Source organism: Microbacterium mitrae (genome assembly GCF_008017445.1).
Taxonomy (GTDB): Bacteria; Actinomycetota; Actinomycetes; order Actinomycetales; family Microbacteriaceae; genus Microbacterium; species Microbacterium mitrae.
Genome location: NZ_VRSW01000002.1, coordinates 1 through 111,347, shown reverse-complemented (window position 1 = coordinate 111,347; position 111,347 = coordinate 1). Strand labels below are relative to the sequence as shown.

The 111,347-nt window shown below is 63.7% G+C and carries 115 protein-coding genes and 5 tRNA genes (1 of these 120 running past the window's edge); 52 read left to right on the top strand and 68 right to left on the bottom strand.

All coding sequences use genetic code 11. The features are described 5' to 3' along the window. Window positions 1–858, bottom strand: the 5' portion of a protein-coding gene (locus FVP60_RS07375; protein WP_147825638.1) for a sulfurtransferase. 21 nt of this gene lie to the left of the window's left edge; 858 of the gene's 879 nt are visible here — the first part of the coding sequence; its start codon is at window positions 856–858; the stop codon falls past the left edge of the window. Between the two features lie 111 nt (window positions 859–969). Between FVP60_RS07375 and FVP60_RS07370 the strand changes: the two genes are divergently transcribed. Next, window positions 970–1,206: a hypothetical protein gene (locus FVP60_RS07370; protein ID WP_147825637.1), complete on the top strand. Its 237-nt coding sequence runs from the start codon at window positions 970–972 to the stop codon at window positions 1,204–1,206. Between the two features lie 133 nt (window positions 1,207–1,339). Here FVP60_RS07370 and nrdF read toward each other — a convergent pair whose 3' ends face one another. From nrdF to nrdH, 5 genes are all read right to left on the bottom strand, one after another. Beyond that, window positions 1,340–2,317: a class 1b ribonucleoside-diphosphate reductase subunit beta gene (nrdF, locus tag FVP60_RS07365; protein WP_147825636.1), complete on the bottom strand. Its 978-nt coding sequence runs from the start codon at window positions 2,315–2,317 to the stop codon at window positions 1,340–1,342. A 101-nt stretch (window positions 2,318–2,418) separates the two neighbouring features. Further along, window positions 2,419–3,429: a hypothetical protein gene (locus FVP60_RS07360; RefSeq protein ID WP_147825635.1), complete on the bottom strand. Its 1,011-nt coding sequence runs from the start codon at window positions 3,427–3,429 to the stop codon at window positions 2,419–2,421. A 162-nt stretch (window positions 3,430–3,591) separates the two neighbouring features. Further along, window positions 3,592–5,751 carry a class 1b ribonucleoside-diphosphate reductase subunit alpha gene (nrdE, locus tag FVP60_RS07355; RefSeq protein WP_147825634.1) on the bottom strand — a complete coding sequence of 720 codons (2,160 nt, stop codon included), beginning with the start codon at window positions 5,749–5,751 and terminating at the stop codon, window positions 3,592–3,594. Then, window positions 5,733–6,179, bottom strand: coding sequence for a class Ib ribonucleoside-diphosphate reductase assembly flavoprotein NrdI (gene nrdI / locus FVP60_RS07350; RefSeq protein WP_147825633.1), 447 nt, complete (start codon window positions 6,177–6,179; stop codon window positions 5,733–5,735). Before nrdI ends, nrdE begins: the two co-directional genes overlap by 19 nt. A 15-nt stretch (window positions 6,180–6,194) precedes the next feature. After that, the gene (nrdH, locus tag FVP60_RS07345; RefSeq protein ID WP_147825632.1) at window positions 6,195–6,428 is read right to left on the bottom strand and encodes a glutaredoxin-like protein NrdH; all 234 of its coding nucleotides are present in this window, start codon (window positions 6,426–6,428) and stop codon (window positions 6,195–6,197) included. 441 nt (window positions 6,429–6,869) lie between these two features. Between nrdH and FVP60_RS07340 the strand changes: the two genes are divergently transcribed. The 4 genes from FVP60_RS07340 to FVP60_RS07325 all read left to right on the top strand — a co-directional run bounded on the left by FVP60_RS07340 (window position 6,870) and on the right by FVP60_RS07325 (window position 10,665). Next, window positions 6,870–8,120 carry an MFS transporter gene (locus FVP60_RS07340; protein WP_281289120.1) on the top strand — a complete coding sequence of 417 codons (1,251 nt, stop codon included), beginning with the start codon at window positions 6,870–6,872 and terminating at the stop codon, window positions 8,118–8,120. 73 nt (window positions 8,121–8,193) lie between these two features. Then, entirely contained in the window at window positions 8,194–8,952 is a 759-nt protein-coding gene (locus FVP60_RS07335) for an alpha/beta fold hydrolase (protein WP_147825631.1), read from the top strand. A 37-nt stretch (window positions 8,953–8,989) separates the two neighbouring features. Continuing rightward, on the top strand, window positions 8,990–10,144 hold the full coding sequence (locus tag FVP60_RS07330) for an acyl-CoA dehydrogenase family protein (protein WP_147825630.1): 1,155 nt from the start codon (window positions 8,990–8,992) through the stop codon (window positions 10,142–10,144). 2 nt (window positions 10,145–10,146) lie between these two features. Next, window positions 10,147–10,665, top strand: coding sequence for a DnaJ family domain-containing protein (locus FVP60_RS07325; protein ID WP_147825629.1), 519 nt, complete (start codon window positions 10,147–10,149; stop codon window positions 10,663–10,665). Here FVP60_RS07325 and FVP60_RS07320 read toward each other — a convergent pair whose 3' ends face one another. Next, window positions 10,666–10,938, bottom strand: a complete 273-nt coding sequence (locus FVP60_RS07320; protein WP_147825628.1) for a metal-sensitive transcriptional regulator — start codon at window positions 10,936–10,938, stop codon at window positions 10,666–10,668. It lies immediately after the preceding gene. Between the two features lie 34 nt (window positions 10,939–10,972). Here FVP60_RS07320 and FVP60_RS07315 point away from each other — a divergent pair, with 34 nt between their 5' ends. From FVP60_RS07315 to FVP60_RS07305, 3 genes are all read left to right on the top strand, one after another. Further along, a complete protein-coding gene (locus FVP60_RS07315; RefSeq protein WP_147825627.1) occupies window positions 10,973–12,247 on the top strand; it encodes a DUF445 domain-containing protein in 1,275 nt (424 codons plus the stop codon). Window positions 12,248–12,328: 81 nt separating this feature from the next. After that, window positions 12,329–13,420: a M4 family metallopeptidase gene (locus tag FVP60_RS07310; protein ID WP_187240603.1), complete on the top strand. Its 1,092-nt coding sequence runs from the start codon at window positions 12,329–12,331 to the stop codon at window positions 13,418–13,420. Then, window positions 13,383–13,733, top strand: a complete 351-nt coding sequence (locus tag FVP60_RS07305; RefSeq protein ID WP_147825626.1) for a protealysin inhibitor emfourin — start codon at window positions 13,383–13,385, stop codon at window positions 13,731–13,733. The genes FVP60_RS07310 and FVP60_RS07305 overlap by 38 nt, the downstream gene beginning before the upstream one ends. 14 nt (window positions 13,734–13,747) lie before the next feature. Here FVP60_RS07305 and FVP60_RS07300 read toward each other — a convergent pair whose 3' ends face one another. Further along, window positions 13,748–14,314 (bottom strand): dihydrofolate reductase, encoded by a 567-nt coding sequence (locus FVP60_RS07300; protein ID WP_246132516.1) that lies wholly within the window; start codon window positions 14,312–14,314, stop codon window positions 13,748–13,750. Window positions 14,315–14,316: 2 nt separating this feature from the next. Beyond that, window positions 14,317–15,123, bottom strand: coding sequence for a thymidylate synthase (locus FVP60_RS07295; protein WP_147825625.1), 807 nt, complete (start codon window positions 15,121–15,123; stop codon window positions 14,317–14,319). Window positions 15,124–15,298: 175 nt separating this feature from the next. Between FVP60_RS07295 and FVP60_RS07290 the strand changes: the two genes are divergently transcribed. Next, entirely contained in the window at window positions 15,299–16,186 is an 888-nt protein-coding gene (locus FVP60_RS07290; protein ID WP_147825624.1) for an agmatinase family protein, read from the top strand. Then, entirely contained in the window at window positions 16,186–16,659 is a 474-nt protein-coding gene (locus FVP60_RS07285; protein WP_246132540.1) for a SixA phosphatase family protein, read from the top strand. Before FVP60_RS07290 ends, FVP60_RS07285 begins: the two co-directional genes overlap by 1 nt. 22 nt (window positions 16,660–16,681) lie before the next feature. On the opposite strand, the gene hutI is transcribed toward FVP60_RS07285, so the two are convergent. The 3 genes from hutI to hutH form a co-directional block, all read right to left on the bottom strand. Beyond that, on the bottom strand, window positions 16,682–17,827 hold the full coding sequence (gene hutI, locus FVP60_RS07280; RefSeq protein ID WP_147825622.1) for an imidazolonepropionase: 1,146 nt from the start codon (window positions 17,825–17,827) through the stop codon (window positions 16,682–16,684). Then, on the bottom strand, window positions 17,827–19,485 hold the full coding sequence (hutU, locus tag FVP60_RS07275; RefSeq protein WP_187240602.1) for a urocanate hydratase: 1,659 nt from the start codon (window positions 19,483–19,485) through the stop codon (window positions 17,827–17,829). Before hutU ends, hutI begins: the two co-directional genes overlap by 1 nt. 67 nt (window positions 19,486–19,552) lie before the next feature. After that, window positions 19,553–21,088, bottom strand: a complete 1,536-nt coding sequence (gene hutH, locus FVP60_RS07270) for a histidine ammonia-lyase (protein ID WP_147825620.1) — start codon at window positions 21,086–21,088, stop codon at window positions 19,553–19,555. Between the two features lie 61 nt (window positions 21,089–21,149). On the opposite strand from hutH, the gene FVP60_RS07265 reads away from it, so the two are divergent. Next, window positions 21,150–21,911: an IclR family transcriptional regulator gene (locus FVP60_RS07265; protein WP_147825619.1), complete on the top strand. Its 762-nt coding sequence runs from the start codon at window positions 21,150–21,152 to the stop codon at window positions 21,909–21,911. A gap of 722 nt (window positions 21,912–22,633) precedes the next feature. Here the strand turns inward: FVP60_RS07265 and FVP60_RS07260 are convergent. Both FVP60_RS07260 and FVP60_RS07255 read right to left on the bottom strand, forming a co-directional pair. Further along, window positions 22,634–23,107: a YbaK/EbsC family protein gene (locus tag FVP60_RS07260; protein ID WP_147825618.1), complete on the bottom strand. Its 474-nt coding sequence runs from the start codon at window positions 23,105–23,107 to the stop codon at window positions 22,634–22,636. A 1-nt stretch (window position 23,108) separates the two neighbouring features. Then, window positions 23,109–23,972, bottom strand: a complete 864-nt coding sequence (locus tag FVP60_RS07255) for a class I SAM-dependent methyltransferase (protein ID WP_342779453.1) — start codon at window positions 23,970–23,972, stop codon at window positions 23,109–23,111. Between the two features lie 141 nt (window positions 23,973–24,113). Here FVP60_RS07255 and FVP60_RS07250 point away from each other — a divergent pair, with 141 nt between their 5' ends. Continuing rightward, entirely contained in the window at window positions 24,114–25,052 is a 939-nt protein-coding gene (locus FVP60_RS07250) for an ion transporter (RefSeq protein WP_147825617.1), read from the top strand. A gap of 67 nt (window positions 25,053–25,119) precedes the next feature. On the opposite strand, the gene FVP60_RS13015 is transcribed toward FVP60_RS07250, so the two are convergent. Then, window positions 25,120–25,752 (bottom strand): CueP family metal-binding protein, encoded by a 633-nt coding sequence (locus FVP60_RS13015; RefSeq protein WP_187240601.1) that lies wholly within the window; start codon window positions 25,750–25,752, stop codon window positions 25,120–25,122. Between the two features lie 47 nt (window positions 25,753–25,799). Then, window positions 25,800–26,786 (bottom strand): LLM class F420-dependent oxidoreductase, encoded by a 987-nt coding sequence (locus FVP60_RS07240; RefSeq protein WP_147825616.1) that lies wholly within the window; start codon window positions 26,784–26,786, stop codon window positions 25,800–25,802. 147 nt (window positions 26,787–26,933) lie between these two features. Here FVP60_RS07240 and FVP60_RS07235 point away from each other — a divergent pair, with 147 nt between their 5' ends. From FVP60_RS07235 to FVP60_RS07220, 4 genes are all read left to right on the top strand, one after another. Next, a complete protein-coding gene (locus tag FVP60_RS07235) occupies window positions 26,934–27,599 on the top strand; it encodes a hypothetical protein (RefSeq protein WP_147825615.1) in 666 nt (221 codons plus the stop codon). Next, entirely contained in the window at window positions 27,577–27,870 is a 294-nt protein-coding gene (locus FVP60_RS07230; RefSeq protein WP_147825614.1) for a DUF4287 domain-containing protein, read from the top strand. The genes FVP60_RS07235 and FVP60_RS07230 overlap by 23 nt, the downstream gene beginning before the upstream one ends. Before the next feature lie 102 nt (window positions 27,871–27,972). Beyond that, a complete protein-coding gene (locus FVP60_RS07225; protein ID WP_147825989.1) occupies window positions 27,973–28,362 on the top strand; it encodes a DUF1304 domain-containing protein in 390 nt (129 codons plus the stop codon). A 142-nt stretch (window positions 28,363–28,504) separates the two neighbouring features. Next, entirely contained in the window at window positions 28,505–29,086 is a 582-nt protein-coding gene (locus FVP60_RS07220) for an NADPH-dependent FMN reductase (RefSeq protein ID WP_147825613.1), read from the top strand. An 81-nt stretch (window positions 29,087–29,167) separates the two neighbouring features. Here FVP60_RS07220 and FVP60_RS07215 read toward each other — a convergent pair whose 3' ends face one another. The 5 genes from FVP60_RS07215 to galU all read right to left on the bottom strand — a co-directional run bounded on the left by FVP60_RS07215 (window position 29,168) and on the right by galU (window position 32,910). Beyond that, window positions 29,168–29,818 (bottom strand): hypothetical protein, encoded by a 651-nt coding sequence (locus FVP60_RS07215; protein ID WP_222705907.1) that lies wholly within the window; start codon window positions 29,816–29,818, stop codon window positions 29,168–29,170. 18 nt (window positions 29,819–29,836) lie between these two features. Beyond that, a tRNA-Ala gene (locus tag FVP60_RS07210) sits at window positions 29,837–29,912 on the bottom strand. Window positions 29,913–29,985: 73 nt separating this feature from the next. Continuing rightward, on the bottom strand, window positions 29,986–31,005 hold the full coding sequence (locus tag FVP60_RS07205; RefSeq protein ID WP_147825612.1) for a large exoprotein: 1,020 nt from the start codon (window positions 31,003–31,005) through the stop codon (window positions 29,986–29,988). Between the two features lie 402 nt (window positions 31,006–31,407). Next, the gene (locus FVP60_RS07200) at window positions 31,408–32,016 is read right to left on the bottom strand and encodes a GNAT family N-acetyltransferase (protein ID WP_187240600.1); all 609 of its coding nucleotides are present in this window, start codon (window positions 32,014–32,016) and stop codon (window positions 31,408–31,410) included. A gap of 6 nt (window positions 32,017–32,022) precedes the next feature. Then, window positions 32,023–32,910 (bottom strand): UTP--glucose-1-phosphate uridylyltransferase GalU, encoded by an 888-nt coding sequence (galU, locus tag FVP60_RS07195; protein ID WP_147825611.1) that lies wholly within the window; start codon window positions 32,908–32,910, stop codon window positions 32,023–32,025. 49 nt (window positions 32,911–32,959) lie between these two features. Between galU and FVP60_RS07190 the strand changes: the two genes are divergently transcribed. Genes FVP60_RS07190 through mscL form a run of 3 tightly spaced genes read left to right on the top strand, consistent with a single transcriptional unit; the run spans window position 32,960 to window position 34,275 of the window. Beyond that, window positions 32,960–33,550: a 5-formyltetrahydrofolate cyclo-ligase gene (locus FVP60_RS07190; protein WP_147825610.1), complete on the top strand. Its 591-nt coding sequence runs from the start codon at window positions 32,960–32,962 to the stop codon at window positions 33,548–33,550. 22 nt (window positions 33,551–33,572) lie between these two features. Next, window positions 33,573–33,857, top strand: coding sequence for an FmdB family zinc ribbon protein (locus FVP60_RS07185; protein ID WP_147825609.1), 285 nt, complete (start codon window positions 33,573–33,575; stop codon window positions 33,855–33,857). Between the two features lie 25 nt (window positions 33,858–33,882). After that, window positions 33,883–34,275 carry a large conductance mechanosensitive channel protein MscL gene (gene mscL, locus FVP60_RS07180; RefSeq protein WP_147825608.1) on the top strand — a complete coding sequence of 131 codons (393 nt, stop codon included), beginning with the start codon at window positions 33,883–33,885 and terminating at the stop codon, window positions 34,273–34,275. A 121-nt stretch (window positions 34,276–34,396) separates the two neighbouring features. Here mscL and FVP60_RS07175 read toward each other — a convergent pair whose 3' ends face one another. Beyond that, complete coding sequence (locus FVP60_RS07175; protein WP_147825607.1) at window positions 34,397–34,579, bottom strand: hypothetical protein; 183 nt, start codon at window positions 34,577–34,579, stop codon at window positions 34,397–34,399. Beyond that, on the bottom strand, window positions 34,576–38,247 hold the full coding sequence (locus FVP60_RS07170) for an AAA family ATPase (protein WP_246132514.1): 3,672 nt from the start codon (window positions 38,245–38,247) through the stop codon (window positions 34,576–34,578). The genes FVP60_RS07175 and FVP60_RS07170 overlap by 4 nt, the downstream gene beginning before the upstream one ends. A gap of 191 nt (window positions 38,248–38,438) precedes the next feature. On the opposite strand from FVP60_RS07170, the gene FVP60_RS07165 reads away from it, so the two are divergent. Both FVP60_RS07165 and FVP60_RS07160 read left to right on the top strand, forming a co-directional pair. Next, window positions 38,439–38,963, top strand: coding sequence for a methylated-DNA--[protein]-cysteine S-methyltransferase (locus tag FVP60_RS07165; protein WP_147825606.1), 525 nt, complete (start codon window positions 38,439–38,441; stop codon window positions 38,961–38,963). Window positions 38,964–39,022: 59 nt separating this feature from the next. Next, window positions 39,023–39,095: transfer RNA gene (locus tag FVP60_RS07160), tRNA-Arg, on the top strand. A gap of 13 nt (window positions 39,096–39,108) precedes the next feature. Here FVP60_RS07160 and FVP60_RS07155 read toward each other — a convergent pair. From FVP60_RS07155 to FVP60_RS07130, 6 genes are all read right to left on the bottom strand, one after another. Further along, window positions 39,109–39,861 (bottom strand): ABC transporter permease, encoded by a 753-nt coding sequence (locus FVP60_RS07155; protein WP_187240599.1) that lies wholly within the window; start codon window positions 39,859–39,861, stop codon window positions 39,109–39,111. Between the two features lie 11 nt (window positions 39,862–39,872). After that, the gene (locus tag FVP60_RS07150) at window positions 39,873–40,628 is read right to left on the bottom strand and encodes an ABC transporter permease (protein WP_147825604.1); all 756 of its coding nucleotides are present in this window, start codon (window positions 40,626–40,628) and stop codon (window positions 39,873–39,875) included. Continuing rightward, the gene (locus FVP60_RS07145; RefSeq protein ID WP_147825603.1) at window positions 40,625–41,374 is read right to left on the bottom strand and encodes an ABC transporter ATP-binding protein; all 750 of its coding nucleotides are present in this window, start codon (window positions 41,372–41,374) and stop codon (window positions 40,625–40,627) included. The genes FVP60_RS07150 and FVP60_RS07145 overlap by 4 nt, the downstream gene beginning before the upstream one ends. 83 nt (window positions 41,375–41,457) lie before the next feature. Further along, window positions 41,458–42,111 carry a response regulator transcription factor gene (locus tag FVP60_RS07140; RefSeq protein WP_147825602.1) on the bottom strand — a complete coding sequence of 218 codons (654 nt, stop codon included), beginning with the start codon at window positions 42,109–42,111 and terminating at the stop codon, window positions 41,458–41,460. Beyond that, window positions 42,108–43,265 (bottom strand): sensor histidine kinase, encoded by a 1,158-nt coding sequence (locus FVP60_RS07135; protein WP_147825601.1) that lies wholly within the window; start codon window positions 43,263–43,265, stop codon window positions 42,108–42,110. Before FVP60_RS07135 ends, FVP60_RS07140 begins: the two co-directional genes overlap by 4 nt. A 60-nt stretch (window positions 43,266–43,325) precedes the next feature. Further along, entirely contained in the window at window positions 43,326–44,327 is a 1,002-nt protein-coding gene (locus tag FVP60_RS07130; protein WP_187240598.1) for a SulP family inorganic anion transporter, read from the bottom strand. A 30-nt stretch (window positions 44,328–44,357) separates the two neighbouring features. Here FVP60_RS07130 and FVP60_RS07125 point away from each other — a divergent pair, with 30 nt between their 5' ends. Then, window positions 44,358–45,014 (top strand): DUF1214 domain-containing protein, encoded by a 657-nt coding sequence (locus tag FVP60_RS07125; RefSeq protein WP_222705906.1) that lies wholly within the window; start codon window positions 44,358–44,360, stop codon window positions 45,012–45,014. A 116-nt stretch (window positions 45,015–45,130) separates the two neighbouring features. Further along, the gene (locus tag FVP60_RS07120; protein WP_147825598.1) at window positions 45,131–45,526 is read left to right on the top strand and encodes a class-II aminoacyl-tRNA synthetase family protein; all 396 of its coding nucleotides are present in this window, start codon (window positions 45,131–45,133) and stop codon (window positions 45,524–45,526) included. 21 nt (window positions 45,527–45,547) lie between these two features. Here FVP60_RS07120 and FVP60_RS07115 read toward each other — a convergent pair whose 3' ends face one another. From FVP60_RS07115 to FVP60_RS07105, 3 genes are all read right to left on the bottom strand, one after another. Continuing rightward, window positions 45,548–46,045, bottom strand: coding sequence for an HNH endonuclease (locus FVP60_RS07115; RefSeq protein WP_147825597.1), 498 nt, complete (start codon window positions 46,043–46,045; stop codon window positions 45,548–45,550). A 310-nt stretch (window positions 46,046–46,355) separates the two neighbouring features. Next, the gene (locus FVP60_RS07110; protein ID WP_246132513.1) at window positions 46,356–47,249 is read right to left on the bottom strand and encodes a M23 family metallopeptidase; all 894 of its coding nucleotides are present in this window, start codon (window positions 47,247–47,249) and stop codon (window positions 46,356–46,358) included. A gap of 323 nt (window positions 47,250–47,572) precedes the next feature. Beyond that, on the bottom strand, window positions 47,573–48,274 hold the full coding sequence (locus FVP60_RS07105) for an iron-dependent transcriptional repressor DtxR (protein WP_147825596.1): 702 nt from the start codon (window positions 48,272–48,274) through the stop codon (window positions 47,573–47,575). Window positions 48,275–48,369: 95 nt separating this feature from the next. Between FVP60_RS07105 and serC the strand changes: the two genes are divergently transcribed. Next, complete coding sequence (gene serC, locus FVP60_RS07100; RefSeq protein ID WP_147825595.1) at window positions 48,370–49,482, top strand: phosphoserine transaminase; 1,113 nt, start codon at window positions 48,370–48,372, stop codon at window positions 49,480–49,482. 72 nt (window positions 49,483–49,554) lie between these two features. Here serC and FVP60_RS07095 read toward each other — a convergent pair whose 3' ends face one another. Continuing rightward, window positions 49,555–50,490: a DUF3027 domain-containing protein gene (locus FVP60_RS07095; protein WP_246132512.1), complete on the bottom strand. Its 936-nt coding sequence runs from the start codon at window positions 50,488–50,490 to the stop codon at window positions 49,555–49,557. Further along, window positions 50,480–50,863: a cold-shock protein gene (locus FVP60_RS07090; protein WP_147825594.1), complete on the bottom strand. Its 384-nt coding sequence runs from the start codon at window positions 50,861–50,863 to the stop codon at window positions 50,480–50,482. The genes FVP60_RS07095 and FVP60_RS07090 overlap by 11 nt, the downstream gene beginning before the upstream one ends. A 101-nt stretch (window positions 50,864–50,964) precedes the next feature. Here FVP60_RS07090 and FVP60_RS07085 point away from each other — a divergent pair, with 101 nt between their 5' ends. The 6 genes from FVP60_RS07085 (at window position 50,965) to FVP60_RS07060 (ending at window position 57,614) form a co-directional block, all read left to right on the top strand. Next, the gene (locus FVP60_RS07085; protein ID WP_147825593.1) at window positions 50,965–51,249 is read left to right on the top strand and encodes a multidrug ABC transporter ATPase; all 285 of its coding nucleotides are present in this window, start codon (window positions 50,965–50,967) and stop codon (window positions 51,247–51,249) included. 9 nt (window positions 51,250–51,258) lie between these two features. Further along, entirely contained in the window at window positions 51,259–52,962 is a 1,704-nt protein-coding gene (locus FVP60_RS07080) for a helicase-associated domain-containing protein (RefSeq protein ID WP_147825592.1), read from the top strand. A gap of 54 nt (window positions 52,963–53,016) precedes the next feature. Continuing rightward, complete coding sequence (locus FVP60_RS07075; RefSeq protein WP_147825591.1) at window positions 53,017–54,660, top strand: DNA repair helicase XPB; 1,644 nt, start codon at window positions 53,017–53,019, stop codon at window positions 54,658–54,660. Window positions 54,661–54,715: 55 nt separating this feature from the next. Continuing rightward, window positions 54,716–55,402, top strand: coding sequence for a response regulator transcription factor (locus tag FVP60_RS07070; RefSeq protein ID WP_147825590.1), 687 nt, complete (start codon window positions 54,716–54,718; stop codon window positions 55,400–55,402). A gap of 84 nt (window positions 55,403–55,486) precedes the next feature. Beyond that, a complete protein-coding gene (locus tag FVP60_RS07065; RefSeq protein WP_246132511.1) occupies window positions 55,487–57,208 on the top strand; it encodes a sensor histidine kinase in 1,722 nt (573 codons plus the stop codon). A 115-nt stretch (window positions 57,209–57,323) separates the two neighbouring features. Next, window positions 57,324–57,614: a WXG100 family type VII secretion target gene (locus tag FVP60_RS07060; RefSeq protein ID WP_147825588.1), complete on the top strand. Its 291-nt coding sequence runs from the start codon at window positions 57,324–57,326 to the stop codon at window positions 57,612–57,614. Between the two features lie 103 nt (window positions 57,615–57,717). Here FVP60_RS07060 and FVP60_RS07055 read toward each other — a convergent pair whose 3' ends face one another. The 5 genes from FVP60_RS07055 to FVP60_RS07035 form a co-directional block, all read right to left on the bottom strand. After that, on the bottom strand, window positions 57,718–58,674 hold the full coding sequence (locus tag FVP60_RS07055; protein WP_147825587.1) for a prenyltransferase/squalene oxidase repeat-containing protein: 957 nt from the start codon (window positions 58,672–58,674) through the stop codon (window positions 57,718–57,720). 116 nt (window positions 58,675–58,790) lie between these two features. Next, window positions 58,791–60,407, bottom strand: a complete 1,617-nt coding sequence (gene groL / locus FVP60_RS07050; RefSeq protein WP_147825586.1) for a chaperonin GroEL — start codon at window positions 60,405–60,407, stop codon at window positions 58,791–58,793. A gap of 142 nt (window positions 60,408–60,549) precedes the next feature. After that, entirely contained in the window at window positions 60,550–61,104 is a 555-nt protein-coding gene (locus FVP60_RS07045; protein ID WP_147825585.1) for a LytR C-terminal domain-containing protein, read from the bottom strand. Further along, window positions 61,082–61,420 (bottom strand): DUF3263 domain-containing protein, encoded by a 339-nt coding sequence (locus FVP60_RS07040; RefSeq protein ID WP_147825584.1) that lies wholly within the window; start codon window positions 61,418–61,420, stop codon window positions 61,082–61,084. Before FVP60_RS07040 ends, FVP60_RS07045 begins: the two co-directional genes overlap by 23 nt. A gap of 48 nt (window positions 61,421–61,468) precedes the next feature. Further along, entirely contained in the window at window positions 61,469–62,458 is a 990-nt protein-coding gene (locus FVP60_RS07035) for a DUF2332 domain-containing protein (RefSeq protein WP_147825583.1), read from the bottom strand. Between the two features lie 71 nt (window positions 62,459–62,529). Here FVP60_RS07035 and msrB point away from each other — a divergent pair, with 71 nt between their 5' ends. Together msrB and FVP60_RS07025 are read left to right on the top strand one after the other, a co-directional pair. After that, complete coding sequence (msrB, locus tag FVP60_RS07030) at window positions 62,530–62,946, top strand: peptide-methionine (R)-S-oxide reductase MsrB (RefSeq protein ID WP_147825582.1); 417 nt, start codon at window positions 62,530–62,532, stop codon at window positions 62,944–62,946. Continuing rightward, window positions 62,943–63,473, top strand: coding sequence for a nitroreductase family protein (locus FVP60_RS07025; protein ID WP_147825581.1), 531 nt, complete (start codon window positions 62,943–62,945; stop codon window positions 63,471–63,473). Before msrB ends, FVP60_RS07025 begins: the two co-directional genes overlap by 4 nt. 128 nt (window positions 63,474–63,601) lie before the next feature. Here the strand turns inward: FVP60_RS07025 and FVP60_RS07020 are convergent, their stop codons facing one another. The 3 genes from FVP60_RS07020 to FVP60_RS07010 all read right to left on the bottom strand — a co-directional run bounded on the left by FVP60_RS07020 (window position 63,602) and on the right by FVP60_RS07010 (window position 65,931). Then, window positions 63,602–64,540 carry a DMT family transporter gene (locus FVP60_RS07020; protein WP_342779452.1) on the bottom strand — a complete coding sequence of 313 codons (939 nt, stop codon included), beginning with the start codon at window positions 64,538–64,540 and terminating at the stop codon, window positions 63,602–63,604. Window positions 64,541–64,707: 167 nt separating this feature from the next. Then, window positions 64,708–64,780: transfer RNA gene (locus FVP60_RS07015), tRNA-Thr, on the bottom strand. A 32-nt stretch (window positions 64,781–64,812) separates the two neighbouring features. Beyond that, complete coding sequence (locus tag FVP60_RS07010) at window positions 64,813–65,931, bottom strand: thioredoxin domain-containing protein (protein WP_147825580.1); 1,119 nt, start codon at window positions 65,929–65,931, stop codon at window positions 64,813–64,815. 261 nt (window positions 65,932–66,192) lie between these two features. On the opposite strand from FVP60_RS07010, the gene FVP60_RS07005 reads away from it, so the two are divergent. Continuing rightward, window positions 66,193–67,299: an ABC transporter ATP-binding protein gene (locus tag FVP60_RS07005; protein WP_147825579.1), complete on the top strand. Its 1,107-nt coding sequence runs from the start codon at window positions 66,193–66,195 to the stop codon at window positions 67,297–67,299. A gap of 71 nt (window positions 67,300–67,370) precedes the next feature. Continuing rightward, window positions 67,371–68,684 (top strand): DUF4032 domain-containing protein, encoded by a 1,314-nt coding sequence (locus FVP60_RS07000; RefSeq protein ID WP_147825578.1) that lies wholly within the window; start codon window positions 67,371–67,373, stop codon window positions 68,682–68,684. Between the two features lie 73 nt (window positions 68,685–68,757). Here FVP60_RS07000 and FVP60_RS06995 read toward each other — a convergent pair whose 3' ends face one another. From FVP60_RS06995 to cysS, 3 genes are all read right to left on the bottom strand, one after another. Continuing rightward, complete coding sequence (locus FVP60_RS06995) at window positions 68,758–69,396, bottom strand: NAD(P)-dependent oxidoreductase (RefSeq protein ID WP_147825577.1); 639 nt, start codon at window positions 69,394–69,396, stop codon at window positions 68,758–68,760. A gap of 91 nt (window positions 69,397–69,487) precedes the next feature. Continuing rightward, a complete protein-coding gene (gene rlmB / locus FVP60_RS06990; protein WP_147825576.1) occupies window positions 69,488–70,489 on the bottom strand; it encodes a 23S rRNA (guanosine(2251)-2'-O)-methyltransferase RlmB in 1,002 nt (333 codons plus the stop codon). Further along, entirely contained in the window at window positions 70,482–71,864 is a 1,383-nt protein-coding gene (cysS, locus tag FVP60_RS06985) for a cysteine--tRNA ligase (RefSeq protein ID WP_147825575.1), read from the bottom strand. Before cysS ends, rlmB begins: the two co-directional genes overlap by 8 nt. Window positions 71,865–71,980: 116 nt before the next feature. On the opposite strand from cysS, the gene FVP60_RS06980 reads away from it, so the two are divergent. Beyond that, complete coding sequence (locus tag FVP60_RS06980) at window positions 71,981–72,451, top strand: GNAT family N-acetyltransferase (protein WP_147825574.1); 471 nt, start codon at window positions 71,981–71,983, stop codon at window positions 72,449–72,451. Between the two features lie 31 nt (window positions 72,452–72,482). Here the strand turns inward: FVP60_RS06980 and ispD are convergent, their stop codons facing one another. Both ispD and FVP60_RS06970 read right to left on the bottom strand, forming a co-directional pair. After that, window positions 72,483–73,652 carry a 2-C-methyl-D-erythritol 4-phosphate cytidylyltransferase gene (gene ispD, locus FVP60_RS06975; RefSeq protein WP_147825573.1) on the bottom strand — a complete coding sequence of 390 codons (1,170 nt, stop codon included), beginning with the start codon at window positions 73,650–73,652 and terminating at the stop codon, window positions 72,483–72,485. A gap of 75 nt (window positions 73,653–73,727) precedes the next feature. Then, entirely contained in the window at window positions 73,728–74,210 is a 483-nt protein-coding gene (locus tag FVP60_RS06970) for a CarD family transcriptional regulator (protein WP_147825572.1), read from the bottom strand. A gap of 148 nt (window positions 74,211–74,358) precedes the next feature. On the opposite strand from FVP60_RS06970, the gene FVP60_RS06965 reads away from it, so the two are divergent. Beyond that, window positions 74,359–74,847, top strand: coding sequence for a DNA modification methylase (locus tag FVP60_RS06965; protein ID WP_147825571.1), 489 nt, complete (start codon window positions 74,359–74,361; stop codon window positions 74,845–74,847). Between the two features lie 66 nt (window positions 74,848–74,913). Here the strand turns inward: FVP60_RS06965 and FVP60_RS06960 are convergent, their stop codons facing one another. Together FVP60_RS06960 and FVP60_RS06955 are read right to left on the bottom strand one after the other, a co-directional pair. Next, window positions 74,914–75,600, bottom strand: a complete 687-nt coding sequence (locus FVP60_RS06960; RefSeq protein ID WP_147825570.1) for a response regulator transcription factor — start codon at window positions 75,598–75,600, stop codon at window positions 74,914–74,916. Continuing rightward, complete coding sequence (locus tag FVP60_RS06955; protein ID WP_147825569.1) at window positions 75,597–76,934, bottom strand: sensor histidine kinase; 1,338 nt, start codon at window positions 76,932–76,934, stop codon at window positions 75,597–75,599. Before FVP60_RS06955 ends, FVP60_RS06960 begins: the two co-directional genes overlap by 4 nt. Window positions 76,935–77,123: 189 nt before the next feature. On the opposite strand from FVP60_RS06955, the gene phoU reads away from it, so the two are divergent. Beyond that, window positions 77,124–77,795 carry a phosphate signaling complex protein PhoU gene (gene phoU / locus FVP60_RS06950; protein WP_147825568.1) on the top strand — a complete coding sequence of 224 codons (672 nt, stop codon included), beginning with the start codon at window positions 77,124–77,126 and terminating at the stop codon, window positions 77,793–77,795. A 96-nt stretch (window positions 77,796–77,891) separates the two neighbouring features. Here the strand turns inward: phoU and FVP60_RS06945 are convergent, their stop codons facing one another. After that, window positions 77,892–78,644, bottom strand: a complete 753-nt coding sequence (locus FVP60_RS06945; protein ID WP_147825567.1) for a phosphoglyceromutase — start codon at window positions 78,642–78,644, stop codon at window positions 77,892–77,894. Between the two features lie 74 nt (window positions 78,645–78,718). Here FVP60_RS06945 and FVP60_RS06940 point away from each other — a divergent pair, with 74 nt between their 5' ends. Further along, window positions 78,719–79,537 (top strand): class I SAM-dependent methyltransferase, encoded by an 819-nt coding sequence (locus FVP60_RS06940; RefSeq protein WP_147825566.1) that lies wholly within the window; start codon window positions 78,719–78,721, stop codon window positions 79,535–79,537. Further along, window positions 79,534–80,943, top strand: a complete 1,410-nt coding sequence (locus tag FVP60_RS06935; RefSeq protein WP_147825565.1) for a phytoene desaturase family protein — start codon at window positions 79,534–79,536, stop codon at window positions 80,941–80,943. Before FVP60_RS06940 ends, FVP60_RS06935 begins: the two co-directional genes overlap by 4 nt. A 212-nt stretch (window positions 80,944–81,155) precedes the next feature. On the opposite strand, the gene FVP60_RS06930 is transcribed toward FVP60_RS06935, so the two are convergent. The 4 genes from FVP60_RS06930 to FVP60_RS06915 form a co-directional block, all read right to left on the bottom strand. Further along, window positions 81,156–81,539 (bottom strand): hypothetical protein, encoded by a 384-nt coding sequence (locus FVP60_RS06930; protein ID WP_246132510.1) that lies wholly within the window; start codon window positions 81,537–81,539, stop codon window positions 81,156–81,158. A 35-nt stretch (window positions 81,540–81,574) separates the two neighbouring features. Then, window positions 81,575–82,675 (bottom strand): CAF17-like 4Fe-4S cluster assembly/insertion protein YgfZ, encoded by a 1,101-nt coding sequence (gene ygfZ / locus FVP60_RS06925; RefSeq protein ID WP_147825564.1) that lies wholly within the window; start codon window positions 82,673–82,675, stop codon window positions 81,575–81,577. Further along, the gene (locus FVP60_RS06920) at window positions 82,675–83,268 is read right to left on the bottom strand and encodes a nitrobindin family protein (RefSeq protein WP_147825563.1); all 594 of its coding nucleotides are present in this window, start codon (window positions 83,266–83,268) and stop codon (window positions 82,675–82,677) included. Before FVP60_RS06920 ends, ygfZ begins: the two co-directional genes overlap by 1 nt. A 156-nt stretch (window positions 83,269–83,424) precedes the next feature. Then, window positions 83,425–83,718, bottom strand: a complete 294-nt coding sequence (locus tag FVP60_RS06915; RefSeq protein ID WP_147825562.1) for a hypothetical protein — start codon at window positions 83,716–83,718, stop codon at window positions 83,425–83,427. 106 nt (window positions 83,719–83,824) lie between these two features. Here FVP60_RS06915 and FVP60_RS06910 point away from each other — a divergent pair, with 106 nt between their 5' ends. The 7 genes from FVP60_RS06910 (at window position 83,825) to pstB (ending at window position 91,874) form a co-directional block, all read left to right on the top strand. Next, window positions 83,825–84,511, top strand: coding sequence for a response regulator transcription factor (locus FVP60_RS06910; protein WP_147825561.1), 687 nt, complete (start codon window positions 83,825–83,827; stop codon window positions 84,509–84,511). 42 nt (window positions 84,512–84,553) lie between these two features. Further along, a complete protein-coding gene (locus FVP60_RS06905) occupies window positions 84,554–86,719 on the top strand; it encodes an RNA degradosome polyphosphate kinase (protein ID WP_147825560.1) in 2,166 nt (721 codons plus the stop codon). Beyond that, complete coding sequence (locus FVP60_RS06900; RefSeq protein WP_147825559.1) at window positions 86,716–87,654, top strand: NUDIX hydrolase; 939 nt, start codon at window positions 86,716–86,718, stop codon at window positions 87,652–87,654. The genes FVP60_RS06905 and FVP60_RS06900 overlap by 4 nt, the downstream gene beginning before the upstream one ends. Before the next feature lie 119 nt (window positions 87,655–87,773). Continuing rightward, window positions 87,774–88,910 carry a phosphate ABC transporter substrate-binding protein PstS gene (pstS, locus tag FVP60_RS06895; protein ID WP_147825558.1) on the top strand — a complete coding sequence of 379 codons (1,137 nt, stop codon included), beginning with the start codon at window positions 87,774–87,776 and terminating at the stop codon, window positions 88,908–88,910. Window positions 88,911–88,978: 68 nt separating this feature from the next. After that, entirely contained in the window at window positions 88,979–89,932 is a 954-nt protein-coding gene (gene pstC / locus FVP60_RS06890; RefSeq protein WP_147825557.1) for a phosphate ABC transporter permease subunit PstC, read from the top strand. Beyond that, complete coding sequence (pstA, locus tag FVP60_RS06885) at window positions 89,932–91,056, top strand: phosphate ABC transporter permease PstA (protein WP_147825556.1); 1,125 nt, start codon at window positions 89,932–89,934, stop codon at window positions 91,054–91,056. The genes pstC and pstA overlap by 1 nt, the downstream gene beginning before the upstream one ends. Window positions 91,057–91,094: 38 nt before the next feature. Then, on the top strand, window positions 91,095–91,874 hold the full coding sequence (pstB, locus tag FVP60_RS06880; protein WP_147825555.1) for a phosphate ABC transporter ATP-binding protein PstB: 780 nt from the start codon (window positions 91,095–91,097) through the stop codon (window positions 91,872–91,874). A 959-nt stretch (window positions 91,875–92,833) separates the two neighbouring features. Here pstB and FVP60_RS06875 read toward each other — a convergent pair. Next, window positions 92,834–93,718, bottom strand: a complete 885-nt coding sequence (locus tag FVP60_RS06875; RefSeq protein WP_147825554.1) for an aminodeoxychorismate lyase — start codon at window positions 93,716–93,718, stop codon at window positions 92,834–92,836. Window positions 93,719–93,874: 156 nt separating this feature from the next. Here FVP60_RS06875 and FVP60_RS06870 point away from each other — a divergent pair, with 156 nt between their 5' ends. Beyond that, window positions 93,875–94,192, top strand: coding sequence for a hypothetical protein (locus tag FVP60_RS06870; RefSeq protein ID WP_147825553.1), 318 nt, complete (start codon window positions 93,875–93,877; stop codon window positions 94,190–94,192). 145 nt (window positions 94,193–94,337) lie between these two features. Here the strand turns inward: FVP60_RS06870 and FVP60_RS06865 are convergent, their stop codons facing one another. Continuing rightward, window positions 94,338–95,042: a fasciclin domain-containing protein gene (locus FVP60_RS06865; RefSeq protein ID WP_425463451.1), complete on the bottom strand. Its 705-nt coding sequence runs from the start codon at window positions 95,040–95,042 to the stop codon at window positions 94,338–94,340. 144 nt (window positions 95,043–95,186) lie between these two features. Between FVP60_RS06865 and FVP60_RS06860 the strand changes: the two genes are divergently transcribed. The 3 genes from FVP60_RS06860 to FVP60_RS06850 are packed head-to-tail and all read left to right on the top strand — an operon-like array spanning window position 95,187 to window position 98,361. Continuing rightward, window positions 95,187–96,908, top strand: coding sequence for a cytochrome c biogenesis protein CcdA (locus tag FVP60_RS06860; protein ID WP_147825552.1), 1,722 nt, complete (start codon window positions 95,187–95,189; stop codon window positions 96,906–96,908). Window positions 96,909–96,940: 32 nt separating this feature from the next. Continuing rightward, a complete protein-coding gene (gene sigK, locus FVP60_RS06855; RefSeq protein ID WP_187240597.1) occupies window positions 96,941–97,540 on the top strand; it encodes an ECF RNA polymerase sigma factor SigK in 600 nt (199 codons plus the stop codon). Further along, window positions 97,537–98,361, top strand: coding sequence for an anti-sigma factor (locus tag FVP60_RS06850; RefSeq protein ID WP_147825551.1), 825 nt, complete (start codon window positions 97,537–97,539; stop codon window positions 98,359–98,361). Before sigK ends, FVP60_RS06850 begins: the two co-directional genes overlap by 4 nt. 112 nt (window positions 98,362–98,473) lie before the next feature. On the opposite strand, the gene FVP60_RS06845 is transcribed toward FVP60_RS06850, so the two are convergent. Next, window positions 98,474–98,546: transfer RNA gene (locus FVP60_RS06845), tRNA-Lys, on the bottom strand. Next, entirely contained in the window at window positions 98,537–98,698 is a 162-nt protein-coding gene (locus FVP60_RS13010) for a hypothetical protein (RefSeq protein WP_187240596.1), read from the bottom strand. The genes FVP60_RS06845 and FVP60_RS13010 overlap by 10 nt, the downstream gene beginning before the upstream one ends. A 213-nt stretch (window positions 98,699–98,911) precedes the next feature. On the opposite strand from FVP60_RS13010, the gene FVP60_RS06840 reads away from it, so the two are divergent. Continuing rightward, a complete protein-coding gene (locus FVP60_RS06840; protein ID WP_147825550.1) occupies window positions 98,912–99,541 on the top strand; it encodes a DNA-directed RNA polymerase subunit beta in 630 nt (209 codons plus the stop codon). Window positions 99,542–99,787: 246 nt separating this feature from the next. Here FVP60_RS06840 and FVP60_RS06835 read toward each other — a convergent pair whose 3' ends face one another. The 7 genes from FVP60_RS06835 to topA all read right to left on the bottom strand — a co-directional run bounded on the left by FVP60_RS06835 (window position 99,788) and on the right by topA (window position 107,668). Beyond that, window positions 99,788–100,360 (bottom strand): isochorismatase family protein, encoded by a 573-nt coding sequence (locus FVP60_RS06835; protein WP_147825549.1) that lies wholly within the window; start codon window positions 100,358–100,360, stop codon window positions 99,788–99,790. Between the two features lie 31 nt (window positions 100,361–100,391). After that, the gene (locus FVP60_RS06830; protein ID WP_147825548.1) at window positions 100,392–100,799 is read right to left on the bottom strand and encodes a hypothetical protein; all 408 of its coding nucleotides are present in this window, start codon (window positions 100,797–100,799) and stop codon (window positions 100,392–100,394) included. A gap of 332 nt (window positions 100,800–101,131) precedes the next feature. Then, a tRNA-Thr gene (locus tag FVP60_RS06825) sits at window positions 101,132–101,206 on the bottom strand. A gap of 154 nt (window positions 101,207–101,360) precedes the next feature. Next, window positions 101,361–102,932, bottom strand: coding sequence for an alpha/beta hydrolase (locus FVP60_RS06820; protein WP_246132509.1), 1,572 nt, complete (start codon window positions 102,930–102,932; stop codon window positions 101,361–101,363). Beyond that, window positions 102,929–104,092 carry a DNA polymerase III subunit delta' gene (locus FVP60_RS06815; protein ID WP_147825547.1) on the bottom strand — a complete coding sequence of 388 codons (1,164 nt, stop codon included), beginning with the start codon at window positions 104,090–104,092 and terminating at the stop codon, window positions 102,929–102,931. Before FVP60_RS06815 ends, FVP60_RS06820 begins: the two co-directional genes overlap by 4 nt. A gap of 97 nt (window positions 104,093–104,189) precedes the next feature. Beyond that, complete coding sequence (gene tmk, locus FVP60_RS06810; protein WP_147825546.1) at window positions 104,190–104,822, bottom strand: dTMP kinase; 633 nt, start codon at window positions 104,820–104,822, stop codon at window positions 104,190–104,192. Further along, window positions 104,819–107,668, bottom strand: a complete 2,850-nt coding sequence (topA, locus tag FVP60_RS06805) for a type I DNA topoisomerase (protein WP_147825545.1) — start codon at window positions 107,666–107,668, stop codon at window positions 104,819–104,821. The genes tmk and topA overlap by 4 nt, the downstream gene beginning before the upstream one ends. A 210-nt stretch (window positions 107,669–107,878) precedes the next feature. Between topA and FVP60_RS06800 the strand changes: the two genes are divergently transcribed. Beyond that, window positions 107,879–109,201: a hypothetical protein gene (locus tag FVP60_RS06800; RefSeq protein ID WP_147825544.1), complete on the top strand. Its 1,323-nt coding sequence runs from the start codon at window positions 107,879–107,881 to the stop codon at window positions 109,199–109,201. Here the strand turns inward: FVP60_RS06800 and FVP60_RS06795 are convergent. From FVP60_RS06795 to FVP60_RS06785, 3 genes are read right to left on the bottom strand one after another with little or no spacing between them, the layout of a single operon-like run. After that, a complete protein-coding gene (locus FVP60_RS06795) occupies window positions 109,171–109,680 on the bottom strand; it encodes a hypothetical protein (protein WP_147825543.1) in 510 nt (169 codons plus the stop codon). The two genes, FVP60_RS06800 and FVP60_RS06795, sit on opposite strands and share 31 nt — an antisense overlap. Continuing rightward, the gene (locus FVP60_RS06790; protein ID WP_147825542.1) at window positions 109,681–110,241 is read right to left on the bottom strand and encodes a DUF4352 domain-containing protein; all 561 of its coding nucleotides are present in this window, start codon (window positions 110,239–110,241) and stop codon (window positions 109,681–109,683) included. It lies immediately after the preceding gene. Continuing rightward, a complete protein-coding gene (locus tag FVP60_RS06785) occupies window positions 110,238–110,900 on the bottom strand; it encodes a DUF4352 domain-containing protein (protein WP_147825541.1) in 663 nt (220 codons plus the stop codon). Before FVP60_RS06785 ends, FVP60_RS06790 begins: the two co-directional genes overlap by 4 nt. Window positions 110,901–111,347: the final 447 nt, after the last annotated feature.

Genomic DNA, 111,347 nt, shown 5'->3' with positions numbered 1-111,347 from the left:
CACCCGCACGAGATTGCCCCACTCCGCCCAGGAGCCGTCGTAGTTGCGTACGTTCTGCATGCCGAGCAGGTGCGTCAGCACGAACCAGGTGTGCGCTGACCGCTCACCGATGCGGCAGTACACGATGACATCGTCGTTGGGTGAGAGGTTCAGGGCGCCGGTGTAGATGCCGTCGAGCTCGTCACGCCCACGAAACTGGCCGTCCGGCCTCCCGGCACTGGCCCACGGAATGTTGACGGAACCAGGAACATGCCCGCCGCGGAGCGTGCCCTCGAGCGGGTAGCCCGGCATGAAGGTCACCTCACCGCTGTATTCCGCCGGCGAGCGCACATCGATCAGCGGGTTGCCCTCGTGCACGAGCACATCGCTGGCGAACGCCCGCACGGTGTGGTCATCGCGCTCGGCGAACGGATAGGCGCTCGGCGTGGTCCGCTCTGGTAGGTCTGTCGTCAGCGGCAATTCCTGCGACACCCAGTAGTCGCGCCCGCCGTTCAGGAGGCGAACGTCTGCGTGGCCAAAGAGCGTGAATACCCACAGCGCATAGGCTGCCCACCAGTTGTTGCGGTCACCATAAATGACGACCGTCGTTTCGGGTGTGATGCCTAGCCGCTGCACGAGCGCCTGAAAGGCGGAACCATCAACGAAGTCGCGCATCACGGGGTCGTTAAGGTCGGTGTGCCAATCGATCTTGCGTGCACCGGGAATGTGGCCGGTTTCGTAGAGCAAGACGTCTTCATTCGACTCCAACACGACCAGGTCGGGGTGGTGTCGATGAGCGATCAACCACGGCGCCGTCACGAGTCGCTCCGGGTGCGCGTAGTCCTGAAGTTCAGCGGCGGGGTCGGCGGGCAGTGTCATCGGTGCTCCTCATGTTTCGCTTGAGATTTTCAAGCGTGAGTATTTCAACTCTCACTGCTAGAATACTTTGTGTACGAATGATTTGGGCACAAATTGAGGAGAAGGATCATCATGACCACGACACGCGCACCACAATCGACATCAACGCAGTCAAGCAACGGCGGAGAGGTTGTGACCGTCGTGAGTTTTGTGATCGCCTTCGCGTTCTTCATCGGCGGCATGTTCTTGCTTGGCCGCTCCGTAAGCGTCACCGGCGCCGAGTTTTGGGTGTTCGCCGCCGGCATCGTCTCGTGCGCCTTCGCCTACGTCATCCCGATGCACATTCTGCGCCTCTTCGACGGCGCATAGCGCGCAACTCAGCCCATGGTTCCGCTCGTCCGACGGCGCAACTTTGGGCATGACGTCTTGAGGAGCGGAACGACAACGGCCCGGCTCCGCGAGTATTCGCAGAGCCGGGCCGTTGTGATGTTCAAGGGGTGGGTTAGAAGTCCCAGTCTTCGTCTTCGGTGGCGACGGCCTTGCCGATGACGTACGACGAGCCGGAACCACTGAAGAAGTCGTGGTTCTCGTCGGCGTTGGGCGACAGCGCCGAGAGAATTGCCGGGTTCACGTTGGTGACCGTCGAGGGGAACATGGCCTCGTAGCCGAGGTTCATGAGCGCCTTGTTGGCGTTGTAGTGCAAGAACTTCTTCACGTCTTCGGTGAGACCCACCGGGTCGTAGAGGTCTTGCGTGTACTGCACCTCGTTGTCGTACAGCTCAAACAGCAGGTTGAACGTGTAGTCCTTCAGCTCCTGCTTGCGCTCTTCGGTCTCGTTCTCCAGACCCTTCTGGAACTTGTAGCCGATGTAGTAGCCGTGAACGGCCTCATCGCGAATGATGAGGCGGATGAGGTCTGCCGTGTTGGTGAGCTTGGCGCGTGATGCCCAGTGCATCGGCAGGTAGAAGCCGGAGTAGAACAAGAAGGACTCAAGCAGGGTCGACGCGATCTTTCGCTTGAGCGGGTCGTCACCGTGGTAGTAGTCGACGATAATCTGCGCCTTGCGCTGCAGGTTTTCGTTTTCGGTTGACCAGCGGAACGCCTCGTCGATCTCTTTCGTCGACGCGAGCGTCGAGAAGATCGAGGAGTAGCTCTTGGCGTGTACCGACTCCATGAACGCGATGTTCGTGTAGACAGCCTCTTCGTGCGGCGTAATCGCGTCGGGGATCAGCGACACCGCGCCGACCGTGCCCTGCACGGTGTCAAGCAGCGTGAGGCCGGTGAAGACGCGCATGGTGAGCGTCTGCTCCTCCGGCGTCAGTGTGTTCCACGACTGAATGTCGTTCGACAGCGGCACCTTCTCGGGCAGCCAGAAGTTGTTGACGAGACGGTTCCAGACCTCGAGGTCTTTGTCGTCTTCGATGCGGTTCCAGTTGATCGCCTGGACCTTGTTAACGAGCTTCAGCTTGTCCGGAGTCACGCGCTGCCTTCCGACGAAAAGTTAAGGGATTTTCGGCCAAAAGTTGCTCCCTGAGGCCTTCTTCAAATACTACATGTAGGTACCGACACCGCACCCGGACGCTAGATGGTGTGTTGACCCTGCCTCACGAAAAGCATGGCTCCCTGGCCCGCTCCGCCGCGTCGTTTCGATCGGTTGACGAGCCCCGCGTTCTCCAACCTCGTCTGCACGACTCGCGGCAGCGGCGGGAGCACGGCGCCACGACCACGCGGCAATTTGGCGAGACCAGCGACAATTTCCAGCCGTTCCCCCGACGTGGTGCGAACCCTCAGCCGCGAGTATTCGCCCCCGCCACCCCACCACAGATCGCGAATCTGTTCGTACCGCACTGTGCGATCTCCGCGCTTGGAGTGCACCTCTACGCGATCCATGCCGAACTGAATTTGATAGTCCGCCTGCCTGCGGCGCAGCACAGCAACCAGACCGACATAGGCGGGAATGCCAAAAACGACGGCGAGCAGCACCAGCATGAAGCGGGGCCCGAACATGAGCGCCGCGTCGCCAGTGGCGATCAGGAGCGCGGCGATACCCAGACCGCCAATGAGCACGACGGCAACAATCCAGATTGTGAGAGTGCGCAGCGTCGTCTCCACCGCGGCAAAGCTAATGGTGGCACGACGCGGCTCGTGCACCCACTCCGGGTTAATGAGCTGAACTGCTGGGCGCCGAGCGAGCGCAGAAATCCAGCCGATGAGGGTGAGTGATAACCACGCCAACGCGGGCGGGAGTGCGAGCATCACGGCATAAGCCGTTCCATGCGCGCTGGCGGGCAGGGCGGCGTACATGTCAGCCTGCGTCATCCACCAGACGCCGGCCCAACCACCCAGCGTCACGGCCAGATGCACAACCGGGCCGACGCGTGACGGTAGCAGCCTCAATAGCGACGTCACCGTGACGCCCAGCACGGCGCCGGCAACGATGCTCATCAGAAACGGCAGGAAGTCTGGTTCGAACTGCTGCTGAATGAGGGCACCGGCACCGAGTAGCAACACCACGACGACCGCGGTAGCAGCGAGCGCCCAGCGCACCGGCCGCATGACGGTCGAAGGCTGCCCGGTGGTGTCTGCGTGCACCACGCCAGCATAGGGCGACGCGACTCGGCGACGCGACCGGCGCCCGAGCATGATCGCGTGCCGCACACCCGAGCCGCTCCCCCTCCGAACGCAACAGCGGGTCGCGATAAACGCAACGAAGGGGGTGCACCAATCGGTGCACCCCCTTCGTTCAGGTTGGCGTTACAGCATGCAGCTGACGCAGCCCTCGATCTCGGTTCCTTCCAGCGCCATCTGACGCAGGCGGATGTAGTAGATCGTCTTGATGCCCTTGCGCCATGCGTAGATCTGCGCACGGTTGATGTCACGCGTGGTCGCGGTGTCTTTGAAGAACAGCGTCAGCGACAGGCCCTGGTCAACGTGCTGGGTTGCCGCAGCGTAGACGTCGATGACCTTCTCGTAACCGACCTCGTATGCGTCTTGGTAGTACTCCAGGTTGTCGTTCGTCATGAACGGTGCCGGGTAGTAGACGCGACCGATCTTGCCTTCCTTGCGGATCTCAATCTTCGACGCGATCGGGTGAATCGACGACGTCGAGTTGTTGATGTAGGAGATCGAGCCGGTCGGCGGAACGGCCTGCAGGTTCTGGTTGTAGATACCGTGCTGCTGCACAGAAGCCTTGAGCGCCGCCCAGTCTTCGCGGGACGGCAGGGCGTGTCCGGCAAACAGTTCTTTTGCCTTGTCCGTCACCGGCAGGAAGTCATTTTCCAGGTACTTGTCGAAGAACTCACCGCTTGCGTACTTTGAGTCGGCGAAGCCGTCAAACGATTCGCCGCGCTCGATTGCGAGCTTGTTCGACGCGGTCAGCGCGTGGAACAGCACGGTTGCAAAGTACACGTTGGTGAAGTCGATCGACTCTTCAGAGCCGTAGTACACGTGCTCGCGGGCAAGGTAACCGTGCAGGTTCATCTGGCCGAGGCCAATGGCGTGTGAACGGTCGTTGCCGTCTTCGATCGAGCGAACCGACTCAATGTGGCTCTGGTTCGATACCGCCGTGAGCGCGCGGATCGCGGTGTCGACGGTTCCGCCGAGGTTGCCGCCATCCATCGCCAGCGCAATGTTCATCGAGCCCAGGTTGCACGAGATGTCTTTGCCGATGACGTCGTACGACAGGTCGGCGTTGTACGTGGTCGGGGTGTTGACCTGCAGAATCTCCGAGCACAGGTTCGACATGTTGATGCGACCCTTGATCGGGTTTGCCGCATTCACCGTGTCTTCAAACATGATGTACGGGTAACCAGACTCAAACTGAATCTCGGCGAGCGTCTGGAAGAACTCGCGAGCGTCAATCTTGGTCTTCTTGATGCGCGCGTCATCAACCATCTCGTGGTACTTCTCGGTGACCGAAATGTCGCCGAACGGAACCCCGTACACCTTCTCGACGTCGTACGGCGAGAACAGGTACATGTCTTCGCCCTTCTTCGCGAGTTCGAAGGTGATGTCTGGAACCACGACACCGAGCGAGAGGGTCTTGATGCGGATCTTCTCGTCAGCGTTTTCACGCTTGGTGTCGAGGAATCGCATGATGTCGGGGTGGTGCGCGTTGAGGTAAACCGCACCCGCGCCCTGACGAGCGCCCAGCTGGTTGGCGTAGCTGAAGCTGTCTTCGAGCAGCTTCATGACCGGGATGATGCCCGACGACTGGTTTTCGATCTGCTTGATCGGCGCACCCGACTCGCGGATGTTTGACAGCAACAGTGCCACACCGCCGCCGCGCTTGCTCAGCTGAAGCGCCGAGTTGATGCCGCGGGCGATCGACTCCATGTTGTCTTCAATGCGCAGCAGGAAGCAGCTAACGAGCTCGCCGCGCTGCGCCTTTCCGGCGTTGAGGAACGTGGGCGTTGCCGGCTGGAAGCGACCAGAGGTGATCTCATCGACGATCTGCTCGGCAACCTTCTGGTCGCCGTCGGCGAGGGCCAGCGCGGTCATCACGACGCGGTCTTCGAAACGCTCGAGGTAGCGCTTGCCATCAAACGTCTTCAGCGTGTAGCTGGTGTAGTACTTGAACGCACCGAGGAAGGTGTCAAAGCGGAACTTCGCCGCGTACGCGCGGTCGTTCAGCGACTGAATGAACTCGATCGGGTACATGTTGATGACCCGCGGCTCGTAATACTCCTTCTCCACCAGGTAGTCGAGTCGCTCCTGCAGGGAGTGGAAGAAAACCGTGTTCTGGTTGACGTGCTGCAGGAAGTACTCGCGAGCAGCCCGGCGGTCGGCGTCGAACTGAATCTTGCCCTCGGCGTCGTAGAGATTCAGCATCGCGTTCAGCGAGTGATAGTCCATACCCTCGTATGCGGGGTTGTTCTTGAAGGTCTTATCTTCCTTCACTGCAGCTTCCACCATCGTTCCAATCCGTCGCTGACGCGATCGACATCTTCGCTCGTGCCAAATAGCTCTACTCGGTACAAGTGCGGCACGTGGCACTTGCGGCTAATGATGTCTCCGGCAAGGCAGTAGGCCTCGCCGAAATTTGAGTTGCCGGCTGCAATGACGCCCCGGATATTGCTTCGGTTCTGCTCGTCATTGAGAAACCGAATGACTTGCTTGGGAACCGCGCCGTGGCCGTCTCCCCCACCGTAGGTGGGTGTGACGAGAACGTACGGCTCATTGACCACGAGGGGCTCATCGGTGCGGTGTAGCGGAATGCGCTCAGCCCGCGCACCGAGCTTCTCAACAAAACGCGCCGTGTTGCCAGACACGCTTGAGAAGTACACGATGAGCGGAACATCGTGGAGCTGTCGACGTTCGGCAGCGACGGCCGCAACCGACATGACACCCCTCCGGGGTCAGGCCAGGCGCGAGGCGAGCTCGTCGATCTTGTCGGGACGAAAGCCCGACCAGTGGTCTTCATCCGTGATGACGACCGGAGCCTGCATGTAGCCCAGAGCCTTGACCTGCTCAAGCGCCGCCTCGTTCTGCGAGACGTCGAGAATTTCGTATTCAATGCCCTTGGCGTCGAGTGCGCGGTAGGTCGCATTGCACTGTACGCAGGAGGGCTTGGTGTAGACCGTGACCGACATATTTTGACCGTCTTTCCCTCGTAAATTCTGATTTTGCCCGGCGATCCCCCGCCGGTCACTCAATACTACATATAGGTACCGACATTGAGGCTGACCACAAGAACTAGTAGTTACATTCTTGTAGTTATCCACCGCTCTCCCCTAATACAACACAATTTGTCCACCGTTTCATCCACAACCAGAGCACCTCGTAGCACCCTCAAAAACCGCATGTTCTCGCGCTTCGCTGAACGGCCGGATTGATCCATCCACAGGAACAGCCGAAGCGGCGCGTTTCGCAGACCGAATTGCTGTGGACAACTACCGTCGGCGTGTCGCGGCGTGTCGATATCGACCCCTTCAGACCACGCACATTCGGCGACAATCTGCAACACCATTTTTGCCCCGGTGGCAAGAATCTTGACACCGAACTGCACCGACGAGACGGTATTCTTAGGACTCGTGGCATCAGCGGGATACAAGGACCTACTCAACACTCCTGGCGTCGGGCGTATCATCGCGGCGCAGCTCATTGCGCGTTTCCCCAACGGCATGGTTTCGCTGGCGATTCTCATGCACGTTGAGCAGGCAACGGGCTCATACGGCAACGCCGGACTCGTGCTCGCCGTCACCTCCATTGGGCAGGCCATCTCCGGCCCCGTGATCAGTCGATGGATGGGCAAATGGGGCATGCGCCCGGTGCTCCTCATCTCGATGGTGATTTGCGCGCTTGCAATCTCCGCGATCGCGCTGTCACCCGCGAGCATGCCGCTTTACATCACCTTCGGATTCATCGCGGGAATCTCCAACCCGCCCATTCAGTCGGCGGTACGCACCATCTACCCGAAGATGGTGACCGCAAAGCAGCTCAACCCGCTGTTCGCGCTGGATGCTTCGCTGCAGGAGATCATCTGGATCATCGCCCCGGTGCTGATCACCTTTATCGTGATGCAGATTTCGACCACCATCGGCCTCTGGGTGATCGTCACGATTCTGGTGCTCGGTGGACTCTGGTTTATCTACTCGCCCGAGGTCGGACGGGTGCGCATTCCGCAGAGCCGTCGCGCCCTCGGCAAGGTGCTGACCAGGCCCGCGGTGTTGCTTGCGACGATCATGGGCTTCCTGCTGATTGGCGCGTGCGCAGCGGTCGAGGCGGGCGTGATCGCAACGTTCGGCCACTCGGAAGATGGCGGTCACGGCGGCGGCCTCGAAGCAGGGCTGGTGCTCGCCGTCTTCTCCGTTGGCTCCCTCATTGGCGGACTCTTCTCCGGTCGCCTCGCCATTTCGCAGTGGGCGATGGCACGCCGCCTGCTGATCGTGACCGCGGGCCTTGCTGTCATCCCCTTCTTCGTGAACCCGTCGTGGGCGGGTCAGCCCTACGCCATCGGCGCCGCACTCACGATCGCCGGATTGGGTGTTGCTCCCGCCCTCGCCGTCATCTTTGCGATGACAACCGCGAGCGTGAAGTTCTCCGACACTGCCGAGGCGTTTGGCTGGGTGGCAACCGGCCAGCTCATTGGCGCGGCAGCCGGCTCCGCGGTCGCAGGCTTTCTCATTGACGGCATCGGCCCGAGCGGCGCATACATCGCTGCCGCAGGCTTCGCCGGGCTGGGCCTGATCATCGCGGTTCTCGCCGTGCGGGGCTTCCCCGACCTACGCTTCCGTGACGCCTCACCGCTCCCCGACACGGCGCCCATTCGCACCGTCATCTAACCCTCTCCACACCGCGCTGCGTGGTTCCGCAGCCCTTCCTGCACGACGAACCACAAAACCGTAGGCTGTCGGCATGACCACTCCTGTGATTCTGCCGCTGACCACTTGGGGATCTGCCACGGCGCCGCTGCGCGCACTGTTGGTGCATGGGCTGGGGTCAAATGGCGCGCTGATGTGGCGCACCGGAACCATGCTGAGCGAGCTGGGATGGCGCGCGGACGCCGTTGACTTGCGCGGGCACGGCACGGCCCCGCGTGCGCTCGACTACACGATTGCCGCCTACGGCACCGACCTACAGCACACCCGCAACGACGACGGGCCGTGGGATCTGGTCGTGGCGCATTCGCTCGGCGGAGCGGCGGCAACCTGGGCCGCCGCGAACGACGCGACGTGGACAAGACGGCTCATCCTCATCGACCCGGCCATCCGTCTTGCCGGGCGGGACCATCGCATCATTCTTGCCAGCCAGCAGCGGTCCTTTGCCGATGGTTCCGTTGAGGCATCGATGGCCGAGCACCCGAACTGGCACCAGCAAGATCACGAGCTGAAGGCGCTGTCGGTGGCGCAATCCAGCCACTGGGCGATTGAGCAAACCCTTGAGCAGAACGAGGAGACGTGGGATGTGCGCGCGGAGGCGGCACGTCTGGGCGTGCCGACCCACATCATCGGTGCTGACCCGTCCGTCTACTCCATCTTCACCGGCGACCTTGCCGCCGAAGTGCTGGCGAACCCGGTGATCACAATGACCGTCGTTCCGGGCGCTGGACACTCACCCCACCGCGACAAGCCGACGGCGTACGTCGAGCAGCTAGCCGAGGCGATCGGCCAGTAGCCGAGCCCGCACCAAGCAGACGCGAGAGAATGGCACCATGACGTTCGATGCCAAAGCGTATTTGCCCGACGATCTGATTGCTCGAATTCGTGAGCGAGCGCCACTGATTGATGCCGAGAATCGGTTTCCTGATGAAGACTTGGCGGAGCTTCGCGCAGCCGGGTATCTGAAGATTTTGGTGCCGACCGATCGCGGCGGCGCCGGGCTCACCCTCGAGCAGGCGGCCGTGCTGCAACAGCGCTTGGCGACCGCAGCGCCTGCGACGGCACTCGCCATCAACATGCACCTGGTGTGGACCGGGGTTGCGAAAATCATGCGCGACCGCGGCTTTGACGATCTCGCGTTCGTGCAGGACGGCGCCGCCCGCGGTGATGTCTTCGCGTTCGGAATCTCAGAGGCGGGCAACGACCTCGTGCTCGGCGGGTCTGACACCATAGCGAGCCCCACCGCCGATGGCGGGTACACGTTCACCGGCACGAAAATCTTCACGTCGCTTGCCCCGGTGTGGACCCAGCTTGGCCTGCACGGCCTCGACACCACAGACCCAGAGAACCCGCGCCTGGTGTACGCGTTCATCGACCGCACCGACGCGGTCGTGACCCGCGACGACTGGAACACCATCGGCATGCGCGGCACGCAGAGCCGCACAACGGAACTGCACGGTGCCGTCGCCGCCCCCGCTCGCGTTGCGCGCGTGGTTCCGCTGGGCGAAACCGATCCCATCATGTTTGGCATCTTCGCCGCGTTCGAGATTCTGTTGGCATCGGTCTATACCGGCATCGCTCGCCGCGCGATCGATGTGGCGGTCGAGACGGTGGGCAAGCGCCGTTCTAAGAAGACGGGCAAGTCGTATGCGAGCGATGCTGACATTCGCTGGCGTATCGCCGAGGTGGGGCTGGCGTACGACGCGCTGCTCCCCCAAATCGCGATGATCTCGCGCGATGTCGATGACCTCGTCGACCATGGTGCGCTGTGGTTTGCGAAGCTCTCCGGCCTCAAGCACCGCGCCGTGGTGATGGCGAAGCACGTCGTCGATGAGGCGATGCTCACCGGCGGTGGCAGCAGCTACTTTGCGCGCAGTGAGCTTCAGCGTCTGTACCGCGATGTGCTGGCCGGCATGTTCCATCCGTCTGACCCAGAGTCAGCACACGCCACGATGGCTACCGCCTGGCTTGGCGCCGCCGAGGAGTAATCATGGCCGATGAGCGACAGCATGATGAGCCGCCCCAGCCGGGGCATCAGCCCAGCGGAACCTCGTGGAAGACGGAGGCTGAGCGCGCTGCGGTGGTCGAGTGGGCCATTCAGCAGGCGATGCGCCAGGGAGCCTTTGACGACCTTCCGGGCGCAGGCAAACCGTTGCCCGATCTTGGCACGCACCACGACCCCGACTGGTGGATTCGTCGCAAAATTCAGACCGAGAAGCTCGAGGGTCTGGGACCTGCGGCGCTGACGCTGCGAGTCGAAGATCGCCAGTTGCACGACACTCTTGACGCGTTTCGGCGCGAGGCGGAGGCGCGAGAGCATCTGGAGGACTTCAACCGGCGCGTTGTCGAAGCCCGACGTCAACTCAACGGTGGGCCACCCGTCGTTACGCCACTACGCGACATCGAGGCGGAGATTGCGGCGTGGCGAGAGCGCCAAGCCGCCCCGCAATCGCAGCCAGCCGTCGAACGTGACGAACCCGCCAAGCGGCGGCGCTGGTTCCGGCGCTAGCTACTTGCCCGACACCTCGAAAGCCTTCAGCATTTCGGCGATCGCCTGCTCGCGCTGGTCGCCACCATGCTCCATCATGTGGCTCACGTGCTCGCGCAGGTGGTTTTCGAGGAGAAGCTTGTTGAGCGACTCGAGCGAGCGCTGAATGGCGCGTGACTGCGTGATGATGTCCATGCAGTAGTCCTCGTTGTCGATCATCTTCGCGAGGCCGCGCATTTGCCCTTCCAGAATGCTGGTTCGGTGCAGTGCACGTTTTTTGATGTCTTCGATCACGCTCGAAGCCTACTCCTGGTGAAAGGATGGCGGCATGGTTCGCACACCAACAGCCCTGCTTTCTCCCGCCGATCAAGAGCGTCGCCGTGCGCTTCGCACCATGAAGGGTGTGGCCCTTGGCGCGCTGATCGGCATGGCGGTGCTGTTCTGCATCGCGTTTGTGCTGCAGCGCGACATTCCCGCGTGGGGTTATGTGCGGGCCGCCGCTGAGGGTGGCATGGTCGGCGCGCTGGCCGACTGGTTCGCCGTGACGGCGCTGTTTCGGCACCCGATGGGCATTCCGATTCCGCACACCGCGATCATCCCTAAGCGCAAAGACGAGATCGGACGCTCGCTGGGCGAATTTGTCGAGACCAACTTTCTCTCCGGCGAAATTGTGCAGCAAAAGCTGAGCACGACGGCGATGGCTCAGAAACTCGGAACCTGGCTGAGCGAACCGGATCACGCGCGGCGGGTGGGCTCGGAGGCTGCCACCATGGCGGCGAACGTGCTGCGTGCGCTCAGCGATGATGACGTGCAAGATCTCATTGGCGATCTGGCACGCGATCATCTTCTGAACCCGCAGTGGGGTCCGCCTGCGGGTACCTGGCTCGGCAAGGTGGTCGATTCCAATGCGCATCACGGCGCCGTTGACCTCGCCGTCGACAGCATTGCCACCTGGCTTGCCAACAACCAGAGCTACTTCACGGGGCTCCTCTCCAAGCGCCTGCCGTCGTGGGTGCCATCGCTGGCGCATCGTTTGGTGGATGACACCGCCTACAAGGAGGCGGTCAAGTTCGTTAGCGCCGTACAGGCCGACAAGAACCACCAGGCGCGGCGCGCCATTGACGCCTACCTTGCCAAACTTGCCGACAACCTGCAGCACGATCCGGCCACGATGGCGAAGTTGGAAGATGCGAAGTCGGCAGTATTTGACAGCCCGAGGGTGCGAGAGCTTGCGGGTGAGGCCTGGAACACGGTCAAGAACGGCCTGCTGGAGTCGTTGGAGAATCCGGCCAGCACGTTGCGCGCCCGCATCGATGCGGCGATCTTCGATTTCGGTCAGCGCTTGGTGCGCGATGAGGCGTTGCAGCAGCGACTCGATGCCTGGATCACTCAGGCCGCGGTGTTCGTGGTGGAGCGGTACAAGCACGATATCGCCAGCATCATCACCGACACGGTGGAGCGCTGGGATGCCAGCGAGACCACCGAGAAGATCGAGTTGATGGTCGGCAAAGACCTGCAGTTCATTCGCCTCAACGGAACCATCGTCGGCGCGCTCGCCGGGGTTGCGATATACACGATTGCGCACGCGCTACTGGGCGCGTGACCGCGCGGCGTGCGTTTCTTCTCCGCGTCGATTCATGTCGACCGTGGCGACAGTGTCGGTGATCGGGCGTAGCCTCCCCTCATGGGGACACACGCAGATATCCGAGGAATCATTCCGCCGTACCTGCTGAGCAAGCTGGCTGACGACGGCGCCGAGCAATATCCTGTGGCGGCCGCTGCCGCACGCAAGACACTTGCCGTCGGGCGCCCGCCGTTTCGCCATCGCGGTCAGATCGATCTTTCGGTGGACGACACCGGTTCGCTCGTCATCGAGCTGACAGATGCGCCCAACCGCACCATTTTCGATGCTCAGAACGCCCGTTCTTTGCCCGGACTCATCGTTCGCGAGGAGGGCGAAGAGCCGACCGCCGATGAGACCGTAAACGCCGCCTACGACGGCCTGGGTGCAACGTATGACCTGCTGTTGGCGGCGTTTGAACGCAATTCTCTCGATGGCGCCGGCGCCGCGCTGCACGCCACGGTGCACTACGGCGAAGACTACGACAACGCGTTCTGGGATGGCGAGCGAATGGTGTTCGGCGATGGCGACGGAGAAGTGTTCAGCGGCTTCGCAAACTCCGTCAGCGTGATTGGGCATGAATTGGCGCACGGCGTCATTCAGCACACCGCAAACCTGGTGTATCGCAATCAGTCCGGCGCGCTGAACGAGTCCATTTCGGATGTCTTCGGGGCGCTCACCGAGCAGTACCTCGCCGAGCAGACGGCTGATGCCGCCAGCTGGCTCATTGGTTCCGAAATCTTTACCGACGCCGTTCAGGGTGTGGCGCTCCGCAACATGCTGGAGCCTGGAACCGCGTACCACGACGATGTGTTGGGCACTGACCCGCAGCCCGGCCATATGCGCGACTTCGTCACGATGACCGAAGACAACGGCGGCGTTCACGTCAACTCCGGTATTCCTAACCGTGCGTTCGCACTGCTCGCGCTCGATCTCGGCGGCTTTGCGTGGGAGCGTGCCGGCGTGATCTGGTATCACGCGCTGACGGGCACTCTGTCCGCCACGGCCACCTTCACGGAGTTTGCCGACGCTACTGTTTCTGCCGCCCAGGCGGAGTACGGTAATGCTTCAGAGGAGGTGCGCGCCGTTGAGCGGGCCTGGCGCGCGGTTGGCGTCTATGACGAACCAGAACGACGAGACCCCGCCGCCGAGTAGGCAGCGGCGGGCAGCCGGTCACCCCCACGTGGCAGTGCGCATTAGCCGTTCTGGTGGGGTTGCGGGAATTACGCGCCGCTGGCAGGCGGAGGCACCCCGAGGCGATGAAGCTCAGTGGGTTGCCGCCATCGAAGACTGCCCGTGGGAGGAGGCCGTCGGCTACGATGACCACGCCTCACGGGCTGATGACTTTATGTGGCGCATCGTCGCGGTGATCCGCCACGACGAGCGATCAATCACGCTCCCCGACGAGTACGTGACCGGGCCATGGCAGCATCTCGTCGGCGTCGTCCGTGACGCCAGCACGAGGTGAGCCACGCCGCGGTGTTACAGGTCGTCGCCCGCGACCCAGGTTTCGAAGCGGTAGGCGGGGCCGCGATCTGACGGCGTAAAGCCCTCCGCCGGCACCGATGCGACATTGATGAATCCCGGCGGCAGGGCGGGGGCGAAGGTATCGCCGTCGGTAACCTCAAGATCAAGCACCGTGATGACGGCAACATCGGCGCGGTCGGCGGCGGCGGCGTAGAGCGAGCCACCCCCAACGATCCAAACCAGTTCGCCACCCGGCGCATCGGTTGCGGCCGCGAGCGCCTCGTCCAGGTCAGTGAACACGAGCGCTCCCGCCGCTTCTGCCTCGGCGGTGACCTCGGGGTCTCGGGTCAACACGACGTTCGTGCGCCCCGCGAACGGTCGAAACCGCTCCGGAATCGATTGCCACGTGCGCCGCCCCATCACGACGGGGTGCCCCATGGTCGTCGCCTTGAAGTGCGCCATGTCTTCTGGTGCATTCCACGGCATGTCGCCCGCGCGCCCGATCACGCCGTCACGGGTCTGTGCCCAAATCATGCCAACGGCTTGATCCGGCAATGGTGGCAAGTTCATCGCGTCGGTCATGATTACACCGCTACCGGAGCGGAGATCTGCGCGTGGTGCTGGTAGTCGTGCACCGCGAAATCGTCGAACGAGTAGTCAAAGATCGACTCCGGCTTGCGCGTGAAGGTGAGCGTGGGCGACGGGAAGGGCTCACGCTCAAGCTGAGTACGAACCTGTTCGAGATGGTTGTCGTAAATGTGCACGTCACCGCCCGTCCACACGAATTCACCGGGTTCCAGACCCACCTGCTGCGCGATCATTCGCGTCAGCAGCGCGTAGGAGGCAATGTTGAACGGAACCCCGAGAAACATGTCGGCGGAACGCTGATACAGCTGGCATGAAAGTTTGCCGTCGGCGACGTAGAACTGAAAGAACGCGTGGCACGGCGGCAGCGCCATGTTCTCGATCTCGGCAACGTTCCACGCCGAGACGATAATGCGACGCGAGTCCGGGTTGGTCTTCAGCTGGTCGATGACCTGCGCGATCTGGTCGATGTGTTGCCCGTCGGGCGTCGGCCATGACCGCCACTGCACGCCGTACACCGGACCAAGCTCGCCGCCTTCGTCTGCCCATTCGTTCCAGATGCGCACGCCGTTTTCTTGCAGCCACGACACATTCGATTCGCCGCGTAAAAACCACAGCAACTCGAGCGCGACCGACTTGAAGTGCACACGCTTGGTGGTGATTAGCGGAAAGACGTCGTTCGCCAAGTCAAACCGCAGCTGCCGACCGAAGACGCTCGTGGTTCCGGTGCCGGTGCGATCCGTCTTGTGCGTGCCATTGGCCAGCACGTCGCGCAGCAGATCCTCGTAGGGAGTCGCGATGGTCATGGCTCCCATCGTATGTTGCCCAGCGGCGGCCACGGCGATTGCAGCGCGGAAAGGGCATCATCGATCAAACGGGTAGGCACCATTTTCGCAATGTGCGCGGTGTTGAGGCGTCGAAACGTTGCGCTCATTGAGAAAGCACCGTGGATTCTCGACGGCGGTGCCCAGCGGCGATAGTGTGAACGACGTGGCACTCTCGTTTGATCCTCTGTGGCCGCGTGCGGGCGGCTGGCCCGCTCTTGATGGCGCGGCCGATGTTGCCGTGCTCGGCGTTCCGGCACACCTAACCTCGCTCTCACCGACCGGAGCGCATGCGACGCCCGCGGCGATTCGAGAAGCCATCCAGCGCTTCTCCCCCGCGCTCGTAACCGGCAATCGCATCGTCGATCTGGCTGAACTCAACGTGCGAGATGCCGGTGATGTTGCCGACCCCGATAGCCCCGAGGGCGAAGAGCGCACGATGGCGCACGTCAGCGAGCTTGCGCGAGCATCTCGACTTGTTGTGGCGCTCGGCGGCGACAACAGTGTGACGTATGCTGCGGCACGCGGCGCACACGCCAGCGGCCTCATCACGCTCGACGCTCACTACGATGTGCGCGATGGCGTTTCCAATGGCTCCCCCGTGCGCCGGCTCGTGGAGTCTGGGCTCGACCCGAAAAAGATCGTGCAGATCGGAATCGCCGACTTCGCAAACTCGGTTGCCTATGCCGAACGAGTGCGCGACTACGGCATTACCGTGATCGGCATTGATGAGGTTCGCGGGCGCGGCATCGACGATGTGGTCGCGCAGGCGCTCGATATCGCTGGCGCCGGGCCCGTGCACTTCGATATCGACGTTGATGTGGTCGATCGTTCGGTCGCACCCGGGTGCCCGGCGAGCGTTCCCGGAGGCCTTGCCGCATGGGAGCTGCGCGCTCTGGTTCGCGGCATCGCCCGCTCAACCACCATCGCCTCAGCTGACATCACCGAGGTCGATGCCACCGCCGATGCCGAAGACGGTCGCACGGTGCGCCTCGCCGCGCTCTGCTTGCTCGAGTTGATCGCCGGAGTCTCGGAGCGCGTGTGATGCAGCTCACGCTGATTCGCCATGCCAAGAGTTCTTGGGACGACCCTGATCTGAGCGATTTTGACCGTCCTCTCGATCGGCGTGGACTCCGCGACGCCCCGGTCATGGCGCAGCTCGTCGCGGGCCGCAAACAGCAAATCGATGTGATCCTCTCATCGACAGCGGTGCGCGCGGCCAGCACGGCACAGTATTTTGCCGATGCCCTCGACTGTGAGATCGAGTTTTTCGATCAGCTTTACAACGCCGACCCGCGACGCGTCGCCGATCTGGTTGCCGCCCGCGAAGAAGACAATGTTGCCGTGGTCGCGCACGACCCGACACTCAGCATCTTGGCGCGCCATTTCAGTCCGCAAATTCCGCATATGCCAACGTGCGCCGTCGCCTGGTTCACCTGGCCGGCGAACTCGTGGCGCGAAGCGCTTCGCACCCCACCAGCACGGGTGCAGTACGACATTCCGCGCGACACCGCCTGATCGCGCGGAACGCCGACGCGGGTTAGCTAAATACCCGCTCGATCATCGGAACACCTGGCCGGTATGCCAGGTGAATGCGTGATGGCGCGCGCAAAACGGCAAGGTGAGCGGCGGAACCAACGGCAAGCGTTCCGACGTCGGTGCGGCGCAGGGCCGCGGCTCCGCCTGCAGTTGCTGCCCACACGGCTTCGGCCGGTGACATTCCCATCTCGCGCACGGCGAAGGCGATCATGAGCGGCATCGAGGTGGTGAAGCTGGTGCCCGGATTGCAATCGCTCGCGAGCGCCACCGTGACCCCGGCGTCGATCAACCGGCGCGCGCTCGGGTACGGATGCTTGGTGGAGAACTCGACGCCGGGCAGCAGGGTCGCAACGGTGTCAGACGATGCCAGCAGCTCAACGTCGTTATCGGTGAGGTAGGTGCAGTGATCCACGCTCGCCGCGTTCATTTCCACGGCAAGCGCCACACCGCCGCCCTCGCCCAGCTGGTTTCCGTGCACGCGCGGTTGCAACCCGGCAGCAACGCCAGCCTCAAGAACGGCGCGGGACTCATCAACGTCAAAGGCGCCGCGCTCGCAGAACACGTCGATCCACTTCGCATATGGCCGCACGGCCTGCAGCATCTCGCCGCACACCAGCTCGACATACCCCTCGCGGTTGTCGGCGTATTCTGCCGGAACCACGTGCGCCCCCAAGAAGGTCACCTCGTTGGTGATCTCCCGCGCCAGGCGCGCAAGCTTCGTCTCCGAGGCCACATCGAGACCGTAACCGGTCTTAATTTCCAGCGTTGTGGTTCCCTGACTTAAGCACTCGGCAACAAAACCATGAAGCCGGGTACGCAGCGCCGCATCCGAGGCGGCACGCGTGGCGGCGACGGTGGTGCGGATTCCGCCAGCGGCATACGGGGTTCCCGTCATGCGCGCGGCGAACTCCTCGGAACGGTCGCCGCCGAACACCAGGTGCGTGTGGCTGTCGACGAACCCCGGGATGACCGCGGCACCTTCAACATCAACAACGGTCTCTGCTGGTTCCGCGTACCGCGCCTCGCCGACCCATGCGATCTTGCCGTCTTCGATGCGCACGGCGGCGCCGTGCAGCGTGCCGCACTTGTCGCCGTCGATCTCAACGTTGGTGGTGAGCTCGCCGATACCGGTAACCAGGGTTGCCATTACGCGTCCATCATCGGAATGGTCAGGCCACGCTCGCGAGCGATGTCGGCGGCGTGGTCATAGCCCGCGTCGACGTGACGCATCACGCCGGTGCCCGGGTCGTTGGTGAGCACGCGCTCGATCTTCTCGGCGGCGAGCGCCGAACCGTCGGCAACGGTGACCTGACCGGCGTGGATGGAGCGGCCAATGCCGACACCGCCGCCATGGTGGATGGATACCCACGAGGCGCCAGATGCCGTGTTGAGCAGGGCGTTCAGCAACGGCCAGTCTGCGATGGCGTCGGAGCCGTCCTTCATCGATTCGGTCTCGCGGTAGGGGCTGGCGACGGAACCAGAGTCGAGGTGGTCGCGCCCGATCACGATGGGCGCAGAGAGCTCGCCCGAAGCAACCATTTCGTTGAACTTGAGGCCCGCGAGGTGGCGTTCCTTGTACCCCAGCCAGCAAATGCGGGCTGGCAGTCCCTCGAAGTGAACCTTCTCGCCTGCCTGCTCCAGCCAGCGGTGAAGCGCGGCGTCGTTGGGGAAGAGTTCGGCAATGGCACGGTCGGTCTTGCGAATGTCTTCCGGGTCTCCCGAGAGCGCCACCCAGCGGAACGGGCCACGCCCCTCTTCAAATTGGGGGCGAATGTAGGCGGGCACGAAGCCGGGAAACTCGAAAGCGCGGTCGTAGCCGCCCAATTGAGCTTCGGCACGAATCGAGTTGCCGTAGTCGAACACCGCGGCGCCGGCATCTTGAAATTCGACCATTGCCTTCACGTGGGCAGCCATCGCGGCGCGCGAGCGCTCGGTGAAGCCTTCGGGGTCGCGTGCGGCCTCGGCCTTCCAATCGGCGACGGAGACGCCAATAGGAAGGTATGCCAGCGGGTCGTGGGCGCTGGTCTGGTCGGTGACGATGTCGATCGGCGTGCCGCGGCGAAGCAGCTCAGGGAAGACCTCGGCCGCGTTGCCGACAACGCCAACAGACAGCGCCTCGCCCGCGTTCTTGGCCGCAACGACGCGCTCGACGGCGGCGTCGAGATCGGTGGTGTACTCGTCGAGGTAGCCGTGGTCGACGCGGCGCGCCAGGCGGCTCTCATCGACGTCGACGATCAGCACGGCGCCGCCATTGAAGGTCACCGCGAGCGGCTGCGCGCCACCCATTCCGCCGGCGCCGCCGGTGAGCGTGAGCGTTCCAGCGAGGCTCTCGCGTCCGAGCGAGCGTGCGACGGCCGCGAAGGTCTCATAGGTTCCCTGCAAGATGCCCTGCGTGCCAATGTAAATCCACGAGCCTGCCGTCATCTGGCCGTACATGGTGAGACCGAGGTCTTCCAGCTTGCGAAACTCGGGCCAGGTTGCCCAGTCGCCAACCAGGTTGGAGTTGGCGATGAGCACGCGCGGCGCCCAGTCGTGCGTGCGAAACACACCGACCGGCTTTCCGGACTGCACGAGCAGCGTTTCATCCGGCGCCATCTCATCGAGCGTGCGGATGATGGCGTCGTAGGCAGCCCACGAACGCGCGGCGCGGCCCGTGCCGCCGTACACCACGAGGTCTTCGGGGTGCTCTGCGACCTCGGGGTCGAGGTTGTTCATCAGCATGCGCTTGGCGGCTTCTGCCCCCCAGCTCTGGGCGGTGCGTTCGGCTCCGCGGGTGGCGCGGATGGTGCGTGGCGTCGTCGTCATGCTCACTCCTTTTCGTTGCGTGCGCTGTGTGGCGCAGTGCTTAGTTATGCGCTGTGTGGCGCAGTGCTTAGTTGATGGCGCCGCGGGCAGCGGCAAGTACCTGGCCAGAAATCACCATCTCGGTGATGGCCTCCATGTCTGGCGAGAGGAATCGGTCGGGGCCGGGCCCGGCAACCTCGGTGCGAATCAGCTCGCGCACGGCGCCCGTTGCGGGTCCGGGCTGCAGCGGCGCGCGCAGATCAAGCGCGCGCGTTCCGGTAAGCAGCTCAATGGCAAGCACACGTGCCAGGCCGTCAATGCCGCGACGGAGCTTGCGGGCGGCGGCCCAACCCATCGAGACGTGGTCTTCTTGCATGGCCGAGGAGGGAATGGAGTCGACAGACGCGGGAACCGCGAGGCGCTTGAGCTCGGACACGATGCCGGCCGCGGCGTACTGCGCGATCATGAGGCCCGAGTCGACGCCGACCTCGTCCGCGAGGAAGGGCGGCAGGCCATGGCTACGAGCCTTGTCGAGCGCGCGGTCGGTGCGGCGCTCCGAAATGGAGGCCAGATCCGCGATCGCGATAGCCAAGAAGTCGAGCACGTAGGCAACGGGGGCACCGTGAAAGTTTCCGTTGGACTCGACGCGACCGTCGAGCGTGACGACGGGGTTGTCAACGACGGATTGCAGCTCACGCCCGGCAATCAGGGCGGCGTGGGTGGCCGTATCGCGGGCGGCGCCGTGCACCTGCGGCGAGCAGCGCAGCGAGTACGCGTCCTGCACGCGGGTGTCTTCTGGCCCCTTGTGGCTTTGCACCATGGGAGACGGGTTGAGGTAGGTGCGCAGGTTGGCGGCCGACTGGCTCTGGCCGAGCTGCGGGCGAAGATCCATCAGGTCTTGGGCGAAGACGGCATCGGTGCCGAGCTGCGATTCGATCGAGATTGCGGCCGACAGGTCGGCAACCTCGAGCAGGTTCTCCAGATCGTGCAGCGCCAACACGAGCATGCCGAGCATGCCGTCGGTGCCGTTGATGAGGGCCAGGCCCTCCTTTTCGCGCAGCACGAGCGGCTCGATGCCCGCGGCGTTGAGCGCTTCGGCGGCCGTGAGCTTGACGCCGGCAACGCGCACGTCGCCTTCGCCCATGGCGGCGAGCGCAATGTGCGACAGTGGGGCGAGGTCGCCGGAGCAACCCAGCGAGCCGTACTCGCGCACGATCGGGGTGATCCCGGCGTTCAGCATTGCGGCGTACGTCTCAACGACGATCGGGCGAACGCCCGTGCGACCAGAAACGAGGGTGCGAAGCCGCAGTAGGTGCAGGGCGCGCACCACTTCGATCTCGACCTCAGCCCCGGTTCCGGCGGCGTGTGAACGGATCAGGCTGGCCTGCAGCTGCGCGCGACGGTCGGGGGAAATGAAGGTGGTGGCGAGCGCACCAAACCCGGTGGAGACGCCGTAGTGCGGCACGGAGTCATCGGCGAGCGCCTCGATTCGTGCGCGCGATTGGGCAACCCCGGCGAGGGCTTCCGTGTCAATGGTGACGGGGGCACCGTGGCGGGCCACGGCGACGACCTCGGCGGGGGTCAACCCGCGACGGCCGACAGTAACAGTCTGCTGTGCGCTCATACTCTGATTTCACACCCGCGGCGCGGTCGGCGACAGGGCTTCATGGCACAATGTGTCTGATATGTCAGACAAACCAGCGCGCATTGTTCCCGCCGCCGATCAGACGTTGCGGATCCTCACCATGATGTCGCGCGCCCGCGGGCCGCTCGCCGCCAGCGTGATTGCCGCGGCGCTCAACATTCCGCGCTCCACGGTCTATCAACTGCTAGACACCCTGCAGGTCAACGGTTTTGTCGTTCACGTTCCCGAATCGCGCACCTGGGGCCTCGGCACCGCGGCGTTTGAACTCGCTGGCGGCTACGCGCGTCAAGAACCAATCGCACGCCTGGGCCGCCCGCTGCTCGCCTCGCTCACCGACCGCATTGGCGAATCGACCCACGTCGCGGTGATGAGCGGGCGCGATGTGGTCTACATCGTCGAAGAGCGTGCTGCCCGCCGCCCCGCTCTGGTCACCGACGTTGGAGTGCGCCTGCCCGCGCACCTCACCGCAACGGGTCGTGCGATGCTCGCCGCGCTCCCCGCCGAACAGGTGCGGGCCCTCTACCCCGATGCTTCCGCCTTTGCGGATCGCACCGGGCGTGGGCCGCGCTCACTGTCGCAGCTGCGCGTGTTGCTGCGCGAAACACGCGCGGCAGGCGTCGCCTCAGAAGACGGGGAGGTCACGGCAGGCATGCGCTCCGTCGCCGTCGCCGTTCGCGATCACACCGGTTGGCCGGTCGCCGCGGTCGCAACCACCTGGAGCGACTTCGGAACCATCGACACCGCCCGCATCACCGTCGCGGTTACCGAGGCGGCAGCCACGCTTGCCACCCGCCTGCGCTAGCAACACCCTGGTTCCGCACACGAGGTTCCGCACCCTGGTTCCATACCCCCAGCTCGCCCCTACCCGGCGTGCGAACCAAACGCGGCAGCAGGAGATCACGCCGACAGCAGGGCGATATCGCCCAGGATTCCGTCCCCCGGCGTAATCTCCTTCCCTCACGTGGCGGCCAGAAGCCCCGAACCGCGTCACCGACTAGTTCACGGCGAGAACGGAACCACCGGTCACGGCGACGAGTTCGTCGAAAGTGAGCGGAACAGCGGTGCATGCGGTTTCACGCACCAGGTTCCGCACCCCCAGTTCCATACCCGCAGCTCGCCCCTCCCCGGCGTGCGAACCCAACGCGGCAGCAGGAGATTACGCCGGCAGCAGGACGGTATCGCCCAATTCTCCGTCCCTCGGCGTAATCTCCTTCCCTCGCGTGTTGGCCAGAAGCGTCGAAGCGCGTCACCGAACCGCGTCACCGACTGTTTCACGGCGAGAACGGAACCACCGGCGACGGTGACGAGTTCGTCGAACGTGAGCGGAAAGCGGTGTGCACGGTTCCACACCCCCGGTTCCGCACCCCTGGTTCCAAACGCCCAGCTCGCCCCTACCCGGCGTGCGAACCAAACGCGGCAGCAGGAGATCACGCCGACAGCAGGACGATATCGCCCAATTATCCGTTCCTCGGCGTAATCTCCTTCCCTCACGTGGCGGCCGGAAGCGCCGAACCGCACCACCGACTAGCTCACGGCGAGAACGGAACCACCGGTCACGGCGACGAGTTCGTCGAAAGTGAGCGGAAAGACGGTGTGCGCGGTGCCGTCCGCCGCCCACAGTTCGTCGAACTGCGCGAGCGTCTCGTCAATGACGGTCTCGATGTGCGATGGATGACCCACGGGAGCAACCCCACCAATGACCTGACCGGTCGCGGCTACCACCTGTTCTGGCCGCGCCCGCACGATGCGTTGCTTGCCGAGGCGTTCGGCCAGCAGAGCGGTGTCGACCCGGTGTGCGCCGCTGGTCATCACCAGCAGCGGCTGGTCGTCGGCCACGAAAACGAGGCTGTTGGCGATGGCTCCCACCTCGGTACCGAGTGCTGCGGCGGCGAGCGCCGCGGTGGCAGCAGAGTCGGGCAGGGTGACGATATTTGAGGTGACGCCGGCGGCGCGAAGCTGGTCGGCAACGCGCTGGCTGCGCGCGGAGAGGTCGGTCATGTCATCCCCTCGCAATCACTTCGCCGTGCGGCAATTGCATGAACGCGCCCGGCGTGCGCGACCACTCGAGCCACGCTTCAGAAATCTCCATCAGATCAGATTGTGTGGCGAGCCCGAGCTCAAGAGCCTGTGTGGCAAAAGATGAGGCGAGAGCGCGCTCAGCCCACCCTTCACCCCACCACCGTACGCGTTCTTCGTTCGCGTACGTCCACTGAGAGCCCGTCACCGTCACGTCGCTGAAGCCGGCCTCGCGCGCCCAAGTGCCAACGCGTCGCCCCGCACTAAATTGCGCGCCCAGCGCGTCGCCCGTTGCCAGCATGATGCGCAGCCAGTTATCGAGCGCGGGTAGCAGCGGATACCAAAACACGGCGCCGTAGTCGACTTCGCGCAGCGCCACGATGCCGCGGGGTCTAACCACCCGACGAAACTCCCGCAGCGCATCAACCGGCCGCTGCAGGTGATGCAAAACCTGGTGCGCGGTCACAATATCGAACGAGTCGCCCGCCGCCGCGAGCGCATACGCGTCGCCGGTTTCAAACGACACGTTCGTGAGTCCCCGCGCCGCGGCGCGCTCGCGCGCCTGCACAATCACGGCCTCCGAGTAGTCGACGCCAACGACCCGCCCGCTGCCCGTCAGCTGCGCCAAATCAGCCGTAATGGTTCCGGGGCCGCATCCGACGTCCAAAATGCTCATGCCCTCCTGGATGAGCGGAACCAGGTGCGCTGCGGAGTTCGCCGCCGTGCGATCGGCGTGAGAGTTGACCACACTGGCGTGGTGTCCGTGGGCGTAGGCGTGCTGCATCAGCGACCTTTCGTTGCGCGAATCACTGATTTTCGTTGCGCGAATCACTGATTCGGTTGCCACCACTGTATGACACCGCCATCGCAACCTGTACCGCGCGAGTAGCCACCGGCACGGCATCTCCCTAATATCGAACACGGGGACCGCTGCTGTGGGAGCAGCATTGCCTCGTGACCAATCCATCGCAGTAAGGCCAACGAGCACATGACGTCATCACGCGCGCCGTGGTACAGCCGCAAGTCAGTCAACGACTTTGTGACATCGAAAACCGTTCAAAACGTGATCCTTGTGGTGATCGTCATCAACGCCATCGTGCTCGGCTTGGAGACGGTGCACTCCCTCATGCAGAACTATGGGGCGACACTGCACCTCCTCGACAAGATCTGCCTGTGGATCTTTATCGTCGAAATCGCCCTCAAGCTGTATGGCCAGGGGCTCGGCTTCTTCCGCAGCGCGTGGAACGTGTTCGACTTCGTGATCGTCGGCATCGCCCTGATTCCCGGGGCGGATGGCCTCGCAGTGTTGCGCGCACTGCGCGTGTTGCGCGTGTTGCGCCTGATTTCGATCGTGCCGTCGCTGCGCCGCGTCGTCGATGCATTGGTTCGGGCCGTACCCGGCATCGCTTCGATCGCCGCGCTGCTGGGCATCATTTTCTACGTCGGCGCGGTCATGGCGACGATGCTGTTCGGTAAGAACTTCCCGGCCGAGTACGGTGATCTGGGCTCGACCCTGTTCTCGCTCTTTCAAATCATGACGCTCGATGGCTGGTCTGATCAGGTGCGCAGGATCATGACCGTTGACCCGTGGGCGCCGGCGTTCTTCGTTCCGTTCGTGCTCATCAGCGCCCTCACGGTGCTCAACCTCTTTATAGCCGTCATCGTCGATGCGATGCAGGGGCTCGACGCCAGCAACGAACACGCCGCCGAGGAGCATGACGCCGAGCGCCGCGGAACCACGGCTGTGGCGGGCGCGTCCGCAGCCGCAAACGGAATGGCGGCGGGTGAAGGCATTGTGCCCAGCGAGAGGCACGAACACTCCCATCACGTCACGTTTGGTGAGTCTGAGGTGATGCGGGAGCTCGCGGCACTCCGCGCACAGGTGCAGGCGCTGACCGACGCGGTTAGCAAGGCCGATCGGGCATAGCCCGCGGGCGACCGGGTATCGCTACGGGCGGCGCTCCGGTCGTGACTTGCGCAAGCCGGCGGTCGCGCTAGGTCAGCTGCAACGTGGTGATGCAGGTCGGATCGTCCACTCCGGTGGCGATCGGTGCTGAGACCGTGCGCTCTCCCGCGGTGATCGTGATGGTTCCGGCGATATCGCGCGGCAACCACAGTCCGACGAATCCGTTGTCGTTGGTCGTGTAGGTTCCGGCGGCAAGTTCGGTGCCGTCAGCGGCGGTGATGGTGATCTGCACGGATTCGTTCGCGAGCTCGCCACGGCACGTGGTCAGGCTGTGAAAGAAGCAATCATGAGTCTGTGACGCGTAGGGCGCGATGGAGACGTAGAACTGATCGTCTGGGAGCGGCATGCTCGCCTGGTTGTTCTCGTCATCGGTGAGTACCACCTCATCCGGGCGCACCGAGGCGAGGAGGTTCGCGGGGCGCTCGGCGACCGGCATCGCCTCAAGCGTCTCAATCACGTCGGTGGCGCTGAGACCCGCGAGCCCGTGTCGTTCGAGAAAGGTGTCGGCCGGTTCAATGTTTGGGCTCGCGTCGGCCGTCGGCGCAGAACTCGGCGCCGCACCCTCTCCGACGCTCTCGGTGGCGGGTGCGCAAGCCGTGAGAGACACGGCCGTCACCATGGCGAGAAAGGCGGTCAGCAGTACACGTGAGGATCGAGCCATGACCCCATCCTAGGGATACCTCCCCCGGGTATTGCCTGGGAGTCCGCCTAGCTCAGTTCACGCATCACGGAACGCTCGAACAGCTCGACGCCGGATCGGTCGTATGCCATTTCCGGAAAGTAGTGGATGGCGTAGCCCAAGCCGTGCGCCTGGCGCTCGGCGAGACGCTCAGCAACCTGCTCAATGGTTCCGTAGCCCGGGGAATTTTCGTACTCAGCGCGGATCCGCTCGGCACGCGCCTCGCCGACATGCGGGGTGAGCCGGGCCATCACCGTGTCGAGTCGCTCGGCGGCCTCGCCCTCGGTCTCACCGACGATGGTGTTGAAGTTCGACGAACGGGTGATCTGCTCGAAGGGACGCCCAATCGCGTCGCAGTGCTGACGAAGCACAGTGCTCTTGTGATCAAACTCCTCCAGCGTGCCGGTGAAATTTGTGTACTGAGCGACCCGGGCGGCAATCTTCAGCGTCACCTTCTCGCCACCGCCGGCAATCCACAGCGGAATTCCGCCCGCCTGCAACGGTCGCGGCTCAACAATCGCCCCATCGACCTGAAAGTACTTACCGCTCAGCGTCGCGGAACCCGTGCGCCAGGCCTGGCTCATGATGTCGACGCCCTCGCGCAGCATGCCCAGCCGCTGCGGAATCTCGGGAAACCCGTATCCGTACGCGCGCCACTCGTGCTCGTACCAGCCGCCACCAATGCCCATCTCGGTGCGGCCGCCGGAGATGATATCGACGGTCGCGGCAACCTTGGCGAGGTAGGCCGGATTGCGGTAGCCCATGCACGTGCACATCTGGCCGAGCCGGATGCGACTGGTCGACGCCGCGAACGCGCTCATGAGGGTCCACGCCTCGTGCGTTGCTTCGTGACTTGCCACGGGGGTCGTGTGAAAGTGGTCGTACACCCAGAGCGACTCCCACGCGCCGCCATCGAGGTGAGTGGCAACGTCGCTCATCGCCTGCCACTGCTGGGCGGGCGCGATGCCAACCAGATCGAATCGCCAACCCTGAGGAACAAACGCACCGAATCGCATGCGCCTACGCTATCGCCTTCGGTTCGAGACGGCACGTGGGATTGGGGCGCGGCGGCGAGGGCACTAGCCAGGCGGAGCGGCCTATGAAAGGATACTGAGCAATATGCGAGGCGCTGACAACAGCGATCCAGGTGCAGGAGGGTAGCCATGGAACCACGTATTTTGACCATATCTCGTGACCGCTGGGTGTGGGGCGGCACCGCACTCGCGTGCGCGGCAATGCTGTCTGCCGCCGACTCGCAACTCCGACTATTCACCGGCTTTGCCTGGTTCCCCGTCATCGTAGATGTGCTGGTGATCGCGGCGATCATCCTCTTTGTTCGTGACGCTGGTGAACCGCGCGCCATGCTGGCCGACCGGCAGGCGGCGTGGGCAGGAGCGGCGCTTATTGCCATCGGCGTCATCGGGCAAACCGTGTGGGCGCAGTTCATCGTGCTGCCGCCACCCGCCTGGTTTACTGCGGCAACGTTCTTGTTCGAGGCCGCGACACTCATCGGCCTTGCCGCTTTGGCGTGGGCGGTGAGCCGCAGCCGGCGCATTGGCCGCGCCTACCGCAATGTGATCGTCGCCGCTGTAACGGCCATCATCGTCAGCCGGGTGGTTGAGCTGATTGTGATGTCAACGCCGATCCTCTCCCCCGAGTTCGTCAATCCCACGTTCTGGCTCATCACAGCGTCTGCCTGGACGATCACGGTGTTTGGTATGCTCGCCATCGCCCTCGCCGCCGTCCTCGCCGTTCACAACGAGCCGACGGTCGATTCGCCACCCATTCGCGAGCCCAAGGAGTCGCATGTCATTTCAGGCATATCTTGACGCGGTCGAGACGAAAACCGGCCTCACGCCGCGCCAGTTGATCACGCTGGCGAATGAACGAGGTTTCGGCCCCGAGACCAAGGCAACCCCGATTCTCGCGTGGCTGGCCGAAGACTACGGCTTGGGTCGCGGCCATGGCATGGCGATTGTTCACGTGATCACGAAGGGGCCGCGAATCAGCTCCAAGCACGTGGGTAGCGGCGGAACCCACGCCGACGCGAGCGACACCCTGTGGCTGGATGGCGCGGCGACGGATCCGTCCCGCGCCTAACACCACCGCGCCGCCTACACGGTTGCTCGCGGCCTCGGGGCCGTGCTCCGGTATGATTCGACCAACGCCACATTGATGCGGGCGCCCGGAACGGAGTTCATGGTGATTATTGCGGGTCTCGTGCTTGCCGGGTTGGCGGCGCTCCTTCACGTCTACATCTTCTACCTGGAGTCCGTCGCCTGGACGGGCAAGGCGGCACGTGCCACCTTCGGAACCACCGCAGAAGAGGCGAAGGTCACGCAACCGCTGGCGTTTAACCAGGGCTTCTACAATCTGTTTCTCGCGATTGCCGTCGCCGCGGGCATTGTCTTCATGGCTCTCGGAAACACTGCTGTCGGTGCGACGCTTGTCTTCACCGGGGCTGGCTCCATGGCGGCCGCTGCGCTCGTTCTCTTCGCATCCAGCCCCTCCAAGCGCAGCGCAGCACTCAAGCAGGGCGTGGTTCCGCTACTCGGCGTTATCGCACTGGGGATTGGTATCGCGCTGTCGTAACGGCCTCGCGTGGTCGCAGCGGCCTCGCCGAACGCATACACACCCTCCGCAAACAACTGATGGATAGGACGCAGCAGACGCGGGAATACTTCGCGGCACCCCTCGGTTTCGTGCACGTGAATACACTCACGAAAGGGAAGCCTTGTCTACCACCCCCGTCATCAGCATCATCGTCGGCAGCGCGCGCCCCGTTCGCATTGGCCGACAAATCGCCGACTCTGTGGCCACCGTGTTGCGTGACAGCACGCACGCCGACGTTCAGATTCTCGATCTCGCCGAAATCGCTCTGCCCATGCTGGATGAGCCTTTGATGGCCGGTATGAATCAGTACCAAAACGCACACACGATTGCGTGGGCGAAGATGATCGCCGACAGCGACGCTGTCGTCTTCGTCACACCGCAGTACAACGCCGGCTACCCGGCCGCGCTGAAAAACGCAATCGACTACATCTACGCCGAGTGGAAGAACCGTCCGAGCGCAATCATCAGCTACGGCGGCCACGGCGGTTTGGCTTCGGCCGCGCAGCTCCGCCAGGTGCTGAAGTTCATCGGCAACGACCTGATCGACACCGACGTGTCATTCACGATCAAGCAGACCGACTACACCCCCGAGTGGTCGCTCGGCGATGCAGACGCGGTCGTTGCCCGCGATGGCGACGCCGTTCGCGCGCTCGGCGAGGCTCTCATCGCCAAGCTCGACGCCCAGGTGGCGAAGGCCGCGTAAGGCGTGATCACACGTTGGGTCGCCCGTCACGAAGCGGCCCAATGTGTGGCGTCTGGGCCCTTGTATGCCGTGACGTCGGGGCTAAACGAAACCTTCTTCGACGAGCACGCAGCCACCCTCAGTGATGACGTGCGCCTGACCCGAACCTCCGGCCACGCGGCTCGAGCTCTCGACAAAGAGGCGGAGGCGGTGCACCGACATCGTGAAACCGCCGTACATACCGGGATACAAGAACGACAGCAGGTCAAGGTTTTCGGCGACGATCACCTCGGTCTGCACGGGCCTGATCGCTACCGGATCCATCAACTGCGTGCGCGAGGCAATCAGCTCACTCAGGTGTTGATCCCAGGCCGCATACCGGAGTTGCTCCACTGGAGTCGGATCGGCCACGGCAAGCACCTCACGAAGATGAGTGTGACCACGTTCTTCGGCAATGTCGATGGGGCGTTTGCCCTCCGCATCTCGCAACGACCGCCAGCCGCCGAGCTCAATCAGGCGGCTCGCGACCTCGACGGGTGCGCCGTGCCACGCCGCCTGATGCAGCGGCGCAAACCACGAACGGCCTTCGATTCGCCATTGGTTGGCGGAGATCCAGGACGATGAGTTGATGATCTCAACAACCTCGCCCCAGGTTCCGCTCTTCGCCGCGTCAGACATGCGGTTGACGGCGGCAACGTGAGTCCCACTGAGCTGGGTGGTATCGATAACCCCAGGCCACATTTCATTCACCATCATCGCCCCCTGCGTAGGTGGTGGACCTGAGGGGAATCGAACCCCTGACCTCCTCGATGCGAACGAGGCGCGCTACCAACTGCGCTACAGGCCCTGACTGCACCAACCCTATCCTCTGCACGCGGTGGGCGGAACCATGAAGCGCGGGGCGCTCGCCGATGAGCGGTTCAGCTTGCGGCGCGGCTGGCGAGTAGCTGACGAACGTGTGCCTCGATGGCGGCGTCGTCCATCGCGGGGGCCGCTGCCGCCGGGCGTGCGGTGTCGATTCGCACCGGCGCCTGCTCGGCCGCCTTCTGTCGTGCAGCCTCTTCAAGGGCGGCACGGCGGAGCGCCTCGCGGGCGTCCTGCGCGTCTTGTGCCGCGGCGGCGCGGGAGCCGGCGACCGTGGTCAACGGTTGCGGCAAGGTGCGCGGCGTCCACTTCGGGGCCGGCTCATCGTGCAGCACCGACACGCGCTTGCGCGGGGCCTCAACCACAACGGGTGCCACCACCGTCGGCAAGGCACGACGCGCAACGCGCGACATGCGCTGCAGCACGGCAACGCCAACGACGCCAGCCAATACACCGACGACGGCAAGCATGACCTGCGTGAAAACGATGCCGAAGGTCAGCGCTGCGATGCCGATCACGACGATGCTCAGCGCAGCGAGACGAACCGAGCGACGGGCACGCGCCTGACGCGCGGCGATGACAGCGGGGGCGTTACGCGCGGCCAGGAGTTCGGCACGAAGGCGTTGGTGTTCGGCCGCGGCGTCAGCGCTAGCGCGGGCGCGCTGTGCTTCGGCGCGCGCCTTGGCGAGTTCGCGCTGAGCGACCTCATCGGCCCGGCGCTGCTCGCGAGCTTCAAGCGCGCTGTTGCGCACGCGTTCCTTCTCGAACTCAACCTCTTCACGCACACGGTCGGCCTCGGCGCGCGCGGCTACCTCTTCGAGGCTCTGACGCTCGGCCTCAGCCTGTCGTGCCAGCTTGGTCTGGCGGCGCGCGGACCGCGTACGCAGGTCTACGCGAAGCTCTTCGGGCTGGTCACTCGTCTCGGCCAGAATGCGCAGCGCCTGACTCAGGCGAACGGCGTTGCGTTCGGTCGCGTTGTACTGATGACGCGAGTACCAGCTGGGCAGGAGGTACACCAACCACAGCGCCGCCGCAATCAGTACGACGACGCCTCCCCCAAGAACTTGGCCCTCCATGCGCACTACGGTATGCGAACATCGCCGCTATTCCCGCATCGAACACGCGCAAACGTGAAGGTTCAAGCTCAGATTCAAGCTCCGGGTGTCAAAAACGCTCCGCGACGGCGTTTCGCAGGCCAGTTTCGTGGCCGCAACCCTGGTTCCGGAACCATGACTGCCGCCCCGCGCCTGCCGCCTGATTCGTGTTTCCAACCCCGAATGCCGGTTCCACCCCCGCGCGTTCCGCTTCGGTGCCCCGCGCGTTCCGCCCCCGGGCCCACCGCACCAGCACGCGAGAGAAGGAGATTGCGACCGCGGAAGGCGAGATTGCCCGAAAATCTCCTGCTCCGGCGTGAATCTCCGGCTCTCACGTCGGCGCGCGGCCGCGAAGAGCCGAAAACGCCGGTAACCGCAACGCCGCTAAACGATGGCGGCGGCTGACTCGGGGGCGCGCCCAGAAACCCAGCGACGAAGCACGCCTTCTGGTACCTCATCGGCGGTGAGGGCGAAGGCGTAGTGATCGCGCCAGTCACCGTCAATGTGAATGTAGTTTTTGCGCATGCCCTCGTAGCGGAACCCCAGCTTTTGCACCACGCGCAGGCTCGGCTTGTTCTCGGGGCGGATGCAGATCTCCATGCGGTGTAGGCGCAACTGCTGAAACGCGATGTCGGTCGCCATCGCCACACACGTCGGGGTGACGCCCTTGCCTGCGAACTGCTTTGACACCCAGTAGCCGATCGTGGCCGAGGAGAGCGAGCCGCGGGCGACGCCCCAAATGTTGAGCTGCCCGGCAATTTCACCGTTGTATTCCATGACGAACGGAACGCTCAGACCGTCGCGATATTGCTGCAGCAGACGGCGAACACCCAAGCGCATGTCAAACGACGATGTCATGCCCGGGATCGTGGCTTCCCACGGGGAAAGCCACGCCCGATTAGACATGAGCTCGTGTTGTAGCGCTCGGGCGTCCTTGGGTTTTACCAAGCGGAGCGTGATCGGGCCGTGATGGCTCGTGATCTGAGGCTCCACTTCGGCCTACAGGTCTGCTGCGAATTCTTTGAGCCACGGGCGTAGCTCAGGGCCGAGATCGGCGCGGTCAGCGGCAAGCTGAACGATCGCCTTGATGTAGTCAACGCGGTCACCGGTGTCGTAGCGGCGTCCGCGCAAGATCACGCCGTAGACACCCGGGCCGTCGGCGTCGGTGGCCAGCACCTGAAGCGCGTCGGTGAGCTGAATCTCATTGCCCTTACCGGGCTCGGTGACCTCAAGAATGTCGAAAATCTCGGGGCTCAGCACGTAGCGACCGATCACCGCGAGGTTCGACGGCGCTTCTTCCTTCGCAGGCTTCTCAACGAGGCCCGTGATCTTGACCACGTCGGGGTTGTCGGTGGGCTCAACGGCGGCCGCGCCATACAGGTGGATGTGGTCGGGGTCGACCTCCATCAACGCAATGACGCTCGCGCCACGGCTTTCGTGCTCGGCGATCATCGACGGCAGAAGCGGGTTGTGCTCGTCAATGAGGTCATCGCCCAGCAGCACCGCGAACGAGGAGTTACCAACGTGAGCCTTGGCCCGCAGCACCGCGTGACCGAGACCCTTGGGCTCGCCCTGACGAACAAAGTGGATGTCAGCGAGATCAGACGAGTGCTGCACACGCCGCAGGCGAGCGTCATCGCCCTTGTCGATGAGCTTCGTCTCCAACTCCGGCATCGCGTCGAAGTGGTCGCTGATCGAGTTCTTGTTGCGGCCGATGATGACGAGAACATCTTCGATCCCGGCTTGCACCGCTTCTTCGACCACGTACTGAATGGCCGGCTTGTCAACAACCGGCAGCATCTCCTTGGGCATCGCCTTCGTCGCGGGGAGGAAGCGAGTGCCGAGGCCGGCAGCTGGAATGACGGCCTTCATGCGTATTTCTGGCATTGCCCCAGCCTAGTCGGCCTGAATCTGATTCCCCGCATAGAATCGTGTCATGCCCGAAGATATCGAGCACGTCAAGCAGGCTTTGCGTGCAGACTTGCGGCAGCGCCGCCACATGCTCTCCCCTATTCAGCAAGAGCACGCCGAAGAATCGCTCACCGAGCAGTTGTGGAACCTCGTCGACGCCACCGGCGCGACGTCGATTTCGTGCTACCTCTCCACGACTCTCGAACCCGGCACACGAACGTTCGTGAATCAGGCGATTGAGCGGGGGCTCCGCGTGCTGCTGCCGAGCACCCGCGCCGACGGGCTCCTCGACTGGGTCGTCGCGACCGTCGACGGCGACGAGACGGATGGCCCGCTGGGGGTTCCGGAACCGGTGGGCGAGTTGCTCGGACCGATTGCGGTTGACGAGGTTGATCTGCTGCTGATTCCTGCTGCCGCGGTCGACGAGTCTGGCATGCGTTTGGGCTGGGGCCGAGGCTACTTCGATAAGACCATCGGTTCAATGCAGAAGTGCCCACCCGTCTATGCGGTGATCTTCGACTCCGAACTCCTTGACGAGGTTCCGGCGGAACCGCACGACCAGCCTGTCAGCGGCGTCGTCACTCCCACGCGCATCGTCACCTTTGCCGCGCACTAACGCTTCATTTCAGAAAGAACCCATGCCTACCTACGCCTATGCCTGCACGCAGTGCGGCCACGCCTTTGATGCCGTTCAATCCTTCAGCGAAGCCTCCCTCACGGTGTGCCCAGAGTGCGGCGGCGCACTACGCAAGCAGTACGGATCAATTGGTGTGACGTTCAACGGCGGCGGTTTTTATCGCACCGATTCGCGCGCCTCTGCAACAAAAGGTTCCGCCGATTCCAGCGCGTCTTCTGGCGCGACCGGGACTTCTGCGCCATCATCTACTTCTGGAGGAACCTCCTCCGCGACCACCGCGTCGTAGCAGAATTCAGGCAAAGGGGCACACCGTGCTTAAGGGTTTCAGAGATTTCATCCTGCGAGGCAACGTTATTGACCTCGCCGTTGCCGTCGTCATTGGCGCGGCCTTCACCGCTGTGGTCACCGCGATCGTTGACGGCTTCATCACGCCGCTCATCGCCGCCACGACGCCGACCGGATCGATCGCCGAGGCGGTTTTCTCGATCGGTAACTGGCACATCGCTTGGGGCATGATTCTTGCCGCGCTCATCAAGTTCGTCTCGATCGCAGCCGTCGTGTACTTCGTCATGGTCGTGCCGATGAACAAGTTCAAGGAAATCCAGGCCGCGAAGGCTGGCGTCACCGAAGAAGAGGCCACCCTCTCCGAGACTGACCTGCTCATTCAGATTCGCGACCTGCTCACCGAGCAGAAGAAGGCGTAGTTCGCCACCATTCGCACAGGAAGGCGCCGCCCAACGGGAGGCGCCTTCCTGCTTCTCACCAGCCCATCCACCCCGCCCGTTGAGCGAGGACGCGCAGCGCCCGAGACGAAACGACAAGCCGTCAGTAGTGAGGCGGAACCTCGCGGCGCATCCGCTCGTCGTTGGGGCCAGAACCTGCTGGTTCCGCTTCCACATTCGCGAAATCCGTCGTCGTCTCCGGCTCCCCCGTGGTTCCGGGAGCAGGCGTTAGCCGCGCGCGCCGCGATCCCGCGACACGCACCACGTGCTGTCGCTCATCGCTCATGATGCGGTCTCGGCCGCCTCAGTCTCGGCGAACGGCATGACGCCGAGCAGCGAGGCAATGCGCGCGGCGACACGTGCCGGATCGCTATAGAGGTCAAAAGAGTGCACGCGAACATAGTGCCACCCGAGCTTGCGCAACGCCTGAGGGCGAAGGCGCAGCGACTCACGCAGCGAGTCGCCGTAGATTTCGGGGTCACTTTCGACGACGACGGCGCGACCGTTGTGTTGCGCGACGAGCGGCAGCACCCCGCGGTAGTTCACGTTCAATGTGACACCGAGTGCCCGCAACTCGCGTGCCAGCTGGAGCACAAGCGGGTCGGCGAGATCTTCAAGGTGCTGTTCGCGCGAGCGCTCTGCGACGCCCGCAAGAATCGACATGAGCGTCGCGGCGCCGTGCTCGAGGCGATCGTCGGTGAACGCCGAGGGCCGAATCGACGACACGATCGTCATCGAACGGCGGGCGCGCGTCATGCCGACGGTCAGCAGGCGCTCGCCGTCGGGGGTCGATAGGTCACCAAAGTCGCTGAGCACGCGGCCGTGACGGGTCAGGCCAAAGCCGAGGGAGAAAATCACGCGGTCGCGGCTTTCGGCGACCGATTCTTCGAGCGTCAACACCGCAAACGGCTCACCGTTGTCGCGTGAGACAAAGTCGGCAACGTCGGCGCGGCCGGCAAAGGCGTGCGCGACGGCCGTGCGCACGCGCTCGGCGTGGCGCCTGCTCGCGGTCACCACCATGAGCGATTCCTTGGGGCGGTTGACGGCATGCTCGACAACCACCGTCACCACGCGCTGCACTTCGGCCTCGGGGCTCTCCACGGCGCCCGAGATCGGGTCGGGCGTGCCGATGCCGCCCTCGACGTAATCGACGGTAAGACTGCCGCGACCCAGGTACGAGCCCGCCCACGGCATCGAGACAATCTCGCCGCCGTAGAACGCGTCGTTCACGAGCTCGGCGAGGTCTTCGCCACCCGCGCGGTAGCTGCGGGTGAGCGTTTCGACCGGAACCAGGTCAGCCACCCGCTCGAAAACACTAGTCGTGTCGAACGGATTCTCCGTTTCCCACTCCCCCGACGTTGCAGTTGCGATGGAGAACGGCGTCGGCGCCTGCGTGACCGGGTCGCCAAACAGCACGACCTGGCGGGCGCGACGAATCGCGGGCGCAGCCTCGGTGGTGTTGATGGCGCCAGCATCGGCGATCAACACCACGTCAAAATCGGTGTCGGGAATCAACGGAACTTCGTACGGCGAAGCGACCCACACCGGAACCAAGACTCGCGTCAGCGCGGGCGCTGCGGCTCGCAGCGTGGCCGGGGTGGGCGCGCCGCGCGTGATCGCACCGCGAAGCGCCTGTGCCTCAGCCGGCTGATCGATCAGCGCAATGCGCCAATCGGTCGCCAGACGCCAGGCAAGAAGCGGCCCGGAGTTGGCGTTATGTGCCTCGTCAACGAGGCGGAAGTCGCGCTCCAGTCGATCAACGACGGCGGTCTGCGCGCCGAGGAGTGCTTCGTCAGTCTGCAGCAAGTGTTCGATCGCCGACAGCCACCAGGCGCTCTCCAGCTCCACCGCAACGCGATGCTCCGGAACGTGACGTTCGGAGAGATCCGACAGCAATGGTTCCAACCCCATCCGCGCCAACTCCACGCGAAGCTTGCTGCGCTCAATGAGGTTGTCGAAGAACGTGGATTCGGCGGCGAGGCCAGCCAGCGTGCGCACGAGCTGTGCGACGGGAAGCGCTGAGAGTTTCGCGGCGCCCGCGCGGCCCAGGGGCTTATCGAGCGAGGCGAGGTCGGCGTGAACGCGCTGCCAGGCGACCGCGACATCTTGCAGGCCCGCGGGAATCTCCGGAACCACACCCTGGTCGACGTAGCGCTGCCAGGCGGTGCGCTGCTTTTGAATGCGCACCAGCGAGTCATACATGTCTTGCACGTGCACGCCGGGGCGCACATATTCGCGCGCGACGGTCTTCAGACGTCGGCGCTGCGCACTCGACATCTGCACGGCATCGCGCCGCGTCGCGTGGGCGGCGATCAGATCGGTCAGTGGTCGCTCAAACACGGTGGGGCTGAACTTGTCGAGCGATTCGAGGATGCCCTGGAGCAGCTTGAGGTACTCCCCCAGCTCGTCCACGGTGAGGAACGGACGCATGCGCGTCTGTGAAATGAGGGCATAGCCACGCTCAAGCAGGCTGGGCACGTCGGTCTTGTGAAGCTTGCCTGCCAGCTCGTGAGCGGCCTGTGCTGCTGCCGTCGACTCGAACGCCGCGCCGTACCAGGGTGAATCGTCGGGGCCGAACTCAAACTCACCAAGCTTGGCGGCCAGCGTCAGTTTCTCGGCGGCGGCGGTGCGGCTCGATGACAACGCGGCGAGCGCGCGAGCATCCAGTCGCGCCTGCGTGTTGGGTGGTTCCGGGTGCTGCGCGATCTTCGCAAGCTCGCGCGTCGCGTCGAGCGCGCTCACGCCAAACGCGGGGTGCTTTTGCGTGAGGGCGGCGCGATAGTCACGCAGTACGGCGCGCAGACTCACCAGAGCCTCGTCGACCTCCGCGGCTGCTGGCTGCGTTGCCTTCTCGTTGCGACTAATGGCGCGGATGAGATCTTTTTGCAGGCTGGTGGGGCTCACGGCCAATCCATCGAGACCGATGCCCACCAGGCGGTGACGGAACCCGTCAAGGGTTGAGCGGCGTGCGCTAACGACAAGAACGCGCTTGCCTGCCTGCACGAGCGCACCGACGGCGTTGATGATGGTCTGCGTGCCGCCGGTGCCGGGCAGAGTCGCAACCGCGAGCGATTGGCCGGCGATGATGCGCGACAGCACGCGCTCCTGCTCGGCATCGGCGTCCAGCAACAGTGTGTCGGCGGCGGGAGAGCGGTCATCAGGACCGGCCCATGCCGCGATCGGCCGCTGTTTTTTGAGGTAGTCGCGGTCATCGGCGTGGCCGGCGAGCGCGTTAAGAATGGGGTGGTCCAGCCCGCCATCGGCACTCATGTGTGCTGCGACGTCGGCGAAGGTCGAAACGATCAGGCGCGGGTGCACCGCGAACGTGTCGATGCGGGTGGTGATGCGTCGCAATTCGTCAATCACGCGCTGCGGCTTGAAGACGCCGCCCTCGTGCGCCAGCACCGCCAGGCGGGTGCCGTCGATCGTGATGCCGTAGTGCTCACGCATCGCGCGAACCAGCTCCGGGTTCACGATCATGGCGCCATGCAGCTTCAGCTCAAAGTCGGTGTAGTGCCGGCGAATGGCAAGCGGGCGCAGCAGCACCGGGGCCGTGTATTCCACGCCGCCGATGCGCCACGAGGCAAGACCGGTGGCCAGATGCACGGCGTCGATGCCGCGAACGGCACGCAGCTCAACGTTCTTGGCGGTGATCCGCTCCGCGGCAATGCGCGCGGTGCGCAACGCCACCTCATCGCGAAAGAGCCCAGAAAGCAGCGTGGATCGTCCGGTAATGAACTGCGGCAGGCTACCGGGGTGCGCCTTCGTGATTTCGATGCCGGCTTCCGGAACATCGTGATAGCGAAGAAGCGGCGACGCCCCGCCAAGGTCGGCGCTTTCGGCGACGATTCGATCGCGCGCGGGTTGCGCAATGTGCGCGGCCACCACACCGGGAGCGAGGTCGCCGACCATTCCAGGCTGCACCGCCTGCGCGAATTCGCGATCTTCGTTCATGAAGAGACGCCCTCCTGTTGCCGACATTTACCACAGTAGGTCGCCTCGCGCGTGATTCTCGGTATCCCTCGCGCAGTTTGACCGAGAAATCGCGGCAAATTGGCTCCTCCACCGAGACAAGAACAACGCCTGTTCTCCCCAGTGCGTGAACGTGTCATTCTGGAACCATGCGAGGCGCACAGGATGAAGCCATGTCATATACCTGGGATGCCGCCCCTACACCGATCGGCCTGCTTGTTGCTGTCTTCGCCGGCGAGGCGCTCGTGAGCGTCGACGTCACAGAAACCGACCCGCTGTGGGAGGTGGAACGCGTCGCACGGCTGCTCTTTGAAACCCCCGTTCATGAGCCGGGTGCGGCACGTGAACTCGCCCGCCAGGCCGACGAGTACTTCGACGGCAGGCGACGGTCATTTGACCTCCCGCTTGATTGGCGGCTCGCGGGCACCGGTTTTGCCGCGCAGGCGCTGCAGGCGATCACCGAGATCCCTTACGGCGAGACGGCGAGCTACGGCGAAATCGCCGCGCTCGCGGGCAGGCCACGGGCTGCACGCGCCGTAGGCTCCGCCTGCCGCACCACCCCCTTCTCCCTCGTGGTTCCCGTGCACCGCGTGATCCGCTCCGATGGTTCCGTTGGCGAATACGGCTCCTCCCCCGAGACCAAACGCTTTCTGATCCAGCTAGAACGAGAAGCGCTCGCGGCAGCCGCCACCGCGTAAAGGAGCCCCGGCGCCCCCCTGTCACGCGAGGGTCGAACCGCCGATTAGGCTAGAGGTACGCCCCCGTAGCTCAGTGGATAGAGCGTCGGTTTCCTAAACCGTGCGTCGCTGGTTCGAGTCCAGTCGGGGGCACCCTGCATCCAACTCATGAGAGCGTGTCCCTACTGCGGAAGCGGAACCAGGCTGTCCCGCAGAGCGCAAACGTCCAGATTGTCATCACTGCGGCTCCAGGGAGTGGGTCGAGAACGTCAAGGCCGGGGTATTCCATCAGAAGCTGGATCCCTGCGAGGTCGGGCAGAAATTTGAGCAGCGGGATGAGGCTGACGAGTGAAACGGTGACGCCTAGCACCATGGGAATCAGCACCGCCAGGGTCACGATGAACGTACGAGCGAGCAACGTGATACTCGCGGCAATTAGCGCGATTAGCATGTAGTTCACGGCGACGCCTACCAGGTTCCAGATCATCCCGGCGCTGACTTCGTTAAATGTCATGCCGTATTCGCCGAGCGCTGCATGCTTCATGAGCACGGACAGGCTGATCGATATCAAGCCAATCCCCGCCGAGAGAACGGCGATGATGAAAACTTTTGCGCTGAGCACACGCCCTCGATTCGGGGTCGCGATGAGCGTGGTGCGCAATTGTCCGTCGAGATACTCCGTACCGACGATGAGGGCGGCGAGGAGTATGACCAGAGGTTGCCCGAACCCTGCGGTCTCGAAGCCCTGCGATTCGAGCGGGAACTGTGCACGCCGATCTGGATCGAACGCGAAACCCGACGCCAGCGCGAGCAGTCCGGGGACAACGAGCGCTGCTGCGATCGTCGCCTGAATACTGCGGAGAGAAAGGGCCTTCGTGAACTCGGCACGCAGGGTGTCTCTGAAGTGGGCGCGGGCCATGATGTCGCCTCTCACAGGTCTCGACGGGTAAACGTAACCGCCGCAATGGCGACCAGAACGGCTGCCCATGTTGCTTGGATGAGGCCACCCAAGGCAGGTTCAAGGAACAGTCCTGTCGCGGGATCGCTATATAGCGAGGCTCCTGCAGTGGTGGGGAGGGCCTTCGCGCCGGGCCAGAGCCCGACGAGGAAGTCACCGACGCCGATCACGAGCGGTGAGATCAAGATGAGCGGCAGGATGGCGGTGCGCGCTATGGTGCCGACGGCGAAGGCGATCAACGCCGTGAACGTCCATGCGAGCACGACGCCGCCAATATTCGCCCAAATCACGGGCGTCAGCGCCCAGGGATTAATTCCTGCTTCTCCGACCGCATGGGTAATGACGAGCGCCCCAGTCATCGTCAAGAATCCTGTCACGGCGACCACGAACGCCAAGAGCGCTATCTTGACGAGAAATACCCGAAGCCGCTTCGGGGTGGCGAGCAGTGTCGTACGGATTTGACCGTCGCCGCCGTATTCGCTTCCCGCCCATAACGATGCGATTGCGACAACGAGCACGTACCCAAAACCGGCCATCTCGAAGCCCTGGTAGTCGAGTGGGATCGGTGCGGAGCTGAACAGCAGTTCACTGTCCGCGGGGAGGTTGGGTGGGGTAGCCGAATTTGTCATTGACATGGGCCAGGTCGCGAGAACCGCGACAATGGCGAGAATCCAGACCGCTTTGGTGGTAAGTAGTTTGGTGGCCTCGGAACGGACGAGCGCGATCATCGGTCGCGCCCCTCGGGGTCCGGGTGCTCGGCCCGGGCACCATACTCGGTGCGCGCATCCGTGAGCGCAAAAAACGCTTCTTCCAAGCTGGCATGGTCACCCAGCACCTCGCTGCCTGCACCAGAAGCAACAACGTGGCCCCGGACGATCACCACAATGTCGTCTGCGGTGTCTTCCATCTCGCTCATCAAGTGGCTCGACAAGAGCACTGTCTTGCCGGCATCAGCAAGCGAGCGGAGGAAACCTCGCATCCAGCGGATGCCGTCAGGGTCCAACCCGTTCGTGGGCTCATCGAGCACGAGGATGCCCGGGTCGCCAAGTAGCGCCGTGGCGATTCCGAGTCGCTGCCCCATGCCGAGCGAGAAGGCGCCAATGCGCTTTCCAGCCGCTCCCTGCAGTCCGGTCAGGGCCAGCACTTCCTCGACGCGCGAGGTGGGAATCGCATTGGATTGCGCGACCCAGCGGAGGTGAGCACGGGCGGTACGCCCCTTGTTCGCGCCAGGGCCGTCGAGCATTGCCCCCACACGCTGCAGGGGACGATCAAGCGACCGATATGCCACCCCATCGACGAGTGCCGTGCCGGAGGTAGGGCGATCCAGGCCAAGCAGGATGCGAAGCGTGCTCGATTTGCCGGCGCCGTTGGGCCCGAGAAATCCAGTGACACGACCCGGCATCGCAGTGAAACTGACGTCGTCCACCACGGTCTTGGAGCCGTGACGTTTGACAAGATGAGTGACTTCGATCATGACAACTAGCCAACCGAAACCGCCCGAGGTTGTCAGTCTGCGGGTGTCGACAATCTCTCGGCGCGGAGCCGCGACATCTTGTCCTAGACGCTGATCAGTCGAGTCTCGTAGGCGAGGACCACGAGCTGTGCGCGGTCTCGCGCACCCAGCTTCGAGAGGATCCGGCTGACATAGGTGCGTGCCGTGGTCTGCGTAACGAACAGCTTGGCAGCGATCTCAGCGTTCGATAGGCCGCGCCCGACCAGGGTCAGCGTCTCTCGCTCCCGCTCGGTTAGCTTCTCTATTCGCGGATCTGCTAACCGCGCGGTTCCAGGGCGAACGAAGCGGTCGATCAACCTGCGCGTGAGTTCGGGCGCGAGGAGCGCATCACCTTCGCTGGCGACCCGGACGGCTCTCAGCACGTCGCTGGGTGGGCTGTTCTTGAGGAGGAACCCCGATGCGCCGACCTGAAGCGCCTCGAACGCATATTCGTCCAGATCGAACGTGGTCAGCACGATCACGCGAGGCCCGGCGGCTTCTCTACACAACTGCCGAGTCGCTTCAAGGCCGGTCATGATAGGCATCTGCACATCCATCAGCACGACATCGGGGTGAGAGACCGCGGCGCGTTCGACAGCGCCCACGCCGTCGGCGGCCTCCGCGACCACGACCATCCCTGGCTCATGTTCAATGAGTAGGCGCAGCGAGTCGCGCACCACGGCTTCGTCGTCGGCGATCAGGACCCGAATCGGCATCATCGTGCCGCTCCTTCGTGTTGCGGAAGCGGGATCCGCGCCGTGAGGAGGAACCCTGGCTGACCGGAATCGATGCAGAGTTCGCCTCCCAGCAGCCTGACGCGCTCGCGCATCCCCGTCAGACCGTGCCCGTACGAAAAGCCCGAAGACACACCCACGCCATCATCGCTCGCTGCAACAACCGCGTCGGTGGCAGTGTGTGTGACAGTGAGCGTGAGCCGGGTGGCTCCGGCGTGACGGAGGGCGTTTGTCACCGCCTCCTGCGCGACGCGATGCACCGTGGTGCGGATCGACGGGGGCAGCTGATCGACTTCAGAGTCGTAGTGGAGATCGACTTCCAGCCCGGCCAGCTTCGCCGTAGCGGAAACATCGCGGAGAATGCCGCTGAGGGGCAACGAGGCAGCGGCAGTTTCGAGCTTGCCGTCACGTTCGCGTTGCAACAGTAGCTTCAATTCAGCCAGCGAATCCCGCGCCTGAGATTCGATCGCCCGTAGCGCTTCCCGCAGTTCTGGCTCGCCGAGCGCATCGACGTGCGCTGTCACGCCCGCGCGCACACCAATAGCACCGAGCGAGTGCGAGAGAACATCATGTACGTCGCGGGCCAGCCGTAACCGCTCGTCAGCTCGAACTTGTTCTTCAGCCACCTGCTGCGCTTGACGGGTGCGAACTCCCAAAACCCATGACACCGCAAGCACGACCGCACCGAGCAGAACCCCGCGCATCCGCTCCTCGAATCCACCCAAATTCGGCGGACCACCGAACACGAAAGTGACCAGCATCAGGAGCGTCCCAGCGACAAGCAACCACCACGGAAACCGGCGCGTGCCGCGGCGCTCCGCACTCGTAAACACTCCGACGCCAGCTAGAAGGAACGGGTCGGCTGTCAAATTTAGCGCCCAGGCTGTTGTCGTTGCGGCCACCGCGAGCAGGACACCGGAGCCGGGGGCCCAATGACTGAGCGTGGCCGCAAGCATGGCAGCCACTCCCAGCAGGAGCTGTAGTCCACGGGCACCTTCCGGAGGCGTGACGGTCAGCCACAATCCGACAAAGACGACGCCTGCGAAGACGATACGCAGCACGAGTCGCTTTGCGACGAGCCGCGACCGCGATTCCGATGACGTGGAAGCCCGATCGGCCGAGGTCTCGAGTGCCGCCATACCTGCCGCCCTAACTGCTCGCTTCGATTCTGACCTAAGGTTAGCTTCCCCCACCCCGGCTTACTCATCGCCTTCGCGCTGCCAGCGCTGCGCCTTATCCATCGCCGAACGCAACGCGATGCCGACGCGGGGTTGTTCGATGAACACATTGTCGGCGCCCAGGATCGACAGCACACCGGTCACGGCGAGTTGCTCGTAGACCTTTGCGCTCACGCCGGCAAGCATCAGGGCGCCGCCAGAACGGCGCAGGCGCGTCGCGTACTGCGCCAGCACGCGAATAAAGGTGCTGCCCAATTCATCTTTGCCGCGCAAGCGGATGATCACCACCGCGCGCCGCGCATCTTTCGCGATCTCCGGCAGTTGCGCCTCAAACACGGACGCGGCGGCGAAAAATAGGCTGCCATATGGAACCAACACGATCGCCGCGCCCGCTTCAACGGCCGCTGGCGGCGCGATTTCGTTGGGCAGCGCCTCGCCCTCGTCAAACACCCACTGCTTGACGGTCACGCGATTGGATTGCCGAGCGACATGCAAGATGACGGCGAGACCCACACCACTCAGCACCGCGTACTGCAGCGGAATGAGCAGCGTCAGCACGAAGGTGACCGTGAGCACGGTGATTTGGATGGGGCCGGTGCGCCACACCATCATCACGTCGTGCAGCTTGAACGTGCGCACCCCGACGAGAATCAGCAATCCCGCGAGCGCGGGCATCGCGATGTAGCCAATCACCGAGCCCAGCAGCAGAATCGTCGCCGCCATCACGACCGCGGCAATCAGGTTGGCGAGCGCACTCTTCGCTCCCGCGGCCCGCACGAGCGCGGTGGCCGACATTGAGCCGCCCACCGGCATGCCCTGGAACATCCCCGCCGCAATATTCGCGAAGCCCTGCCCGCTGAAGTCCACCGACGGATCAGGGTAGCGGCCGTTGGGGTTCGCAATGGAACCACTGATGGCGGCGCCCTGCACGAGCGCGACCAGAGCGAGAGAAAGCGCAGGCAGCACGAGGGGCAGGATCAGCGAAATGTCGGGGAGCGACAGCCCCGGCAGGGTGTTCGGCACATCGGCAACCCTGAGAAGCAACGCCACCTGTTGCTTTGGACAACTGCAGAGTTCGACACCGATTACGTCATGCTCGCCGCGCGCATTCTGGTGAACCCCGAAGACCCCGCCGACATCGAGATTGTGAATGACCTGCAACGACGGCTGCTGGTGACGTCGGCGTCTTCGCGGGCGTTCGAGCTCCCGCCGTACGACGAGGCGTCGCTTGACGCAACGCGCAACGCCCTGTTGGAGCTGGGTGCGGGCCTTGGCGGGCTGGAGCGCTGCTTCGGAACCAAGAGCGCGGTTGACCCGGTGCGTCACCTGATCGGCACGGCGCTCGGGTGGGGCGGGCTGCCCGAGCACGAAGCGTCGTACATCATGGTCAGCCCCAACCTCGCCGTCGGCCGCTACCCGCTCACGATTGGCGAGGTTCCGGTTGACGGCTTCTGGTCAATCTCCCTCTACAACGCCGACGGCTACTTTGAGCAGAACCCGTTGGGCGCCTACAGCATCGACAACATCGTCGGCACCCGCAATGACGACGGAACCTTCACCGTCACGTTTGGTGGCGGTGATGGTGATCCCAATGTGCTTCCGGTGATGCCGGGTTGGAACTATCTGGTTCGCCTCTATCGCCCGCGTGCCGAGGTGCTCGATGGAACCTGGAGCTTTCCCGGCCTCGACGAATCGCCCCCGGCCGGATGACGCAGGCGGGTGCATAGCCGCCCGCGTGGCGGTTTGCCATACTGAGCATGAGTCAGCCGTCGGCCAGCTCAATTTCTAGCAGCGGGCGCGCGCGCACCCGTAAGAAAGGTTTCGCGATGATTCGAATGTTGATCCGCGTGGGTATCAACCTGCTGACCGCAGCGCTCGGGTTGTTGGTCGCCGCTTGGCTCATTCCCGACGTGAAGCTCGAAGTGGGTGGCTTTATCGTTGCCGTGGCTGTTTTTGCCATTGCGCAATCAATTCTGGGGCCGTTTGTCTTCAACATGGCGCGCAAATATGCCGATGCCATTCTTGGCGGCATTGGGCTGGTAACGACGCTCCTCGCCCTCTTTGTCGCCACCCTGTTTCCTGGCGGTCTGCGCATCGAGTCGCCCGTTGCCTGGGTGCTCGCGCCGCTCGTCGTCTGGATCGTGACCGCCCTCGGCGGCTGGATCCTGGCGCTCCTGTTCCTGCGCGAAAAGGCTAACGGCGCCAAGAGCGCAGCCAAGTAACCGACCCAGAAGCGTCGTGGGCTAAGCCGCCACCCCCAGATACGGCTCCCACGACGCTTCTGCGCGTTCCGCGCCGCGCACCACCCAGGTTCCGCCTCGTGGTGCGCGCGGCGTAATGCGCAGCTCCCACCCCATCTCCTGCGGTGTGCGGTCGCTCTTGATGTTGTTGCATCGAAGACAGCACGCCACCAGGTTCTCCCAGGAGCCATCGCCACCGCGAGATCGCGGCTGCACATGATCGATCGTTGATGCTGTGCCGCCGCAGTACGCGCACCGGAACGCATCGCGACGTAGCACTCCGCGTCGCGTTGCGGGCGTGCGCCGCGTCTTGGGAAGGCGAATGTACTGCGTAAGAACAATGACGGCGGGGCGGTCATACACCGTCGTCGCCGTCCACACCGGGTCATCGACGACGCACTCCAGAACCGTCGCTCTGTCATTCATTACCAACAGCAGGGCTCGTTTGAACGAGACCACGGCCAGCGGCTCATATCCGGCGTTTAATACCAACGTGCGCATCCGTCGTCCTCTCGATGGGGCCCGGCAGGCTGCTGGGCGCTTCGATGCGTGGCGGCGTGGTGGCGGCAGAAAGAGTGCCAGAAAACGACAAAAGGCGCTGTCTTGTCAGACAGCACCTTTTCAGTCGCACAGCAGGGCTATGCATTTCGTGTCGCAGGCATTGCAACAGAACGTCTCGGCCTCCTGCACCCATGGTTTGGGTGCGTGGTCGTCGGTTCATGTGCTCACTCTCTGCTTTCTCCGCGTCGGGTAAAGAGTAAACCCGCCAGCGACCTTTTCTGGTCACTGGCGGGTTAATTCTTGGGAATCGTTAGCCGACGTTCGCTTCGAGCCAGGCCATGGGATCGACGAGCGAACCGTTAACCTCTACCTCGAAGTGCAGGTGGTTAGCCGTCGAACGGCCGGTCGTGCCGACAGCGCCGATGGGCTGGCCGACCGAAACCGTGTCGCCAACGCTGACGAGGCGGGTGCCGTAGGTCATGTGTCCGTAAAGCGTTGAAACGCGCTGTCCGCCGATGACGTGGTCGATGACAACACCGACGCCGTAGCCCCAGTAGCTCTCGCTCGAGACGGTGACAACGCCATCTGCTGCCGCGTAGATCGGGGTCATGGCCGGAGCCAAGATGTCGACACCATCGTGTGCACCGCCGCGCGAGCGGAACCCGTCACCGATGTACGAATAGCTCTGCAGCGGGAAGATCACGGCGCCGGAACCAGCCGGAACCATGGAGAGGTCAGCGCCTGCCCAGGCGCTGGACGAGGTTGAAGAGCTGGACGCTGCCGCGGCCGCGGCCTGCTCGGCGAGCTCCTTAGCGCGCTGCGCGGCAGCTTCTTCTGCCTTCTTCTGCTCGATCTCATCAATCGTCGTCGCAGCGTACGAGTTGGCGGGCAGGTTGGTGGTGTCGGCGTCAGACGCGACAACCATCGTCTGGGCGCCGTCTTCAGCAACCTGCTGCAGGGTGATGGATTCTTCCGTCGCCGGCTGGAACGCGGCGTAGGCGGGAAGTGCGACAGTGGCGATCAGACCGGCGACGGCACCGAAGATGCCCAGCGCCCGAATGGGGCGGAGCTTGGTGCGAGCCTGCGCCTGGGCGACGGGCTTCTTCTTGGTCTGTTCTGCACTGCGGCGGGTAATTCGCGGGGCTGAAGATGGGGTTACCGACGTGTCGGTATCGCTCTTCAACGATTCGTTCTGTGACGACAAGCTGATCCTCCGGGCGCCTCTCCACGACAGTGGCGGCTCGTCGGCACTCTGTTACTCAGGGCACTTTGTGCATCGGGACCCGCGGAAGTGACGAGCCAGCGAGGCAGTTTCCACGGTGTCCTCCGGCCAGCTTCTCGCCCTCGGACTTGAGCAAGGCTACCTGAATGTAACGATATTGTCTCGCTGAGACGGCACATTCGCGAGAATTCTCATCTTGGAGATGATCCATAACTGCGAAGTGCGGCCGTTGTGGCACACCTCACAGCCCGAGCCGATTCGCGTAATTCCGCGTGAACCCGGGGCAAAACCCGGGCGATAACGGGTTACGCGCGGTCGTCAAGAAGGAAGATGTGCGCGGCCACTTCGACCGGCAGCTCGAGACCAGACTCGTTGCCGTCCATCTCCACCAGCACATATCCCTCGTTGAAGCGGAACTGGCCGCGTGCGCCGGGCACAACGCCGGCGTCCCGGAACTGCTCCAGCAGTTCCGGGTCGACCTGCGCGGGTTCCGCGAGGCGGCGCACGGTGCCCTCGATGGGGCGACCGGCGTCGGTCAGTCGCTGCACGAGGCCGACGACACCCTGCTCGAAGGTGGCATTGGTTTCGCCACCGACCTGGTCAAGGCCAGGAATCGGGTTGCCGTAGGGCGATTCGGTGGGGTGGCCAAGAAGCTCGACAAGGCGACGCTCAACCTGCTCGCTCATGACGTGCTCCCAGCGGCACGCCTCTTCGTGCACGTATGCCCAGTCCAAGCCGATCACATCCGAGAGCAGACGCTCGGCCAGACGGTGCTTACGCATCACGTCAACGGCCTTCTGGCGCCCCTGCTCGGTGAGCTCGAGCGTACGAGTTTCTGAGACGACGACGAGACCATCGCGTTCCATGCGACCGACCGTCTGCGAGACCGTCGGACCAGAGTGACCGAGGCGCTCCGAGATGCGAGCACGCAGCGGCGTAATGTTCTCCTCCTCCAGCTCCAGGATGGTGCGGAGGTACATTTCGGTGGTGTCGATCAGGTCGGTCATGAGGCCTCACAGCTCAGAAAAGGAATGGTTCTAGCCTACCGACTTTCACCGTCACACTCTCCGGACGCCCGCGCCCGACGAACTACACTGAGCGCATGGCGACAGTTGAGATTCCCCGAGACCTCCTTCCCGCTGACGGCCGCTTTGGTTGCGGCCCCTCCAAGGTGCGTGAGGAGCAGATCCAGTCGCTCGCGTCGGTCGGTCTTTCGCTACTGGGAACCTCGCACCGTCAGGCTCCCGTCAAGAACCTGGTTGGTTCGGTGCGCGAACTGATGGGCACGCTGTTTCGTCTGCCCGATGGCTACGAAGTCATCGTCGGCAATGGCGGCTCGACCGCCTTCTGGGATGCCGCGGCGTTTGGGCTGATCGAAAACCGCGCGCAGAACCTGGTCTTCGGCGAGTTTGGCGGCAAGTTCGCCAAGGCTGCCGCGGCGCCCTGGCTGCAGTCGCCAGACGTTCGCAATGCCGAGCCCGGAACCATTGCAGCGGCTGAGGTGGTGGCGGGCGTTGACGTTTACGCCTACCCGCACAATGAGACCTCAACGGGAGCGGCGGCTCCTATTCGTCGCGTGCACGGCGACGAGGGCGCGCTGACGGTCGTCGATGCGACGAGTGCTGCCGGCGGCATCGACTTCGACGTCACTGAGGCAGACGTTTATTACTTCGCGCCGCAGAAGAACCTGGGCTCCGATGGCGGCCTGTGGTTTGCCGTGGTGTCGCCCGCGGCTATTGAGCGCATCGAGCGCATCGCGGCTTCTGGCCGCTACATTCCGGAGTTCTTGAGCCTGAAGCAAGCGCTGGATAACTCGCGGCTGAACCAAACTCTCAACACACCCGCGCTCACGACGCTGCACCTGCTCAACAGCCAACTCGACTGGATCGTCGCAAACGGTGGGCTCGCGTGGGCAGACGCGCGCACGCGCGAAAGCTCCGGGGCGCTCTACGACTGGGCCGAGGCATCTGCCATCGCAACCCCGTTCGTGTCAAACCCCGAGCACCGGTCCCCCGTCGTCGCCACGATCGATTTTGATGACTCGATCGACGCCGCAGCGATCGCCAAGACCTTGCGCGCCAACGGCATCGTCGACACCGAGCCCTACCGCAAGCTGGGCCGCAACCAGCTCCGCGTCGCAACCTTCGTCTCGATCGAGCCGAACGATGTGCGTCAGCTGATTCGTAGCATCGACTACGTGCTGGCCAACAGCTAACGCCCCAAGCAAGAAAAGTGCGGGGGCGGAACCATGGTTCTGCCCCCGCACTTTGTTTGCGTTATCGACGCTTTAGCGGCGCAGGCGCCGCCAGCTCAACCGGCGGCGCTTCTTCGCCGGCTCGGTGGTTGCTTCTGGCTCACCGTCTGACTCATCGTCATCGGTGTCATCGGACTCGCCTGCCGAGTCGTCGCCGTCGTCGTCAGCGTCATCGTCGATGTCGGCACTCAGACTGACCTCGCCCAATGCGTCGATGTCAACGCCGTCAAGGTCGTCGTCGTCTTCGCTGTGCAAATCGTCGGGGTCGAAGTCGAGATCTTCGTCGTCGTCAAGATCGTCGTCGTCAATCTCGTCGTCGAGGTCGTCATCAGACTCGTCGCTCGCCTCGCCAGCGGCGTTCTCCGCAGCGGCGACCTGTGCGGCCTGATACTCGGCCAGTCGCACCGCCCACGGCACCCAGTCGGGGGCGACGAGCGCCCGCTCTCCGGGCAGGAGTTCGGCCTCAAGCACGGTCGGCTCATCTCCCGGCACGCGTGCCAAGGACACCGTCCAGAACCATCCGGGATACCCCAGCAGTGTCGTCTCGAACATCAGCGAGACCACGCCATCGGGCTCCACGATGTGACCGGCTGGCGCACCAATCGTCGCCGCCGGAGTGATTTCCAGCAGCGCGGCATACGCCAGGTCGTGCGCCGCCAGCAGGGCTGCGTCCGGCTCCACGACGGCAGGCGCGACAACAGCCTCAGCCGCGACCTCAGCCTCAGCCTCAGCCACGACAACAGCCTCAGCCACAGCCTCGATCTCGACAAGTGTCTCGGCGGGCGCGACCACAGGTTCCACCGCTTCGCCACCCACTGGTTCCGGTGCCTCGCTGGCAACGTTGGCCGCCTCGACGATCGCCGCTTCTGGTGCAGCAGACACGGCGGACTCCGCCGCGTCGTTCGCTACGACCCCTGGCGTCACGTCGGGCTCGCCCGGCGTCACGGTGTCATCTGTTTCAAACGTCAAGCTCGTCCGCCACCTTGCGCAGTACCGTTGCGACCTTGCGAGTCTGGCTTGACGACGGGTATCGGCCGTGGCGCAGGTCGCCGCCGAGGTTGTCGAGCAGCTTCACGAGGTCTTCAATAATGATTGCCATGTCATCGACAGGCTTGCGGTTCTTCTTGGCCAGGCTCACCGGAGCCTCCAATACGCGCACCGCCAACGCTTGCGGGCCACGCTTGCCCTCGGCGACGCCAAATTCGACCCGCGCGCCCGGCTTGGGCGCAGGCGAGCCGGCTGGCAGGGCGGTGACATGCAAAAACACGTCTTGGCCGTCCTCAGCCGAAATGAAACCGAATCCCTTTTCTTCGTCGTAGAAACGGACTTTGCCCGCTGGCATAGCACCCTCACTGAAATCTTGCGCCCCAATGGCGCTGAAAAGCCGGGCCAAATGACCCGCTCACCAGCCTACCCGGGTCGAGGCGAATACACTGGAGGGTGATGAGTAATGAAAATTCTGACGCTGAGGTTCCCGTCACGCGCATTGACCGCATTCTGGCGGTGTCGTCGCTGACGCTCATCGTCGCGGCTGTTCTCTGCTTTGTGGCCGTCATCATCGGTTCCATGGTCACCGTCGACTTCGGCACCCCGTTTTGGACCATCGTGAGCGGCATCATGTATTACGGCCTGCCGGTGGGCGTGATCCTGTTTTTCACACTGCTGGTGTCAAACACGGTGCGCCGCGCCAAGCTGGCCAAGGCCGCTCGCAGCGATCAGCGACGGTAGCTTCGTCATATGACGACAGACGCACGGGGGTTGGCTGTTGCCCTCGCCTCGCAGAGCGACGACGCTCTCGACCAACTCTTTCGCGAGCGCGACGTTTCGTCACGCGTCGCGTGGCGTGACTTCTTCGACGCCGCCGAGGCCCTGCTAGAGCCGGCATCGATTACGACCGGGCTGCGAGCGATTGCCGCCCCGCAGGCCGTCACGCTGCGAGCGCTGGCCGAGGGCTTACCGCTCGCCGTCACGGACGACACGCTCGTGCGCTCAGGCTTCGTTTCACCAGACGGAACCATGTACACGCCCGTTGCGAACGTCGTTCGCGATCTGGGTGCCGCCGAGACGGGTGCCGCACGCGAATCTGTCTCGTCTGAGCCCGCGGCACGCGCGGCGGAGCGTGCCTTCACCACCATCGGCAACATCGCCGATCTGCTCACGGTGCTGCTGACCAGCCCGCTTGCGCAAATCGGAACCGGTGCCGTGAGCGCGGCAGAGCGTCGTCGCCTCGCCGAAGCTAACGTCGTTGATGACGCCGAGGATGTTGACACGCTGCTGCGCGTTGGCCAGGTTGCTGGCCTTACCGCCCCGATCGATCGTCGATGGATGGCGACGCCAGCGGGCGCGAGCTGGCTTGGCGCCTCCAACCGCGAGCGCTGGGATCGTATCGCCAGGGCGGTCGTCGCTTTTCTTCCGGCGGGGATGCGCGGTGCCGACAACGCCGTCATCGCCGTGGCGGAGTGGCCCGCGGCCTACCCGTGGGATCCGGAGTGGCCGGCGCGCGCTGATCGGATTCGCACCGCACTGTTCTTGCTCGGCCTGCTGACCGCAAGCGGCGAGCCAACGCCGTGGGCTGCTCCCCTGCTCGCCGGCGGTGAACCCGATCGCGAGGCGCTCTCGGAGCTTCTCCCGCACGAGGTCGATCAGATCTACCTGCAGCATGACCTCACCGCCATCAGCCCCGGCCCCCTCGAGGCCGCTCTCGACATTCGGCTGCGCTCTATGGCAGTGCGCGAGTCCCACGCCCAGGCGTCAACCTATCGATTCACGCCGTCGTCATTGATGGATGCGGTGACCGGCGGCGAGACCGAAGAGTCGATCACCGAGTTCTTGAATCAGATCTCGCTCACGGGTATCCCTCAGCCCCTCGCCTATCTCGTGGGCGAATCGGCGCGGCGTCATGGTTCCATTCGCGTTGGCATTGACGGCGACGGCCAGCACACGCTGGTCACCGCCGAGACAAACGCGTTGATCGACACGATGGCCGTTGACCAAGCGCTGCGGCCGCTGGGTTTGATGCGCTCGGCGCGCGGTCTTCTTTCGCGCGTGAGCCGCGACACCGTTGCCGTCGCACTCGCCGACGCGCACTACCCCGTCACCCTGGTGGCCGCAGACGGGTCGCCGGAGCGATTACAGCGACACCGGCTAGCGGAACCATCGGCTGCGTCGTCGGAGGGCAGTTACGCCGAGCTCGTGGAGCGGTTGCGCGAAGCGACGGCCGACAACTCAGAAACCGCCTGGTTGGAGCGTGAGGTTGAACTCGCCGTGCGCCACCGCAGCACGGTCTCTGTCACGGTCGCCATTCCTGGTTCCGAGGCACGCACCTTCACGCTGGAGGCTTCAGGTTTTGGCGGCGGGCGCCTGCGCGGACGCGATAAGGCGGCCGATGTGGAACGCACCCTGCCGGTGTCTCACATCACCCGTATTGAAACATTGAGCTAGTCGCCGGGGGCGATTCGGCACTGCCCATCAAAACCGCGAGTAGAATTGCACGTTATGGCTAATGGCCCCCTGATCGTGCAAAGTGACCGTACCGTTCTGCTCGAGGTTGCACACCCCGATGCCGAAGCCGCTCGTCATGAGTTGGCGGTGTTCGCGGAGCTTGAGCGCGCGCCAGAACACATCCACACCTACCGTGTGACACGTCTCGGACTGTGGAATGCGCGCGCCGCCGGGCACGATGCCGAAAACATGCTTGACACGCTCAACCGGTGGTCAAAGTTTCCGGTGCCGCCGTCGGTCGCCCTCGACATTACCGAGACGGTTGGCCGCTACGGTCGCCTTTCGATTGAGCGTGACGACGAGGGCACCCTGATTTTGCGCAGCGCCGACCGCGCGGTGCTCACCGAAGTGGCTCGCAACAAGCGCATCTCTCCCCTGCTCGTCGGCCACCCCACCGAAGACACCTACGTCATCGACGCGTGGGCGCGCGGGCAAATCAAGCAGGAACTGCTGAAGATTGGGTGGCCGGCAGAAGACTTTGCCGGATACACCCCGGGCACACCCCACGAAATCGCGATGGATGAGACCAACGATTTCTCCCTCCGCCCCTACCAAAACGATGCAGTCAGCACCTTCGTTGCCGGTGGTTCCGGTGTTGTCGTGCTACCATGTGGCGCCGGAAAGACGCTGGTGGGCGCCGGCGCGATGGCCGAGACCAAGACCACGACGCTCATTCTGGTGACCAACACCGTGAGCGCGCGGCAGTGGCGTGATGAACTGCTCAAGCGCACCACGTTGACGCCCGAGGAAATTGGCGAGTACTCCGGACAGAGCAAAGAGATCAAGCCGGTCACCATTGCGACGTACCAAATTCTCACCGCCAAGCGGAAGGGTGAATACGCACACCTGGCGCTGCTCGACGCGCTGGATTGGGGCCTCATCGTGTATGACGAGGTGCACCTGTTGCCTGCGCCCGTCTTCAAACTGACGGCCGACCTGCAGGCGCGACGACGGCTCGGATTGACCGCAACGCTGGTGCGTGAAGACGGCCGAGAGGGCGATGTGTTCAGCCTGATCGGGCCGAAGCGCTTTGACGCGCCGTGGAAGGAGATCGAGGCGCAGGGGTTCATCTCTCCCGCGGTCTGCTACGAGGTGCGCATCGACTTGCCGGAATTGGAGCGCCTTGAGTACGCCGCATCAGCAGACGATGAGCGGTATCGCCTGGCCTCGACAGCGCCGGCGAAGATTCAAACCGTGCGTGATCTGGTCGCCAAGCATGAGGGTGAGCAGATCTTGATTATCGGTCAGTACCTTGACCAGATTGACACGCTCGCTGACGCCCTCAACGCACCCAAAATCACCGGCGCCACGCCCGTCGACGAGCGCGAAGTGCTGTTTCAGGCGTTTCGAACCGGAGAAATTTCGGTACTGGTCGTGTCGAAAGTGGCAAACTTCTCCATCGACCTGCCTGAAGCCTCCGTCGCTATCCAAGTCTCTGGCTCCTACGGCTCCCGTCAAGAGGAGGCGCAGCGCCTCGGACGCCTGCTGCGCCCCAAGAAATCAGGGCACACGGCGAGTTTCTACACCCTGATCGCGCGCGACACGGTGGACCAGGATTACGCCCAAAATCGGCAGCGATTCTTGGCAGAACAGGGCTACAGTTACACGATTTTGGATGCTGATTCGCTAGCGGCTTAGCGACATTCGCTCAAACCTTAGCCAATCCATAGCCTGGGGTGGCAATAATGGGGGCATGACCGCACCGCGCATCCTTATCGTCGACGACGAGCCCAACATCCGCGACCTGCTCAGCACGGGTCTGCGTTTTGCCGGATTCCAGACCCGCGCCGTTATCAACGGCGCGCAGACCATCTCCGCCGTGCTCGAAGAAGAGCCCGACCTGATCGTGCTTGACGTCATGCTGCCCGACATGAATGGCTTCAGCGTGACCAAGCGTCTGCGCGAGGCGGGCTACACGGCACCGATTCTGTTCTTGACCGCCAAAGACGACACCGAAGACAAGGTTGCCGGCCTCAACGCCGGTGGTGACGACTACGTCACCAAGCCCTTTGCCCTCGACGAGATCGTTGCCCGCATTCAGGCGATCCTTCGCCGCACCATGCAGGCCGATGAGGAGTCGATCATCCGTGCCGGCGAGCTGACGATGGATCAAGACACGCACGATGTCTACATTGGCGACACGGCCATTGACCTGAGCCCCACCGAGTTCAAGTTGCTCCGCTACCTGATGCTCAACCCCAACCGCGTGCTCAGCAAGTCGCAGATTCTCGACCATGTGTGGGAGTACGACTTCAACGGCGATGCCGGCATCGTGGAGAGCTACATCTCCTACCTGCGTCGCAAGATCGACCCGCACGCCACCGAATCGCTGATTCAGACCAAGCGCGGTTTCGGCTACATGCTGAAGACCTCGAAGTAACATCACCGCACTCTCCCGAAGTAGGAGGCGCTCCTTCTGGACGACTCACCCGATACGCTGACGCGCTGGTGGCGCGGCGTCAGCTTGCGCGCGAAGGTCACGGGTGTCACCGTCGCGGTGCTGGCGATCGGCCTGTTTTCGGCCGGCGTCGGCGCCGTTCCGTTCTTGCATTCTGCGTTCATTCAGCAGATCGATGACTCGCTGAAGCAGCAGGCGTCCACGATCACCCCCGAGCAGGTGTTCGAAATCACCGAGGCCGATGGGCAGTTGACCTTCTCACCGCGATCGACGGTTCCGGGCACCATGCCATTCACCGCGATCTATGTGAACGATCAGCTTGTCGCGGCTGCCGGTGGTTATGGTTACGAAGAGCCCGCCATCCCGTCAACGCTGCGCCTGGACATCGGGCCGCAGCGCGACAGTGCTTCTGACCTCGCCTCCGTCGATGGCAAGCCCGCGGCGTTTCGCGCGCGCGTCGAGCTGGCGACGGTTCCGACCTCGCAGGGCGATGTGCTGGTAAGCCAGTTGGTCGCAATCCCCACCGCCGATGTCGACCGCTCGGTCGGCACGTATCTCGGCATTTTCGGCATCCTCGCTACCGTCACGATCATCGCGGTCGGCATGCTGACCCGCTGGCTCGTAACCCTGACCTTTCGGAGTCTGGGCCAGGTGGAATCGACCGCTATGGCAATCGCGGCCGGCAACTTCAGTCAGCGCATGGCGGGTGCGGAACCACGCACCGAGGTTGGCAGACTGAAGACGGCCATCAACACCATGCTGGGGCGGATGGACGCCGCTCTCGCGCAGCGCGATGCGAGCGTGCGACAAATGCGTCGCTTCGTCGGCGACGCAAGCCACGAGTTGCGCACCCCGCTGGTCACGGTTCGCGGCTACGCCGAGCTGTACCGCATGGGCGCCATTCGCGGTGAAGAAGACACCGCCCAGGCCATGGATCGCATCGAAAAAGAAGCCATCCGCATGGCTGCGCTCGTGGAAGATTTGCTGGCCCTCGCCCGCCTCGACGAGAAGCGTCCACTGACCTTCGCGGCCGTCGACCTTCGCCCCATCGCTCGCGACGCGGCGATGGATCTACGCGCCCAGGCCCCCGACCGGCCGGTCACTGTCTTCACCGAGCGTCAGCCTCCGACGGCACCCATTGCTGTGCAGCACGGCAAAGAGCACGGAACATCGTCGCACCCCCGCAAGGGGCGTGCGCCTGCCACGGCGGCTTTCTCGCTTGCCGAGGCCACCCTGCAGCGGTTGCGGCGGCGCCCGCGCCCGGCGGCCGCACCGGGCGAGGTACAGCCGGTGATGGAAGAGGCTATTCTGCCGCCGCCTGCGCGTGACCCGATTGTGCTGGGCGCCGAAGACAAGATTCGTCAGGTTGTCGCGAATATTGTCGGCAACGCGCGTCGCTATACGCCCGAGGGTTCACCGATCGAGTTCGCCGTGGGTGTGGATGAGACCGAAACCATGGGATGGATTGCGATCATTGACCACGGCGACGGCATTCCCGATCAGATGAAGTCGCAGATCTTCCAGCGGTTCTGGCGTGCCGACACGTCACGTACCCGCGAAACGGGTGGTTCCGGTCTGGGGCTCGCGATCGTCGCCTCGATCGTCGAGGCGCACCACGGCAACATCGCCGTCGAAGATACCCCGGGCGGCGGTGCGACCTTCCGCATCTCCTTCCCGCTGGCGTCGCGACCGGAGGCTGCCGAACACCTCAACATCGAGACGCAGCCGCTGCAGCGGCTCACGCAGGCAGACATTGATGAGATGTCTGCCGAACTCGGCGAGAGCTAGCCAACGCTCCTCCCCAACGGGGCTCCGTGGCGCCTCTCTCCCCCGCTCTGCTGGTTCCGCTCTGCTGGTTCCGCCGCGCTCCTAGCGTGGTGTGAAACAACAGAAAGGACCTCTCATGGCCGTCTTCTCAGTAGATTCCGAAGCAGTTATTTCGGCAACCGCCACCGCCCGAGCAACGGCAGAACGGGTGCGCACCGACGTCGCCTCGCTCGTTGCCAACCTGCAGGCGCTGCAGGGCTCCTGGTCGGGTGCAGCATCGATCGCTTTTCAAGAAATCTTGGAGATGTGGCGTGCAACGCAGCGTGAGGTTGATACCTCACTCGACCGCGTCAACCTCGCGCTGGACAGCGCTGCCCGGCAATACAGCGACGCCGAGCAGGCCAACCTCAGCCTGTTTCGCGTGTAGTCGGCTGCTGGCCCGGCTCATCCCCTCGAGTCGGGTCAGCCTGCTGCCTGCTGCCTGCTGCCTGCTGTGGTCGGCATCTTGCCTGACGTGGTCAGTCCGCCGCCTACTGTGCGTCGTCAATCCATCGCAACACCCGCAGCGCCTGCAGCGTCACATTGCGTGAGGGCTCTCCCACCGGCTCGTCGATCTCAAACCAGACTCGTCCGGGGAGGTGGTGATCGTTCAGCCAGCGACCGTCAGGCTGCTGTTTGGAGCGCACCATCGCAACGGCCTCGGCGAGTCGAGGGTCGGGGCTTGTTCGGTCGTGCTCAGACGCGAGGCGGAAGTAGTCGAGCGCTCGGAGCGCGGAGTAGGCGTGGCGCGGAATCGCGAGAAAGTTTGTGACCCACGGTGCGACAACTTCGCCCGTTGAGAGCGAATACATCAGGTGTCTGGCGAGCAGGTATTCTTCGGCCCGGTGGCGGGTAGCGATCAACTCGTCGGTGGCTAGTCCTGCTTGTTCGTAGGCGAGGAGGGCATAGAGGGCGTTGAGGGTGGAGTGAAAGCTGGAGCGCGTTGACCCCGATTCCCATTCACAGTTGAAGCCGCCGTCTGGCAGGGTGTGATCTACAAACCATCGCGCGAGTGGTGCCATGTCGACACCGAGCCAAATACCGTTTTGCAGGGTGAAGGCGTTGATACAGACATCGACCTCACCACCCCAATAGGGCAGGTTGTCGTACTCCCAACGACTAGTGGTCGCAAGCTTCTCCGCCGTGCCTTCGAGGGCGGCCGCGTCCACGCCCCACGTGCGCAACATGTTGAGCGACCAGGTTGTTGCCGTCCACGGCTGCCCCGGCTCGGCCTGCCAGTCATTCGCACCCGGAAAGTACGCGCCGCCCGCCCACTGGCCGTCATCGTCTTGCTTGGCGAGGAGCTCAGCGCCATAACCTTCGGTCATGGTTCGCTCTCGCGTGCGGTTCCACGTCGAGAGCGGAGCATCAAGCAAATCGCGCTGAACTTGAAACTGCAGGGAGGGATCTGCCTCCAGCAGCCAAGCCGTCACATCGTCGTGCACCATGAGAGCCAATTTTACGCCTGTAATTCACTTTGCACAGTGGCCAGGCACATTAGCGACATAAAGCGAGGGCCCCGACTTTCGTCGAGGCCCTCGCTTGATCTCAGCGATCAAATGGATTAGAAGTCCATGCCACCGGTCGGGTCACCAGCAGGTGCGCCAGCCTTCTCCGGCTTGTCTGCCACAACGACCTCGGTCGTCAGGAAGAGGCCTGCGATGGATGCAGCGTTCTGCAGTGCCGAACGCGTCACCTTGGCGGGGTCGATGATGCCCTGTGCGAACATGTCACCGTACTCGCCGGTTGCAGCGTTCAGGCCCTGGCCGCTCGGCAGCTCAGCAACCTTGTGCGCTACAACGCCCGGCTCCAGGCCAGCGTTGAGAGCGATCTGCTTGAGCGGAGCCTCGATCGCAACGCGAACGATGGCAACACCGGTAGCCTCGTCGCCGACGAGCTCGAGGCCCTCCAGCGCCGATGCGGCCTGCAGCAGCGCGACGCCACCACCGGGGACGATGCCCTCTTCAACGGCAGCCTTTGCGTTGCGCACGGCGTCTTCGATGCGGTGCTTGCGCTCCTTGAGCTCAACCTCGGTTGCAGCGCCTGCCTTGATAACAGCAACGCCACCGGCAAGCTTTGCCAGGCGCTCCTGCAGCTTCTCGCGGTCGTAGTCGCTGTCGGTGTTCTCGATCTCGCGGCGGATCTGGGTCACGCGACCTTCGATCTGCTCTGCCTCGCCAGCACCCTCAACGATGGTCGTCTCATCCTTGGTGATGATGACCTTGCGAGCGCGACCCAGCAGGTCAAGCGTTGCGTTCTCAAGCTTGAGGCCGACCTCTTCGGTGATGACCTGGCCGCCGGTGAGGATAGCGATGTCCTGCAGCTGAGCCTTGCGGCGGTCACCGAAGCCGGGAGCCTTAACGGCAGCCGACTTGAAGATGCCACGGATCTTGTTGAGAACGAGCGTTGCAAGTGCTTCGCCCTCGACGTCCTCAGCAATGATGACGAGCTCCTTGCCGTCCTGGATGACCTTGTCAACCACGGGCAGGAGGTCCTTGATGTTACCGATCTTCTGGTTAGCGATCAGGATGTACGGGTCTTCGAAGACCGCTTCCTGGCGCTCCGGGTCGGTAACGAAGTACGGGTTCAGGTAGCCCTTGTCAAAGCGCATACCCTCGGTGAGCTCAAGCTCGGTGCCGAACGTGTTCGACTCCTCAACGGTGACAACACCTTCCTTGCCAACCTTGTCGATGGCCTCGGCGATAAGTGCACCAATGGCCGGGTCGGCGGCCGAGATCGATGCGGTTGCCGCGATCTCTTCCTTCGACTCGATTTCCTTTGCGTTCTCAAGCAGCTGAGCGGTGATGGCTTCAACAGCCTTCTCGATACCGCGCTTCAGCGAGATGGGGTCAGCGCCGGCTGCGACGTTGCGCAGACCTTCGCGCACTAGTGCCTGAGCGAGAACCGTAGCGGTCGTGGTTCCGTCACCAGCGACGTCATCCGTCTTCTTGGCAACTTCCTTGACGAGCTCAGCACCGATCTTCTCGTACGGGTCGTCGAGCTCGATTTCCTTGGCGATCGAGACACCGTCGTTCGTGATCGTGGGAGCGCCCCACTTCTTCTCGAGCACAACGTTGCGACCGCGCGGGCCAAGGGTTACCTTGACGGCGTCAGCCAGGATGTTGAGTCCGCGCTCGAGGCCACGACGTGCCTCCTCATCGAAAGCGATGATTTTAGCCATGAGTCTTTCGTCCCTCCTGGACGTCGGCGAATCAAATTTTTAGCACTCAGTGATGGCGAGTGCTAACACCCATTCTGGCACTCACCCCTGGGGAGTGCAAGCCAGATAGATCAGCCCTGGGCGGACAAAAAGTGCGGTCGACTCAACCGGCAGGCGCGAAATCGGCGCCGATCACGATCGTCAACTGAGCAGACTCATTGGTGTCGCCCACCTGATAGGCGTCACTCTCATCGATCAGCGCGTCACCCATCAGCCCCGCGAGGCCGAGTGCCGGGCTCTGATCGCCAGGCAGCGGGTAATAGACCGTGGTGTGCTCGAAATCTTTGTCGTCAGAATCGATCGAGAAGATCTTGTCTTCTGTCCACCCATTGGCCAGCAGAATCTGCGTAACCTCGGCGGTCTTTTCTGCATCGGGGGTGGCGTTAAGAATAAGCACCGAATAGTTCGTGTCGATGCGGGCCTCAATCGGAGCCTGCGTAATCGACGACTCCGGAGAGGCGCTGTCACCGAAGGTGATCTTGCCCATCACCACAAGGGCGCCAAAGACGCCACCGACAAACAGCACAACCGCTGCGACCGATGCCCACAAGAATGTCGCCCAACCTCGGCTACGCGGTAGCTCGGCGCGGTGTGCTCCGACGCGGCCCTTGTCGCGGGCTACATCATCGAAGCGATCACGCGGGAAGTTCGAAGGCACCCGATGATGCTACCGAACCCAACCTAGAATGCTCGGCAGATTCTCCCAGCAACGGTGCGCGACCTCCGCGCTGGCGCCGCACTCGAGCCGCCACAAATGGTTCCGCCGCGATCGCCGAAGGCTGCGCACTGACCCGCGCGAGCACCTGGTAGTAGCGCACCGCAGACATACCCCACAGCGCCGCGATCTGCTGCTCCTTGGCGGCGGAATGCTGCGGCCACCTCGCCTCAAACTGCAAGATGCCACGCGCGTCGATGTCGACTGCACTGGCAGGGGCGACAGTGTCGAGGGGCGGAACCACGGTGGAGGTGCTCATGACGCCAGCGTATGACGAGCCTCCGACATTGCTTCGGTCGCCGTTCGGCTAGCTGGCCGCGTCGGGCGATGCGAACCATTCGATCCAACGCCCCAGCGGGTCTGCTGCCGCCAACACCACGCCGTTGCGCGCGAGCGCGAAGCCATCGCGGGGCACGCGCGCCGCCGATGTGACCCACGCCTCATGAAGCCCTGGCGCGTCGAGGGTGATCCACTCGTCGGCCACGTGCTGTATCTCGGCGATCAGACGCTCCCGGCCGGCGCGCGGAATATGCGGCAGCACACCGGGAGTCGTCACCACAATGCGTGCACCGGTCGGCGCCCGGTCAACGACGCTGTGCAACATCTCGACGGCGTCGCCCGCAACCATGACGGGTGGTTCCGCCGCCACGATGTCGAGCGCCGCGGCGATTCGCTCTTCTCGGCCGCTCTCCCCCGGCCACACCAGCGCACGAAGCCATGCGCGGTCGGCGCTGTCTCTCGCATCGAGCGGATTGACATCAATCCCTGCGCGCCACACGATATCGGGTTGATTAAGGGGCGGAACCTGCGTGCCGCGCAGCGCAGATTCCAGCGTCACGGTGCTGCCTGGTTCCGGCGCCCATTCGGCGACCAGACCGGTGTCGTCGACGTAGCGGTAGCCGTAACGGTCGGGGTAGAGGCATAGGCCCGCGGAGGCTCCCACCTCGATGAGCGCGATGGGCGCGGCGATATCGGCGAGTGCGGGCATGAGCGCCGCGCAACGCAACGGTTCATTGGTTTGCACCGACCGGCCAACTCCCGCCTGCAGAATTTCTGCGCGGTGCATCAGCACCCAGTCGCGCCACGAGGTTCCACTCGTCGCAGGCGCGCCGGCCAACCGCATCACCGCAAACACCAGCGGAGGTTGACGCCGCTGCGGCTCAAATTCGGCGATGACGGCGGCCACCGCCTCATCCGTCGCAACGGTGTGAGCCCACGCCTCATAGAGTTCGCTGCGGCCCGGCGCCTCTTCGGCGGCAAATCGGGCGTAGCGCTGCTGAACCTCGGCGATGCTCACTCCCCTATTGTGGCGGCAGCGGCACCAGTGTCGGCGGCAGGGGTGACAATAGAAGAGAAAGAAGGAGCGACATGACGTACAACGTGAACAAGTCCGAGGCCGAGTGGCGCGAACAGCTTGACGCTAACCAGTTCGCGGTGTTGCGCGAAGCCGCTACCGAGCGCGCCTGGACGGGCGAGTTGCTCGATGAGCACCGCGCAGGTCTATACACGTGTGCGGCGTGCGGTGCTGAGTTGTTCAAGAGCGGAACCAAGTTTGATTCAGGTTGCGGATGGCCGAGCTTCTACGAGTCGGTGCGCCCCGAAGCGGTCGAACTGATTGAAGACAACTCACACGGCATGGTTCGCACCGAGGTGCGGTGCGCCGCATGCGGCAGCCACCTGGGTCACGTCTTTCCTGACGGATTCGGAACGCCGACGGGCGATCGCTACTGCATGAACTCACTCGCGCTGTCGTTCACGCCCGAGGGCGAAGACGCAGCCGAATGAGCGTGCGCGATGCGGTGCTGGCGCGCCGGTCGTGGTCAAAGGTCACCGAAGACGCGCCGACCCATGAAGATGTTCTCGCGCTGGTCGAGGCGGCCAGCCGCGTTGCCGACCACTCCTCGCTGAGCCCGTGGCGGGTGATCGAGTTGCGCGGCGCTGATCGTGACAAGCTCGGCCGCGCCATCAACAAGGCCAACGGCGACAAGGGTTCATCGTCAAAGCCGCTGCGCGCACCGCTGCTTCTTGCCGTCGTGTTCTCGCCGCACAAGAGCGGCAAGGTTCCGTCGTGGGAGCAGGAGGCCGTCGCCTCAGGCGTCGCCCACGTGCTCAGCCTGATGCTCGACGATGAGGGGTGGGGCGTGATTTGGCGCACCGGCGGGTACACCCGTTCGAAGGCCGTCGCCAAGATGCACAATCTCGGCAAGCGTGAGCAGCTCATGGGGTGGCTCTATGTGGGCGGCAAGCCGGAGGGCAAGCGTGAGTCGCGGCGCAAGACGACCGACCCACGCAAGAAGGTCAGCTCGATCTAGGCGGGCCGTGATGAGGTGCTTCTGGCTAAGCAACGCTCGGTCGGGCCGTGCTTATACCGTGTCGCGCTTATGCCGTGTCGCGCCGTGCTTAGCCGCGCCCGTGTTTAGCCGCGCGGCCGGCGGCGCAATTATCGCCACGGCACAGTGGCCGTCACGACGGCCGCGAGGGCGAGCGTCACCATCAGCGTGGATTGCCACCACGCCGGCGGGTTTGACGCAGGGAAGAATGCGTCAATGATGACCGAGGCCGCGAGCTGGCCGACGACGCTTGCCAGCCCCAAAAGCAATACACCGATGCGGTGGACGACGGCGGCCGACACGAAAATGTATGCGACGCCCATCACCCCGCCGACGTACAGCCATGGTTCCGTTGGCCACGGATTCGTCGGCCCGGCGATGCTGACCGAGATGAGGGCGGCGATGGTGAGCACCGCGGTGCCGCCGATGAAGTTCATCAGCGTCGCGGTCATCGGGTTGCCGACGAGCATGCCGAGACGGCCGTTTGTTGCCTGCTGGTAGGCGATGCCGACGCCAACGCCGAACGGCATAAACAGAATCCACCACGGCGTTTGAGCGAGCAGGTCGCCGGTGAGTACGACGGCGACGGAGACGAGCGCGAGCGCTGCCCCCGCGGCACGGCCAACAGTGACCGCCACGGCGCCCGCGGGGCCGTAACCGATGCGGTCGATGATGAGGCCGGTGACGGCTTGACCGGCGACAATGCCGACGGTGAACAGTGAGACACCAATGATGCCCACCGTTAGACCCTGCGTCGCGACGGAGAACGCCCCGGCGAGGCCGCCGGTGAGCAGGAACCACGGGATGCGCCGTTCGCGCACGCCCGTGACGAGGCGTTGGGCGCCTGAACGACCCGATTTTGTGAGTGTGGTGATGACGATGAGGGCGGCAAGTCCCGAGGCGAACGAGATGAACCCGGCGACGATACCGTTGTCGAGTCGGGTGCCGAGGTTGCCGTTGATGCGCGCCTGAATCGCGGTTAGCGCCCCCACCGCGACGGCGGCCAGCATGCCCATCCAGAATGCCCGGCGGCCCGCTACCGCGGTCACGTCGCACTCAGTTTCTGGGCTTCACACACGCTCTCCACCGTATCGCCTTGCAGCCACGTCTCGTGCCGCACGGCCTCGCCAAACGCTTCGCCAGCCTGCTGGTTCCGCCCATGCCGAAGGCCCCGCCTTCCCAGTGTTTTCTACGGAAGGCGGGGCCTTTGATTCAGAGCCGACTACGGGACTCGAACCCGTAACCCCCATATTACAAGTATGGTGCGCTACCAATTGCGCCAAGTCGGCAGAGCAACCAGCATACCGGTTGCTCTGAGAGCTCACGTACCAGGGGCGGGCGTAGGCTCTTCAGTCGGTGCGGGCACCTCCGTGCTCTCCGGAGCGGGAGTCTCGGTCGCGCCGTCGCTCGGCGAAGGCGTGGGCGAGGGGGTGCCGTAGAACGCGTCAGATGAGGCCTTAAGAACCGCCTGCGCAAACTCCGCAGCGTTCTCCGGGCTGCCAACGTACTTCTCGTCGTCGACCATCACCAAGAACGAGCCATCAAGCTTGACCTTCGACTCGCCGACCTTCTTGCCTGCGACCGAGTCGGTCTGCTTCTTGGCCCACGCCGTGAACGTCTCGTCTTCGATGCAAGCACGAATCTGCTTGGGCTTGTCGGCGCCAACAGCGATCGCGAGGTCGGCAAGCTCGGCGTCGGTGTAGCCCTCGGTCTCCAGCGGAGGCTGCGTTGCCAGCAACTCGTGGTGGAACGCGAAAACATGATCCGGCGAATACGTTGCCACGCAACCCGTCGCCGCCATCGCGCGCACCGAGTACTTGGTTCCGTTCGACTGGCCCGTCACCGTCGCGATGGGGTAGTACGTCAGTGTGATGGCGCCGTCACGCACCCACTGTGCGAGCTGCTTGGCGTTGGCGACCTGAAAAGCGGCGGCGTCAGCGTCGTGGTAGTCCATGTAAATGCTGACGTTGAGAGGTTCTGCGGTGGGCGTCGGCTCCGGAACCGCGTCGCCGGTGGTCTCGTCGGTCGCCTCTGCCGTGGGCTCGGGTGTCGGAGTCGGCGTGGTGATGGTTCCGTTGCCCGCCGAGGTGGGGGCAGACACCAGCTCAACGTCAACGACAAAGCCACCGTTGACCAAATTCTTCGGCTCCGACAGCGGTTTGCCCGTCTCGCCTGCCACCACATTGGTGACGACAAAGCCGATGCCAACGATGAGGGCCAGCACGACAACACCGATCACCGAACGCCAAATGAGGCGGGAGCGCTTTTGTTGCGCGGAGACCAGCAGGGCCTTCTCACGCACGGCGTCGCGGCGCGATTCGGGCGCACCGGAGGCAGCCGGGGTCGCCCCCGTGGCGGTCGGAACGATACCGGTTTCTGGCTTCGCTTCGGAGGAGTTTTCGTTCTCCGCCTGCGTACCTTCTGCTTCTTCGTTTGACATGACACCTCAATTTCGACCCGACGGGCTCGGGCGTTTGCCGCTATAGGCAACCTCTCTAGGGTAGTCCGACACGCTGAGAAATGCCCAGACGAACGGATTCTGCGGCCTGTGAACGGTACGAAATGCTCAGAAAATTCATCGGTCATGAGTCGCCTCCATCTGCCATACTGGTCTCGGCCCAACGACGGGCCACGGTGGGTAACCCTGCCGCGCTTCACAACGGATCGTCCGGCACGTACCTGCCGGTGAAGGAGAAAACTGATGGCATCTGTAACCTTTGACGCCGCTACCCGCGTCTACCCGGGAGCAACGCGAGCGTCGGTTGACAAGATCAGCCTCGAGGTCGGAGACGGTGAATTCCTCGTTCTCGTCGGCCCCTCGGGTTCCGGAAAGTCCACCGCACTGCGCATGCTTGCTGGCCTTGAAGAGGTCAACTCGGGTCGCATTCTGATCGGTGACCGCGACGTTACCGACGTGCCGCCGAAAGACCGCGACATCGCCATGGTCTTCCAAAACTACGCGCTGTACCCGCACATGACGGTCGCCGAAAACATGGGCTTCGCACTCAAGATCGCCGGCGTCAGCAAGGAAGAGCGCGCCGCCCGCGTGCTCGAAGCTGCCAAGCTGCTCGACCTTGAGCCGTACCTGGCCCGCAAGCCGAAGGCACTCTCCGGTGGTCAGCGTCAGCGTGTTGCCATGGGTCGCGCTATCGTTCGCGAACCGCAGGTGTTCCTCATGGACGAGCCGCTGTCCAACCTTGACGCAAAGCTGCGTGTGCAGACGCGTACGCAGATCGCATCGCTGCAGCGCCGTCTCGGCGTCACCACGGTCTACGTCACCCACGACCAGACCGAGGCCCTCACGATGGGTGACCGCATCGCCGTGCTGAAAGACGGTCTGCTCCAGCAGGTCGGCACGCCGCGCGAGTTGTACGAACGCCCCTCCAACGTCTTCGTTGCCGGCTTCATCGGCTCCCCCGCCATGAACCTGTTCGAGACCTCCATCGCCGATGGCGGCATCGTCTGGGGCAACGAAATTGTTCCGGTCGAGCGCGAAGTGCTCGCGAAGGCATCGGGCGACAAGGTCACCGTCGGCATCCGCCCCGAAGACCTCGTTGTCGCGGGAGCCGGCGAGGCTGTCCTGCCCGTAACGATCGACCTCGTCGAAGAGCTGGGCGCTGACGGCTACCTGTACGGCCGCGCACACGCAGGTTCCGAGATCGAGCACGAAATCGTCGCTCGCGTCGACGGCCGCGACCACCCCAACGCTGGGGAGAACATCACCCTGCGCGCCGTTCCCGGACACATTCACGTGTTCGACACCGCAAGCGGTGAGCGCCTCACCGAAAAGGCCATCGCCTCAGCGTAATTTCACGCCTCAACGACGCGGCGCAGGGGGTTTTCCCTTGCGCCGCGTCGCTGATTGACCCGGGAGAAACCGTGTCGGAATCTTTGACCATCACCGCCAGCGCGATCGACCCTGGGCTGCTTGATCTGCCCTGGTCAACACCACTGGGCCAATGGCCCAGCAGCACGATCGTTTCGCTGCCTAAGGGCCTCTCGCGCCACCTCGTGAGATTCGCAAACCTCTCCGGCCGCGTGGTCGCGGTAAAAGAAACGACCGAGGCGATGGCCACCCGCGAGTATGAAATGCTCGGCAACCTGCAGCGCCTTGATGTGCCGTGCGTTGAGCGTGTCGCTGTGATCGCGGGGCGCACGGCAAAAGACGGAACCACGCTGCCCGCTGCGCTCGTCACCGCACACCTGCGCTTCTCGATGCCGTACCGTGCGCTGTTCACCGGCGTGCTCAAGCCCGACACCGCCAACCGCCTCGTCGACGCGCTAGCCGTGCTCATGGTGCGCCTGCACAACGTCGGCTTCTATTGGGGAGATGTTTCGCTCTCCAACACGCTGTTTCGCCGCGATGCCGGGGCTTTTGCGGCCTACCTCGTCGACGCCGAGACAGGTGAGCTACACGAGACTGGTCTGACCGAAGGCCAGCGCCTGTATGACCTCGACCTTGCCCGCACCAATATTGCCGGCGAGATCTTCGACCTTGAGGCCGGCGGCCGTCTTGAAGAGTCAACCGATGCCATCGCGATCGCCGACCGCCTCGTGAGCTCATACCACTCGCTGTGGCATGAGCTCACCGACCAAGAGACCTTCCCGCTGACCGAGTCGTGGCGCATCACCGAGCGAGTCGCGCGCCTGAACGAGCTGGGCTTCGACATCGACGAAATGTCGATTCAGACGACGAACGACGGAACCACGGTGGTGATTCAGCCGAAGGTGGTCGACGCCGGGCATCACGCGCGTCGCCTGCTGCGTCTGACGGGCCTCGATGTCGAAGAGAACCAAGCCCAGCGCCTCCTCAACGACCTCGACGAGTTTCGCGCGCGTTCCGCTCGTGTCTCCTCCGATGAAGAGATGGCCGCCCACGAATGGCTTACCCGCGTGTTTGAGCCGGTCGTCAAGGCGATTCCGTTTGAACTGCGCGCCAAGCTTGAACCAGCCGAAGTGTTTCACCAGGTCCTCGAGCACCGCTGGTACATGTCGCAGGCACGAAGCGCGTCGGTTCCGCTGGCCGAGGCGCTCTCCAGCTACATCTCAACCGTGCTGCGCCACCGTCGTGACGAGGCGACCATCATGGGCCCGCCCACCGAAACGACAACGCTACAAATGATCACGGCCGATACCGTCGCCGAAGACACGGACGACGACGAAGAAGCGGGCGATTGGCGCGACCTGGTGTAGGTGACGTCAAAAACGGGTGACCGTCGTGCCGCAGATGCGGCAACGACGGTCACCCGTTTTATGGAACCGCGGCTCAGTAGCCGACGGTGAACCGCTCGCCGCGGTGGCGGGGGTTCTCGATCTCGTCGAGAACAGCCACACCAAAGTCGGCGCCCGAAATGTTCGATTCGCCATCGGCGTCGACAACGAGAACGTCGCCACCGTCACGGTAGGTGCCGGTGCGGGGGCCGTCGTTCCACGGACCGAAGCCACCGGCCGGGTGAATGAAGAACCAGTCGTGAGCGCTGCCGGTCTGCTGCAGGTCGTCGAGCACGGCAATCATTTCGAGGGCCTCAGCCTTGAATTCTTCGGGGAAGCCAGAGTCGACCAGGCGAGGGCCACCCTCGGCGACCAGGGAGCCGCCGGCACCGCCGACAACACCGACACGAACCTCTGCAGGCAGTGCGTCAATAACGTTCGCGATGGCAGCGCGCGTGGCGCCAGCCATGTCACCACGGGGCGAGGTTGCAAAGACAACAACGTCGGCACCCTCCGCAACAGCAACGATGCCCTGCGGGTCAAGAATGTTGCCTTCGGCGTAGAGCACGCCGTCCTGCCGCTCAGCCGGAAGCGTGCGCGCCACCGAGACAACCTGGTGTCCACGGGCGACAGCTTCCGCCACGATGTTCTTACCGGCGTAACCGGTTCCGCCGATAACCACAATGCGAGCCATGAGAGTCCCTTCGTTTGCTTGCCATCGTCACAACGTACATGCGCCCCGCATCATTCCGATACGGGGCGCATTTGTACAAACTTTTTTGTGACTAATCCTTCGCTCCGCGCACGGTAGCCACCTGGTAGAGCGCGACAGCCGCCGCGATTCCGGCGTTCAGCGACTCGGTAGCCGCAGAAATCGGAATCGACACGATCTGATCGCAGTTCTCCGCCACCAGTCGCGACAGACCCTTACCCTCTGAGCCGACAACAATCACAACGGGGCGATCCGCGAGTTCCAGCTCGGGAAGCTGCACGTCACCGTCGCCATCAAGACCCAGGATGAACACGCCCTGCTTCTTGAACTCCTTGAGCGTCGTGGTGAGGTTGGGGGCAACGGCCACCGGAATACGAGCGGCGGCACCCGCCGACGTCTTCCAGGCTGCCGAGTTGACGTGAGCCGAGCGACGCTGCGGCAAGATAACGCCTTGGCCGCCGAACGCGGCCGTCGAGCGGATGATCGCGCCGAGGTTGCGGGGGTCGGTGATGCCGTCGAGGGCCACGAACAGCGGCGTCTGGCCGCGGCTGATGACCTTTTCCAGCAGATCCTGCGGGTGCGCGTACTGGTAGGGCGGAACCTTGAGGGCGACGCCCTGGTGAACACCGTCGAAGCCGGCCATGCGGTCAAGCTCCGGGCGCGTGACCTCCAGCACCGGAATGTTGCGGTTCGAGGCGAGCGACAGCATCTCCTTGACGCGGTCGTCCATCTCAACGCGCTGCGCGATGTAGAAGGCGGTCGCCGGAATCTTCGTGCGCAGCGCCTCAAGCACCGAGTTGCGACCGGTAACGGTCTCGGTGTCATCCGTTGCCTTGGCGCGTGCGGCGCGGTTCATGTCGCCCTGACGCTTCGCGCCAATCTTGCCCTGGCCACCGGCGGCGGCGTAACGCTCCTGAGCAGCCTTGCGCTTGCCCGCGGGGTGCCACGCGCGGTCTTCTGCCTTGGGGGTCGGGCCCTTGCCTTCGAGCGCCTTGCGGCCGAGACCGCCGGTGCCCTTCGTTGCGCCCTTCTTGGAAGTCGCCTTGCGAGCTCCGGGGCGTCCTGGCTTAGTCATTGATACTCCAGTGAGTTCCGTCGGCGGTGTCTTCGAGCACGATGCCCGCCGCCGCAATTGCTTCTCGGATGCGGTCTGCCGCACCCCAGTCTTTTTCAGCGCGAGCCTGAGACCGCTGCGAAATCATGGTTTGCACGAGGGCGTCCAGCGCACCCTCAGCGCGCGACGAGGTTCCGCTCGCCGCCGTCAGCTCAAAGCCGAGCACGCGCATCGCGGCAACAACCGACCGCGCGAGGGCGATGGCCGTGTCGGCGTCGCCATCATCGAGCGCACTGTTGCCACGACGAACCGCATCATGCACGACTGCAAGCGCCTGCGGAACGCCGAGATCGTCGTTCATGGCATCGGCAAACTCCGCCGTGATGGTTCCGCCTTCTCGCACCTCTGCCACGCGCGAAACGCGGTCGACGAAGGTGCGAATTCGCCCGAGCGCGGCCTCAGCCTCGTCATAGGTCGACGGCGTGATGTCGAGCGTCGAGCGATAGTGCGCGGCGAGCAGCGCGTAGCGCACCACCATCGCGTCGCGCACCGCGAGCACGTCCGATGCCAGCGTGAAATTGCCGAGCGACTTTGACATTTTCTGCCCGCCGACCGTCACCAGGCCGTTGTGCACCCAGTACGACGCGAAATCGTCTCCCGCGGCCGTGGACTGCGCAAGCTCGTTCTCATGGTGCGGAAAGCGCAGGTCAAGGCCGCCCCCGTGAATATCAAACGCTTCGCCGAGGTAACGGCGCGCCATCGCCGAGCACTCGATGTGCCAGCCGGGCCTGCCCGCTCCCCACGGAGAATCCCATACCGCCGAGGCGGGCTCCCCCGCCTTGGCGCCCTTCCACAGGGCGAAATCGCGAGGGTCGCGCTTGCCGCGCGGATCGGCGTCTGCGGCCGGTTCCATCGCGTCAATCGACTGGTGGGTGAGCGCACCGTATGACGGCCACGATCGCACATCAAAATAGACGTCACCGGCGGCCGCGTACGCGTGGCCGCGCTCGATCAGCTGCGCAATGAGCTCCTGCATTTGCGGCACGGAACCCGTTGCTCGCGGCTCGTAGGTCGGAATCTGAATGCCGACGGCAGCATATGCTGCGGCAAATTCTTGCTCCATGCGGTAGGCCAGTGCCCACCACTCCTCCTGGCTCGTGGCGTTGGCGAGCACCTTGTCGTCGATGTCGGTCACGTTGCGCACAAAGGTGACGCGGCCGTAGGTGTGCTCTAGCCATCGCCGCAGCACGTCGAAGCTCAGCGCGGCACGCACGTGGCCGATGTGTGGGCCCGATTGCACCGTCGGTCCACACACGTACATCGTCACGTTCGAGGCATCGAGCGGGACGAACTCGCGCAATTCTTGCGCTTTCGTGTCGTGGAGGCTAATAGTCACCGCTCTAGCCTACCGGCGAGCGCCTCCTCAAACCTGGAAACCTCGCTACCGCAACATGTCACCGGCTGTTCGACTACGGCAACATGGGCGAAACATCGCATCGCGACAATAGAAGCATGCTGACCATCCGGGTAGATGACCTCACCGATCCGCAGACGCGCGCGCTTATCGCCGAGCACGTCGCAGCCATGCGCGCCGGGTCGCCAGACGAGAGCTGCCACGTTCTTGCCGATGATGCTCTCCGTTCGCCGCACATCACCGTGTGGACGGCATGGCTCGACGGCCGCATCATGGGCATGGTGGCGTTGGCGGCGCTTACCGGAACCACGGCAGAGCTCAAGTCGATGCGAACGACGTCGGCTGCTCGCGGCACGGGTGTTGGGCGAATGCTGTTGCGCCACGTCATCGATGAGGCCGCATCACGCGGGGTCACTTCGCTGTGGCTGGAAACGGGTTCTGACAATGGTTTTCTGCCTGCCCGATCGCTCTATGCGAGCGAGGGCTTCGTCGAGTGCGCGCCGTTTGGCAGCTACCACGAGGATCCACATTCGATCTTCATGACGCGCGCCACCGCGTCGGTCGCATAAGACTGCCTGTCTACCGCGGCTGCAAGCCGACCTACCGCGGCTGCAGCAGGGCCACGGCAAATACCTGCACGCCGTCGCTGGTTCCGACAAACCCCAGGCCGTCGGTCGTGGTTGCCGCGACTGAGACGGGTGCGCCCAGAATCATCGACAGCGTGCGCTCGGCCTCGACCCGCCGCGGCGCAAATTTGGGCCGTGATGCCTGAATTTGCACCGATACGTTGCCGATGATGAAGCCTGCTTGCTCGACGAGGCGGCGCGTCTCAGCAAGAAAGACGGCGGCGTGAGCCCCGGCGAATTCGGGCCGCGAGGTTCCGAAGTGGGTACCAATATCGCCGAGCCCCGCCGCAGAGAGGAGCGCATCAACAATCGCGTGCGAGGCGGCATCACCGTCGGAGTGGCCACTGAGCGCCTGCTCCCCCGGCCATTCCAATCCGGCAAGCCACAAGGTTCCGTCGCCACCAAAAGCATGAACGTCGGTGCCGATACCAACGCGAGGAAGCCGAGGAGACGGCGCAAGCAGCGATTCGGCACGCTGGAGGTCGGCGGGGGTCGTGATCTTGAACCCCATCGCATCGCCCTCGACCGTCAAGACCGTGTGACCGGCGGCCTGCATGAGTGCGGCGTCGTCGGTAAAGTCGCCGCCAACGGCCTGATACGCGGTGAGCAGCACGTCGCGGCGAAAGCCCTGGGGTGTTTGAGCAGCGGCGAGCTCTGAGCGATCGACAGCCGCTGTAATCACCGAGCCGTCAACGCGCTTGATGGTGTCAACGACAGGCATCACCGGGATGATCGCGTGGCCGGTCTCGCGTACCGCGTCAATGACGCGGTCAATCATGGCCGCCGGAACCAGGGCACGCGCGGCATCGTGCACCAGCACCGTTTCTACGTCGCCCCAGAGCGCGGATAGGCCGTTCGCGACCGATTCTTGGCGCGTTGCGCCACCGGTGACCACGCGCGCCAAATCGCGGCGATCGCCCGCCACCTGCATGATGTCTGCCTCAGCCTCACCTTCAAGACCCGCCGGCGCAACCACGATCACCTGTGTTGGTTCCGTCGTCGAAAACACACGCTCTAGGGCGTGCGACAAGATGGTGCGGCCAGCGAGACCAACAAAGGCCTTCGGCGCGCCAGCACCGAGACGGGTGCCAGAGCCTGCGGCAACGACGATGACCCCAACGCGCGGAACCGGAATGATGCTCACCCTCTCACGCTACCGCGCAGGGCAGAAAACACGAATGCCGCCCGAATAATCGAGCGGCATTCGCGAACAAATGAATTAGGAAGCGAGGACCTCGTCAAGCAGGCTGCCAGCCTTCTCTTCGTCCGTCTTCTCGGCCAGAGCAAGCTCTGACACCAGAATCTGGCGAGCCTTCACGAGCATCCGCTTCTCACCGGCGGAGAGTCCGCGGTCTTGGTCGCGGCGCCACAGGTCGCGAACAACTTCGCTGACCTTAATGACGTCGCCAGAAGCGAGCTTCTCGAGGTTCGCCTTGTACCGGCGGGACCAGTTCGTGGGCTCCTCGGTAAAGGGTGCGCGCAGCACGTCGAAAACGCGCTCGAGGCCCTCTTTACCAATGACATCACGAACACCCACGAGGTCGACATTGTCTGCCGGTACCTCGATGGTGAGATCCCCCTGTGCAACACGGAGCTTGAGATAGATCTTCTCTTCACCCTTGATGATGCGAGTCTTTACTTCGGAGATCGTGGCCGCACCGTGGTGCGGGTAAACGACCGTCTCGCCGACTTCAAAAAGCATGCAATTATGTCCCTTCGGCAAACTCCAGGATACCACATGGCCCCTTACGCTAAGGTGTGCGGTTGCGCCGCGCCGACACACCGCGTTCAGCAGACTCGTCAAAACGACTAGACTGACCTTGACCCCTTCATCGTCTTTGGGAGGACCTGTGACCTCGCGCGCGCTCGCGTCCATCGCACTCGGTGCGGCCGTAATCCTCGGCGCCACCGGCTGCAACATGATTTCGCCCCAGGCGACAACCATTCCGTATTCGGCTGCGGAGGGCATCAACATTGATGACGCCTCGGGCCCCGTCAAGGTTCGCAACCTGTTTATCGTTGCTGACGAGTCGGGCGAGAATGGCAACCTGATCGGCAACTTCGTCAACAACACCGATGAAGACCACACGGTCACCATCCAGATCAACGAGGGCGCCGACGCCGTCAACGTTGAGGTTGATGTTGACGCCCACTCCACCGTCGTGCTTGGCGGCACGGGCGACAACGGCGAAGACCCCGTTCTGCTTGAAGGCATGAACGCCGAGGTCGGCGCCACCGTCGTGTCGTACATCACGTCGGGCGGCGAGACCGTCATGACGCACGTTCCGGTGCTCGAAGAGAAGCTTCACTACCTCGAAGGTCTCGCTCCGAAGGAGTAAGTCCTGAAAGAGGGAGGGTCACACGCTCGGCGTGCGACCCTCCCTCTTTTTCGTCTCCAGCGGCGGCTAGCTGGCCTCGAAGCGGTAGCCAAGGCCGCGCACGGTGACCAGCAACACAGGCTGTGCGGGGTTCTCCTCGATGCGCGAGCGAATGCGCTTAATGTGCACGTCAAGCGTCTTGGTGTCGCCGAAGTAGTCGCTACCCCATACGCGGTCAATCAGCTGACCACGAGTGAGCACCCGGCCGGCATTGCGCATCAGAACTTCGAGAAGCTCAAACTCTTTCAACGGCATGCTGATCTCGCTACCGTCAACCGAAACGGCATGGCGGTCAAGGTCAACCGTGACGCGTTCGCTTTCGAGTAGGCGCTCATCCAGCTCGGCCTCGACCGAGTCATAACGCCGCAGCACTGCCCTCATGCGCGCCAGCAGCTCGCGCGAAGAATAGGGCTTGGTGATGTAGTCGTCGGCGCCCAGCTCCAGCCCCACCACGATGTCGACCTCAGAGTCCTTCGCGGTGAGCATGATGATCGGCGTCTGCGCGTTCACGCGAATTTGCCGCGCCACCTCGGTTCCTGGCATGCCCGGAAGCATGAGGTCAAGCAGGATGATGTCGGCGCCGCGATCGCGGTAGGCGGCGAGCGCTGCCGGTCCGTCTTCGGCGATCTCAACCTCATATCCTTCCCGCTTCAGCAGGTATGCCAGCGGGTCGGCGAGGTCGGGTTCGTCTTCGACGAGGAGCACACGAGTCATTCCTGCTCTTCTCTCTGCGGGGTGGCCGTTGTGGCCGTCTTCTGGGGAGTCTTCTTCGCACGAGCGGCGGGCTCGGCACGTGAGGCGGCGGCTGCGGCCGGTGCCGACTTCGCCGCCTTCTTCTTCACCGGTCGCGATGCCGAACCGCCACCGCTCTTCGCCTTCTTGCCCTTGGTTCCGCTCTTCTTATGCGAACGCTCATCGGCATCGGGGGCAGGAATGAGGGGCAGGGTGACGGTGAACGTGGAACCACGCCCGGGTCGCGACCAGAGGCGCACGTCGCCGCCGTGGCGCTGCACCGCGTGCTTGACGATCGACAGACCAAGCCCGGTGCCGCCGGTGCGACGCGACCGAGCCTGATCGGCTCGGTAAAAGCGCTCGAAAATGCGGTTCTGCTCGGACTCGTCGATGCCGATACCGCGATCTGCGACCGAAATCTCAACGGCATCGGCCATCTGCTTGACCCCGACGCCGACGCGGGAACCCGCGGGCGAGTACGCAATCGCGTTAGCAATCAGGTTGGCAATGGCGTCGCTTAGCACCTGCACGTCACCGCGCACATAGAGCCCGCGGTCGCCGCCGCGTACCACCTCGACCCCCTGAGACTCGGCCGCAACCGACTGCATGTCGATCGCGGCGGCAACCACCTCATCGATCGACACCGCCCGGGTCTCCGCCAAGCTGTCGGTTGACTGCAGGCGAGACAGGTTCATGATGCGCGAGGTGAGGTTGCCGAGGCGCAGCGCTTCGGCTTGGATACGCGAGGCAAAGTGGCGCACCTGCGCTGGGTCATCCGCCGCCGATTCGATCGCCTCTGCCAACAACGTCACCGCTCCGACCGGGGTCTTCAGCTCATGGCTGGTGTTCGAGACGAAGTCGTGACGCATGCGCTCAACGCGTTCGGCCTCACTGATGTCGCGCACCGTGAGCAACGCGAGGCGTCCGCCCAATGAAATCGCGCGCGCTGAAACCAGTCGAGTCTCGGTGGATACGTCGCCAATACGCAACCGCATGGAGTGCGTCTCTGGCACGCCCGATGCACGGGCCTCCTTGACGAGCGCGCGTAGCTCGGGGTCTTGCAAGGTTGCGCCGACGCGAAACCCCAACCATCCGGCGGCTTTTGAGGTCGCGAGAATCAGGTTGGAGGTGTCGATCACCGCAGCAGCATCGGTCATGCCCTCCATGACGAGAGTCAAACCGTCTGGCAGCTCGGTGCTGGACTCCTGCAAATGCTTGTCTCGCGTGCGGTACGCGACCACAATCAACAGTGCGATGCCGCCGCCGAGGATGAGCCCCAGGCACAGCGACAGCAGCGAGAGCTCCAGCGAGTTCATATCTCCAGCGTAGATTGTTCACCTTGGTCTCTGCGGCCAGTTTCCGCGATTTCTGGGGCCTCGCCGTCTACTATTCACGCAGAGGGCACCAATCGTTAACCTTTGGTCATCAGAATCGGATGCGACCTGCCGTGCCCTATTTGCACACCCGATTCAGTCGCGCAGTGCGCGCATACGAAAGGCGTTTTGATGCGCGAAGTATTCCACCAGTCTTTGGACGAGGTGCAGTCGCGTCTCGTCGAAATTTCCGAGCTCGTCGCCGATGCTATCGACAAGGCAACCCAGGCGTTCGCGGGCAGCGATGTCACGCTCGCCGATGAGGTCATCACCAACGACCGCCGCATTGACGAATTGGCCGTCGAACTGGACGAATTGGCCATTGAGATCCTGGCGCGCCAGCAGCCGGTCGCGCGCGACCTCCGCACCGTGGTGACGGCGCTCCGCGTCAGCGCGTCGCTGGAGCGCATGGGCGACATGGCCGAGCACATCGCTCAGCTTGCTCGATACCGCTTTCCGGAACGCGCGATTCCAAAGGGCTTGAAGACCACGTTCACCAAGATGGGTGAACTTGATGTCGACATTGCCCGCAAGCTGACCGACCTGCTGCGCACGCAAGATTTGCGCCTGGCAGACGTGATTCGCAACGACGACGATCTGGTTGATGAGTTGCACGCGACCGTGTTCGAGAAGGTGCTCTCCGAAAACTGGAAGGGCGAAGCGGGGGCAACGGTCGATGCCACCCTCGCGAGCCGTTACCACGAGCGTTTCGCCGACCATGCGGTCTCGGTCGCGAAGAAGGTTGTTTACCTCGCCACGGGCGACTGGGCAGCCGACACCGACGCTATCGTGACGCAGCCGTAACACCGCGCCAAGCGGCGGGCCCGTTCGGCGCCCGACGCGGCATGCAAAGGGGGTGGCCGGGTGAGTAATCACCCGGCCACCCCCTTTGTGGCGGAGTTAGTGCTTCGCGCCCTGGTTTGCGACGGCGGCGGCGCCAGCGGCGGCCGCCTCCGGGTCAAGGTATTCGCCCGGGCCGAGCGGCTTGAGGTCGGCGCCAAGGCGGTAGACCAGCGGAATGCCGGTCGGAATGTTGAGCGAGGCGATGTCGTCGTCGCTGATGCCTTCGAGGTGCTTCACCAAACCGCGCAGCGAGTTGCCGTGTGCGGTGACAAGAACCGTCTTGCCCTCCTGCAGATCGGGCACGATCGCGCTGTCCCAGTACGGCAGCAGGCGGTCGATAACGAGGCTCAGCGACTCGGTGCGAGGCAGCTCGCCGTCAATGCCTGCGTAACGCACATCGTTTACCTGGCTGAATTCGCTCGCGTCGTCAAGTGGGGGCGGCGGAACATCGAACGAGCGGCGCCACAGCTGAAACTGCTCGGGGCCAAACTCTTCGAGTGTCTGCGCTTTGTCTTTGCCCTGCAGGGCGCCGTAGTGGCGCTCGTTCAGACGCCACGAGCGCGTCACTGGAATCCACAACCGGTCGGCCGCGTCCAGCGCAATGTTCGCCGTCTGGATGGCACGGCTCAGCAACGACGTGTGCAGCACATCGGGCAGCAGGCCAGCCTCGGCAAGTAGCTCGCCGCCGCGGCGCGCTTCATTCTTGCCCTGTTCGGTGAGGCGAACGTCGACCCACCCCGTGAACAGGTTCAGCTGGTTCCATTCGCTCTGTCCGTGGCGAAGGAGGATGAGAGTGTAAGGCTCCGTCATGCTCACAGCCTACCGGCGAGCACCCGCCCACTGCGTCGCCGAATGTCACACACTGACACTGGCAAGATTGAAGCATGGCTCGTCGCACCACCCCCACGGGGCACGCAACTCGCGGAACCACCGGAACCAATCGCTTGCGCCGGGTGGACCGCTGGATTGCCGCACGCCGCGAGTTTACGACGGCCACCAATCCCCTCGTGGTCGATCTGGGCTTCGGTGCGTCTGGTGTCACGGCGTTCGAGCTGTACGCCCGCCTCGTCAAGGTGAACGCCGGAACCGAGGTGCTGGGCGTTGAGATTGATGCCGATCGCGTTGCTCGCGCCACGCAGCAACTGGCCGAGGTGCGCGCCGGAACCACGACATTTCCGGCAGATGCGCGGGTGAGTTTTGCCAAGGGTGGTTTTGAGACGCCGACCGCCCGCGCTCCTCGCATTATTCGAGCGTTCAATGTGTTGCGCCAGTATGACGAGGCCGACGTTGCCGCGGCCTGGGCACTGATGGCACATCGTTTGGAACCAGGCGGGTTGCTCGTGGAGGGCACGTGCGATGAGATCGGACGCGTTTCGAGTTGGATCGATATTGATCCCACCGCTACCCCGTTGCGGTTGACGGTTTCGCTGCGTCTTGCGGGCCTGGAATCTCCCAGCATCGTTGCGGAGCGGCTGCCGAAGGCGCTCATTCACCACAATGTTCCTGGCCAGCGGGTGCATGCATATCTCGCGGCGCTCGATGACGCGTGGGAGCGAAGCGCACCGCTCGGAACCTTTGGGCCGGTGCAGCGCTGGCTTGCGACCGTACGGGCCGTGAAAGACGCCGGCTGGCCGGTGCAGGGCACCGCTTCGCGCTGGCGGCTGGGCGAGGTCACCGTTGACTGGGCTGCGGTGGCGCCGTGACGACGGCGGCAGTTGTCGGCTCGGGTCCGAACGGTCTCGCTGCCGCCATTCGTCTCGCACAGGCGGGCATCAGGGTCACGGTCTATGAAGCTAGTAGCCGCATCGGTGGCGGCGCTCTCACCTCTGAGCTGACGGTTCCGGGCCTCCTTCATGACGACTGTTCAACGGCGTTGCCTGCGGCTGTTGCGTCGCCGTTCTTTCGATCGTTGAGCCTTGAGCGGCATGGCCTGGTGTGGCGGCACGCGCCGATTGAGCTGGCGCATCCGCTTCTGGGACAACGCACGGCGACCCTGTTTCGCGACCTCGATGCCACGGCTGCGGAGCTCGGCGTTGACGGTGGCCGCTGGCGTGCGCTCTTCGGCCCGTTGAGTTCACGCCCTGATGCGCTCGCCGCCACTGCGTTCCGGCCCCTCGTTAGTTGGCCGCGCCATCCCCTCATGCTGGGGCGTCTCGGTGCGCGTGCCGTGCCTCCCGCGACTCTGACGGCACGACTGTTTCGTACCCCGCAGGCCGCGGCGCTGTTTGGCGGCATTGCCGCTCACGCGTTCATGCCTCTGACGTCGCTGGTGTCATCGTCGGTTGGCGTGATGCTGGGTGCGATGGCGCATGCGCACGGCTGGCCGATGGCTCAGGGCGGGGCGGGTGCGCTCACCGCGGCACTCGCCGCCGAACTTGGCCTCCTCGGCGGACGCATTGAGACCTCCGCGGCGGTCACGAGCACTCGAGACATCGACGCGGACATTGTCATTTTGACCGTGCCGCCCGCCGCAGCGCTCCCCCTCATGCCCGATGTGCCGTACCAGGTCGGACGCGCGTGGCGACGCTTTCGTCCCGGCCCTGCCGCCTACAAGATCGACCTTGCGGTTGAGGGCGAGGTGCCGTGGAGGGATGAGGAGTCGCGCCGCGCGGGCGTCGTGCACGTAGGCGGAACCATGGCTGAGATGCGCGAGGCAGAGGCAGCGATTGCTCGTGGGCGGATGCCGGAGCGGCCGTTTGTTTTGACGGCACAACCCCACACCACGGATGCTTCTCGTCGGGTGGGCAACGTGGTTCCGTTTTGGCTGTATGCGCAGGTGCCACATGCGTGGGGAGGCGACGAAACGGAGCGCATTCTGGCGCGCGTTGAGCAGTTCGCGCCGGGGCTTCGTGAGCGTGTTGTGGGCATGCATGTGCGCGGCCCCGCGGCGCTTGAGGCGCACAATGCGGCGTACGTTGGCGGTGACATCACGGGTGGCGCCACGTCTCTTCGGCAACTGTTTGTTCGCCCACGTTTGGGTTGGCTGGGGTACCGAACCGGGGCCGACGGTATTTATCTCGGTGGCGCCTCGACCTCCCCCGCGGCGGGTGTGCACGGGATGAGCGGTGTCGCCGCTGCCGAGTGCGCCCTGAAGGATCTGAGCCGCTAGCCCCAGCGACGCAGCGCGATACAGGTCGCCTCGGCGTGGTCGCGCTGTCGGTCGGCATTGACGTGGCCTCGTTCGTGGCCGTATGCCGCGCGTGTGCCGTGGGGGTGTCGTGTGCCGTGGGGGTGTGAGGTGGGGATATCGGGCACACCGGGCCGCCGTGACTACGAGCAGGTACGCAGAACGACTCACCCAACGCCCCCAAACCCGCAGCGTCAGGTGCGAAACGGCCAACCGTCGGGATAAACAAACGGCACGGCTACAACCTGCACGTCATCCTCGTAGGTGATCCTGCCGGGCGAATCCGTGCGCGGTTCCACCCACCGCACGTCATAGCGCGCCAAGAGCTCAAGATACCCGCGCGTCAAAGTGAGGAGTTCTTCGGCCGTCGCCTTGAACCACGACCTTGCTCCTGGATTCGCAATCGGGTCATAACAATCGGCAACCACCGAACTCGGGTCTCGGTAGGCCGCATTCGCATGGTCGTTAGTTTCACGCACCCACTGCGCATCATCCGAGGTGAGGATGCCCTCCGCTGCCAGCCCGTTTACTAACGCAAAAACACCCGGAAACAGACCCCCGGCGATTCGGAACCGCACTCTGAAATCGGACAAAATCCCCCACGCGCCGCCACTCAGTCTTGCTTGAGCGGCCTGCGCGAGAGGCGTGTCAGGCGCGGCACGTTCGCGGTGGCTCCCGCATCGGCCGGAACAATAACCTCCTGCGCCGCCGAAATCACCACGTCATCAAGGCGCACGCTGAGGGATGACTCCGCGGGCACGCGACGGCTCACAATCGCCAGAGCGATCGGACCAAGTTCGTGATGCATGGCCGCTGACGTCACCACCCCGACCTCATCCTCACCGTCGTACACCGTGGTTCCGGGTGCAGGAATCACACTGTCGCTACCGTCGAGGTGCAACATCACGAGGCGCCGCGGCGGGTGGCCGAGGTTGTGAACCTTCGCGACCGTCTCTTGGCCCCGGTAGCACCCCTTGTTGAGGTGCACGGCTGAGCGCAGCCAGTCGACTTCGTGCGGAATGACGCGGTCATCACGCTCATTCGCCCAACGCGGACGCCAGGCGGCAATGCGCAGCGCATCGACAGAAAGCAGGCCAGCGGCGGTGACGGAACCACGCTGCGCGATGAGAGCGTCACGTTGCGCTGGCGTGACGATGGCTTCGCGCCACGATCGATCAGCGCCCGGGTGTTCGGCGGCGTGGGAGTATTGCCAGCCACCGGGAGTCACCACGCTCCACGGGTCGACCCAAATTCGAGCATCGTCACCGAGCACGGCGGTCACGACCGCTTCGGCAGCGCCCCCCGCGTTGAAGCCAACGAGCACCCAATCCGTCGTCGCCGCAATCTCGACCTGCGCGCGAAACCGCATCCGCAGCAGCCACGTTGACAGTGGTTCCGCATCGTCGATGTCAACCAGCAGATACGTGGTCTCACCGTCGTCGTACACGCCGGCGGCGTGCTCAACGCGACCCTGCACGTCAAGCACGAGCAGCTCGGTCGAAGCGCCAGCAGGCAGGCGATCAACAGCCTGCGAGGTGATGGAGTTGAGCCACGTGAGGCGTTCCGGTCCGGTGAGGGCAACGACGGCCCGGTCGGCCAATTCGGCGAACGCCGTGCCGCGGTCAAGCGCGCGCTGTTCACGCAGTGGCTCGCCGTAGTGAGCGATGCCATGATGGCCGGCGACGGCACCGGGGAGGGAGGCGAAGCGGCTCATCAAGAAACCTTCGCGAGTCGCGCAGAGGCGTGCGAGGCAAGCGGAGCGCCCAACGCTGTTATATCCCACGCCCACAGCAGGTGAGAGTCCACAAGGCCATACATGCGCGTCGCGGCGCCATAAGGCAATGCCGACGCACCACGCACAACGGCGTCGGTGGCGATCTCAATGCGAGGCCCGTTGACCTCGCCGAGATAAAGCTCACTCACGCCATCGGAGTGCACCAAGTTGACTTCGATTTCGAAGCCACCGCTCGTTTGGCGAAGCGCTTCGACATCATCGACCGTGCGAACGACCGCTTCCGCGGTGGCGGGCAACAGACCGGGGCCAGCATCCGCGGCGCTGCGCGGGCGTGCCAAACGCCAGAACCCGACTTCGCTGACCAGCGCACGATTCGTGTCGGTCATCACGGCGGTCGCGGAATAGTTCAAGAAGTCGCCACCGTCGTGGCTGAAGCTCACGCGGTGGGTGAATTCACCGGAGTAATGGTCATCACCGACGTGATAGTCAATGACCCCAACGCCCTCCCATACGCCCAGTAGCCAGGAGAGCGGAACGAGATCCGCCGGAAGATCGCTCGGCAGCTCGATCATGCGCTTAGCGCTGGCCGCGGAACAGGTTCCACAGGACGGCGCCCGACACAAAAGCGATAGCCGCCCCGGCGAGTCCCAGGAGCCCTACGAAGAAGAGTTCAAGCGCAAGATAATCCATGCCATTACTCTAGCGCGCTCTCGCCCGTTGTCGGCACCTCAGACGGCGGTCATCATCTCGGCGAGACCAAAACCCACCGAGACCACGCCCATCACCATGAGCGCACCGAGCATGCTCAGGCCGACGCGTCGAATGAAGCCATTGGGGCGGCCGTAGGCCACCTGAATGCCAAACGTCAGAATGAGGCAGCCGCCCAGTGCAACGCACAGCCACTGCGGCCGGGCCTCGACCCCGACGAAGAGTCCGATTGCGGAGGCAGCCAGGAGCCCGGCGACCCACACAGCGACGATGCCAGGAAACGGCGATCGCGGAGCAAGTTCAGGTGTCGACACCTCGCCATTGTTGCATGACGACATCTACAAGACGTAGGAATCAACCCCATCGAGAGGTCTGGCTATTATGGGTGCGAGGCGGCCAAGCCGCTAAAGAGGAGCGAGTGTGGCACAGATCTTGGTACTGAGCTCCGCCGCGGACACCCTTGGCCCCCTCCCGGCGCTCGAGCTTCTCACCCATGCTGTGCGCGTCATTCCTGCCTCCCCCGCCCACCTGGTGTCTGCCCCCGATGCCGACCTCGTCATCATCGATGCGCGTGGCGATCTGCTCGCGGCGAAGTCACTGTGCAAGATTCTGCGCACCACGGGCCTCTCGAGCCCCCTGATTGCCGCCGTGAGCGAAGGTGGCCTCACCGCAATCTCGCCAGACTGGGGCATCGACGATGTCATCCTCACCACGGCCGGCCCCGCCGAAATTGACGCTCGCGTGCGCCTCGCGCTCGGGCGCGTTGCCGTTACAGCCCAATCCACGCGGGTACAAACCAGCGGTATCTCCATCGACGAGGCCAGTTATTCAGCCAAGGTGAATGGCCGCCCCCTCGATCTCACCTACAAAGAGTTCCAGCTCCTCCACTTTCTCGCGACACACCCATCGCGAGTCTTTACCCGAGAGCAGCTGCTGAGCGAAGTGTGGGGCTATGACTACTTCGGTGGCACCAGAACGGTCGACGTGCACGTGCGTCGGTTGCGCGCAAAACTGGGCGACTCGGAACAATTGATTGGCACCGTGCGCAACGTTGGCTACCGCTTCAATACGGCTGAAGACGACGCGTTAGATTCGTCGCACGCGTAACCGGTTTACCCGCATGTCATAGTTGCCTGTCATGATGTTGACATGATCGAGCAGACGATCCCCGATGCGGGCTTTGGTGATGACGACGACGACTTCGATGCGCTCGCGCCCGATGCAGACGACCGTTTTCCTGATGATCGGTATCTTGACCGCGAGTTGAGCTGGCTCGCGTTCAACCAGCGTGTGCTTGAACTTGCCGAAGATCCCGCCACTCCCCTGCTTGAGCGCGCGAACTTTCTGGCCATCTTTGCCAGCAACCTCGACGAATTCTTCATGGTGCGCGTCGCCGGGCTTAAGCGCCGCATTCTGACCGGACTCGCGGTTCCGACCAACGTCGGACGCGCCCCGCTCGATGTGCTTGCCGACATTTCGGCCGAGGCTCACCGCTTGCAATTGCGTCACGCCGCGGCGTGGAAGCACCTCGTACAGCCATCGCTCGCCGAGGCGGGCATTGAGGTTGTCAACTGGGACGAACTCACCGGCGCCGAGCAAGAGTCGCTGACCGAGTACTTCCAAAACCAGGTGTTCCCGGTGTTGATGCCGCTCGCCGTCGATCCCGCGCACCCGTTCCCCTACATTTCCGGTCTCTCGCTTAACCTTGCGATTCGTGTGCGCAATGCACGCACCGGCCGCCAAGACTTCGCGCGCCTCAAGGTGCCGCAGATGATGCCGCGCCTTGTCGAGGTTCCGGGCGACGGAACCACGATGCGCTTCATCTCGCTGGAAGAGTTGATTGCCAACCACCTTGGCGACCTTTTCCCCGGTATGGAGGTCATCGATCACCATCTGTTCCGCCTCACGCGCAACGAAGACATGGTGATTGAAGAAGACGAAAGCGAAAGCCTGATTCAGGCGCTGGAGGCAGAGCTGATGCGCCGCCGCTTCGGCCCGCCCATCCGCCTCGAAATCACCGATGACATGGATGATGTCACCCTCGATGTGCTGCTGAAAGAGCTCGACATCACCGATCAAGAGGTCTACCGCCTGCCCGGCGCGCTTGACTTGCGATCGCTGTTCAGCCTGTCTCGCATTGAGCGACCCGACCTGCACTACCCGCCGCACCTGCCGCGCACGGCGCTCGCCTTTCAGCCCGTGGAGCAGAACGGTCGCGCCGACATTTTCGCCGCGATCCGCCGCGGCGACGTGCTGGTACACCACCCGTACGAATCTTTCGCGACAAGCGTGCAGGCGTTTTTGGAGCAGGCCGCGCGCGACCCGCACGTGCTCGCCATCAAGCAGACGCTGTACCGCACGTCGGGGGACAGCCCCATCGTGCAGGCACTGATCGACGCGGCCGAGTCGGGCAAGCAGGTGCTGGCCCTGGTTGAGGTCAAGGCGCGATTCGATGAGGCCGCCAACATTGTGTGGGCGCGCAAGCTTGAAAAGGCTGGCGTTCACGTCGTCTACGGTCTCGTCGGGCTGAAGACCCACTCCAAGCTGTGCCTCGTGATCCGCGAAGAAGAGGGCACGCTGCGCCACTACAGCCACGTCGGCACCGGAAACTACAACCCCAAGACCTCGCGACTGTACGAAGACTTCGGCCTGTTCACCACCGATGACCAGGTTGGCAAAGACCTCACGCGCCTGTTCAACGAGCTCAGCGGCTACGCGATCGAGAAGAAGTTCAAGCGCCTGCTCGTCGCGCCTCTGCACCTGCGCAAGGGGCTGATCCGTCTCATTGAGAAGGAGCGCCGCAACGCTCTCGCCGGCAAGCCCGCCCGCATTCGCATCAAGGTCAACTCGATGGTCGATGAGCAGATCATTGACGCGCTTTATCGTGCCTCGATGGCCGGAGTTCCGGTTGAAGTGTGGGTGCGCGGCATCTGCTCGCTGAGGCCCGGTGTGCCCGGGCTCAGCGACAACATCACGGTGCGCTCCATTCTCGGTCGTTATCTGGAGCACTCGCGTCTGTTCATGTTTGCGAACGACGGCGACCCGCAGGTTTATATCGGTAGCGCCGACATGATGCACCGCAACCTCGACCGCCGTGTCGAAGCTCTGGTGCGCGTGATCGCGCCCGAGCACCTCACGGAGCTTGCGACGCTGTTTGACCTCGCGATGAGCGACGCCACCAGCTCGTGGCACTTGGACGCCGACGGCGTGTGGACGCGCCACTCGGTCGACAGCGACGGTCAGCCCCTCATCGACGTTCAGGACGCAACCATGGCGGCTATTGCCCGCCGCCGTCGGTCGCGCGCGGTGCGATGAGCAACACGGCCGTCTACGCCGCCGGCGCACTCGTCTGGCGAATCGTTGAAGGCAAGCTCCGCATTCTCGTCATTCACCGCACGAAGTACGCCGATGTCACCCTGCCCAAGGGCAAGGTTGACCCGGGCGAAACGCTGCCAGAAACGGCGGTACGCGAGATCTTCGAAGAGACCGGAATTCGGGTCAACCTGGGTGTACCCATCGGCGTCTCGCACTACCGGCTGCCCAGCCGCAGGCAGAAGATTGTGCACTACTGGTCGGCTCACGCGACCGACGCGGCGGTGCGACGTTCGGCGTTCGTGCCGAACAAAGAGGTTGCCGGCTTGGAGTGGGTCTCCCCCAAGCGAGCCCTCAAATACCTCAGCTACCCGGTCGACGTCGAGATCGTAGAGAACTTTCTGCGCCTCGAAGGCGACGGCGTGCTCGAGACCTTCCCGCTCATCGTGTTGCGTCACGCCAAGGCATTGTCCCGTTCAGAATGGTCGGGCAGTGACGCGGAGCGGCCGCTGACAAACCGCGGAACCACGCAGGCGCACGGCATCAGCGGCACGCTCGCAAGCTTCGGGGTACGCCGCATCGTGTCATCCACGGCAATTCGTTGCGTGACAACCGTGGTTCCGCTCGCCACCGCCCTCGGCCGTGACATTGCGCGCACTGATGACCTCTCCCAAGACGCCTTCGAAGCCGGAACCGCTGATGTGCGTTCCGTCGTCGGCAAGCGGGTGCGCGCGCGCAAGGCCGCTGTGCTGTGCAGCCACCGCCCCGTGATTCCCACGATCATGCGTGAAATCGCGCTGGCAACGGCAACCATCGAGGGGCGATATCTGGCGGAGGCCGCGACGCTCGAACCTTCGGCTTTTAGCGTTGTTCACCTGTCGGCAACCCACCCGGGCACCGGAATTGTGACAATCGAGACGTACGACGCTCGCGGCTAGAGTGTTCCGGTCGTTCACCTTCCGTTCACCTGCGTTCCCACACTAGTTAAGAAGAGACGCTTAACGTCTGTGATGTCCCTGCACCGGGATCATCTCCGACACAGTGAAGGATTCACCTCGTGAAGCTCACCCGTATTGCCCAGATCGGCGCGATCAGCGCTATTGCTGCTCTCTCGCTGACGGCTTGCGCAGCGAACGAGTCAGCGGCCCCCGCTGGCTCGAACGCACCCTCCGACTCCAGCGCCCCCTCTGACGCTCCGGCGCTGTCGGGCGAGATCGCTGGTTCCGGCGCCTCATCGCAGGAAGTTGCCGTCCAGACCTGGACCGCCGGCTTCCAGACGGCACACGCTGACGTCACCGTGACGTACGACCCGGCCGGTTCTGGCGCTGGTCGCGAGTCGTTCATGGCTGGCGCTATCGCGTTCGCCGGTTCTGACCGCGCGTTCAAGCCGGAAGAACTTGAGGGAACGTTCGCGGCCTGCGCCGATGGTTCCAACATCATCGAGCTGCCCACCTACATCTCCCCGATCGCCGTCATCTTCAACCTCGAGGGCATCGAGTCGCTCAACCTGGACGCTGCCACCACGGCCAAGCTGTTCTCGGGCGAAATCAAGAACTGGAACGACCCGGCAATCGCGGCTCTCAACCCGGGCGTCACGCTGCCTGATCTCGTCGTGAACCCCGTGCACCGCGCCGACGACTCGGGCACGACCGAGAACTTCACCGACTACCTCGCAGCCGCAGCTCCCGAGGCGTGGACGAACGAGCCCGATGGCGAATGGCCGCTGCAGTCTGGCGAAGCCGCTCAGGGTACGTCGGGTGTCGTCAACTCGGTCAAGCAGGGTGTCGGATCCATCGGTTACGCCGACGCATCGCGCGCCGCAGAAGAGGGCCTGTCGACCGTCGCCATCAAGGTTGGCGACGAGTTCGTCGAGTACTCGCCGGAGGCCGCAGCAGCCGTCGTTGAGCACTCGCCGTTCGCCGAAGGCCGCACCGAGGGCGACCTCGCGATCGAGCTTGACCGCACCTCTGAGGCTGCAGGCGTCTACCCGATCGTTCTGGTCAGCTACCTGATCGCCTGCCAGGAGTACGGCGCAGACTTCGCCGACCAGGCACCGATCGTGAAGTCCTACCTCCAGTACATCGCCAGCGAAGAGGGCCAGGATGCAGCCGCAGCCGCAGCCGGAAACGCTCCGATCACCGAAGACCTGCGTACCAAGATCAACGCAGCGATCGACCTGATCGTCACCAAGTAAACACTGTTGCCCGGCTCGGTCACCCACCGAGCCGGGCACACTGTCGTATCAGCCGAGAACAGGACACCATGACCTCTTCCACTCAGAGCCCACCGCGAGCGCGCCAGGCCAAGCCGCCCGTGCGCGCGGGGGATCGCTGGTTCTCCGGAACCGCCCTGTTCGCCGGCTCCATGATCTTGGTGACGCTCGCCGCCGTCACCATCTTCCTGGTCGTGCAATCGATTCCAGGCATCACGGCAACGAGCGAAACCGCGTCACTGCTTGACACCAACTTTTGGGACTACGTCTGGCCGCTGACGTTCGGAACCATCTGGGCTTCGTTCCTCGCGATCGTGATGGCGGTTCCGCTCTCCGTCTCCGTTGCGCTCTTCATCTCGCACTACGCACCGCGCAAGCTGGCGCAGGCGCTCGGCTACGTGGTTGATCTGCTCGCCGCCGTGCCGTCGGTCGTGTTTGGTCTCTGGGGCATCATGGTTCTTGCCCCCGCCGCGCAGCCGATCTACAGCTGGCTGATGACCAACATGGGTTGGTTTCCGCTGTTCGCCGGTGATGCTGCCGTTGGCCGCTCTATCTTCACCGCGGCCATCGTGCTCGCCGTCATGATTGTTCCGATCATCACGGCGATTTGCCGAGAAATCTTCTTGCAGACGCCGCGCCTTCACGAAGAGGCGGCACTCGCCCTTGGCGCTACGCGCTGGGAGATGGTGCGCATGGCTGTCTTCCCCTTCGGCCGCTCCGGCATCGTGTCGGCCTCCATGCTGGGCCTCGGTCGCGCGCTGGGCGAGACAATGGCGGTCGCCATGGTGCTCTCGGCCACCGGCGTGATCAGCTTCAAGCTCTTCACCAGCCAGAACCCCTCAACGATCCCCGCGAACATCGCCCTTACCTTCCCTGAGGCCTACGGCGCAAACGTCAACGTGCTGATCGCGACGGGCCTCATCCTCTTCATCGTCACCTTCGCGGTGAACGCCGTCGCGCGCTGGGTTGTCAGCCGCCGCAAGGAATTCTCGGGAGCCAACTGATGTCAATCGCCGTTTCTCCCCCAACCTCCTCTGACGCGCCCGACGCACCCGAGGTTCCGGTCTCTGCTTCCCCCGTCCGTCTCACCAGCGGCCAGCTGCCGCGGTGGACGCCGTGGGCATTGCTGGGCGGCACCGCCGTCGCCATGGCCCTCGTCTTTCTGCTGTTGGCACAGAGCGTGCAAGACGAGTTCAACATCGCCGGCTGGGCGATCGTCACCGCGCTGGTGTATTTGACGCTAATCACGATCATCTCGGCAACCGTCGAGGGGCGCCGCAAGGCCACCGACCGCCTCGTCACCGGCGTCGTGAGCAGCGCGTTCATTCTCGCCATGGTTCCGCTCGTTTCGGTGGCCATCACCGTGGTCAGCAATGGCGTTGCCGGCATCTCCGCCGAGTTCTTCAGCAACTCGATGCGCAACGTGGTTGGCGAGGGCGGTGGCGCCCTGCACGCGATCATGGGAACCCTGCTGATCACGCTGGCGGCGGCCGTGATTTCCATTCCGATCGGTATCTTTACCGCGATCTATCTGATTGAGTACGGCAACAACAACCGCCTCGCGCGCGGCATCACGTTCTTGGTTGACGTGATGACGGGTATTCCGTCGATCGTTGCCGGTCTGTTCGCGTTCGCGCTGTTCGCGCTGTTCTTCGGGCCCGGCGTGCGCATGGGCATCATGGGATCGATCGCGCTGTCTGTGCTGATGATTCCCGTGGTCGTGCGCTCCACAGAAGAAATGCTGCGCCTGGTTCCGAATGAACTCCGCGAGGCGTCGTATGCGCTCGGTGTGCCGAAGTGGCGCACCATCGCGAAGGTGGTGCTGCCGACGTCGATCGCCGGAATCACGACCGGTGTGATGCTGTCGATCTCGCGCGTGATTGGTGAGACCGCGCCACTGCTGATCACCGCGGGCGTTGCGACCAGCATGAACTACGACCTGTTCGACGGCCGCATGGCGTCGCTGCCGGTGTTCGTGTATTCGCAGTACATGAACCAAGGAATTCCGGCGCAGGCCTTTGTTGACCGTGCCTGGGCTGGCGCGTTGACGCTCATCGTGATCGTGATGGTGCTCAACCTCGTCGCCCGCCTGATTGCCAAGATCTTCGCCCCCAAGATGGGCCGCTGACGCGGCGTACCTCTGTAGATAAGAAATCGAGAAACCCCGTGTCTAAGAGCATCGAAGTAAACGACCTGAACGTGTACTACAGCGACTTTCTCGCTGTCGAGGGCGTATCCATGACCATTGAGCCGCGCAGCGTGACGGCCTTCATCGGCCCGTCGGGTTGCGGCAAGTCCACGTTCCTGCGCACCCTGAACCGCATGCACGAGGTAATTCCCGGCGCTCGCGTTGAGGGTGAAGTGCTGCTCGACGGCGAAGACCTGTACGGCGCCGCCGTTGACCCGGTGCTCGTGCGCCGCCAGGTCGGCATGGTGTTCCAGCGCCCCAACCCCTTCCCCACGATGTCGATCCGTGAGAACGTGCTCGCCGGCGTGAAGCTCAACAACCGTCGCATGTCAAAGGGCGACCAGGACGCGCTCGTGGAAAAGTCGCTGCAGGGGGCGAACCTGTGGAACGAAGTCAAGGATCGCCTCGATAAGCCGGGATCTGGCCTCTCCGGCGGCCAGCAGCAGCGTTTGTGCATCGCGCGCGCTATCGCAGTCTCCCCCGATGTGATCTTGATGGACGAGCCGTGCTCCGCACTTGACCCCATCTCAACGTTCGCCATCGAAGAGCTCATCAACGAGCTCAAGAACGAGTACACCGTGGTCATCGTGACGCACAACATGCAGCAGGCATCGCGTGTCAGTGACAAGACCGCATTCTTCAACATCGCCGGCACCGGAAAGCCCGGCAAGCTCATCGAGTTTGATGACACCACCACCATCTTCACCACGCCGTCTGTGCAGGCAACGGAAGACTACGTGTCGGGACGATTCGGGTAACCCACACGTTCTGCGAGTGGGGGCTCGCCGCAAACCGCCGCCGGCACCGCCGCGGCGGTTTCGCGTTTGTGGGGTGCGGGTTCTGGGGTTCTGGGGGTCCGGGGGCGGCGTTCCCAAATGTCGGAGGAATCGCGCGACACGCCGGCCCGTGGCTCCGTCTGAGCCTGATTGCCGCAGAACTACCGACATTCGGTCACGCGGGGCCGGAACCACGCTGTGCAGCCGGCGACGTGGTTCCACGCGCGGCATTCCCAAATGTCGGAGGAATCACACGACACGCCGACCGAAGGCCCCGTATGAGCCCACTCGCGGCAAAACCTCCGACATTCGGTCACGCGGGGGCGGAACCACGCGGCTGCGCCGCGCAGGAGCCGCGACGGAACCACATGGTGCAGCCGGCGGCGTGGTTCCGCGCCCCCTTTTCCGAAATGTCGGAGGAATCACACGACACGCCGACCGAAGGCCCCGTACGAGCCCACTCGCGCCAAAACCTCCGACATTCGGTCATGCGAGGGCCGGAACCACGCGGCTGCGCCGCGCGCGAACCGTCACGGAACCACATGGTGTAGCCGGTGGCGTCGTTCCACGCGCGGCTTTCCCAAATGTCGGAGCAATCGCGCGACACACCGACCGAAGGGCCCGTATGAGCCCGTTCGCGGCAAAACGTCCGACATTCGGTCACGCGGGGGCGGAACCATGCGGCTGCGCCGGGAGCGGGCCGTCGCGACCCGCTGGTCCCGGGCATGTCACCGTGGTTCCACGACCCGCGCACCTCGTGGTTCCACGCGCGGCATTCCCAAATGTCGGAGCAATCGCGCGACACACCGACCGAAGGGCCCGTATGAGCCCGTCCGCGGCAAAACTTCCGACATTTGGGCACGCGAAACCGGAACCGCCGCCACGAAACCGAAACCGGAACCACGGCAACCGCCGCGAGTCCGCCGCCGCGGCGCGGGACGCTAGTCGCGGGGCGAGAGGAGGTAGGCGTTGAGTTCGGCGGTGAGGGCCGAGTCCATGGGCAGGGTGGTGCCGTCGACGGTGTGAATTGGGGCGGCAAGACGCACAGATGACACAAGCCAGGCGGCATCGACTCGGGGCAGAGCGGAGGCCGGAAGCGTCTCGTACACCGCCTCGTACCCCTTCGCCTGGAGGAAGCTAAATACACTGATCTGCGTGGTTCCGTGCAGAATTCCGGCGCCGGGCCGTGGCGTCACGAAACGATCTCCCACGCGAATGACGAGCGACGCCGTCGGCGCCTCCAACAGGATGCCGTCGGACGAGACGAAGACGGCGTCATCGGCGCCACGGCGCTTGGCCTCGCGGATCGCTGCCATGTTCACCGCGTACGACAGCGTCTTCGCCCCGAGCAGGAGCCACGGAGCACGCCCAGGAGCGCCACTGTCAAAGCCGCGATCGAGCGTCACGACCGAAATACCGTCTCGGCGCGCGGCCGCGAAGTCACCGGCAGGCGCCGCCGTCACCCAAGCCGTCGGCGTCGGGCCGTGCTCGATGCCTCGGCTGAGGATGAGCTTGATGACCCATTCCCCCTCGCCGCATGCGTCGGCCGCGATCGCAATCGCCTCACGCCACTGCTCAATGTTGGGCAGAGGAAGGTCGCACAAACGCGCCGAGTGCGCCAGCCGCTCGAGGTGTGGCATGACCTCCTGCGGGTGTCCGCCGGAGACCCCGATCGACTCGAAAATACCGTCTCCGCGCTGCGTTGAAAGCTCGCCAACGCTCAAGGCGGGAGCGGAAGCGTCGATCACGCTGAACGTGTCGGCGTAGGTGTCGCGAATGTCGAAGTCTGCGACGGGTGTGATGAGAAGCGCGAAAGTGCTGGCCATGAACTGAGCCTAAAGCCTGCCGCCGCGCAGGGCACGGCATTTGTTCGCACAGCGCGCTGCGATCACCGCACCGGCCTGTTCCGATCACCGCACTGGCCTGTTCAACACCTCAGATACCTGCGAAACTTCGAGAACTCAACCTGTTGAGGAGGCGTCATGCCGGTATCACTGCTTCTCGTGTCGATCGCTGGATTCTTGATCCTGGCCGGGGTGATCATCGCGACGATCGGCTTCTTCATGACGCCACGCACGATACTCGCCCAGCGACGACCAAGTTTGCTGGAAACAATCACCGAGCTGCTGCGAAAACTATTCGAGATCATGTTCAGCGACACCTCGGCGCGCGAGAAGAAGATCCAGGCGTGGGGCGTCTTTCTCGTCCTCCTCGGCGTTGGCTTTCTGCTCGCGGCCGGCGTCGCGACGCTCATCCCAGACGCTGGCACCACCACCCCACCCACGCCAACCGCGACCTAAACCCTGGTTCCTGAACCACCCCAGCGAATCCACAGCGCGGAACCACCCCGCGAAACCGCAGCGCCGGAACCACCCGCACGAACCCGCAGTTCCGCGCGCCGAAGAGGGGACGCACCACGTCGGCACGCCCCCTCACCGCCAGAAATTACTCGGTCGGCGGCATCAGCACGGTGTCGATCAGATACACCGTGGCGTTCGCAGTCTGAACTCCACCACAGATGACCATCGCGTCATTGACCATCCACTCGTCGCCAGAGCCAGTCACCTCAAGCTCGCCACCCTGAACCGTGGTGTGCATGCCTGCGATATCTGCGGGCTCGATCTGCCCCGGAACCACGTGGTACGTGAGAATCGACGTCAACAGGTCGGCGTCGGTCTTCAGCGTCTCAATCGTCGCGCCCGGAATCTTCGCGAATGCCTCATCCACCGGCGCGAAGACGGTGAACTCCGACGAGTTGAGGGTATCGACAAGGTTCACATCGGGGTTGAGCTGGCCGCTCACCGCCGACACCAGCGTCGTCAGTAGCGGGTTGTTGGAGGCCGCAACGGCCACCGGATCTTGTGACATGCCCTGAATTGAGCCGCCGCCGGTCGGAACCGTCTCAGCGTAGCTAGCGCATCCAGGGCCGACGAGGTTGGCGGCTGGGTCCATCTCCATCGGCGTTGCCTCGACCGACTCCGACGTCTGCGGTTCGGTCGACTCCATAGCGTCACCAGAGGTGTCGCTTGCTCCCATGGTGCAGCCGGCGAGAGTCAGTACACCCGCAGCAGACAGTGCTAGTGCGGCGGCGACCTTCTTGTTTGTGATGCGGAACATCTCTTTACCTCCGAAGTTGGCCGCATGCTGCATGCGGCGGATTTTCCGCGAAGCATCTCGCGGCGTTGATGGAGGTTCGCAGCGCTCTGCGCAATGGATGGGAAGAATCTCAAAAAAGTTTGCGCGATCCGTTTCGCCGCCCGTGACGAACCCCCGGTGACAGAAACGAGGACCACAATGGATCAGGTCATCATTGGGCTGCTCGGCGGGCTCATCACCGGCATATCGCCGTGCATCATTCCCGTCTTGCCGGTGATTTTTCTCACCGCGGGTGCGCAATCCGCCCGCTTCGAATCGCAAGATGATGCGGCGCCCGCGCGTCGCAGCCGACCGTTTCTGGTGATCGCGGGCCTCATCGTCAGCTTCACTCTCGTGACCCTCGTCGGCTCGCTGATCCTCGGCGCGCTCGGATTGCCACCAGACATCATTCGCTGGCTCGGCATCATCGTGCTGCTCCTGATCGGGGTTGGCCTGCTGGTGCCGCGGTTCGAGCAGGTGCTTGAAAAGCCGTTCGGGTGGATTCCTACCAAACACGTCAACAATCGCGGCAGCGGTTTTGGCGTGGGCCTGGCCCTCGGCGCGGTGTTTGTGCCTTGCGCAGGACCCGTGCTCGCCGCGATCATCGTGGCCGGTTCAACGGGGCAAATTGGTGTCGGAACCATCGTGCTCACGACTTCCTTCGCAATCGGTGTGGCCGTTCCGCTGCTTGTCTTTGCTCTCGCGGGTCGGGGCGTGATCGAACGAATTCGCGCCTTCCGCACGCGCGAACGCGGCCTGCGTATCACCGCCGGCATTGCGATGCTGGCACTTGCCGTTGGCCTGGTCTTCAACCTGCCCCAGGCGCTGCAACAACTGCTCCCGGATTACACGGCCGACCTACAGAAGGAGCTCTCCGAATCAGAAGCGGGCGAGAGCGCACTCGGGCTTGGTGGACTTGTCACCGATGAGAACCGCATGCTCGACAACTGTGAGAACGGGGCGCCTGAGCTCGCAGACTGCGGCACCGCCCCGGCGATCCGTGGAATTGAGAGTTGGCTCAATACCGAAAATGGGGCGGCCGTCAACCTCGATGACCTCAAGGGCAAGGTCGTGCTCATCGACTTTTGGGCGTACTCCTGCATCAATTGCCAGCGCGCAATCCCGCACGTGAACGCATGGTACGACGCCTACGCAGACGCTGGGCTCGAGGTGATCGGCGTTCACTCGCCGGAATACGCGTTCGAGAAGAATCCCGCCAACGTCGCCGCAGGTGCTGTCGACTTCAACATCGAGTACCCCGTGGCGCTGGATAACTCGCTGTCAACCTGGACCGCATATCGCAACCGCTACTGGCCCGCTCACTACCTGATCGACGCCAACGGTGTGGTGCGACACATCTCGTTTGGCGAGGGCAACTACGCGGTCACTGAGCAGCTCATCCGAGAACTTCTGCAAGACGCCGACCCCACGGTCGAACTGCCACCGGCAACCGAAATCGACGACAATACTCCCGCTAGCGGGGAGACAACGCGCGAGACCTTCCTCGGCTCCAGCAAAGACGTGAACTATGGCGGCACGGAACCATATCGCGCGGGCGAAGGTTCGTTCAGGTTCCCGAGCGAGCAACCGGCCGACTCCTTCGCGCTGTCGGGCGAGTGGACGATCGAGACGCAGTTCATAACGCCCACCGCAGACAAACCTGCGAGTATTCGACTCGACTACCGCGCCCGCGAAGTCAGGATGGTGCTGGCTGGCAGCGGAACCATTGTGGTGCGCGATAGCGAAGGCAGCGAGCAAACGATCGTCGTCGACGGCACCCCGCGATCTTACGAACTGCTCAATGGTTCCGACCTCGGTGCAGGGCAACTGACCGTCGAGATCTCCCCCGGCGTGCAAGCGTACTCGTTCACATTCGGGTGATTCTTATGACGGCTGACAGGGCGCGAGGGTGCATGCTTGAGGAGATGGTCATCGACGGCACTGAGTTTGACGAGGACGCACCGACGAGAGATCACGTCGGGGAGTTGCTCGTGCGCATTGCCGGGGCCGATCAGGCGGCCTTCGCCGAGCTTTACGACGCCCTGTCTGCGCGCGTCTTTGCCCTGATTCTGCGGGTGGTCATCAATCGGGCACAGAGCGAGGAAGTGCTACAAGAGGTCTTTCTCACGGTGTGGCAATCCGCATCACGCTTCGCTCCGAACAAGGGCCAGGGACGCACCTGGGTCTTCACCATCGCCCACCGGCGCGCGGTTGATCGCGTGCGCGCCTCGCAATCCAGTAGCGATCGAGATGTCGCCGCCGGGCTTCGAAATCTTGACGTCGCCCACGACAGCGTCGCCGAAGAGGTCGAGTTGAGCATCGAGGGCGACAGGGTGGTGAGGGCGCTCTCGTCGCTGCCTGACGTGCAGCGCGAGCCAATCGTGTTGGCGTACTACGGAGGCTACTCACAGACCGAAATTGCGGTCTTGCTGAGTGCGCCGCTCGGAACCATCAAAAGCCGGATGAGAGACGGCTTGAGCAAACTTCGAACCACCTTGGGGGTGATGTCATGACAGAGAATGAGTTCATCGAGCTCGCAGCAGGCTACGCGCTGGACGCGCTCTCGCCTGAGGACGAAGCACGCTACCGTGCGGCTCTGGAAGATAATCCGCAGTGGAACGACATCGCGCTGGCAGCTGAAGCCACGGCCGCGCAGCTCGCGATGGCCGTTCCCGAAGCATCCCCCCCGGCCAGTATTCGCGACTCGTTGCTGACTCAGATCGCCTCCACGCCACAGGAGAGCCGCGACGGCTCCGCTGGCGTTGACCACGCACCGGCGTCGGCATCCGACGGCGGCGATGGTTCCGCCTCGCCGCCGATAGCCGTCCCCGAAGACTCAACAGGCACCGACCGCACCTCCGCCCGCGCTTCGAACTCGTGGCGGCGACGGTGGTTCGCCCTTGCCGCGAGCATTGCCCTGTTGGTCGGGGTGGCGGTGGCCTCGACCGTGATCTTCTCCACGCTCAACCGCCCCGCGGCAGTCGTGGCGCTCGAAGAGGTGCAGGCGGCGGGAGATGCGGCGCAAGCGAGCACAGAGCTGCCCGCCGGCGGGAGCGCGACGGCGCACTGGTCGGCGTCTCTGGAGACTGCCGTGTTGGTCACGACCGGGCTAGAACAGTTGGAGCCGAATAAGTCGTACGAGCTCTGGCTGGTGCGCGGCGACACACCACTGCCCAGCGGCGTTTTTACCAGCGACACCGACGGCCAGACGACCGCGGTTCTCAGCGAACCCCTCCGACCGGGTGATGTGATCGCCGTGACGATCGAAGATGCCGGCGGCTCCCCCACCGGCCTACCGACGACTGACCCCATCATCGTGATCGAAACGAGCTAGCCGCCGTCGCGGTTGCGGAACCACGAACGTCGCGGTTGCAGGGTTAAAGGCCCAGCTGCGGAACCACCACGTGCGAAATAGACAAAGGGCGCACCAGAAAGTGCGCCCTTTGTGGGCCCCGTGGGGCTCGAACCCACGACCCGCGGATTAAAAGTCCGATGCTCTGCCAACTGAGCTAGAGGCCCGTGTGTTCTAGCTTAGCGGGGCTGACGACCTCTTCGTGCCGCGTGTCGATCACGTCGCCGGTAAAGGTGGCGGCGCTGTGCCGTTCAATCAGCACAACGAGTGCACACAGCACTCCGATGCCGATGATTCCGGCGATCACAATTTCTGCCATGACGTCCCCCTTTGAGCGTCTGCGCCGCGTCCCTTCGGCGCCTGATCAGTATTGCGTGATGGGGCACGTTGGGTTCAAACTTCGTGCCCTTGTTGTTGGGTGTCTGTCGGGGCGCATTCGTCTCAGAGCAGTTTGATCTCCGCCTGCGCGCGTTCTCAACGGGCTCCCAGTCTCCACCGATCCGCCGTCGCAGATCGCGCGTACCCTGGAATGATGTCCGATGCATTTCACAAGCCCGTCATGCGCCCCAGCTCCATGTTTGACGTCGCGTTCGGCAGTGTCGATCCCGCCGAGCGCTCGCGGGTGGCATACGCCACGGCAAGCGCGCTTCTGAACCGCGTTCGTGCCGAGGCAGACCCTGAGACGGTCGACAAACTCGTCGAGTTCACCGCCGTTCACGGCATCGAGACCATCGCCGATCTCTGGTCGCAGTCGCCCGCGCGTTCGCTGCCCGGAACGCTGTGGCGCATCTACCTGTTACAGCTCATGGTGCACAAAGACCCCACCACCGCCGCCCTGCTGTATGAGCGCGGGCGCGCAGAACTTCCCTCGGCCGACGCGGTCATCGCGGGCGCGCCAACCCCGGCAAGCCCCGCCGAGTTGATGAATCTCGCCGACACGATTCTGCGCGGCGTTTTCGAGGGTGATTTCGCTAGCGCGCTGGAACGCGCCTCATCGTTTTGCCGAGTCGAGGCCGCCGGCGCAACACACGTCGCCGACGACTACGAGCCAACCGAACCGCAGCGCGCGAGTGAGCTCACGACCAGGGCGCTACGCCTCTCCACCTATGCCGCAGATCTTTCGACCGCCGCGAAACTGTGGCGTTCTGGCCACCTGATCTGAGGTTTTCTCTCGCGCCGCCGCGCGAGAAGACATCAGACACGCGCGATTTTCGCGCTTTTCTGAGAATCTCGGGAATACACCCCGGGATCAATCGCGTTATGCTTTATCGGCCGGGCCGCTAACCCCGGGCTCCAAAACTTGCCGCTATGAGCGGCCTTCCGCCGAGAGGCGTTCAGCGGCCCGGTCTTTACTTTTTCTGAACGGATTTTGCGGCAAACTGTTCAAGCGGTGCGCGGTCGCTCGCGGCTAATCTTCAACGATCTCAGCGCCAGCGTGGCCCATTTCTTCGATCGCCCGGTGCGAGCTCTCGGCCGCCACTCCGGCAATCATCGTGGTGAGAACGCGCACGTCCACCCCGTGTTCAATCGCGTCGAGCACCGAGGCCCGCACGCAATAGTCTGTCGCGATGCCGACAACGTCGACGCTGAGAACGCCGTGCTGACGAAGCACGGCAGCGACCGTGACGCCGTCTTCTGTCTGCCCCTCAAACAGCGAGTAGGCGGGCTTACCCTGCCCCTTCTTAACGTGATGGGTGACGCCGCTCACTTCGAGCGCTGGGTGGTAGGCGGCACCGTTCGTTTCGGCCACGCAGTGCACCGGCCAGGTGTCAACGAAGTCGGGATCGGCGGCGAAATGGCCACCATTGTCCCCCTCAGCGTTGTGCCAGTCGCGTGACGCGATGATGAGGTCGTAGTCGCTTGCGTGGGTGGCGAGGTGCTCAGTGATGGCCTGCGCAACGGCAGCGCCACCGGTCACACCGAGCGCACCGCCCTCGGTGAAGTCGTTCTGAACGTCAACGATAAATAGCGCACGAGTCATGATGCGAGCCTACGCGCACGCGCACGGTTCGTCAGCCGTCGATGATCATGAGCACGATCGAGGTGCCCAAGCTCAGCACGAGCAACGTCGCACTGGCCACCAGCGCCGCCGTTGCGGGCCTTCGAGCCGGCGAAGCTGCTTCAAGGCGCACCGCCCCCGAGCGGCCCGGCTGCACCCAGATCGCGGCATGATCGGCGCTACCGAGCTCCGCCGCCTGCGCGGGCGTCAGGATTGCTGCACCGACGGTTCCGGCGCGGTCGTCAAACCAACGTGCGACCCGAGCCGTGCCTTCGGTTTCGATCATGGCGTCAACCTTGGTCCAGGTCTTTTGCTGCAACACGATCACCAGCACCATCATCGCGAAAAACCCCGTCGCGAGGGCTCCCAGCGAGGTGAATACATCCGTCACGGCACCAAGCACATTGAGGGCATTATTCACTTGTTGATCGTATCGGAGTGCGCGCCTGTTCCCAGAATTACCCCTTGGTTCCGCCCCCTTCTGGATGCGCACCCTGGTCCAGGGTTGTGGGTCAAGACGGAACCAGAACTCCCGGAATCGCGTATCTCTCCTACGAAACACATTTTGGTCGGCGAGAAACATGCGGCGCGGCGGTGTTTCGTCGACCAGAGTGTGTTTCGCCGAAAGTGGGGCTGCTGCGGACGAGGCTTATGGGCCACGGACGACCCTGGCCCACGGGCCGACGCACCGCGACACCGAGAAAGGGCCGACCGGGAATGCGAAAGACCCCCGGCAAGCCGGGGGTCTTTTTGTGGAGCCACCTATCGGGTTCGAACCGATGGCCTTCCCATTACGAGTGGGATGCTCTACCACTGAGCTAAGGTGGCGTTCCATTCACTACTCGCTCAACTTCGCTGGCAAAAGCCGGAAGAAATGCGGGTGGCGAACCTGCAATAGCCTAGCGCATTTTTTCGAAGCGGATGAACACGGCCTGCGCCCCGGGCGGGTCGAGAAGGCGTGCCGCCCGACCCGCCGGGCGATCTAGTTGCAGGTGGTTTGATCTGCTGGCGGTGTTCCCTCCAGCAAGAAGGTGTCGATCGCGTCATCGATGCAGGCGTTACCCTGCCCGTAAGCCGTGTGACCTTCACCGACACGAGTCAGCAGCACGCCGCTGGAGAGCTGATCGGCCAACGAGACTGCCCACTCGTAGGGGGTTGCCGGGTCGTTGGTGGTTCCGACTACCAAAATCGGAGCGGCGCCTTCGGCGGCAATTGCACCTCGAGTACCCGACGGCGGGAAAGCCCAGGCTCCACAGGTGTCGCCACCCGACCAATATGGTGCGATCGTCGGTGCATTGTCTTGCACAAATTGGTCGACTTCGTCGATCTCGGCGTCGGTCATGTCTGCCGGGTAGTCCATGCAGTTGTAGGCGTTAAATGCCTCCGTCGAGTTGTCGGAGAACACCCCGCCAGCTTCTCGGCCGTTGTAGCTGTCTGCGAGGTACATCAGCGTGTCACCGTCGCCCTCCTCCGCCTCGGCGAGACCCGCGGTCAGTATCGGCCAGGCGCCCTCTTGGTACATCGCCGAGACCACACCGGTGAAAGCGGAGTCGGCACCCAGCATGCGACCATCGGTCACCTCAATGGGGCGGGCATCCAGCTCAGCGAGCAGTTCGCTGAGATCGGCGAGCGCCTCATCAACGTCGCCGCTGTAGGGGCAATCGGATGATGCGAGGCAGCCCTCCATGAAGGCGCGGAGTGCGTTCTCAAAACCGACGGCCTGAATCTTTCCGACGTCCGCACTCGGAATGGCCGGGTCAATCGCGCCGTCCAAAACGAGGCGGCCGGCGCGCTCGGGGAAGAGCTTGGCGTAGGTGGCGCCGAGGAAGGTTCCGTAGGAGAAGCCGATGTAGTTCAGCTTTTCGTCTCCGAGCACGCCGCGCAGCACATCCATATCGCGTGCGGAATTCTCGGTCGTGATGTGTTCGAGCAGCGCTCCGGTGTTGTCAGAACAGGCCTGCGCAAACTCCGCCGCCCGGCCGTCAACTTCGGCGATCCACTCGTCGCTGCCGCGCGGATTCTTCGGAATGTCGTAAAGATATGAGTCCATTTGCGCTGCGTCGAAGCACACAACGGCGGTGGAGGATCCAACACCGCGGGGGTCGAACCCGATGATGTCGAACTCCTCTTGCAGATCTTCGGAGAACATGTAGGTGCCGGCCTGCATGACGTAGTCGTAACCGCTGCCGCCGGGGCCACCCGGGTTCATCAGCAGTGATCCCTGCGCCTCGTCGGTTGCTCGCAACCGCACGACGGCCAGTTCAATATCGCCCGCTGAGGTGTCGGCATAGTTCATTGGCACGGTGACCATGGTGCAGTCCATGCCAGGGTTTTCGTCGCACTGCTCCCAAACGAGCTCCTGGCCGTAATACGGCAACAGCTCATCGGCAACGCCCGTGGTGACGGGCGCTTTCGTGGGGATCACTCCCGAGGGCCCACCCGTGGTTCCGTCAGCCTCCCCAATCGCCACATACATGCAGCCCGAGAGCGCCAGCGCGCTCATCGTGACGCTTGCAATTACGACGCCCCAGCGCCTCATCGCCTTCGATTTCACGGTGTCCTCCCGGTCGTGACCGTCACCAACAAGCTCTCCAACGCGAGCAGGGGTGCAGCGTTTTGTTCGATCGCTTCGCGCGTGTCTGTGATGGCGTCGAGCACTGCGAGGGTGCGCTGCGCCGGCCACGCGTTCGCAACGAACGTGATGTCGCTTTCCAGCTCCCGATTGATCATGTCATCGACTCGCCCAAACTGGCAGAGCACGACATCACGAAACAGCGACTGCAAATCGGTCAGCACCCGATCGATGCCATCGCGCACGCTTCGAGTGGCACGCTTCTTCTGCGCGTCTTCCAGCGCCGATACCTGCGATCGAACGGCGGGCGGAACCGCGGCGCCGTCGGCGATACCCGCCGTGCGCAACAGCTCGGAGCGTTCCGCAGCATCGCGTTCGGTGGTCAGCGTCTTGGCATCATCGGTGGCCGCCTGCACAATGGCGGCGGCAACTTCAACGACATCGGCGACGGTGCGGGCGCGCAGCGTATCGCGGAGTGTCTTTTCGCGGCGCTCCCGAGAAACAGGATTGGTCGCGAGTCGCTGCGCCATGCCAATGTGCCGCTGCGCATGGCGCGCCGACTGCTCGGCCACCTGCGCATCAACTCCGGTGCGGCGAACAATCAGCTCTGCGACGTCAGCAACATTGGGTTCGGCAAGTCGCACTGTGCGAACACGCGAGCGAATTGTCGGCAGCAGATCGACATCGCTCGGCGCGCAAAGAATCCACACCGTCTCCGGCGGCGGCTCTTCGAGCGCCTTCAAAATCGCGTTTGATGCCTGCTCAGCCATGCGATCAGCGTCTTCAATGACGACCACGCGGTGCCTGCCGACCGACGGTGCGAGGTAACTGCGCGCTGCGGCCGCGCGCACCTCTTTCACCGGAATGATGACGCCCTCGGTGCGCAGGCGCACCAAATCGGGATGTGTGCCCGCGATGACCTGCTGAATCGTGTGATCGTCATCGGCATCGCGCGCGATGAGCGCTGCAGCGAAAGCGTACGCGAGGGTGGAACGACCGGAACCAGGAGGGCCGGTGATGAGCCAGGCATGCGTCATCTCGGCGGGGTTTTCAGCCGCGTGTTTGAGCTGTTCAACGGCCGCCGGCTGGCCCCAAACCGCAGCCCAAGCGGATTCGGCGTTCGTGGCTGGCGCGGTGGTCATGTCACCAGCCTAGACGGCGGCACCGACAGCTCTCGCACTTCTCCACAGGCGACCCTCAGCCCAGTGTTATCCCCACCTGGGTGTGCGCGACCGCGCGTCAGGCCGCGGTCAGCGCGCTTTCAATCCGCGCGCGGATCTGCTGCGCAATTTCCTCGACCGGCTGCTGCGCGTCGATTACGACGAATCGCTCTGGTTCCGCCGCGGCGAGCGCCAGGTATGCCTCGCGCACACGGGTGTGAAATTCCAGCTTTTCTGCCTCGAGTCGGTCAAAGGGCTTGTCGGCCGCATCCAACCGTTCGCGCGCCGCGACCGGATCAATGTCGAGCAAGACCGTGACATCGGGTAGCGCACCCTCGGTGGCCCACATTGACAGTGCACGCACCTCGGTGGCATCCAGCACCCGCCCCGCCCCCTGGTAGGCGACGGAAGAATCCAGGTAGCGATCCTGCAGAACGATGTCGCCGCGCTCCAGAGCAGGGCGCACGACCGTCGCCACATGATGCGCCCGGTCGGCCGCATACAGCAGTGCCTCGGCGCGCGGTGCGATGTGTCCGCGGTGATGCAAGACGATATTGCGAATCAGCTCGCCGACCTCACTCCCACCCGGCTCCCGCGTATGCAAAACCGTGCGATCGAGCGTCGACAGCCACGCCATGAGCAGCGCCGACTGCGTGGTCTTGCCCGAGCCGTCTCCGCCCTCAACCGTGATCCAGAGGCCGCGAGAACTCACTCGCTCTCCGCCGCCTTCGCCTTTGCCGTCGTCTTCGTGGCCGCCGGCTTCTTAGCCGCGGTCGTCGACTTAGCCGCAGTCGTCTTCTTGGCCGCTGCCGTGGTTCCGGTGGTCTTCTTCGCCGCAGCAGCCTTAGTCGCCGCAGCCTTCGTGGTCGTAGCTTTCTTGGCAGGCGCCTTCTTCGCGGGTGCCTTCTTGGCGGTGGCGCGCTTCTTGATGGGGCCCTTAGCTCGCTTGTCGGCGAGCATCTGTACGGCCTTCTCAAACGTGATGTCATCGGGCGTCTCGCCGCGCGGAATCGTCACATTGGTCTCACCGTCGGTGACATACGGGCCAAAGCGTCCATCGCGCACGCGAATCGGCTTGCCAGAGACCGGATCGGCCTCAAACTCCTTGAGTGCGCTGCTCGCGCGACGCGCGCCATACTTCGGCTGAGCGTAAAGCTCCAGCGCCTCGGGCAGCGTGATGTCGAAGATTTGCGACTCGGTCTGCAGCGAGCGCGAGTCGGTTCCCTTCTTCAAGTACGGGCCAAAGCGACCGTTCTGGGCGGTGATTTCGTCGCCAGACTCGGGGTCTTGGCCCACCACGCGCGGCAGGTCAAGCAACTTGAGCGCCGTTTCGAGGTCGATGGTGTCAACGGCCATCGACTTGAACAGGCTGCCGGTGCGGGGCTTGGGCTCGTCGGCCTTCTTCTTCGCCTTCTTCGGAGCCTCGACAACTTCGCCGGTCGCCTCGTTAACCTCTTCGTCGGTGACTGGTTCCAGCTCTTGCACGTACGGCCCGAAGCGGCCGTCCTTCACCACGATGAGCTTGCCGTTTTCGGGGTTCTCCCCCAGCACGCGGTCGCCGGCAATCGGCGCCTCGATGAGCTCAATCGCCTTCTCGGCGGTGAGTTCGTCAGGCGCGAGGTCTTCAGGAATGTTGATGATGCGCGGCTTAGCATCGGGGTGTTCCGGGTCAGCGACCTCAAGGTACGGCCCGTACCGACCGAAACGCAGCGTCGAATTCTCGGTGATCGCGGTCGCGTTAAGCGCGCGTGCGTCGATATCACCCACGTTGTCGACGACGTGACGCAAACCGACGTGTTTGTCGGAGCCGAAGTAGAACTCCTGCAGCCATTCGACGCGGTTCTGCTCGCCACGAGAGATCGCATCGAGGTCGTCTTCGAGTGCCGCGGTGAAGTCGTAGTCAACGAGTGCGCTGAAGTTTTCTTCCAGCAGGCGCACGACGCTGAATGCCATCCAGCTCGGCACGAGCGCCTGGCCACGCTTGGTGACGTAGCCGCGCTCGATGATGGTGTCGATAATGCTGGCGAAGGTCGAGGGGCGTCCGATGCCCTTCTCCTCCAACGCCTTCACCAGGGAGGCCTCGGTGTAGCGCGGCTTCGGTGTGGTCTTGTGACCCTTCGCCTGCACTTCGGAGACGGCGACGTTATCGCCAACCGCGAGCGCCGGTAGCGACTGGTCGGCCGCCTTGTCGGCGTCGCCGCGCTTCTCGTCTTTGCCCTCGTCGTAGGCGTCCAAGAACCCCTTAAACGTGTACACGGTTCCGGAGGCCGTAAATTCGGCCTTCTTGCCGCCGGCTGCAACGGCAACCGTCACGGTGGTGGTTTCAAACTTGGCGTCAGACATCTGGCTGGCGACGGTGCGCTTCCAGATCAGGTCGTACAGGCGCTGCTCGTCACGGTTGAGCTCGCCCGCCACCTCGGCGGGGGTACGGAACGTCTCACCCGACGGGCGAATTGCCTCGTGCGCCTCCTGGGCGTTCTTGCTCTTGGACTTGTAAACGCGAGGCTTGAGCGGAACCGCGCCGTCGCCGTAGAGGGCGACCGCCTGGGTGCGTGCGGCGGTGATCGCCTGCGCAGACAGCGAGACCGAGTCGGTACGCATATAGGTAATGAAACCCTTTTCGTACAGCTTCTGCGCCACCGACATCGCGTTCTTGGCGCTCAGGCCGAGCTTTCGCCCCGCCTCCTGCTGCATCGTCGAGGTCGTGAACGGTGCGTAGGGGCTGCGGGTTCCGGGTTTGGCTTCAACCTTGGTGACATCGCCAGATCCGGCTGCCGTGATGGCGTCGGCAAGCGATGTGGCCTCGGCTTCGGTGAAGACGACGACGGCCTTCTTCAGCGCACCGTTCTCGTCGAAGTCGGTTCCGCGGGCAAGCGGGGCGCCATCAACGCGAACCAGGCGAATGCGGAAGGTATTGCTGGCTTTCGCGGCGTCAGCATCGACATCCCAATAGCTGGCCGAGACAAACGCCATACGCTCGCGCTCACGGTCAACAACCATGCGGGTGGCCGCCGACTGCACGCGTCCGGCAGAAAGACCCGGCTGCACCTTGTACCAGAGCACGGGGCTGACGTCCCAGCCGTAGAGGCGGTCAAGAATGCGACGCGTTTCTTGCGCGTCAACGAGTGCCGTGTCGAGCTCACGGGTGTTGTTCACGGCCGCCTGGATGGCGTCTTTGGTGATTTCGTGAAACACCATGCGACGAACCGGAACCTTGGGCTTGAGAGTCTCAAGGAGGTGCCACGCGATGGCTTCGCCCTCGCGGTCTTCATCCGTTGCGAGGAGCACCTCATCGGCGTTCTTCAGCGCACGCTTAAGCTCTTGCACCGTCTTGGTCTTGCGGTCGCTGACGACGTAGAGCGGGTCAAAGCCGTTCTCGATGTCGATGGAGTACTTGCCGTATGCGGCTTTCTTCTCGGCCGGGATGCTTTTCTTGTCGGCAAGGTCGCGAATGTGCCCCACCGATGAGAGCACCTCGTAGTCGTCGCCGAGATAGCCCTGAATTGACTTCATCTTCGTCGGGGACTCAACGATGACGAGCTTCTTGCCGTTTGCCAAGAGTGTTCCTTCCTCCGAGAGCACACCATACACGCGAACTGCTTGCTATCGACAGAGAGCAGAGCGTGTGAAATGCGGGTCTCAGAGCCTGATGTGGCTTGCGCGACGACGGCTTTTACGATGCACGGGAAGCAGAGAAACCAAATGTCGTCACCTCACACCTTACGTCTTTTCGCTGAACGGCGGCGGAGTACCGACTAGTTTGGGGTCATGCTCGCTGTGTTGCGTACCTGGGGTCGCGTGCTCGTCATGCACGGCCCTGCGCTCGTCGCGGCATATGTCATTGGCCACACAGCGCACTACATTCTCATTTGGGTGTCTGGCTTTGTCGGAGCCTATTCGTCGTTCGCACTGGTGTTGGTGGCGCCGCTTGCGGTGCTTTCTAAACTGCTGGCTTTTGTGGCGATGATGCTCATCACCCGCGATTCTCTCCCGCACCTCAGCGCTGCCGCCCCTACTGGCGAGCAAACCCCGCTCGAACGTCGGGTGGGGTTCAGCGAGGCCGTGCTTTCCTCCGTCATTCCGTTCTTTGCCTTCTATTACGCAGCCGGGTTCTTCCGCGAAGATCTGTCGCGCATTCTCACCATCTCGCAGGAGCAGGTATTCGCGGGCGATGGTTCCGAAACGGGCAACGCCCTGCAGTTTCAGGTCAACCCGTCGATTCTGGCGCTGCTGCTGGGATGTTTCGTGCTGAAGCAGGTGTGGGAAAAGGCCAAAGACCGCCTGCCCAGCTGGACCCGCATTCCCGCTGTCTACCTCGATGTGGTGTGGGTGCTGGTGGTGATCTACGGCGCTTCGGCTTACACGATTGCGTTCACCGATTGGGTTCAGTCGCGCGCGGTCGTGCAATGGGCGGTTGATCTGGGCGACTGGGTTGCCGTCACAGTGCCTGCGGTCGCGGCGGTGTGGGAGGTTGCCGCGCAGGTCGTGACCACGGTGCTCAACCTCAGTGTGATCTCGCTCGCCTGGCTACTGATTGCCGGTGTGGTCTTTGGTGAGGCTATCGCCGCGCAACGGCCCGCCATGGCGGGCCTCAGCCGCGTGACAAACCGCCTCGAGCATCTCGCCCCCACGACCCGTCGGCGCCTGCGCGACACCGCGGGGCTCGCCGGTAGCCGAATCGAACCGATCCTGCAGGCGACAACGCTGCTCATTCACGCTGGCCCCATCCGCATCGCGTTTTATCTGCTGCTTTCGCAAGTGTGGCTGTTCGCTGACCAGGCGTTGGCCGCAGGAATTCCGCGTCTGTTTGGGCCACATGAGTGGGATTGGTGGGTGATGTTCTTGCCGTTCATCGCCCTGATTCCCGCGATGATTTCCGAACCCATCCGCATCGCGTTGATCGCGGCTGCCTACGACGATGCGCTTGGCGCAATGAAGGCGGGCGGAACCAGTGATGCGGCACGGGGCGGAATGCCGGCGGGCGGAACCAGTGGCGCGGCGGATGACGCGTCGGCGCTTTCGCAAGATGAGCCGGCGTTCTCGCAGGATGAGGCGCCGGGTCAGCGCGCGAAGTCGACTTCGACTGGTTGATCGGGGTCGAGAAAGCGGAGGGAAAAGTCTCCCGTCAGCCCCTCCGGAATCAGAAACACCAGGTACTCGATCGCCTTGGTGTCTGAGCCGATGCAGTTGCTGGCGTAGGCGGCATCGCCGGTGAGACCGACGTCGAGCGACGTGGGTCGAAACGTGAGGCGTGGATCGCCGTTGTGGGTGAGCTCGATGTGACACAGGTACATCGCGTCGTCGCCCTGCTCTGACTCGACGGTGAACGCCATGACTTCGGTTCCCGTCATGGGTTCGGCGGCTGCTGGCAGCTGATATTGCACGCTCAAATTGGTCAGCGTGGTGGTTCCGACCATGATCGTGTCGTCGATCCCAAACTTCGTTGCCGTGCCGCCGTTGGCGACGACGGTGGGACGGATCGCGAAGAACCAGACCGCGATCGCGAACACCGCGACGGTGATGGGGAGCGCGATGAACGCCCACCGATTCGCCTGCAGCCACGCCGACACTCAGTACCCCACCGATTTCGGTTCGATGGCCATCATCGCAACTCGCTGCGCCTCGGCCAGATCGACCGTGAACGACAGATAGGTGTCGGCATTGTCGACATCCCACCTCGCACCCAACCGCAGCTCAGCCGTGGCGCCTGCGTATGGTTCCGGAATCTCAAAAACCAGGAAGCCCTCGGCGGGCGCCGCAATAGAAAGAGTTGAACGCTCCATGCCATTGCGGAGGCGATCTGATGGTCGGTACTCGTCGCCGTTGACGGTGAGGGTCGCGTGGGTGAGTGAGGCCTCGGTCTCATCGGTCAGCGCTTGGGCCGAGAGTTTGATGACGACCCACTGAGCATCGTCGCTGCGGGCACGCGAGTCGGAACCTTCGGTCACGATGCTCGCGATGCTCACGCCGTGGACGGTGACGCTCATATTGCGGTCGGATATCTCCTCACCCAGGGCGCCGGTGACGGCGTATCCGTCGCGCCAGGCCACTTCGTTGGGTACGGCGAGCGAGACCAGCCAGGCGCCCACCATGAGCGCCGCTGCGATTGTCCAGGTCAGTGCGGTTTTCACGGCCCATTCACCTCGTCGGTGATGGCGAATTCGCCGACGGCGATCGTCGGCAGGGTCTCGTAGTAACCGTCTGAGGTGTCACGCAGAAACTTGTTGGGGGTGTACTGGTTTGGTGCGAACACCAGGGTGAGCTGGGTGCGGTCGGCCAGGGGCTCGACCAGCTCAAACGTGACGTCGTAGGTTTGCGTGAGCCGCGGACCCAGCATCGAGGTGAACTCGCCGCCGGGGGTTCGAAGTGAGGGTGAGCCGAACTCGCCAGCCTCGTCGATTGAGACGGCGTTGACGCCGTACAGCGGCGCGGCGAGAGATCCCGCCGTCATGAGTTCTTGAACGGTGTACGTCGATGCCGAGGTATTGGTCACGGTCATTCGGATCGTCAGAAATTCTGCGCCCTCGGCAGGGTCACCCCAGGTGTCCGTAGGATGAAGCCGAACGCGATCGATGGTGACCTCGGCGATTCCGACGTCTATGGCTTCGCCCTGCGTTGCGGTGGCATACCGTTTCTCGCTTGAGCCGAGACCGCCCAGCGCGGCGATCACGACCACGATCAACACCGCGGCCACCAGCAGATACGCCATGGTCGGTACCCGATCGAATCCAGCGCGCAGCCGCGACCGCGGCGGCGGTTCGCGCGTCGTGCTCGCATCGGTGGGGGTCACATGCCCAGCCTACGACGCGAGGTTCGGCTCAATTGCAGAGTCGACCCCGCTTCACCTGCACGCACCGGGGTTCGATGAGATCGGTCAGCACCTACTTGATCCCGTGGGCGCGCGTGATCGCAACCAGCAGGCCGGTAAGGGTGACCGCCGCCGTGGAAAATCACAAGAAGTACGTAAATACATCACGCATTGCCACGCGCGCCGCCGCGCTTTGCAAGCCCTTGCTCTCCTGCAACAGGCGGATCCGCCTGTGTGTTTCGCGGAGCTCGGCCGACGCCGCGGACTTCACACCATCCTTCCACCATCACGAAAGGACACTCGGGACTGACGCAGGTTTCGGTGACAACTAACCTTTGAGGCCGAGCGCCTCTGGGAGAGGATGTCTTCATGCCTGCACCGTTTCCGAAAGAGTTCCGTGACGATGTCGTCGCGGTTGCCCGTGCTCGT

What these genes read in the sequence shown, in the direction of transcription:
- FVP60_RS06980 (WP_147825574.1), top strand. Translation starts at nt 71,981, where the DNA reads ATGCTGACCATCCGGGTAGATGACCTCACCGATCCGCAGACGCGCGCG.
- FVP60_RS07295 (WP_147825625.1), bottom strand. Translation starts at nt 15,123, where the DNA reads ATGACCATCGCGACTCCCTACGAGGATCTGCTGCGCGACGTGCTGGCC.
- FVP60_RS07185 (WP_147825609.1), top strand. Translation starts at nt 33,573, where the DNA reads ATGCCTACCTACGCCTATGCCTGCACGCAGTGCGGCCACGCCTTTGAT.
- FVP60_RS06905 (WP_147825560.1), top strand. Translation starts at nt 84,554, where the DNA reads ATGATCGAGCAGACGATCCCCGATGCGGGCTTTGGTGATGACGACGAC.
- groL (WP_147825586.1), bottom strand. Translation starts at nt 60,407, where the DNA reads ATGGCTAAAATCATCGCTTTCGATGAGGAGGCACGTCGTGGCCTCGAG.
- FVP60_RS06840 (WP_147825550.1), top strand. Translation starts at nt 98,912, where the DNA reads ATGTCCGATGCATTTCACAAGCCCGTCATGCGCCCCAGCTCCATGTTT.
- FVP60_RS07285 (WP_246132540.1), top strand. Translation starts at nt 16,186, where the DNA reads ATGCAGCTCACGCTGATTCGCCATGCCAAGAGTTCTTGGGACGACCCT.
- FVP60_RS07135 (WP_147825601.1), bottom strand. Translation starts at nt 43,265, where the DNA reads ATGGCGGCACTCGAGACCTCGGCCGATCGGGCTTCCACGTCATCGGAA.
- FVP60_RS07305 (WP_147825626.1), top strand. Translation starts at nt 13,383, where the DNA reads ATGACGAACCAGAACGACGAGACCCCGCCGCCGAGTAGGCAGCGGCGG.
- FVP60_RS07190 (WP_147825610.1), top strand. Translation starts at nt 32,960, where the DNA reads ATGCCCGAAGATATCGAGCACGTCAAGCAGGCTTTGCGTGCAGACTTG.
- nrdE (WP_147825634.1), bottom strand. Translation starts at nt 5,751, where the DNA reads ATGGTGGAAGCTGCAGTGAAGGAAGATAAGACCTTCAAGAACAACCCC.
- FVP60_RS07370 (WP_147825637.1), top strand. Translation starts at nt 970, where the DNA reads ATGACCACGACACGCGCACCACAATCGACATCAACGCAGTCAAGCAAC.
- nrdH (WP_147825632.1), bottom strand. Translation starts at nt 6,428, where the DNA reads ATGTCGGTCACGGTCTACACCAAGCCCTCCTGCGTACAGTGCAATGCG.
- FVP60_RS06835 (WP_147825549.1), bottom strand. Translation starts at nt 100,360, where the DNA reads ATGACTCGTGCGCTATTTATCGTTGACGTTCAGAACGACTTCACCGAG.
- FVP60_RS06995 (WP_147825577.1), bottom strand. Translation starts at nt 69,396, where the DNA reads ATGGCTCGCATTGTGGTTATCGGCGGAACCGGTTACGCCGGTAAGAAC.
- FVP60_RS07155 (WP_187240599.1), bottom strand. Translation starts at nt 39,861, where the DNA reads ATGGCCCGCGCCCACTTCAGAGACACCCTGCGTGCCGAGTTCACGAAG.
- FVP60_RS07215 (WP_222705907.1), bottom strand. Translation starts at nt 29,818, where the DNA reads ATGGTGAATGAAATGTGGCCTGGGGTTATCGATACCACCCAGCTCAGT.
- FVP60_RS07165 (WP_147825606.1), top strand. Translation starts at nt 38,439, where the DNA reads ATGTCATATACCTGGGATGCCGCCCCTACACCGATCGGCCTGCTTGTT.
- FVP60_RS07235 (WP_147825615.1), top strand. Translation starts at nt 26,934, where the DNA reads ATGGAACCACGTATTTTGACCATATCTCGTGACCGCTGGGTGTGGGGC.
- FVP60_RS07335 (WP_147825631.1), top strand. Translation starts at nt 8,194, where the DNA reads ATGACCACTCCTGTGATTCTGCCGCTGACCACTTGGGGATCTGCCACG.
- FVP60_RS07310 (WP_187240603.1), top strand. Translation starts at nt 12,329, where the DNA reads ATGGGGACACACGCAGATATCCGAGGAATCATTCCGCCGTACCTGCTG.
- FVP60_RS07085 (WP_147825593.1), top strand. Translation starts at nt 50,965, where the DNA reads ATGAGTAATGAAAATTCTGACGCTGAGGTTCCCGTCACGCGCATTGAC.
- FVP60_RS07260 (WP_147825618.1), bottom strand. Translation starts at nt 23,107, where the DNA reads ATGACCGACCTCTCCGCGCGCAGCCAGCGCGTTGCCGACCAGCTTCGC.
- FVP60_RS07145 (WP_147825603.1), bottom strand. Translation starts at nt 41,374, where the DNA reads ATGATCGAAGTCACTCATCTTGTCAAACGTCACGGCTCCAAGACCGTG.
- hutU (WP_187240602.1), bottom strand. Translation starts at nt 19,485, where the DNA reads ATGACGACGACGCCACGCACCATCCGCGCCACCCGCGGAGCCGAACGC.
- hutI (WP_147825622.1), bottom strand. Translation starts at nt 17,827, where the DNA reads ATGGCAACCCTGGTTACCGGTATCGGCGAGCTCACCACCAACGTTGAG.
- FVP60_RS07150 (WP_147825604.1), bottom strand. Translation starts at nt 40,628, where the DNA reads ATGATCGCGCTCGTCCGTTCCGAGGCCACCAAACTACTTACCACCAAA.
- FVP60_RS07010 (WP_147825580.1), bottom strand. Translation starts at nt 65,931, where the DNA reads ATGTCAAACGAAGAAGCAGAAGGTACGCAGGCGGAGAACGAAAACTCC.
- msrB (WP_147825582.1), top strand. Translation starts at nt 62,530, where the DNA reads ATGACGTACAACGTGAACAAGTCCGAGGCCGAGTGGCGCGAACAGCTT.
- FVP60_RS07250 (WP_147825617.1), top strand. Translation starts at nt 24,114, where the DNA reads ATGACGTCATCACGCGCGCCGTGGTACAGCCGCAAGTCAGTCAACGAC.
- FVP60_RS07080 (WP_147825592.1), top strand. Translation starts at nt 51,259, where the DNA reads ATGACGACAGACGCACGGGGGTTGGCTGTTGCCCTCGCCTCGCAGAGC.
- ygfZ (WP_147825564.1), bottom strand. Translation starts at nt 82,675, where the DNA reads ATGAGCCGCTTCGCCTCCCTCCCCGGTGCCGTCGCCGGCCATCATGGC.
- FVP60_RS07315 (WP_147825627.1), top strand. Translation starts at nt 10,973, where the DNA reads ATGGTTCGCACACCAACAGCCCTGCTTTCTCCCGCCGATCAAGAGCGT.
- hutH (WP_147825620.1), bottom strand. Translation starts at nt 21,088, where the DNA reads ATGAGCGCACAGCAGACTGTTACTGTCGGCCGTCGCGGGTTGACCCCC.
- FVP60_RS06860 (WP_147825552.1), top strand. Translation starts at nt 95,187, where the DNA reads ATGGATCAGGTCATCATTGGGCTGCTCGGCGGGCTCATCACCGGCATA.
- FVP60_RS07105 (WP_147825596.1), bottom strand. Translation starts at nt 48,274, where the DNA reads ATGACCGACCTGATCGACACCACCGAAATGTACCTCCGCACCATCCTG.
- FVP60_RS06800 (WP_147825544.1), top strand. Translation starts at nt 107,879, where the DNA reads ATGCTCGCTGTGTTGCGTACCTGGGGTCGCGTGCTCGTCATGCACGGC.
- FVP60_RS06970 (WP_147825572.1), bottom strand. Translation starts at nt 74,210, where the DNA reads ATGCTTTTTGAAGTCGGCGAGACGGTCGTTTACCCGCACCACGGTGCG.
- FVP60_RS07090 (WP_147825594.1), bottom strand. Translation starts at nt 50,863, where the DNA reads ATGCCAGCGGGCAAAGTCCGTTTCTACGACGAAGAAAAGGGATTCGGT.
- FVP60_RS07140 (WP_147825602.1), bottom strand. Translation starts at nt 42,111, where the DNA reads ATGATGCCGATTCGGGTCCTGATCGCCGACGACGAAGCCGTGGTGCGC.
- FVP60_RS06960 (WP_147825570.1), bottom strand. Translation starts at nt 75,600, where the DNA reads ATGACTCGTGTGCTCCTCGTCGAAGACGAACCCGACCTCGCCGACCCG.
- FVP60_RS07115 (WP_147825597.1), bottom strand. Translation starts at nt 46,045, where the DNA reads ATGCGCACGTTGGTATTAAACGCCGGATATGAGCCGCTGGCCGTGGTC.
- FVP60_RS07060 (WP_147825588.1), top strand. Translation starts at nt 57,324, where the DNA reads ATGGCCGTCTTCTCAGTAGATTCCGAAGCAGTTATTTCGGCAACCGCC.
- sigK (WP_187240597.1), top strand. Translation starts at nt 96,941, where the DNA reads ATGCTTGAGGAGATGGTCATCGACGGCACTGAGTTTGACGAGGACGCA.
- FVP60_RS07070 (WP_147825590.1), top strand. Translation starts at nt 54,716, where the DNA reads ATGACCGCACCGCGCATCCTTATCGTCGACGACGAGCCCAACATCCGC.
- FVP60_RS06920 (WP_147825563.1), bottom strand. Translation starts at nt 83,268, where the DNA reads ATGATCGAGCTGCCGAGCGATCTTCCGGCGGATCTCGTTCCGCTCTCC.
- FVP60_RS06940 (WP_147825566.1), top strand. Translation starts at nt 78,719, where the DNA reads ATGGCTCGTCGCACCACCCCCACGGGGCACGCAACTCGCGGAACCACC.
- FVP60_RS07120 (WP_147825598.1), top strand. Translation starts at nt 45,131, where the DNA reads ATGATTCGAATGTTGATCCGCGTGGGTATCAACCTGCTGACCGCAGCG.
- FVP60_RS06875 (WP_147825554.1), bottom strand. Translation starts at nt 93,718, where the DNA reads ATGGCCAGCACTTTCGCGCTTCTCATCACACCCGTCGCAGACTTCGAC.
- FVP60_RS07330 (WP_147825630.1), top strand. Translation starts at nt 8,990, where the DNA reads ATGACGTTCGATGCCAAAGCGTATTTGCCCGACGATCTGATTGCTCGA.
- FVP60_RS07175 (WP_147825607.1), bottom strand. Translation starts at nt 34,579, where the DNA reads ATGAGCGATGAGCGACAGCACGTGGTGCGTGTCGCGGGATCGCGGCGC.
- FVP60_RS07075 (WP_147825591.1), top strand. Translation starts at nt 53,017, where the DNA reads ATGGCTAATGGCCCCCTGATCGTGCAAAGTGACCGTACCGTTCTGCTC.
- FVP60_RS06850 (WP_147825551.1), top strand. Translation starts at nt 97,537, where the DNA reads ATGACAGAGAATGAGTTCATCGAGCTCGCAGCAGGCTACGCGCTGGAC.
- pstC (WP_147825557.1), top strand. Translation starts at nt 88,979, where the DNA reads ATGACCTCTTCCACTCAGAGCCCACCGCGAGCGCGCCAGGCCAAGCCG.
- FVP60_RS07300 (WP_246132516.1), bottom strand. Translation starts at nt 14,314, where the DNA reads ATGACCGACGCGATGAACTTGCCACCATTGCCGGATCAAGCCGTTGGC.
- FVP60_RS07230 (WP_147825614.1), top strand. Translation starts at nt 27,577, where the DNA reads ATGTCATTTCAGGCATATCTTGACGCGGTCGAGACGAAAACCGGCCTC.
- FVP60_RS07325 (WP_147825629.1), top strand. Translation starts at nt 10,147, where the DNA reads ATGGCCGATGAGCGACAGCATGATGAGCCGCCCCAGCCGGGGCATCAG.
- FVP60_RS06955 (WP_147825569.1), bottom strand. Translation starts at nt 76,934, where the DNA reads ATGAACTCGCTGGAGCTCTCGCTGCTGTCGCTGTGCCTGGGGCTCATC.
- nrdI (WP_147825633.1), bottom strand. Translation starts at nt 6,179, where the DNA reads ATGTCGGTTGCGGCCGTCGCTGCCGAACGTCGACAGCTCCACGATGTT.
- FVP60_RS06945 (WP_147825567.1), bottom strand. Translation starts at nt 78,644, where the DNA reads ATGACGGAGCCTTACACTCTCATCCTCCTTCGCCACGGACAGAGCGAA.
- FVP60_RS07240 (WP_147825616.1), bottom strand. Translation starts at nt 26,786, where the DNA reads ATGCGATTCGGTGCGTTTGTTCCTCAGGGTTGGCGATTCGATCTGGTT.
- FVP60_RS13015 (WP_187240601.1), bottom strand. Translation starts at nt 25,752, where the DNA reads ATGGCTCGATCCTCACGTGTACTGCTGACCGCCTTTCTCGCCATGGTG.
- rlmB (WP_147825576.1), bottom strand. Translation starts at nt 70,489, where the DNA reads ATGACTAAGCCAGGACGCCCCGGAGCTCGCAAGGCGACTTCCAAGAAG.
- FVP60_RS07025 (WP_147825581.1), top strand. Translation starts at nt 62,943, where the DNA reads ATGAGCGTGCGCGATGCGGTGCTGGCGCGCCGGTCGTGGTCAAAGGTC.
- FVP60_RS13010 (WP_187240596.1), bottom strand. Translation starts at nt 98,698, where the DNA reads ATGGCAGAAATTGTGATCGCCGGAATCATCGGCATCGGAGTGCTGTGT.
- FVP60_RS07040 (WP_147825584.1), bottom strand. Translation starts at nt 61,420, where the DNA reads ATGAGCACCTCCACCGTGGTTCCGCCCCTCGACACTGTCGCCCCTGCC.
- FVP60_RS06900 (WP_147825559.1), top strand. Translation starts at nt 86,716, where the DNA reads ATGAGCAACACGGCCGTCTACGCCGCCGGCGCACTCGTCTGGCGAATC.
- galU (WP_147825611.1), bottom strand. Translation starts at nt 32,910, where the DNA reads ATGCCAGAAATACGCATGAAGGCCGTCATTCCAGCTGCCGGCCTCGGC.
- FVP60_RS07265 (WP_147825619.1), top strand. Translation starts at nt 21,150, where the DNA reads ATGTCAGACAAACCAGCGCGCATTGTTCCCGCCGCCGATCAGACGTTG.
- FVP60_RS06865 (WP_425463451.1), bottom strand. Translation starts at nt 95,042, where the DNA reads ATGCAGCATGCGGCCAACTTCGGAGGTAAAGAGATGTTCCGCATCACA.
- serC (WP_147825595.1), top strand. Translation starts at nt 48,370, where the DNA reads ATGGCGACAGTTGAGATTCCCCGAGACCTCCTTCCCGCTGACGGCCGC.
- FVP60_RS07055 (WP_147825587.1), bottom strand. Translation starts at nt 58,674, where the DNA reads ATGGTGCACGACGATGTGACGGCTTGGCTGCTGGAGGCAGATCCCTCC.
- pstA (WP_147825556.1), top strand. Translation starts at nt 89,932, where the DNA reads ATGTCAATCGCCGTTTCTCCCCCAACCTCCTCTGACGCGCCCGACGCA.
- FVP60_RS07170 (WP_246132514.1), bottom strand. Translation starts at nt 38,247, where the DNA reads ATGAACGAAGATCGCGAATTCGCGCAGGCGGTGCAGCCTGGAATGGTC.
- phoU (WP_147825568.1), top strand. Translation starts at nt 77,124, where the DNA reads ATGCGCGAAGTATTCCACCAGTCTTTGGACGAGGTGCAGTCGCGTCTC.
- FVP60_RS06870 (WP_147825553.1), top strand. Translation starts at nt 93,875, where the DNA reads ATGCCGGTATCACTGCTTCTCGTGTCGATCGCTGGATTCTTGATCCTG.
- FVP60_RS06815 (WP_147825547.1), bottom strand. Translation starts at nt 104,092, where the DNA reads ATGACCACCGCGCCAGCCACGAACGCCGAATCCGCTTGGGCTGCGGTT.
- FVP60_RS07205 (WP_147825612.1), bottom strand. Translation starts at nt 31,005, where the DNA reads ATGGAGGGCCAAGTTCTTGGGGGAGGCGTCGTCGTACTGATTGCGGCG.
- FVP60_RS07005 (WP_147825579.1), top strand. Translation starts at nt 66,193, where the DNA reads ATGGCATCTGTAACCTTTGACGCCGCTACCCGCGTCTACCCGGGAGCA.